The 112269-nt window shown below is 69.9% G+C and carries 107 protein-coding genes and 2 pseudogenes (2 of these 109 cut by a window edge); 64 read left to right on the top strand and 45 right to left on the bottom strand.

Annotated elements, in window-relative coordinates:
- From FVE89_RS02795 to FVE89_RS02765, 7 genes are all read left to right on the top strand, one after another.
- Positions 1–725: the 3' portion of a DUF58 domain-containing protein gene (locus FVE89_RS02795; protein ID WP_160532584.1), read on the top strand. Its footprint begins 187 nt before the window's first position; only the last 725 of its 912 coding nucleotides appear in the window; its start codon lies off the left edge, out of view; its stop codon occupies positions 723–725.
- A 7-nt stretch (positions 726–732) separates the two neighbouring features.
- Positions 733–3552, top strand: a complete 2820-nt coding sequence (locus FVE89_RS02790) for a DUF4159 domain-containing protein (protein WP_160532583.1) — start codon at positions 733–735, stop codon at positions 3550–3552.
- A gap of 241 nt (positions 3553–3793) precedes the next feature.
- Complete coding sequence (locus FVE89_RS02785; RefSeq protein ID WP_160532582.1) at positions 3794–5878, top strand: hypothetical protein; 2085 nt, start codon at positions 3794–3796, stop codon at positions 5876–5878.
- A gap of 255 nt (positions 5879–6133) precedes the next feature.
- On the top strand, positions 6134–7951 hold the full coding sequence (locus tag FVE89_RS02780) for an extracellular solute-binding protein (RefSeq protein ID WP_246730473.1): 1818 nt from the start codon (positions 6134–6136) through the stop codon (positions 7949–7951).
- Positions 7948–9801 carry an extracellular solute-binding protein gene (locus FVE89_RS02775; RefSeq protein ID WP_160532580.1) on the top strand — a complete coding sequence of 618 codons (1854 nt, stop codon included), beginning with the start codon at positions 7948–7950 and terminating at the stop codon, positions 9799–9801. Before FVE89_RS02780 ends, FVE89_RS02775 begins: the two co-directional genes overlap by 4 nt.
- Before the next feature lie 219 nt (positions 9802–10020).
- On the top strand, positions 10021–11127 hold the full coding sequence (locus tag FVE89_RS02770; protein ID WP_160532579.1) for a microcin C ABC transporter permease YejB: 1107 nt from the start codon (positions 10021–10023) through the stop codon (positions 11125–11127).
- Between the two features lie 223 nt (positions 11128–11350).
- Positions 11351–12778 carry an FAD/NAD(P)-binding protein gene (locus FVE89_RS02765; RefSeq protein WP_160532578.1) on the top strand — a complete coding sequence of 476 codons (1428 nt, stop codon included), beginning with the start codon at positions 11351–11353 and terminating at the stop codon, positions 12776–12778.
- 46 nt (positions 12779–12824) lie between these two features.
- Here FVE89_RS02765 and FVE89_RS02760 read toward each other — a convergent pair whose 3' ends face one another.
- Entirely contained in the window at positions 12825–13622 is a 798-nt protein-coding gene (locus FVE89_RS02760) for a helix-turn-helix transcriptional regulator (RefSeq protein WP_160532577.1), read from the bottom strand.
- A 62-nt stretch (positions 13623–13684) separates the two neighbouring features.
- Here FVE89_RS02760 and FVE89_RS02755 point away from each other — a divergent pair, with 62 nt between their 5' ends.
- Complete coding sequence (locus FVE89_RS02755; RefSeq protein WP_160532576.1) at positions 13685–14881, top strand: MFS transporter; 1197 nt, start codon at positions 13685–13687, stop codon at positions 14879–14881.
- A gap of 15 nt (positions 14882–14896) precedes the next feature.
- On the opposite strand, the gene FVE89_RS02750 is transcribed toward FVE89_RS02755, so the two are convergent.
- Positions 14897–15268 (bottom strand): antibiotic biosynthesis monooxygenase family protein, encoded by a 372-nt coding sequence (locus tag FVE89_RS02750; RefSeq protein ID WP_160532575.1) that lies wholly within the window; start codon positions 15266–15268, stop codon positions 14897–14899.
- Entirely contained in the window at positions 15210–15746 is a 537-nt protein-coding gene (locus FVE89_RS02745; RefSeq protein WP_342389803.1) for a helix-turn-helix domain-containing protein, read from the bottom strand. Before FVE89_RS02745 ends, FVE89_RS02750 begins: the two co-directional genes overlap by 59 nt.
- A gap of 150 nt (positions 15747–15896) precedes the next feature.
- Between FVE89_RS02745 and FVE89_RS02740 the strand changes: the two genes are divergently transcribed.
- Positions 15897–16421, top strand: coding sequence for an N-acetyltransferase (locus FVE89_RS02740; protein WP_160532573.1), 525 nt, complete (start codon positions 15897–15899; stop codon positions 16419–16421).
- 49 nt (positions 16422–16470) lie between these two features.
- Here FVE89_RS02740 and FVE89_RS02735 read toward each other — a convergent pair whose 3' ends face one another.
- The 3 genes from FVE89_RS02735 to FVE89_RS02725 all read right to left on the bottom strand — a co-directional run bounded on the left by FVE89_RS02735 (position 16471) and on the right by FVE89_RS02725 (position 19077).
- A complete protein-coding gene (locus FVE89_RS02735) occupies positions 16471–16731 on the bottom strand; it encodes a hypothetical protein (protein ID WP_160532572.1) in 261 nt (86 codons plus the stop codon).
- A gap of 90 nt (positions 16732–16821) precedes the next feature.
- Positions 16822–18003, bottom strand: coding sequence for a multidrug effflux MFS transporter (locus FVE89_RS02730; RefSeq protein WP_160532571.1), 1182 nt, complete (start codon positions 18001–18003; stop codon positions 16822–16824).
- A 108-nt stretch (positions 18004–18111) separates the two neighbouring features.
- Positions 18112–19077: a cytochrome c family protein gene (locus FVE89_RS02725; RefSeq protein ID WP_160532570.1), complete on the bottom strand. Its 966-nt coding sequence runs from the start codon at positions 19075–19077 to the stop codon at positions 18112–18114.
- A gap of 321 nt (positions 19078–19398) precedes the next feature.
- On the opposite strand from FVE89_RS02725, the gene FVE89_RS02720 reads away from it, so the two are divergent.
- The 4 genes and pseudogenes from FVE89_RS02720 (at position 19399) to FVE89_RS02705 (ending at position 21666) form a co-directional block, all read left to right on the top strand.
- Positions 19399–20142: a 3-deoxy-manno-octulosonate cytidylyltransferase gene (locus FVE89_RS02720; protein ID WP_160532569.1), complete on the top strand. Its 744-nt coding sequence runs from the start codon at positions 19399–19401 to the stop codon at positions 20140–20142.
- A 22-nt stretch (positions 20143–20164) separates the two neighbouring features.
- Positions 20165–21022 carry a prephenate dehydratase gene (locus tag FVE89_RS02715; RefSeq protein WP_160532568.1) on the top strand — a complete coding sequence of 286 codons (858 nt, stop codon included), beginning with the start codon at positions 20165–20167 and terminating at the stop codon, positions 21020–21022.
- 119 nt (positions 21023–21141) lie between these two features.
- Positions 21142–21192 (top strand): annotated as a pseudogene (locus tag FVE89_RS31630) (hypothetical protein); the annotation flags it as partial.
- Between the two features lie 165 nt (positions 21193–21357).
- On the top strand, positions 21358–21666 hold the full coding sequence (locus FVE89_RS02705) for a BrnA antitoxin family protein (protein ID WP_342389800.1): 309 nt from the start codon (positions 21358–21360) through the stop codon (positions 21664–21666).
- Between the two features lie 9 nt (positions 21667–21675).
- Here FVE89_RS02705 and FVE89_RS02700 read toward each other — a convergent pair whose 3' ends face one another.
- Positions 21676–22401 (bottom strand): tyrosine-protein phosphatase, encoded by a 726-nt coding sequence (locus FVE89_RS02700; RefSeq protein WP_160532693.1) that lies wholly within the window; start codon positions 22399–22401, stop codon positions 21676–21678.
- Between the two features lie 197 nt (positions 22402–22598).
- On the opposite strand from FVE89_RS02700, the gene FVE89_RS02695 reads away from it, so the two are divergent.
- Together FVE89_RS02695 and ppa are read left to right on the top strand one after the other, a co-directional pair.
- The gene (locus FVE89_RS02695; protein WP_160532567.1) at positions 22599–23105 is read left to right on the top strand and encodes a GNAT family N-acetyltransferase; all 507 of its coding nucleotides are present in this window, start codon (positions 22599–22601) and stop codon (positions 23103–23105) included.
- A 113-nt stretch (positions 23106–23218) separates the two neighbouring features.
- Positions 23219–23752 (top strand): inorganic diphosphatase, encoded by a 534-nt coding sequence (gene ppa, locus FVE89_RS02690; RefSeq protein ID WP_160532566.1) that lies wholly within the window; start codon positions 23219–23221, stop codon positions 23750–23752.
- A 62-nt stretch (positions 23753–23814) separates the two neighbouring features.
- Here ppa and FVE89_RS02685 read toward each other — a convergent pair whose 3' ends face one another.
- On the bottom strand, positions 23815–24348 hold the full coding sequence (locus FVE89_RS02685) for a gamma carbonic anhydrase family protein (RefSeq protein WP_160532565.1): 534 nt from the start codon (positions 24346–24348) through the stop codon (positions 23815–23817).
- Positions 24349–24514: 166 nt separating this feature from the next.
- Here FVE89_RS02685 and FVE89_RS02680 point away from each other — a divergent pair, with 166 nt between their 5' ends.
- Positions 24515–24796 (top strand): hypothetical protein, encoded by a 282-nt coding sequence (locus FVE89_RS02680; protein ID WP_160532564.1) that lies wholly within the window; start codon positions 24515–24517, stop codon positions 24794–24796.
- 356 nt (positions 24797–25152) lie between these two features.
- On the opposite strand, the gene FVE89_RS30420 is transcribed toward FVE89_RS02680, so the two are convergent.
- Both FVE89_RS30420 and FVE89_RS02675 read right to left on the bottom strand, forming a co-directional pair.
- The gene (locus FVE89_RS30420; protein WP_202130511.1) at positions 25153–25317 is read right to left on the bottom strand and encodes a hypothetical protein; all 165 of its coding nucleotides are present in this window, start codon (positions 25315–25317) and stop codon (positions 25153–25155) included.
- A 94-nt stretch (positions 25318–25411) separates the two neighbouring features.
- A complete protein-coding gene (locus tag FVE89_RS02675) occupies positions 25412–25924 on the bottom strand; it encodes an META domain-containing protein (protein ID WP_160532563.1) in 513 nt (170 codons plus the stop codon).
- Positions 25925–26121: 197 nt separating this feature from the next.
- Here FVE89_RS02675 and FVE89_RS02670 point away from each other — a divergent pair, with 197 nt between their 5' ends.
- The 4 genes from FVE89_RS02670 (at position 26122) to FVE89_RS02655 (ending at position 28770) form a co-directional block, all read left to right on the top strand.
- Complete coding sequence (locus FVE89_RS02670) at positions 26122–26445, top strand: XRE family transcriptional regulator (protein WP_246730451.1); 324 nt, start codon at positions 26122–26124, stop codon at positions 26443–26445.
- 152 nt (positions 26446–26597) lie between these two features.
- Positions 26598–27335 carry a PIG-L family deacetylase gene (locus FVE89_RS02665; RefSeq protein ID WP_160532562.1) on the top strand — a complete coding sequence of 246 codons (738 nt, stop codon included), beginning with the start codon at positions 26598–26600 and terminating at the stop codon, positions 27333–27335.
- Positions 27332–27925, top strand: coding sequence for an SAM-dependent methyltransferase (locus tag FVE89_RS02660; protein WP_160532561.1), 594 nt, complete (start codon positions 27332–27334; stop codon positions 27923–27925). Before FVE89_RS02665 ends, FVE89_RS02660 begins: the two co-directional genes overlap by 4 nt.
- Positions 27922–28770, top strand: coding sequence for a galactosyltransferase-related protein (locus tag FVE89_RS02655; protein WP_160532560.1), 849 nt, complete (start codon positions 27922–27924; stop codon positions 28768–28770). Before FVE89_RS02660 ends, FVE89_RS02655 begins: the two co-directional genes overlap by 4 nt.
- Positions 28771–29031: 261 nt before the next feature.
- Here the strand turns inward: FVE89_RS02655 and FVE89_RS02650 are convergent, their stop codons facing one another.
- The 8 genes from FVE89_RS02650 to FVE89_RS02615 form a co-directional block, all read right to left on the bottom strand.
- Positions 29032–30003, bottom strand: coding sequence for a CoA ester lyase (locus FVE89_RS02650; protein ID WP_160532559.1), 972 nt, complete (start codon positions 30001–30003; stop codon positions 29032–29034).
- 320 nt (positions 30004–30323) lie between these two features.
- Positions 30324–33074, bottom strand: coding sequence for a phosphoenolpyruvate carboxylase (locus FVE89_RS02645; RefSeq protein ID WP_160532558.1), 2751 nt, complete (start codon positions 33072–33074; stop codon positions 30324–30326).
- Positions 33075–33218: 144 nt separating this feature from the next.
- Complete coding sequence (gene sucD, locus FVE89_RS02640) at positions 33219–34109, bottom strand: succinate--CoA ligase subunit alpha (protein WP_160532557.1); 891 nt, start codon at positions 34107–34109, stop codon at positions 33219–33221.
- 14 nt (positions 34110–34123) lie between these two features.
- The gene (locus FVE89_RS02635; RefSeq protein WP_160532556.1) at positions 34124–35317 is read right to left on the bottom strand and encodes a malate--CoA ligase subunit beta; all 1194 of its coding nucleotides are present in this window, start codon (positions 35315–35317) and stop codon (positions 34124–34126) included.
- A 310-nt stretch (positions 35318–35627) separates the two neighbouring features.
- Positions 35628–36272 carry a methenyltetrahydrofolate cyclohydrolase gene (gene fchA / locus FVE89_RS02630; RefSeq protein ID WP_160532555.1) on the bottom strand — a complete coding sequence of 215 codons (645 nt, stop codon included), beginning with the start codon at positions 36270–36272 and terminating at the stop codon, positions 35628–35630.
- Between the two features lie 14 nt (positions 36273–36286).
- Positions 36287–37150 carry an NADP-dependent methylenetetrahydromethanopterin/methylenetetrahydrofolate dehydrogenase gene (locus FVE89_RS02625; RefSeq protein WP_160532554.1) on the bottom strand — a complete coding sequence of 288 codons (864 nt, stop codon included), beginning with the start codon at positions 37148–37150 and terminating at the stop codon, positions 36287–36289.
- Between the two features lie 272 nt (positions 37151–37422).
- Positions 37423–38364, bottom strand: a complete 942-nt coding sequence (locus FVE89_RS02620) for a D-2-hydroxyacid dehydrogenase (RefSeq protein WP_160532553.1) — start codon at positions 38362–38364, stop codon at positions 37423–37425.
- A 103-nt stretch (positions 38365–38467) separates the two neighbouring features.
- The gene (locus FVE89_RS02615; RefSeq protein ID WP_160532552.1) at positions 38468–39676 is read right to left on the bottom strand and encodes an aminotransferase class V-fold PLP-dependent enzyme; all 1209 of its coding nucleotides are present in this window, start codon (positions 39674–39676) and stop codon (positions 38468–38470) included.
- Positions 39677–40187: 511 nt separating this feature from the next.
- On the opposite strand from FVE89_RS02615, the gene FVE89_RS02610 reads away from it, so the two are divergent.
- From FVE89_RS02610 to FVE89_RS02600, 3 genes are all read left to right on the top strand, one after another.
- The gene (locus FVE89_RS02610) at positions 40188–41003 is read left to right on the top strand and encodes a UDP-2,3-diacylglucosamine diphosphatase (protein ID WP_160532551.1); all 816 of its coding nucleotides are present in this window, start codon (positions 40188–40190) and stop codon (positions 41001–41003) included.
- Between the two features lie 10 nt (positions 41004–41013).
- On the top strand, positions 41014–42060 hold the full coding sequence (locus FVE89_RS02605; protein ID WP_160532550.1) for a glycosyltransferase family 1 protein: 1047 nt from the start codon (positions 41014–41016) through the stop codon (positions 42058–42060).
- Between the two features lie 136 nt (positions 42061–42196).
- On the top strand, positions 42197–42856 hold the full coding sequence (locus FVE89_RS02600; RefSeq protein WP_160532549.1) for a ribonuclease HII: 660 nt from the start codon (positions 42197–42199) through the stop codon (positions 42854–42856).
- Between the two features lie 21 nt (positions 42857–42877).
- Here the strand turns inward: FVE89_RS02600 and FVE89_RS02595 are convergent, their stop codons facing one another.
- Positions 42878–44005: a PA0069 family radical SAM protein gene (locus FVE89_RS02595; RefSeq protein WP_160532548.1), complete on the bottom strand. Its 1128-nt coding sequence runs from the start codon at positions 44003–44005 to the stop codon at positions 42878–42880.
- A 150-nt stretch (positions 44006–44155) separates the two neighbouring features.
- Between FVE89_RS02595 and FVE89_RS02590 the strand changes: the two genes are divergently transcribed.
- The 3 genes from FVE89_RS02590 to FVE89_RS02580 all read left to right on the top strand — a co-directional run bounded on the left by FVE89_RS02590 (position 44156) and on the right by FVE89_RS02580 (position 47641).
- Entirely contained in the window at positions 44156–44686 is a 531-nt protein-coding gene (locus FVE89_RS02590; protein ID WP_160532547.1) for a hypothetical protein, read from the top strand.
- 127 nt (positions 44687–44813) lie between these two features.
- Positions 44814–46262: an amino acid permease gene (locus FVE89_RS02585; protein ID WP_160532546.1), complete on the top strand. Its 1449-nt coding sequence runs from the start codon at positions 44814–44816 to the stop codon at positions 46260–46262.
- Positions 46263–46750: 488 nt separating this feature from the next.
- Positions 46751–47641 carry a glycosyltransferase family 2 protein gene (locus FVE89_RS02580; RefSeq protein WP_160532545.1) on the top strand — a complete coding sequence of 297 codons (891 nt, stop codon included), beginning with the start codon at positions 46751–46753 and terminating at the stop codon, positions 47639–47641.
- Positions 47642–47950: 309 nt separating this feature from the next.
- Here FVE89_RS02580 and moaB read toward each other — a convergent pair whose 3' ends face one another.
- A complete protein-coding gene (gene moaB, locus FVE89_RS02575) occupies positions 47951–48508 on the bottom strand; it encodes a molybdenum cofactor biosynthesis protein B (protein ID WP_160532544.1) in 558 nt (185 codons plus the stop codon).
- 116 nt (positions 48509–48624) lie between these two features.
- Between moaB and maiA the strand changes: the two genes are divergently transcribed.
- Together maiA and FVE89_RS02565 are read left to right on the top strand one after the other, a co-directional pair.
- A complete protein-coding gene (gene maiA, locus FVE89_RS02570; RefSeq protein WP_160532543.1) occupies positions 48625–49272 on the top strand; it encodes a maleylacetoacetate isomerase in 648 nt (215 codons plus the stop codon).
- A gap of 145 nt (positions 49273–49417) precedes the next feature.
- Positions 49418–50749 carry an NAD(P)/FAD-dependent oxidoreductase gene (locus FVE89_RS02565; protein WP_160532542.1) on the top strand — a complete coding sequence of 444 codons (1332 nt, stop codon included), beginning with the start codon at positions 49418–49420 and terminating at the stop codon, positions 50747–50749.
- A gap of 32 nt (positions 50750–50781) precedes the next feature.
- Here the strand turns inward: FVE89_RS02565 and FVE89_RS02560 are convergent, their stop codons facing one another.
- Positions 50782–51912, bottom strand: coding sequence for an ABC transporter substrate-binding protein (locus FVE89_RS02560; RefSeq protein WP_160532541.1), 1131 nt, complete (start codon positions 51910–51912; stop codon positions 50782–50784).
- Positions 51913–52054: 142 nt separating this feature from the next.
- Here FVE89_RS02560 and FVE89_RS02555 point away from each other — a divergent pair, with 142 nt between their 5' ends.
- From FVE89_RS02555 to FVE89_RS02540, 4 genes are all read left to right on the top strand, one after another.
- On the top strand, positions 52055–52621 hold the full coding sequence (locus FVE89_RS02555; protein WP_160532540.1) for a protein-tyrosine-phosphatase: 567 nt from the start codon (positions 52055–52057) through the stop codon (positions 52619–52621).
- 185 nt (positions 52622–52806) lie between these two features.
- A complete protein-coding gene (locus FVE89_RS02550; protein WP_160532539.1) occupies positions 52807–54129 on the top strand; it encodes a PLP-dependent transferase in 1323 nt (440 codons plus the stop codon).
- A gap of 2 nt (positions 54130–54131) precedes the next feature.
- On the top strand, positions 54132–54320 hold the full coding sequence (locus tag FVE89_RS02545; protein WP_160532538.1) for a hypothetical protein: 189 nt from the start codon (positions 54132–54134) through the stop codon (positions 54318–54320).
- On the top strand, positions 54304–54921 hold the full coding sequence (locus FVE89_RS02540; protein ID WP_160532537.1) for a carbonic anhydrase: 618 nt from the start codon (positions 54304–54306) through the stop codon (positions 54919–54921). The genes FVE89_RS02545 and FVE89_RS02540 overlap by 17 nt, the downstream gene beginning before the upstream one ends.
- Before the next feature lie 190 nt (positions 54922–55111).
- Here the strand turns inward: FVE89_RS02540 and FVE89_RS02535 are convergent, their stop codons facing one another.
- The 5 genes from FVE89_RS02535 to FVE89_RS02515 form a co-directional block, all read right to left on the bottom strand.
- Complete coding sequence (locus FVE89_RS02535; protein ID WP_160532536.1) at positions 55112–55651, bottom strand: GNAT family N-acetyltransferase; 540 nt, start codon at positions 55649–55651, stop codon at positions 55112–55114.
- 96 nt (positions 55652–55747) lie between these two features.
- The gene (locus tag FVE89_RS02530) at positions 55748–56884 is read right to left on the bottom strand and encodes a branched-chain amino acid ABC transporter substrate-binding protein (protein WP_160532535.1); all 1137 of its coding nucleotides are present in this window, start codon (positions 56882–56884) and stop codon (positions 55748–55750) included.
- 150 nt (positions 56885–57034) lie between these two features.
- The gene (locus FVE89_RS02525) at positions 57035–58204 is read right to left on the bottom strand and encodes a polysaccharide biosynthesis/export family protein (protein ID WP_160532534.1); all 1170 of its coding nucleotides are present in this window, start codon (positions 58202–58204) and stop codon (positions 57035–57037) included.
- A gap of 451 nt (positions 58205–58655) precedes the next feature.
- Positions 58656–58904 (bottom strand): hypothetical protein, encoded by a 249-nt coding sequence (locus tag FVE89_RS02520; protein ID WP_160532533.1) that lies wholly within the window; start codon positions 58902–58904, stop codon positions 58656–58658.
- Between the two features lie 183 nt (positions 58905–59087).
- On the bottom strand, positions 59088–59363 hold the full coding sequence (locus tag FVE89_RS02515) for a DUF3072 domain-containing protein (RefSeq protein WP_160532532.1): 276 nt from the start codon (positions 59361–59363) through the stop codon (positions 59088–59090).
- Between the two features lie 172 nt (positions 59364–59535).
- On the opposite strand from FVE89_RS02515, the gene FVE89_RS02510 reads away from it, so the two are divergent.
- The 7 genes from FVE89_RS02510 to FVE89_RS02480 all read left to right on the top strand — a co-directional run bounded on the left by FVE89_RS02510 (position 59536) and on the right by FVE89_RS02480 (position 65537).
- The gene (locus tag FVE89_RS02510; protein ID WP_246730450.1) at positions 59536–60096 is read left to right on the top strand and encodes a gluconokinase; all 561 of its coding nucleotides are present in this window, start codon (positions 59536–59538) and stop codon (positions 60094–60096) included.
- Entirely contained in the window at positions 60093–60965 is an 873-nt protein-coding gene (locus FVE89_RS02505; protein ID WP_160532531.1) for a Cof-type HAD-IIB family hydrolase, read from the top strand. The genes FVE89_RS02510 and FVE89_RS02505 overlap by 4 nt, the downstream gene beginning before the upstream one ends.
- A 478-nt stretch (positions 60966–61443) precedes the next feature.
- Positions 61444–62427 carry a transglycosylase SLT domain-containing protein gene (locus FVE89_RS02500; protein WP_160532530.1) on the top strand — a complete coding sequence of 328 codons (984 nt, stop codon included), beginning with the start codon at positions 61444–61446 and terminating at the stop codon, positions 62425–62427.
- Between the two features lie 328 nt (positions 62428–62755).
- On the top strand, positions 62756–63640 hold the full coding sequence (locus FVE89_RS02495; protein WP_160532529.1) for a helix-turn-helix transcriptional regulator: 885 nt from the start codon (positions 62756–62758) through the stop codon (positions 63638–63640).
- Between the two features lie 277 nt (positions 63641–63917).
- Positions 63918–64769 (top strand): serine O-acetyltransferase, encoded by an 852-nt coding sequence (gene cysE / locus FVE89_RS02490; protein WP_160532528.1) that lies wholly within the window; start codon positions 63918–63920, stop codon positions 64767–64769.
- Between the two features lie 97 nt (positions 64770–64866).
- Positions 64867–65082, top strand: a complete 216-nt coding sequence (locus FVE89_RS02485) for a DUF3126 family protein (protein WP_160532527.1) — start codon at positions 64867–64869, stop codon at positions 65080–65082.
- 125 nt (positions 65083–65207) lie between these two features.
- Complete coding sequence (locus FVE89_RS02480) at positions 65208–65537, top strand: hypothetical protein (protein WP_160532526.1); 330 nt, start codon at positions 65208–65210, stop codon at positions 65535–65537.
- 4 nt (positions 65538–65541) lie between these two features.
- Here FVE89_RS02480 and FVE89_RS02475 read toward each other — a convergent pair whose 3' ends face one another.
- On the bottom strand, positions 65542–66249 hold the full coding sequence (locus tag FVE89_RS02475; RefSeq protein ID WP_160532525.1) for a transglutaminase-like cysteine peptidase: 708 nt from the start codon (positions 66247–66249) through the stop codon (positions 65542–65544).
- Positions 66250–66570: 321 nt separating this feature from the next.
- Between FVE89_RS02475 and FVE89_RS02470 the strand changes: the two genes are divergently transcribed.
- Positions 66571–66828 (top strand): hypothetical protein, encoded by a 258-nt coding sequence (locus FVE89_RS02470; protein WP_160532524.1) that lies wholly within the window; start codon positions 66571–66573, stop codon positions 66826–66828.
- A 607-nt stretch (positions 66829–67435) separates the two neighbouring features.
- Here the strand turns inward: FVE89_RS02470 and FVE89_RS02465 are convergent.
- The gene (locus FVE89_RS02465) at positions 67436–68122 is read right to left on the bottom strand and encodes a transglutaminase-like cysteine peptidase (RefSeq protein ID WP_202130510.1); all 687 of its coding nucleotides are present in this window, start codon (positions 68120–68122) and stop codon (positions 67436–67438) included.
- Between the two features lie 285 nt (positions 68123–68407).
- On the opposite strand from FVE89_RS02465, the gene FVE89_RS02460 reads away from it, so the two are divergent.
- The 5 genes from FVE89_RS02460 (at position 68408) to FVE89_RS02440 (ending at position 74072) form a co-directional block, all read left to right on the top strand.
- On the top strand, positions 68408–68956 hold the full coding sequence (locus FVE89_RS02460) for a c-type cytochrome, methanol metabolism-related (RefSeq protein ID WP_202130558.1): 549 nt from the start codon (positions 68408–68410) through the stop codon (positions 68954–68956).
- 152 nt (positions 68957–69108) lie between these two features.
- Positions 69109–70296 carry an FIST N-terminal domain-containing protein gene (locus tag FVE89_RS02455; protein ID WP_342389798.1) on the top strand — a complete coding sequence of 396 codons (1188 nt, stop codon included), beginning with the start codon at positions 69109–69111 and terminating at the stop codon, positions 70294–70296.
- Positions 70293–71639: a hybrid sensor histidine kinase/response regulator gene (locus FVE89_RS02450; RefSeq protein WP_160532521.1), complete on the top strand. Its 1347-nt coding sequence runs from the start codon at positions 70293–70295 to the stop codon at positions 71637–71639. Before FVE89_RS02455 ends, FVE89_RS02450 begins: the two co-directional genes overlap by 4 nt.
- 164 nt (positions 71640–71803) lie before the next feature.
- Positions 71804–73207 carry an MFS transporter gene (locus FVE89_RS02445; protein ID WP_160532520.1) on the top strand — a complete coding sequence of 468 codons (1404 nt, stop codon included), beginning with the start codon at positions 71804–71806 and terminating at the stop codon, positions 73205–73207.
- A 67-nt stretch (positions 73208–73274) separates the two neighbouring features.
- Positions 73275–74072, top strand: coding sequence for an SDR family NAD(P)-dependent oxidoreductase (locus tag FVE89_RS02440; protein ID WP_160532519.1), 798 nt, complete (start codon positions 73275–73277; stop codon positions 74070–74072).
- 382 nt (positions 74073–74454) lie between these two features.
- Here FVE89_RS02440 and FVE89_RS02435 read toward each other — a convergent pair whose 3' ends face one another.
- On the bottom strand, positions 74455–74817 hold the full coding sequence (locus FVE89_RS02435; protein WP_160532518.1) for an SWIB/MDM2 domain-containing protein: 363 nt from the start codon (positions 74815–74817) through the stop codon (positions 74455–74457).
- A gap of 243 nt (positions 74818–75060) precedes the next feature.
- On the opposite strand from FVE89_RS02435, the gene FVE89_RS31475 reads away from it, so the two are divergent.
- The 3 genes and pseudogenes from FVE89_RS31475 to FVE89_RS02425 all read left to right on the top strand — a co-directional run.
- Positions 75061–75183 (top strand): hypothetical protein, encoded by a 123-nt coding sequence (locus FVE89_RS31475; RefSeq protein WP_281408941.1) that lies wholly within the window; start codon positions 75061–75063, stop codon positions 75181–75183.
- A gap of 48 nt (positions 75184–75231) precedes the next feature.
- Positions 75232–75729, top strand: coding sequence for a DUF2721 domain-containing protein (locus FVE89_RS02430; RefSeq protein WP_160532517.1), 498 nt, complete (start codon positions 75232–75234; stop codon positions 75727–75729).
- Positions 75730–75825: 96 nt separating this feature from the next.
- Positions 75826–76179: pseudogene (locus tag FVE89_RS02425) on the top strand (PRC-barrel domain-containing protein); the annotation flags it as partial.
- 253 nt (positions 76180–76432) lie between these two features.
- On the opposite strand, the gene FVE89_RS02420 reads toward FVE89_RS02425, so the two are convergent.
- Positions 76433–76840 carry a hypothetical protein gene (locus FVE89_RS02420; RefSeq protein ID WP_160532515.1) on the bottom strand — a complete coding sequence of 136 codons (408 nt, stop codon included), beginning with the start codon at positions 76838–76840 and terminating at the stop codon, positions 76433–76435.
- A 305-nt stretch (positions 76841–77145) separates the two neighbouring features.
- On the opposite strand from FVE89_RS02420, the gene FVE89_RS02415 reads away from it, so the two are divergent.
- The 5 genes from FVE89_RS02415 to FVE89_RS02395 all read left to right on the top strand — a co-directional run bounded on the left by FVE89_RS02415 (position 77146) and on the right by FVE89_RS02395 (position 83904).
- A complete protein-coding gene (locus FVE89_RS02415) occupies positions 77146–77916 on the top strand; it encodes a PRC-barrel domain-containing protein (RefSeq protein ID WP_160532689.1) in 771 nt (256 codons plus the stop codon).
- Complete coding sequence (locus tag FVE89_RS02410; RefSeq protein ID WP_160532514.1) at positions 77913–79295, top strand: MFS transporter; 1383 nt, start codon at positions 77913–77915, stop codon at positions 79293–79295. Before FVE89_RS02415 ends, FVE89_RS02410 begins: the two co-directional genes overlap by 4 nt.
- A gap of 202 nt (positions 79296–79497) precedes the next feature.
- Entirely contained in the window at positions 79498–81267 is a 1770-nt protein-coding gene (locus tag FVE89_RS02405; RefSeq protein ID WP_160532513.1) for an ABC transporter ATP-binding protein, read from the top strand.
- A 221-nt stretch (positions 81268–81488) separates the two neighbouring features.
- Complete coding sequence (locus FVE89_RS02400; protein WP_160532512.1) at positions 81489–82418, top strand: glutaminase; 930 nt, start codon at positions 81489–81491, stop codon at positions 82416–82418.
- 76 nt (positions 82419–82494) lie between these two features.
- Entirely contained in the window at positions 82495–83904 is a 1410-nt protein-coding gene (locus FVE89_RS02395; RefSeq protein ID WP_160532511.1) for an MFS transporter, read from the top strand.
- A 6-nt stretch (positions 83905–83910) separates the two neighbouring features.
- Here FVE89_RS02395 and FVE89_RS02390 read toward each other — a convergent pair whose 3' ends face one another.
- Complete coding sequence (locus FVE89_RS02390) at positions 83911–84360, bottom strand: hypothetical protein (RefSeq protein ID WP_160532688.1); 450 nt, start codon at positions 84358–84360, stop codon at positions 83911–83913.
- Between the two features lie 83 nt (positions 84361–84443).
- On the opposite strand from FVE89_RS02390, the gene FVE89_RS02385 reads away from it, so the two are divergent.
- The 3 genes from FVE89_RS02385 to FVE89_RS02375 are packed head-to-tail and all read left to right on the top strand — an operon-like array spanning position 84444 to position 86667.
- Positions 84444–84974 carry a Uma2 family endonuclease gene (locus FVE89_RS02385; protein WP_246730449.1) on the top strand — a complete coding sequence of 177 codons (531 nt, stop codon included), beginning with the start codon at positions 84444–84446 and terminating at the stop codon, positions 84972–84974.
- 49 nt (positions 84975–85023) lie between these two features.
- On the top strand, positions 85024–85602 hold the full coding sequence (locus FVE89_RS02380; protein WP_160532509.1) for a Uma2 family endonuclease: 579 nt from the start codon (positions 85024–85026) through the stop codon (positions 85600–85602).
- Between the two features lie 51 nt (positions 85603–85653).
- The gene (locus FVE89_RS02375; protein ID WP_160532508.1) at positions 85654–86667 is read left to right on the top strand and encodes an adenosine kinase; all 1014 of its coding nucleotides are present in this window, start codon (positions 85654–85656) and stop codon (positions 86665–86667) included.
- Positions 86668–86673: 6 nt separating this feature from the next.
- Here the strand turns inward: FVE89_RS02375 and FVE89_RS02370 are convergent, their stop codons facing one another.
- The 3 genes from FVE89_RS02370 to FVE89_RS02360 all read right to left on the bottom strand — a co-directional run bounded on the left by FVE89_RS02370 (position 86674) and on the right by FVE89_RS02360 (position 91647).
- Positions 86674–88356, bottom strand: coding sequence for a methyl-accepting chemotaxis protein (locus FVE89_RS02370; protein ID WP_160532507.1), 1683 nt, complete (start codon positions 88354–88356; stop codon positions 86674–86676).
- A gap of 152 nt (positions 88357–88508) precedes the next feature.
- On the bottom strand, positions 88509–89492 hold the full coding sequence (locus FVE89_RS02365) for an NADPH:quinone oxidoreductase family protein (protein ID WP_160532506.1): 984 nt from the start codon (positions 89490–89492) through the stop codon (positions 88509–88511).
- 67 nt (positions 89493–89559) lie between these two features.
- On the bottom strand, positions 89560–91647 hold the full coding sequence (locus tag FVE89_RS02360) for a PAS domain-containing sensor histidine kinase (protein WP_160532505.1): 2088 nt from the start codon (positions 91645–91647) through the stop codon (positions 89560–89562).
- A 133-nt stretch (positions 91648–91780) separates the two neighbouring features.
- Between FVE89_RS02360 and FVE89_RS02355 the strand changes: the two genes are divergently transcribed.
- Complete coding sequence (locus FVE89_RS02355; RefSeq protein ID WP_160532504.1) at positions 91781–92287, top strand: GrpB family protein; 507 nt, start codon at positions 91781–91783, stop codon at positions 92285–92287.
- 251 nt (positions 92288–92538) lie between these two features.
- Here the strand turns inward: FVE89_RS02355 and polA are convergent, their stop codons facing one another.
- The 6 genes from polA to FVE89_RS02325 form a co-directional block, all read right to left on the bottom strand.
- Complete coding sequence (polA, locus tag FVE89_RS02350; protein ID WP_160532503.1) at positions 92539–95697, bottom strand: DNA polymerase I; 3159 nt, start codon at positions 95695–95697, stop codon at positions 92539–92541.
- A 22-nt stretch (positions 95698–95719) separates the two neighbouring features.
- Positions 95720–96079 (bottom strand): HepT-like ribonuclease domain-containing protein, encoded by a 360-nt coding sequence (locus FVE89_RS02345; RefSeq protein WP_160532502.1) that lies wholly within the window; start codon positions 96077–96079, stop codon positions 95720–95722.
- The gene (locus FVE89_RS02340) at positions 96060–96356 is read right to left on the bottom strand and encodes a nucleotidyltransferase domain-containing protein (protein ID WP_160532501.1); all 297 of its coding nucleotides are present in this window, start codon (positions 96354–96356) and stop codon (positions 96060–96062) included. The genes FVE89_RS02345 and FVE89_RS02340 overlap by 20 nt, the downstream gene beginning before the upstream one ends.
- A gap of 59 nt (positions 96357–96415) precedes the next feature.
- The gene (locus FVE89_RS02335) at positions 96416–97828 is read right to left on the bottom strand and encodes a UdgX family uracil-DNA binding protein (RefSeq protein ID WP_342390080.1); all 1413 of its coding nucleotides are present in this window, start codon (positions 97826–97828) and stop codon (positions 96416–96418) included.
- 215 nt (positions 97829–98043) lie between these two features.
- Positions 98044–99255 (bottom strand): putative DNA modification/repair radical SAM protein, encoded by a 1212-nt coding sequence (locus tag FVE89_RS02330; protein ID WP_160532500.1) that lies wholly within the window; start codon positions 99253–99255, stop codon positions 98044–98046.
- A 76-nt stretch (positions 99256–99331) separates the two neighbouring features.
- Entirely contained in the window at positions 99332–99853 is a 522-nt protein-coding gene (locus tag FVE89_RS02325) for a RecX family transcriptional regulator (protein WP_160532686.1), read from the bottom strand.
- A 224-nt stretch (positions 99854–100077) separates the two neighbouring features.
- Between FVE89_RS02325 and FVE89_RS02320 the strand changes: the two genes are divergently transcribed.
- From FVE89_RS02320 to grpE, 3 genes are all read left to right on the top strand, one after another.
- Positions 100078–101499: a TAXI family TRAP transporter solute-binding subunit gene (locus tag FVE89_RS02320; protein WP_160532499.1), complete on the top strand. Its 1422-nt coding sequence runs from the start codon at positions 100078–100080 to the stop codon at positions 101497–101499.
- Between the two features lie 84 nt (positions 101500–101583).
- The gene (locus tag FVE89_RS02315) at positions 101584–104376 is read left to right on the top strand and encodes a [protein-PII] uridylyltransferase (RefSeq protein ID WP_160532498.1); all 2793 of its coding nucleotides are present in this window, start codon (positions 101584–101586) and stop codon (positions 104374–104376) included.
- Positions 104377–104462: 86 nt separating this feature from the next.
- A complete protein-coding gene (gene grpE / locus FVE89_RS02310) occupies positions 104463–105089 on the top strand; it encodes a nucleotide exchange factor GrpE (protein ID WP_246730448.1) in 627 nt (208 codons plus the stop codon).
- Between the two features lie 18 nt (positions 105090–105107).
- Here the strand turns inward: grpE and FVE89_RS02305 are convergent, their stop codons facing one another.
- The 3 genes from FVE89_RS02305 to FVE89_RS02300 all read right to left on the bottom strand — a co-directional run bounded on the left by FVE89_RS02305 (position 105108) and on the right by FVE89_RS02300 (position 106619).
- On the bottom strand, positions 105108–105485 hold the full coding sequence (locus FVE89_RS02305; RefSeq protein WP_160532684.1) for a hypothetical protein: 378 nt from the start codon (positions 105483–105485) through the stop codon (positions 105108–105110).
- 673 nt (positions 105486–106158) lie between these two features.
- The gene (locus tag FVE89_RS31470; RefSeq protein ID WP_281408940.1) at positions 106159–106293 is read right to left on the bottom strand and encodes a hypothetical protein; all 135 of its coding nucleotides are present in this window, start codon (positions 106291–106293) and stop codon (positions 106159–106161) included.
- Complete coding sequence (locus tag FVE89_RS02300; protein WP_246730447.1) at positions 106290–106619, bottom strand: hypothetical protein; 330 nt, start codon at positions 106617–106619, stop codon at positions 106290–106292. Before FVE89_RS02300 ends, FVE89_RS31470 begins: the two co-directional genes overlap by 4 nt.
- 151 nt (positions 106620–106770) lie before the next feature.
- Between FVE89_RS02300 and FVE89_RS02295 the strand changes: the two genes are divergently transcribed.
- Both FVE89_RS02295 and FVE89_RS02290 read left to right on the top strand, forming a co-directional pair.
- Positions 106771–107616 (top strand): DUF6502 family protein, encoded by an 846-nt coding sequence (locus tag FVE89_RS02295; protein ID WP_160532497.1) that lies wholly within the window; start codon positions 106771–106773, stop codon positions 107614–107616.
- A gap of 11 nt (positions 107617–107627) precedes the next feature.
- Positions 107628–108923, top strand: coding sequence for a DUF5666 domain-containing protein (locus tag FVE89_RS02290; protein ID WP_160532496.1), 1296 nt, complete (start codon positions 107628–107630; stop codon positions 108921–108923).
- Positions 108924–108993: 70 nt separating this feature from the next.
- Here FVE89_RS02290 and ada read toward each other — a convergent pair whose 3' ends face one another.
- Positions 108994–110067, bottom strand: a complete 1074-nt coding sequence (ada, locus tag FVE89_RS02285) for a bifunctional DNA-binding transcriptional regulator/O6-methylguanine-DNA methyltransferase Ada (RefSeq protein WP_246730446.1) — start codon at positions 110065–110067, stop codon at positions 108994–108996.
- 216 nt (positions 110068–110283) lie between these two features.
- On the opposite strand from ada, the gene FVE89_RS02280 reads away from it, so the two are divergent.
- Both FVE89_RS02280 and FVE89_RS02275 read left to right on the top strand, forming a co-directional pair.
- The gene (locus tag FVE89_RS02280) at positions 110284–111264 is read left to right on the top strand and encodes a hypothetical protein (protein ID WP_160532495.1); all 981 of its coding nucleotides are present in this window, start codon (positions 110284–110286) and stop codon (positions 111262–111264) included.
- 203 nt (positions 111265–111467) lie between these two features.
- Positions 111468–112082 (top strand): class I SAM-dependent methyltransferase, encoded by a 615-nt coding sequence (locus FVE89_RS02275; protein WP_160532494.1) that lies wholly within the window; start codon positions 111468–111470, stop codon positions 112080–112082.
- Positions 112083–112125: 43 nt separating this feature from the next.
- Here FVE89_RS02275 and FVE89_RS02270 read toward each other — a convergent pair whose 3' ends face one another.
- On the bottom strand, positions 112126–112269 hold the final stretch of the coding sequence (locus FVE89_RS02270; protein WP_160532493.1) for a hypothetical protein. Its footprint extends 1449 nt past the window's final position; 144 of the gene's 1593 nt are visible here — the last part of the coding sequence; the start codon falls outside the window, past its right edge — the gene reads right to left on this strand; it ends in the stop codon at positions 112126–112128.

Below are 112269 nucleotides of genomic sequence, written 5' to 3'. Positions count from 1 at the left end.
GCCCCTTCGTGACCGGCGAGGCCGCCGCGCGGGTCGATTGGCGCCGCTCGGCCCGGGACGACCGGCTCTACGTGCGCGAGCGCGAATGGGAGGCGGCCCACAACATCTGGCTCTGGATCGACCGCTCGGCCTCCATGGGCTTTTCTTCGGACTTGGCATCTGCGCCGAAGGTCGAGCGCGCGCTGATCCTGGGGCTCGCGCTGGCCGACGCCTTCGTGGAGGGCGGCGAGCGGGTCGGGCTCCTCGGGCTGACCCGGGCCAGCGCGTCGCGGGGGATCGTCGAGCGGCTGGCGCAGGCGCTGGTCGCCGATACGGCCGGCCTGACCCAGGACCTGCCGCCGCCGGCGCACCCCGCCCGCTTCGACGAGGTTGTTCTGATCGGCGACTTCCTCACTGCACCCGGGCGGATCGCGGCCGCCGTGCAGAGCCTCGCGGGCCGCGGCAGCCGCGGCCATCTGCTGATGGTGGTGGATCCGATCGAGGAGACGTTCCCGTTCACCGGTCAGGCCGTGCTGCACGACCTCGAAGGCAGTCTCAGCCTCGATATCGGCGACGCCGACGCCTGGGGCACGCGCTACCGCGCCCGGATCGCCGAGCACCGGGCCGCCGTGGCTGACATCACCCGCGGACAGGGCTGGACGCTGACGATCCACCGCACCGACCGGCCGGCGAGCGAGGCGGCTTTGCGCCTCGCCACGCTGATCGCCGCCCGCGGCACGGAGTGAGCCCGCCATGCTGGGTCTGACCTTCGCGGCGCCCCTGGCGCTCGCCGCCCTGATCGGCCTGCCGGCGCTGTGGTTCCTGCTGCGGGTGACACCGCCGCGTCCGCGGCGGATCAACTTCCCGCCGCTCAAGCTCGTCGCCGACCTGATCCCGCAGCGGCAGACCCCGGCGCGCACGCCGCCCTGGCTGCTGATCCTGCGGCTGCTCATCGCCGCCGCGCTGATCCTGGCGGTGGCGGGTCCCGTCTGGAACGCCGGCGGCATCGGGGCCGGTGGCGGGCGCAGCGCCCTCCTCGTGCTCCTCGACAACGGCTTCCCCGCCGCCCATGACTGGCGCGACCGGCTTCGGGTCGCCACCGACGCCGTGGAAGGCGCCGCGCGCGATGGGCGGCCCGTCGCGGTGATCGGTTTGGCGGATGCGCCCGCAGCCTTCGAGGCGAAGACCCCCGCCGCCGCCCTGGAACGGCTGCGCGCCATCGCGCCCCGCCCGATCCTGCCAACCCGCGACGCGCATCTCGCCGCGATCGAGACCTTTCTGGACAAGAACCGGGGCGCCGGCCTCGTCTGGATCAGCGACGGCGTCGCGGGCGCCAACGACACGCGCTTCGCCAGGGGGCTGGCCGACCTCGCCGGCGACAGGGGCGCCGCCCTGACCGTGCTGCGGGCCGACCGGCCGCCGGCCCTGGCGCTCACGGCCACCGAGAATGCCGGCAAGCTCGTCACCCATGCCCTGCGGGCGGTTCCGAACGGGCGCGATTCCGGGGTGATCCGGGCGCTCGACCAGAAGGGCCTGCCGCTGGCCGAGCGCGACTTCACCTTCGCGGCCGACGCCACCGAGGCCGAGGCGAGCTTCGAGCTGCCGGTGGAGTTGCGCAACAGCATCAGCCGGCTGGAGATCGCGGGCGAGCGCTCGGCCGGCGCCGTGGTGCTGCAGGACGAGCGCGGCAAGCGGCGCCGGGTCGGCCTCGTCTTCGGCGGGACCATGGATCAGGCCCAGCCCCTGCTGGCGCCGACCTACTACCTGTCCCGGGCGCTCCAGCCCTTCGCGGACGTGCAGGAGCCCCGCGGCGCCAAGGGCACGGCGGACTCGATCAACCAGCTCCTCGACAATCAGGTCTCGGTCCTCGTGCTGGCCGATGTCGGCGCGCTCGACGAGAAGACCACCGCCCGGATCGAGAGCTTCGTGAAGGAGGGCGGCATGCTGCTGCGCTTCGCCGGCCCGCGGCTCGCGGCCGGCAACGATCCGCTGGTGCCGGTGCGGCTGCGCCGGGGCGGCCGGACGCTCGGCGGCACCCTGTCCTGGGACAGCCCGAAGACGCTCGCGCCCTTCCCGCCCGAGAGCCCCTTCGCGGGGCTGAAGCCGCCGGCCGATATCGGCGTCCGCCGCCAGATCCTGGCCGAGCCGGACGGCGATCTGCCGAACCGGACCTGGGCCTCCCTCCAGGACGGCACGCCGATCGTCACGGCGCAGAAGCGCGGGCAGGGCACGATCGTGCTGTTCCACGTCACCGCCGACACGACGTGGTCGAACCTGCCGCTCTCCGGTCTGTTCATCGACATGCTCCGGCGCGTCGTGGGCTTGGCCGGCGCCTCGGCCCCGGTCCAGGGCGACACCCCGCGGGCGGCAGCCCCGGTGCTCGCCCCGCGGGTGACGCTCGACGGGTTCGGCGCGCTCGGCTCGCCGCCGGCCTCGGCCACCGCGGTGTCGGCCGATTATGCCGACCGGGCGAACGGCGAGCACCCGCCGGGCTTCTATGGGCCGCCGGACGGAGGCATCAGCGTGAACGCCCTCAAGCCCGACGACCGGCTGAAGCCCCTCGACACCGCCGCCCTCGACGGCGCCCGGTTCGGATCGCTCGCCGGCGCCGAGACCGTCGATCTGCGGCCGAGCCTGTTCACCCTGGCGCTGCTGCTGCTGGCCCTCGACACCCTGGCGGGGTTGTGGCTCGGCGGCTTCCTGCGCCGCGGCGGCCTCGCTGCCCGCCTGCGCGGGCGCCCGGCTTTGCTGGCGCTCGCGGGCCTCGTCCTGCTGGCGACCATGCCGGCCTTCCCCGTCCGTGCCGAGGAGCCGACCATCAACCGGCCGAACGGCATCGAATCGGCCCTGATCACGCGGCTCGCCTACGTGATCACGGGGGACGCCGCCGTCGACGAGGCGAGCCGCACCGGCCTCACCGGCCTGACCCAGATGCTGGCCTCCCGCACCGCCCTGGAGCCGGGGGAGCCCGCCGGCATCGATCCCGCCAAGGACGAGCTGGCCTTCTATCCGCTGATCTACTGGCCGATCGCGCCGGGCCGGCCGCAGCCCTCGGAGACCGCGATCCGCAAGATCGACGCGTTCATGCGCAACGGCGGGACGGTCCTGTTCGACACCCGCGACGCGCTGACCGCGCGGCCGGGCGGCCCGCCGACCCCCGAGGCCACGTATCTCCGCACGATGCTGGCGACGCTCGAAGTGCCGGAGCTGGAGCCGGTGCCGCTCGACCACGTGCTGACCAAGGCGTTCTACCTCGTGGACAGTTTCCCGGGCCGCTACGCCACCGGCCAGACCTGGGTCGAGGCCCTGCCGCCGGCCGCCGAGGGCGCCGAGCGCCGCCCGGCCCGCGCCGGCGACGGGGTGAGCCCGATCATCATCACCGGCAACGACCTCGCCGCCGCCTGGGCGGTGGGTCGCGGCGGTGAGCCGCTCTATCCCGTGGTCGGCGGCGACCAGCGCCAGCGCGAGATGGCGTTCCGGGGTGGGGTGAACATCGTGATGTACACGCTCACCGGCAACTACAAGGCGGATCAGGTGCATGTGCCCGCGCTGCTGGAGCGGCTGGGGCAGTGATTGTTTTTCGTGACGATCCGCACAGCACCGCCCCCCCTCCCCCCTTTGCGGGGGAGGGTACCCTGCGCAGCAGGGGGGGAGAGGGGCGCGACGATGCAGGACAGGGTAGAGTCCTCCATGCCGGCCGCGCCTCTTCCGGAAGCCGGGTTCCCCTCTCCCGACCCCTGCTGACGCAGGGGCCACCCTCCCCCGCAGAGGGGGGAGGGAGACGCCGCATCACGGATCCGGAGCGCTCCGCCCCATGCTGAGCCTCAGCTTCACCCCCCTCCTGCCCTGGCCGGCCATCGCCGTGCTGGGCGTGATCGTCGCGGTCCTGGCGGTGTTCGCCGTGCTGGCGCGCGGCCGGACCGCGCTGTTGCGCGTCCTCGTCCTCGCCCTGGTCCTCGCGGCGCTGACCAACCCGGCCCTGGTCCACGAGGATCGCGAGCCCGTGAAGGACATCGCGGCGATCGTGGTCGACCGCTCCGGCTCGCAGCAGCTCGGCGACCGGCCGCAGATGACCGACGCGGTCCGCACCGAGCTGCAACGCCGCTTCGGGGCGCTCGCCAACATCGAGACCCGCTTCATCGACGTGCCCGACGCCAAGGACGGCGACGACGGCACCAAGCTGTTCACGGCCCTCGGCCAGGCGCTGGCCGATGTCCCGCCGGAGCGGCTGGCCGGCATCGTGATGCTCACGGACGGCGTGGTCCACGACATCCCGGCCTCGATGGCCCAGCTCGGCATCAAGGCGCCGCTCCACGTCCTCGTCACCGGCCATCCCGACGAACGCGACCGGCAGATCAAGCTGCTGGAGGCGCCCCGCTTCGGCATCGTCGGCAAGGATCTGACGATCCGCGCCGAGGTGATGGAGCGCGGCGGCACCGGACATGCCGTCGTCACCGTCCGCCGCGACGGCGAGGAGATCGGCCGGCGGGACGTCGCCACCGACAAGCCGTTCTCGCTGACCACCCGGATCGAGCATGGCGGGCCGAACGTGGTGGAGATCGAGGTCGAGCCGCTGCCGGGCGAACTCACCACCGTCAACAACCGCGCGGTGCTGCCGATCGAGGGCATCCGCGAGAAGCTGCGCGTGCTGCTGGTCTCGGGCGAGCCGCACCAGGGCGAGCGGACGTGGCGCAACCTGCTGAAGTCCGACGCCAACGTCGATCTCGTCCACTTCACCATCCTGCGCCCGCCCGAGAAGCAGGACGGCACGCCGATCTCCGAACTCTCCCTGATCGCCTTCCCGACGCGCGAGCTGTTCGTCCAGAAGATCAAGGATTTCGACCTGATCATCTTCGACCGCTACGCCAACCAGAGCGTGCTGCCGCAGGCCTATTTCGACAACATCGTCCGCTATGTCCGCGAGGGCGGCGCCCTGCTGATCGCCGCGGGACCCGAATTTGCCGGCCCGGCGAGCCTCGCGCGCACCCGGCTCGCGGGCATCCTGCCGGGCGATCCCGACGGGCGGGTGGTGGAAAAACCCTACAAGGCGACGCCGACCCAGATCGGCCAGCGCCATCCGGTGACCCGCGACCTGCCGGGCTCGGACGCGAACCCGCCCGCCTGGGGCGACTGGCTGCGCATCGTCGAGGCCCGGACCCGCGCCGGAATCCAGCCGATCCTGTCGGGGGCCGACGGCCTGCCGCTGCTCGCCCTCTCCCGGGAGGACAAGGGCCGCGTCGCCCTGCTCCTGTCGGACCATGCCTGGCTCTGGGCCCGGGGCTACCAGGAGGGCGGCCCCTATCTCGACCTGCTGCGCCGCCTCGGCCACTGGCTGATGAAGGAACCGGCCCTCGAAGAGGAGGCCCTGCGCGCCCAGACCACCGGACACGGCCGGGAGATCCGGGTCGAGCGCCAGACCATGGCGGATCAGGCCGAGCCGGTCACCGTCACCGGGCCGACCGGCAAGGTGACGACGCTCACGCTCAAGCCCAAGGAACCGGGCCTCTTCACCGCGACCTTCGACGCCGAGAGCCTCGGGCTGCACACGCTGCGCTCCGGCAACCTCGTGGCCTTCGTGAGCGTCGGCCCGGCCAACCCACGCGAGCTCGCCGACGTGTTCAGCGATACCGAGCGGCTGAAGGCGGTGGCCGAGGGCTCGGGGGGCTCGGTTCGCCGGGTCGCCGGATCCGGGGGCGCCGTCGACGTGCCCCGGCTCGCAGTGGTGCGCGGCGGGCGCCTCGCCGGCGCGGACTGGATCGGCTTCCGGCCGAGCGACAGCGCCAATATCCGCGGGGTCGAGGTGTATCCGCTGGCGCTGGGCCTCGCGGCGCTCGCGGCCCTGGCGGCTGCCCTACTCGCCATGTGGCTGGTGGAGGGAAGACGGGGCCGGGCCGCGTGAGACGTTTTATGCGCGCGCTTCCCTCCCCCGCAAAGGGGGGAGGGAATCTCTGCGCAGCCCCGTGCGGAAGCGCGCTCGACGCCCGGGGCACGCCCGGCCTATGAGCCTCAGCGAACGCCCGCGCCCCACGCGGGTCCCCACAACGGAGACAGCCTGCCCGTGACAGCGCAGACCGTGACCGGACGCCTCCTCGCCGCGACACTCCTCCTCGCCTGCCTGCATCTCACCCCGGCCCACGCGCAGGAACCGGCCGCGATGCCGTCCGATCCGCCGTCGATGCCCGCCGCCACCGGCCAGTGGGTCCACGCGCTCACGCTGATGGGCCAGCCGAAATACGGCCCCGACTTCAAGCATTTCGACTACGCGGACCCCGCCGCGCCCAAGGGCGGCCTCGTGCGCCTCGGCGCCCAGGGCGGGTTCGACAATTTCAACATCATCGTGTCCGGCCTGAAGGGCGACCTCGAGAACGGCATCCAGCAGATCTACGATCCGCTGATGACCCAGTCGTCCGATGAGCCGTTCACCTCCTACGGCCTGATCGCCGAGGCGGTGCGGGTCGCCCCCGATCTCGGCTCGGTCTCCTACCGCCTGCGCACGAACGCCCGCTGGCACGACGGCCAGCCGATCACGCCCGAGGACGTGGTCTGGTCGTTCGACATCCTGAAGGCCAACAGCCCGTTCTACGCCGCCTACTACCACACCGTCGCCAAGGCCGAGGCGACCGGGCCGCACGAGGTGACCTTCACCTTCTCGGAGAAGGGCAACCGCGAGTTGCCGCAGGTGATCGGACAGTTGCGCATCCTGCCCAAGCACTGGTGGATGGCCAAGGACGCCAACGGCAAGCCGCGCAACCCGACCGAGACCACCCTCGAGCCGCCGCTCGGCTCAGGCCCCTACCGGCTGGCGAAGTTCGATCCCGGCCGCAGCGCCACCTACGAGCGCGTGCCCGACTACTGGGGCAAGGACCTGCCGGTGAATGCCGGGCAGTACAACTTCGACACCGAGCGCTACGAGTATTTTCGCGACGGCACCGTGCTGGTCGAGGCGCTGAAGGGCGATCTCTACGATTTCCGCGCCGAGAACATCGCCCGGAACTGGGCGACCGCCTACGACGATTTCCCGGCCGTGAAGGAGGGCCGCCTGATCAAGGAGGCCTTCCCCGACCGCGGCATGGGCACCATGCAGGCCTTCGCGTTCAATACCCGCAGGGACAAGTTCAAGGATCCGCGCGTGCGCCGGGCCTTCAACCTCGCGATGAATTACGAGGAGATGAACAAGGCCCTGTTCTACGGGCTCTACAAACGGATCAACTCCTACTTCTTCGGCTCGGAGCTGGCCTCCTCGGGCCTGCCGGAGGGGGACGAGAAGGCGATCCTCGAGAGCGTGAAGGACAAGATCCCGGCTTCCGTCTTCACCACGCCCTACACCAACCCGGTGAACGACAGCCCCGAGGCGGTGCGCAAGAACCTGCGCGAGGCGGTCGGCCTGCTGCGCGAGGCGGGCTACGAGCTGCGCGGCGGCAAGATGGTCAACAAGGCGACCGGCGAGCCGCTGACCGCGGAGTTCCTGGAATCCCAGAACGTCTTCGAGCGGGTGATCCTGCCGTTCCAGGCGCAGCTGAAGCTGATCGGGATCGACACCACCCTGCGGGTGATCGACCCGGCGCAGTATCAGAACCGGATTCGCAACTTCGACTTCGACATCACCACGACGAACTGGGGCGAGTCGCTCTCCCCGGGCAACGAGCAGCGCGAGTACTGGGGCTCGAAGGCGGCCGACAGTCCCGGCTCGCGCAACCTGATCGGCATCAAGGATCCCGGCATCGACGCGCTGATCGAGAAGGTGATCTTTGCGAAAGACCGGCCCACCGTGATCGCAGCGACCCGGGCGCTCGACCGGGTGCTGCTCGCCCACGATTACGTCGTGCCGCAATGGTCCTCCAGCGAGCAGCGGACCCTGCGCTGGAACCGCTTCGGCCATCCGGCGATCCTGCCGCTCTACGCCAGCTCCGGCTTCCCGACGACGTGGTGGTACGACAAGGCGCTCGCGGCCAAAACCGGGGCGCCCCGTTGACGGGCGCCCTCTGGCGGCCGACCCGGCGCGGGATCGTCCTCGGCAGCGCCGCCCTCGCGGCTTTCCGGCCGGCGAAGGCCGAGGACGGGGAGCGCCACGGCCTCTCCAGTTTCGGCGAACTGAAATACCCGCCGACCTTCGCGCATTTCGACTACGTGAACCCGATCGCGCCGCGCGGCGGGCGTTTCTCGGCGACGCTGTCCGACACGACCGGCAACCAGGCGTTCAACACCTTCAACACGCTCAACATCTACGTGCTGCGCGGCGAAGGCGCGGCCGGCATGACCCTGACCTTCGACAGCCTGATGGTCCGCGCCCTCGACGAGCCGGACGCGGTCTACGGTCTGGTGGCACGCGCCGTCACGGTGAGCCCGGACGGTCTGACCTACACGTTCCTCCTGCGCCCGCAGGCCCGGTTCCATGACGGCGCGCGCCTCACCGCCCGGGACGCCGCCTTCAGCCTCAAGCTCCTGCGCGACAAGGGCCACCCGGAGATCGCCGAGGTGATCCGCCCGATGACGGACGCCCGGGCCGAGGGCGACGAGCGGCTCGTCGTGACCTTCGCGCCCGGCCGCGCCCGGGACCTGCCGCTGTTCGTGGCGCAGCTGCCGATCTTCTCCGCGGCCTATTACGGCACCCGCGACTTCGAGGCCTCGACCCTGGAGCCGCCCCTCGGCTCCGGCCCCTACCGGGTCGGCACGGTCGATGTCGGCCGCTCCATCGCCCTGGAGCGGGTGCCGGATTACTGGGCGGCCGACCTACCCGTGACTATCGGCCAGAACAATTTCGACGCGATCCGGTACGAGTATTTCCGCGATCGCACCGTGGCGTTCGAAGCGTTCAAGAGCGGGGCGTTCACGTTCCGGGAGGAATTCACCGCCCGGGTCTGGGCCACCGGCTACGATTTCCCGGCTCTCACCGAAGGCCGCGTTGTCCGCGAGACCGTGCCGGATGCGCGGCCGAGCGGCACGCAGGGCTGGTGGATCAACACGCGCCGCGAAGCCTTTCGCGACCCCCGGGTGCGCGAGGCGATCGGGCTGTGCTTCGACTTCGAATGGTCGAACCGGAACCTGATGTACGGCGCCTATACCCGCACGGCCTCGTTCTTCGAGAATTCGGACCTCAAGGCGACGGGAAAACCCTCGGCCGAGGAACTCACCCTGCTGGAGCCCCTGAAGGATCTGCCGCCGGAGGTGTTCGGCGAGGCCTGGACGCCGCCGGTCTCGGACGGGTCCGGCCAGGACCGGGCGCTGCTCAAGCGGGCCGACGCGCTGCTGCGCGAGGCCGGCTGCACGCGCTCCGGCGGCAGCCTCGTCCTGCCCGGCGGGCGGCCGCTGACGATCGAATTCCTGGACGACGAGCCGGTGTTCGAGGCGGTGACGCAGCCGTTCATCCGCAATCTCGGGCTGCTCGGCATCAAGGCGAGCCTGCGCATGGTCGATCCCGCGCAGTATCAGACGCGCCTCAAGGATTTCGACTTCGACGTCACGCCGCGCCGCTACAGCAGCGGTCTGACGCCGGGCGCGGAGCTGCGCGAGACCTACGGCTCACGGGCTGCCGGGACGACGGGCTCGAACAACCTGTCGGGCATCGCGGATCCCGCCATCGACGCGCTGCTCACCGCCATCGCGGACGCAAAATCCCGGGCGGATCTGACCACCGCGTGCCGGGCCCTCGACCGGGTGCTGCGCGCCGGGCGCTACTGGGTGCCGATGTGGTACGCCTCGACCCACCGCCTCGCCCTGTGGGACGTCTACGGCCGCCCGGCGACCCCGCCGAAATACGACCTCGGCGCGCCGGGAACCTGGTGGTTCGACGCAGAGAAGGCGAGGCGGATCGGGCGGGAGTGAAATCTTGTCCCTCTGCACGATCGCGTCCGAGGACGTTTGGAAACACCGACTCTCCCACCCGCGACCTCATCCTGAGGTGCCCGCGTCAGCGGGCCTCGAAGGAGCCCTCCAGATGCCTCGGCGATCTCTGGATCCCTCCTTCGAGGCCTCCGCTCCGCTTCGGCACCTCAGGATGAGGTCGTGGATGGGAAGCCTCATTTCGTCAGCCTCTGAGAGACCATGCTCGCCTACATCCTGCGCCGCATCGGCCTGATGATCCCGACCCTGTTCGGGATCATGCTGATCACCTTCACGATCGTGCAATTCGCCCCCGGCGGTCCGGTGGAACGGGTGCTGTCGCAGCTCCAGGGCCAGCGCGACGGCGCGCTCTCACGCGTGACCGGCGGCTCCGGCGATCTCGGCGGCGGCGCACGCCCCTCCGGTGGCGGCGGCGAGGCGAGTTCCCGCTATCGCGGCGCGCAGGGCCTCAGCCCAGAATTCATCGCCAAGCTGGAGAAGCAGTTCGGCTTCGACAAGCCGGCCCCGGAGCGCTTCGCCAAGATGCTCTGGGACTACGCCCGCTTCGATTTCGGCCGCAGCTATTTTCGCGACGTGACGGTGATCCAGCTGATCCAGGAGCGCCTGCCGGTCTCGATCTCGCTGGGTCTCTGGATGACGCTCCTGTCCTACGCGATCTCGATCCCGCTCGGCATCCGCAAGGCCGTGACGGACGGCGAGCGCTTCGACCGCTGGACCTCCTTCGTGGTGATCATCGGCTACGCGATCCCGGGCTTCATGTTCGGCCTGATGCTGATCATCCTGTTCGCGGGCGGCTCGTTCTACCAATGGTTCCCGCTGCGCGGCCTGACCAGCGAGGGCTGGGAGAGTTTTTCGACGTGGCACAAGGTGACCGATTACGCGTGGCACATGGTGCTGCCGCTGACCGCCCTGGTGATCGGCGCCTTCGCGACCTCGACCCTGCTCACCAAGAACTCGTTCCTCGACGAGATCCGCAAGCAATACGTGCTGACCGCGCGGATGAAGGGCCTGTCCGAGCGCCGCGTGCTCTACGGCCACGTGTTCCGCAACGCGATGCTGATCGTGATCGCGGGCTTTCCGGGGGCCTTCATCTCGGCCTTCTTCACCGGCTCCCTGTTGATCGAGACGATCTTTTCCCTCGACGGGCTCGGGGAGCTGTCGTTCCGAGCGATCGTGGGCCGAGACTACCCGGTGGTGTTCGCGACCCTCTACATCTTTTCCCTGCTCGGGCTCGCGGTGAACCTGCTCTCGGACCTGATCTACGTCTGGATTGATCCTCGGATCGACTTTTCGGCGCGCGCAACATAAAGATGTTTCCGGTCATCCCCGCAAAATAAGAACCTACAATCGGCAGAAGATTTCCCTCCGGAACGCATCGTTTAGGAAATCAGCTTCGCTTCCCGCGCCTTGAACAGGTCTTACATGGCTGACACCGATTGCCTTTGCTGGCAAAAACAAGGCCGCCTTGGCCCTGGCCGCACCTGAAGGTGCCCGGGCCGAGGCGATGTCCTCTGGCGCGGGCTCATCGTCGATGTTGGACCAGGACGAAACGACGAAATCAGAACTGCGTCATCGTCCGATCGCCGTCATCGGAGCGGGCTTCAGCGGCACGATGGCGGCGATCCAGTTGCTCGCCCGTTTGCCGCGGCGCCAACCGGTTCTGTTGTGTGAACGGGCGGAGCGTTTCGGGGGTGGTCGTGCCTACGCCACCGGGAACCCCGACCATCTGCTCAACGTGCGCGCCGCCAACATGAGCGCCTATCCCGACCGGCCATCTCATTTCGAGGATTGGCTGTCGGAGATCGCCGCGGGTGGGGCGGAAGCCGGTACCGGCAGCCCTGCGATCGGTCATGGAGGTGACGGCATCTGGCGAACCCCTGCCGGGACCTTCGCGGCGCGCGGGCTCTACGGCGATTACCTGGCGGGACTTCTGACCGAAGCGATGACGGGCGGTACGATGCCGCGCCTGCATCTGATCAACGACACGATCATCGACATCGTGCCGGATGGGAACCATCTGGTCCTGATTGCCGAGGGCGGCCTACGCGTCGAAGTTGCGGGTGCGGTGCTGGCAATGGGCAACCTCGCCCCGCCCCAGGAACCGCCGAGCCGCTTCCGTGTCGATCCGTGGCGTCCGGAGCAATACGGACGGCTGCATCCGGATCACCCGGTTCTCATCATCGGCACCGGCCTGAGCATGGTCGACGCGGTGATCAGTCTTCGGCGCCACGGCTTTTCCGGACGGATCATCGCGCTCTCGCGGCGCGGTCAGATCCCGGCCGAACACCAACGCGCCGATCCCTGGCCGCGTCCGGACTTCACAGCCGCCGAAACCCGCTCGCTCACCCGGCTTCTGGTCCGGATTCGTCGCGAGGTCGCCGCCGCGGCGGAAGCCGGCATCGGCTGGCATGGGGTGATCGACGCCCTGCGGCCGGTCACGGACGCCCTCTGGCTCGGATTGCCGCCGGCCGACAAGGCCCGCTTCCTGCGCCATCTCCGACCGTTCTGGGACACGCATCGGCACCGCGCCGCACCGCCCGTGGGGGCGGCCATCGCCGGCGAGATCGAAGCCGGCTCGCTGCAGGTGCGGGCCGGCAAGCTGGTGGCGATCGAGGATCAGGCCGGTGAAGCGCGCGTGACATACCGACCGCGGGGGGCATCCGAACTCGAAACCCTCGCCGTGCAGCTCATCCTCGATGTTCGCGGCGTCGGTCGTGTCGCCGACACGACCGACCCGCTCCTGCGCAACCTGATCGATCGCGGCCTCGTGCAAGCCGGCCCGTTCGGCCTCGGCCTCGCCGTGCATCCCGATCTGACGGTGATGGGCACCGCCGAAACCCCAGCGCGCCTCTGGACGCTGGGCCCACTGCTCCGCGGCACATACTGGGAATGCACGGCCGTGCCGGATATCCGCAACCAGGCCGTCGATCTGGCCCGGTCCGTCGCGGCGGCGCAGTGATCGTCTGGCGGGCCGAGCCCGGCGCAGACACGAGAGCCCTTCCCGATCAGGACACGGAGCTCGGAGGATGGGTCTTCAACACCCGTCCCATCGTCAAGCGCAGCGCCTGGGCACTGCGATAGCCCACCGCCGCCGCCACCGCCCGCGGCGGGATACCCTCGGCCGTGAGCGCCAGCGCCCGGATCACCCGCGCCCGCGCCCGCCAGTCGCCGAAGCTCAGGCCCGTCTCCGCGCGAAAGCCCCGGGTCAGCGTGCGCCGGCTCGCCCCGGCCCGGTCGGCCCAGGCGTCGAGATCGTCCTCCGAAGCCGGATCCTCGATCAATCCGAGGCAGACCCGGCGCAGGCGCGGGTCCCGCGGCAGCGGCAGCGTGAGCGGCGTCGCAGGCGCGCGGCCGATCTCGTCGAGCACCAGGGCCGCGAGGTGTCCGCCGCGGCCCTCCTCGGCGTAGAGCACCGGCTCCTCCGCCAGCGCCGTCAGGGCTGCCGCGAGCAGCCGCGACACCGCGATCACCCGGCACCCCGCCGGGAAGCCCGCAACCGCGGCGGGATCGAGATAGGCCGAGCACATCGCCACCGCGCCGTGTGTCGCCACCGCATGGGGGAGGCGCGGCGGGATCCAGAGGGCGTGGCCCTCGGGCACGACCCAGGTGCCGTCCTCCGCCGAGGCCATCATCAGCCCGGCGGTGGCGTAGAGAAGCTGCGCCCGCGGGTGGAAGTGCCGGTCGAGCATCATCCCGGCCGCGTAGGCCTTGGGCATCACCGCGACGGCGCGGGGCACGTCCTGATAGTCGGCGGCATCCGTGGATCGCCCAGCCGGCGTCAGAAATGGCCCGTTCGCATGCATATCCGGCCCGACACCTCCATCGGGTCAGGCTATCAGGGTCCGCTCCCGGAGGATACGCCGCGATGGATTCGGACACCCTGTCCCGCCGCACCCTGCGCTTCGTCAACGTCGCGCACGCGCTCGATCACTTCGTGCTGCTGATCTACCCGACCGCCGTCATCGCCATCGCCGCTCAGACCGGCCTGGGCTACGGCGAGCTGATCGGGCTCGCCACCGGCGCCTTCGTGGCCTTCGGCCTGTGCTCCCTGCCGATGGGATCGCTCGCCGACCGGTTCGGACGGCGCAACATGCTGGCGGTGTTCTTCTTCGGCTACGGGCTCGCGTGCCTGGGCGTCGCCACCGCCTCGACGCCGCTCGCCTTCGCCCTCTGGCTGTGCGTCCTCGGGCTCGCCTCGGCGATCTACCACCCGGTCGGCTCTGCGATGCTGGTGACCCATGCCCGGCGGCTCGGGCGCGATCTCGGCATCAACGGCGTCTGGGGGAATTTCGGCGCGGCCTCGGCCTCCGGCGTCACGGCGCTGCTCGCCGCCGCGATCAGCTGGCGTGCGGCCTTCGTGGTGCCGGGCCTGATCTGCCTCGCCTGCGGCGCGGCCTTCCTGGCGCTGGTCCCGGGCGACGGCGAGGGCAGCGGCAAGAAGGCCGGCGGCGCGGCGGTGATCCCCGTCACGCGACCCTGGGCCCTGATGGCGATGTTCGCCCTGGCGATCTTCGCGGGCGGCCTGACCTTCAACCTGACGACGATCAGCCTGCCCAAGGTGATCGACGAGGGCGTCGGCCAAGCCCTGCCGCTGGCGCTCACCGGGTCGCTGGCTACGGTGGTGTTCCTGTTCGGCGCGCTGATGCAGCTCGCGATGGGCCGCCTGATCGACCGCTACAGCCTGCCGACGCTGTTCGTGGCGCTCTCGGTGCTGCAGCCGCTGGGGCTGGGGATCGCGGCCGTCTCCAGCGGCCTGCCGCTGCTCGCCGGGCTCGTGATCGCCATGACGGCGATCTACGGGCAGGTGGTGATCAACGACGCGATGATCGCCCGCTACGTGCCCCCGGCCTATCGGGCCCGGGCCTACAGCGTGCGCTACTTCGTGGGCTTCACGGCAAGCGGCTTCGTGGTGCCGGCCATCGCGCTGCTGCACGATCGCGGCGGATTCGGGCTGGTGCTGGGCTGCGCCGCGGCGTGTGGCGCGGTGATCTGGCTGGCGGCGATCGGCTTCCTCAAGCTGACGCAGGGCGGCGACCGGCCCGCGCTGGCCGCCGCCGAGTAGGGTCGCCCGGCAGGCTCACGCCACGCAGATACCCGGTACGGCGATCGGCCGGAACAGGTGCGGGCTGACGGTCGTGCCCTCGGGATAGGCCGTGAGCCGCCCCTGGAATTCGGGGTTGGTGAAGGCGGCCCTGAAATGCGCGACCGATTCCCAGACAGCGTAGTTCAGGAACGCGCCGCTGCCGGCGATCCCCCGATGGAGCTGGGTCGTGATGAAGCCGGGCTGACGCTTCATGAAGGCGGCGTCCACCTGCCACGCGGCCAGGAGCTTGTCGGCTCCTTCGGGCGGCACCACGAACGTGTTGACGAGGACGACCGGGCCGTCGCCCTCATCCCTCAGTTGATCCGCCAGCGCGACGGCGCGATCGGTCTCGATGAATGTCGGCATGGTGGTCCTCCTCCAGTGGATGGGGCGTGACGGGATCGGTGGCGCTGTCGAGCCGGCCCCGCAGGGTGCGCAGGAGATCGCCCGCCGCCGTGACAGCCTCGGCGGAAAGCCCGTCGGCCAGGGCCTCGGCCCAACGCTGCTGGCGCGCGTGCGCGGCGCGGTAGGCGGCCTCGCCTGCCGCGGTCATGGTGACCAGCATGGCGCGCCGGTGATGGGGATTGGGCGCGAGGCGAACGAGGCCATCCGCCGCCATCTCGCCCACGGAGCGCTGCACGGCCTGCCGGGTCAGGCCCATGGTGCGCGCGAGATGCGCCACCGGCAGCGGCACGGGGGCCAGCGCGATCGCGCCGAGCACCTGCCAGCGCGCGCTGGTGAGCCCGAGATCCGCCACAAGGCCGTCCCCGGCCGCCAGCAGCGCGCCGTTCAACCGGAAGACGTCGAGGATCAGAGCCGTCAGGACGTCGCGCGGGCGGCACACGCATTCAGGTTCTTTGGATCGGCTCGACATCTTGGCCGAACGCGTAGCACTTTCGCAGCATACTGTCAAATTGACAATTCGTTGTCAAAATGCCGTTTGCGGGTCCGGCCCGGCGCTGCTACGCGGCTCCGTCCGATCCGCGAGCGTCCTGTGACCGTCCTGTCCCTCGTCATCCGGCCGGAGCGGCCGGAGGACACCCCCGCCATCGCGCGCCTCCAGGCCCGGGCCTTCGGCCCCGGCCGCTTCGCCCGCACCGCCTATCGCCTGCGCGAGGGTGCGGCCGAGCGGATGGATCTCGGCGTCACCGCCTGGGTCGGCAGCTTCCTGGTCGGTTCGGTGCGGATGGGCCCGGTCCGCACCGGCGCGACGCGCTTCGTGATGCTGGGGCCGCTCGCGGTCGATCCGAGTTTCGAAGGCCGCGGCATCGGCGGCACCCTCACCCGCGCGGCGATCGCGGCGGCGCGGGACGCCGGGGAAGGGCTGGTGATCCTCGTGGGCGACGCGCCCTATTACAGCCGCTTCGGCTTCAGCCCGGTCCCGCCCGGACGGCTGATCCTGCCGGGGCCGGTCGATCCGGCGCGCTTGCTGTGGCTGGACTTGGAAGCAGGATTTTCCGAGCGCGTCTCCGGCCCGGTCGAGGCCGTCCGCGCCGGGACTCACGACAGCTCGGTCTAGAAGGCCGCCCCGCCCGCTCGGTCGATCAGGCGGGGCGGATCGTGGGCAATTAGCGCCGGGCGCCGGAACCGCTGGTGCCGGAGGTCGCGGTTCCCGAGCCGCCCATCCGCGAGGTCGAGCCGGTCGCGTCAGAGGGGCCGGACTTCATCTCATGGCCGGGCGCATAGCCGGATGCACCGGGGCTGCCCGCCCTGCTGCCGTGTTCCTGCATCTCGTGACCGGGCGTCCGGGACGCGGCGCCCTGTTCGGCCGCGAAGGCGGTTCCGCCGAGGGCCAGCGTGGCCAGGACGATGATGGGCAAGCGCTGCATGGCGTTTCTCCTCCTGTTGGGGCCTCTCAATGCCGAACCCGCCGAGACCGTTCCGCCCTCCTCGGGCTCCGTCACGGACCCGACTGGGCTTCACGCCCGCCGCAGCGCCAGGGCCGCGATCAGCCCGGCCGCGAGCAGCGCCAGCGCCACCGGCGTCGCCGAGGTGGCGGGCCACGCGGAGGCGGCGGCCGTGAACAGGGCCCCGAAGGTCATCTGCGTGAAGCCATAGAGGCTGGAGGCCGAGCCGGCGGCGTGCGGGACGACGTTCATGAGCCCCGCCACCGCATTGGGGCTCAGCAGGCCGACGCCGACCGCGTAGGCGAAGAGCGGGGCGATCAGGCTGACGACGCCCAGCATCCCGGTGCGGTCGACGATCAGCAGCGTCACCGCCGCCGCGATGCAGAGCAGGTTGCCGCGCCGCGCCGCCGTCCGGATCGGTACCCGCGCGGCGAGCCGGCTCGCGAGGACCGCCCCGCCGACCATCCCGAACACCACGATCAGGCAATCGAACCCGACCTCCTGCGAGGAGCGTCCGAGCCGGTCCACGAGCAGGAACGGCGCCACCGCCAGGAAGGCGTAGAGGCTGGTGCCGCCGCAGGCCCCCGCCACGAGGTAGGCGCGGAAGACCGGGATCCGCACGAGCCGGATATAGCCGGCCAGCACCGCGACGAAGCCGGGCAGCGCCACCTTGTGCCGGTTGGTCTCGGGCAGGGTGAACACGACCAGCACACCGAGCACCGCCACGAGCGCGGCCAGCACCACGAACACGGCCCGCCAGCCGAAGGCCTCGTTGACGACGCCGCCGATCGCGGGCGCCAGGGCCGGGGTGAGCGTCATCGCGGTGGTGAGGATCGCGAGCTTGCGGGCGGCGTCCTCGCGGGTCGAGACATCGCGCACCATGGCACGGCCGATCACCAGCGAGCCGCAGGCGCCGAGCGACTGGAGCACCCGCGCCACCAGCAGCACGCCGATATTGGGGGCCGGGATCGCGAGCAGCAGCCCGGCGAGGTAGACGCCGAGCCCGCCGATCAGGATCGGCCGCCTTCCGTACCGGTCCGAAAGCGGCCCGTAGAGGAGCTGCCCGCCGGCGAGCCCGATCAGGTAGACGGTGATGGTGAGCTGCGCGCCGGCCGCGTTGGTGCCGAGATCGACCGCGACGGCGGCCAGCGCCGGCACGAAGATGTGGAGCGCCACCGTCCCGGTCATGGTCACGGCGACGAGGAGCAGGAGGGACGCCCGGCGCTCCTCCGTTTCGGGACTTCGGTCAGCCACGGGATCCTACGCGGTTCTCGATCCGGCAGCATGCCGGGCGCGGTCGCGCTACAGCAAAGGCCGGGCCCGGAGCCATGCCGGCAGAACGCGGCTGACAGGCGGGAGCCGCTACGGCTTCGGCGCCGGGGCGTTCGGGTCCTTGCCTGGGACGGTGACGTCGAGCTCCTTCGCCCGGTCGACCGCCTCGGGATTGGCCTGCGCAGCCGGCTCCTTGGCGGCCGGGGCCGTCGGCGCGGTCGGCTCGGCCGGGATCGCGCTCGACGGCTGGCCCTGCTGGTCGCCGTCATGGGCGGCCGCCGGCGGTGTCGGGGCGTTGCGGTCGCTCGATTCGCTCGGCGCGCGCGGGGAGCCCGGAGACTTCTCCTCGACCGGCTTGGCGGTACCGGCATCGGCGGGCTTGGCCGGGCTCTCCTTGCCCTCCGAGGGCTTGGAAGCGGCCGGCTGCGCGGCCGTCGGCTTGTCGGCGGGTGCGGCGGCCGGCTTGTCCCCCGGCTTCGCCGCCGCCGGGGCGGCCGCGGGCGGCGCCTCGGTCTTCTCGACGGCCGGCAGCGGCTTCGGGTCATCCGCGTTCTTGCGCAGGTAGGCGATGACGTTGGCCCGCTCCTGCGGCGAAGCGATGCCGGCAAACGCCATCTTGGTGCCCTTCACGTAGCCCTTCGGGTTCGTCAGGAACTCGTCGAGATCCGCGTAGGTCCAGGTGCCGCCCTTCTCCTTCATGGCGGCCGAGTACTCGAAGCCCGGATGCGAGCCCTTCGGCCGCTCCACCACCCCGTAGAGGTCCGGGCCGACCTTGTTCGGGCCGCCCTTCTCGAAATTGTGGCAGGCATGGCAGGCCTTCGTGCCGGCCTCGCCCTTCTCGACATTGGCACTCGCCAGCCGGACCGCGATCGGCTCGACCTTGGCCTCCGGCGCCGCGGCGGCAGCGGCCTCGTGCTCCGGCTCGGGCAGGTCGTAGCCGGCTTTGCCCGCCGGCTTCGGATGGTAGATCAATTCGGCGACGAAACCCGATCCGGCCGCGAACAACAGGGCGCCGAGGACTGCGCCCAGGACCTTGTTCACCTCGAACGAGTTCATGCTCTTCTCGCGTCTCGGCCCGGGCCCGTCGCGCGCCTGATCACGGGCGAGCGAGCTCGGACGCCGGACATTGGAAGATTTCGAGGTTGCCTTAGCCGTTCCGGACGGTCGCTGACAATGCCGGCAAGGGCCTCAGCGTCGCTCCGGCGCAGAATTGTGCCATCGAATCGTCAAGCTTGTCACCGGGCGGCAACTTTTCGCCGAGACCGTGCCCCGGACCGGGGGACGACAACCGGAGACCGGCCTGTTAAGCAGCCGGCCCGCACGCCGGCGGGCCGTCCCGGTCCGGGCGTGCGCTGCGAATCGTCGGGTCCGAACGCGATGTCCGATCCCCTGGTCCTGATCCCGGCGCGCCTCGCGGCGACGCGCCTGCCCAGCAAGCCGCTGGCCGACATCGCCGGCGAGGCGATGATCGTCCATGTCTGGCGCCGGGCCGTCGAGGCCGGGATCGGCCCCGTGGTCGTGGCCACCGACACGGCTGAGATCGCCCGGGTCGTGGAGGCGGCGGGCGGCCGCGCGGTGATGACCCGGGCCGACCATCCCTCCGGCTCCGACCGGCTCGCCGAGGCGCTCGAGAGCGTCGATCCGGAGGGCCGCCACGATGTGGTCGTCAACGTGCAGGGCGATCTGCCGACCATCGATCCGGCGATCATCGGCGCCTCCGTCGTGCCGCTCGCCGACCGCACCGTCGACATCGTGACGCTCTGCGCGCCGATCACCGACCCGCACGAGGCCGACAATCCGAACGTCGTGAAGCTCGTGGGCCATTCGGTCGGCCCCGGGCGGCTGCGCGCCCTCTACTTCACCCGCGCCCGCGCCCCCTGGGGCGACGGGCCGCTCTGGCACCATATCGGCCTCTACGCCTACCGCCGCACGGCGCTCGGCCGCTTCGTCGCCCTGCCGCCGGGCGAGCTGGAGAGCCGCGAGAAGCTGGAACAGCTCCGCGCGCTGGAAGCCGGCATGCGCATCGACGCCGTGATCGTCGACGACCTGCCGCTCGGCGTCGACACCCAAGCCGACCTGGACCGCGCCCGCGCCCTGCTCCAGGGCCGGCGCCCGAACTGACCGCCCGACGAATCCGCGAGCCATGACAGACCGCACCATCGCCTATCAGGGGGAACCCGGGGCCAATTCGCACATCATCTGCGCGCAGGCCTATCCGGACTGGACGCCGCTCCCCTGCGCCAGCTTCGAGGACGCCTTCGCGGCGGTCACGGAGGGCCGGGCCCAGCGCGCCATGATCCCGATCGAGAACTCGATCGCGGGGCGCGTCGCCGACATCCACCACCTGATCCCGGTCTCGCCGCTGCACATCGTGGCCGAGCACTTCCTGCCGATCCATTTTCAGCTGATGGTGCTGCCGGGCACGCAGATCGCGGCGCTGAAGAGCGTCCACAGCCACGTCCATGCCCTCGGCCAGTGCCGACGGATCATCCGGCGCCTCGGGCTGAAGGCGGTGGTGGCCGGCGACACCGCCGGCGCGGCGCGGGAGGTCAAGGAACTCGGCGATCCGAGCCGGGCGGCCTTGGCGCCGGCTTTGGCCGCCGAGGTCTACGGCCTCGACATCCTGGCGCGCGATGTCGAGGACGAGGCGCACAACACCACCCGCTTCGTGGTGTTCTCACCCGAGGCCGAGCCGGTCGCGCCCGGGACGGGACCTTGCGTGACGAGCTTCGTGTTCCGCGTGCGCAACATCCCGGCGGCGCTCTACAAGGCGCTCGGCGGCTTCGCGACGAACGGCGTCAACATGTCGAAGCTCGAGAGCTACATGATGGACGGCGAGTTCACCGCCACACAGTTCTACGCGGAGGTGGACGGCCACCCCGAGGATCCGGGCCTCGCCCGCGCGCTCGACGAACTCGGCTTCTTCTCCCGGGAATTGCGGGTGATCGGCACCTACCCGGCCCATCCGTTCCGCGAGGCGGCAAGGCCGGCGGCGGAGTGACAGGCGCGGGACGGTACCTCATACCCCGTCATTGCCGTAACGACGTTTTGTAACTACGCTTCGGCATGGGCTTTCAGTGAGACCCCGACAAGGATGCAGCGAATCAAGCTAAGCATCTCATCGGATTCCGACAGGCTGCGGAGATCTTTCGGAATTTCCGGCTGACTCGTGAAGACAGGCGCCGCGACTACGGCGAGCGCCGGTTCATCAGCCTGGGGCCTACGATGAAACAGTGCTGCGGGTCGTCTATGTCGAACGCGACAACGACATCCGCATCATTTCGGCATGGAAGGCGAACCGCCATGACAGGCAGGTCTACGCAGAAGCCCGAGCCCGTGCGCAGGGCAACCGTCCGGTTTGAAGGGTTCGAGGACATGCCGGCGGCCGAACCGCTCAGCGATGCCTTCAAGGACATGAGCGATGCGGAGATCGAACGGCGCGCGGCCACAGACCCCGATGCCGGCGCGATTCCCGCCGGTTTTTGGGACGAAGCGGATGCTGTGCTGCCCGAGGGCAAGGAGCAGATCACGCTTCGACTCGACGCGGAGGTGCTGCGGCACTTCCGGAGCTCCGGAACGGGTTACCAAACCCGGATCAACGCGGTGCTGAAGAGCTATGTTCGGGCCCAGGAGAAGCGGCGATAGCTTGAATGTTCACTCCCGCCGCAGCACCCGATCCACCGCCAGATCCGACCAGAAGCCCGGCCGGAAATCCCGCTTGAGCGCCTCCGGATCGTAGATGGTCTCGACCCAGGTCAGGAAGTCGATCCCCTTCGCCTCACCCTCGATCCGGTAGCGGGCGAAGAAGGCGTCGAGGATGCCGGTCTTGGCGAAGCGGAGATGGCCATAACGCGCCGAGAGCTGGCGCGCGGCCTCGGCGACGGGGCGGCCCTCGTGCAGGATCAGGTAGAGGGCCGAGGCCAGGCCGGCGCGGTCGGCGCCCGACTTGCAGTGCATCACCGCCGGATACTCGATGCCGGCGAAGAATTCCTTGGCGGCCAGGATCGTCGCCGGGTCCGGCGCCTCCCGGGAGCGCAGCACGAATTCGACGAGCTTCAACCCGTGGCGCTCGCAGGCCTCGCGCTGCAGCGGCCAGGAGCCGTGCTCGCGCCCGCCGCGCAGCGAGATGACCGTGCGGACGCCCTCGGCCCGGAAGCGGGCGAGTTGGTGCGGCCCGGGCTGGGCGGAGCGCCACAGCGCCCCCGAGCCGACCCGGTGGCGGTTGAGATAGGCGAGCCGGAACACGCCGTGATCCATCAGCAGCATGTTGGCCCAGGCGCGCAGCCGGTCACCCGGGCCGGCGATCGGCCGCTCGAAGCGGGCGATTCGGGCCATGCGGCGCGCGTAGCGCGTCTCGGGCTTCAGGAAGCGGTTGAACAAGGCCGGGCTGCCGCGGGGACGGAACGCGCGCTCTACCAGCCGCCCGCCGGGCCGGCAATTCACCACCGGATCGGCCTTCGGGCCGCGCGCTGCGGGATTCCGGCGCCGATCTTGCCTTCACTCTGCCCGGATCGGCATCGAACCTGGGCGGACCGCGCGGGTTATCCGCCGGTCGGACGAGGGGAGGCCCGAAGCCCATGAGCACGCGCACCACGAGCATCCGCCGGGCCCGCGAGGCCGATCTCGGCGGCTTGTCCAAGGTGTTCGATGCGTCGTGGCGCGAGGCCTATCGCGGCATCATCCCCGGCGTCGCCCTGGAGCGCCTGATCGCCGGCCGCGACCGGGCATGGTGGCGCGGTGCCCTGCGCCGGGGGCGCCCCGTCGCCGTGGTGGAGACGGTGGACAGGATCGTCGGCTACGCGGCCTACGGGCGGACGCGCAGCCGGGCTCTGGGCACCGAGGCCGAGATCGACGAGCTGTATCTCCTGCCCGAGTATCAGGGTGTGGGCCTCGGCCGCCGCCTGTTCCGGGCGGTCCGCAACGATCTCGCCGATTTCGGACTGACGCAGCTCGGCGTCTGGAGCCTGGAGGACAACGAGCGCGCCGGCGCCTTCTACGAAGGCCTCGGCGGCAAGCCGGGACCGCGGGTGCTCGACCGGGTTGCGGGCGTTCCGCTTCCGAAGATCGGCTTCCTGTTCGGCTAACGTTTCCCCAGGCGCGTTGCGGAACCGTAGCGGCGACCGATTTGCAAGAGCGGGCGGCGCCTCTAAGAGAACCGGGATAGAACCGGCACCCCGGATCCTGGAAGCGGAACGCCATGAGAATCGACGCCATCCCGCTCGGCAAGAAGCCGCCGCACGACATCAACGTGATCGTCGAGGTGCCGCTCGGCGGCGAACCGATCAAGTACGAGATGGACAAGGAATCCGGCGCGCTGGTCGTCGACCGGTTCCTGTACACGCCGATGTTCTATCCGGGGAATTACGGCTTCATCCCCCACACCCTGTCGGGCGACGGCGACCCCTGCGACGTGCTGGTCGCCAACACCCGCGCCGTGGTGCCGGGGGCGATCATCAGCGCGCGTCCGGTGGGCGTGATGGTGATGCAGGATGAGGGCGGCGAGGACGAGAAGATCATCGCGGTCCCCTCGCGCCACCTGACCAAGCGCTACGACCGGGTCGAGAACTACACCGACCTGCCCGAGATCACGATCCAGCAGATCCAGCACTTCTTCGAGCACTACAAGGATCTGGAGCCCGGCAAGTGGGTCAAGTTCGTCCGCTGGGGCGACAAGGAGGAGGCCCACCGGCTGATCGAAGCGGCGATCGAGCGCGGCAAGGCCAAGAAGTAACGGGTTCCGACCGGCCTCTCCTCCCGGAGGGGCCGGATCGTCCGGCGGCGCCTGAACCGATCTCAGGCGTCGATGCGGCGCAGGCCGGCTGCGTAGCGCCGCGCATTCTCCACGTAGCGCAGGGCCGCCTGACGCAGGCCCGCGATTTCCGCCTCGTCGAGGATGCGCACCGCCTTCGCAGGCGCTCCGACGATCAGGCTGTGATCCGGGAATTCCTTACCCTCGGTCACCAGGGCATTGGCACCCACGAGGCAGCCGCGGCCGATGCGGGCGCCGTTCAGCACCGTCGCCCCCATGCCGATGAGGCTGCCGTCGCCGATCGTACACCCATGCACGATCGCGCCGTGGCCGACCGTCACGTCCGTCCCGATGACCAGAGGAAAGCCGGGATCGACGTGCATGATCACGCCCTCCTGGACATTGGTGCGGTCGCCGATGCGGATCGGCTCGTTGTCGCCGCGCAGGGCCGCCCCGAACCAGATCCCGACATCGAGACCGAGATGGATCCGGCCGATCACCTGTGCGTCGGGCGCGATCCAGATGCGGGCTGGGTCGGCGATCTCCGGCACATGGTCTTCGAGAGCGTAGAGCGGCATGGCGGGCTTTCGTCGGGGGATCTTCGGGACGGCGACACCGGCATCCGGACGCGCCCGGGATCGAAGCCGTGGATCAGTGTCGCCTGTCGCGGGAATGGCACGGTCCGTCCGGGCTGCCAATGCTAGCCTGACCCGACATGCAATGCGGACGCGAATCGGACACGGGATGACGCAGCTCTCGGCATCGATTGGCCTGATGGGCTTCCTGCTGATCCAGGGCGCCGGATCCGCGGCCGATTTGCGCGAGATCGCGCCGCGCGACGGTTTCCGCGCGACCTGCGAGGATCTCGGGACCTTGTGCTTCGCCGATGCCTGCGGCCGCGACCAGATCGAGGCGGCCCAGAGCTGCCGGGCGCGCTGCCCGAGTGCGGCGATCATGAGCGTGATCCCGGCGAGCTGCCCGCCCTCCGAGACGCAGACGTTCTCGGTCCTGCGCCGACGCGGCTGAGGCCTGCGTTCCGGCCTTTCCGCCGCTCCAGTCCCGACAAGAAAAATCAAGCGCCCGCGGCAACGAATCGCGGAAGCTCGCATTGACCCATCTCGAAATGGTGACTGACAGACGTGAGGGCGCGGACGGATGCTCGCGAATGCGCGCGATGCCCGCAGGCGAATGATGCGGACAAGTGATCTTCATCCCCCGCGGGCGGGATTGAATTCGGACCCGATTCTCTACGGTGTTGCCGCCGGATTGGCGGCCCTGTTCCCGCCCGTGAAGACCTCGAACGCTCCGACCGAGCCGACCCGGGCCGATCAAGCGGGCAGATCCCAGGGCACGACCGACGCCCCCTAGGCGAGGCGTTTCCGTCAGGACGCGAGCCGGGCGAGCAGCAGCAGCGTTCCCAGCACCGGAACGGTCGCAGCAAGCCAGAGGGCACCGGCGTGGACCCCTTCGGGGCCGAAGAAGCGCAGGCTCCGCGTCGCACCGGGGCGCAGATCCGCCCCGTGTCCGATACCGATCCCAATTGGCATCTGTAATCTCCTCGGCACGCGAGGAGTAGAAATCGACACCCACCAAGATCGTCTGAATCACCGCAGGCCTTCCTGCGGCGTGGTGAACGATCGCTTAAAGCGCGCGGTCGAACTTCAGCTCGCCGTTCGGGCTCTTCAGGACCAGCTGCGAGCCGACCAGATCCCACACCGCCGAGGTGCGCAGGGCGATGAAGAAGGCCTGCTCCGAGGCAGCCAAGCCCTTGTCGCAGCTCTTCTTGGTCAGCGCGAGCGGGCCGACCGCGATATGCTGCTCCTTGAGCGGGAAGGCCGTGGCCGCGAAGGTGTTGCAGCCGCCGTAGCCGCGGGCGCGGTACTGCTTGTCGATGATGAAGCTCGGCCGATCGCTGCCGGAGAACGGCTTGCCGTTGAGGCTCACCGCCGTCCAGGTCGAATCGAGCGGGAAGATCTTCTCGCTGGCCTTGGCCCCGGGCACGTACTGAGGCTTCTTCTCATCCTCGCCGCCGGGACGGCGGTTGCCCTTACCGAAGCCCGTGGGCGCCCCCATCTGGGCCTGCGCCTGCGTCGCTGCGGTGACACCCGCGGCCAGAACCGCGCAGGCCAAGGTTGCGATCAGCACCCCTCTCATCGTTCAGTCCCCATCTCGCGCGCTCCGCGCTCAGGTCATCCCGGATCCGGACGCGCCGCCAGAGGCGTTCCGAATCCCCGCGCCCTGGCGGATGCGACAGGATTTCAGCACAATTGTGGTCGCGCCGCCGATACGTCCGCCCGGAAACGATCGGCGGCGGTCATCGTTGTTGATCATTGAAGATCGGGAGAGTGGCCTTGGCAGGATCGGACGAGGGTGCGCAGAGCGGCGCGGGCGCTCCGGCGATGAGCCCGGCGCAATCGCGGGCGGCCCGCGGGCTGCTCGGCTGGTCCGAGGCGGACCTCGCCGCGAAGGTCGGGCTCGACGAGCGGCGCGTGCGCGATTTCGAGGGCGGTTACGGTGATCTGCCGAGCGGGCAGATCGAGGCTCTCCGCAGCGCCTTCTGCACGGCCGGGGCGGTCTTCACCGAATCGCCGACGCCGGGTGTCCATTTGGCAGAAGCGTCCGGTACCGACGAGGGGACCCGCCTCGGCGCTCTCACCACCGAGAACGACCGGTAGTCCGAACGCGCCGCTCAGGGCGCGTTCAGGCGTTCGGGTCGATATCCGGGGTCACGCCATGCTGACTGCCTGGAGCGATCCGTGACCGACCCTCTCAGCCTCCGCCCCCGGAGTACCGCGCGTCTCGCATCTGCCCGGACGGTGGCCCTCTGATGCGCGCCGATGCCTTCCTGGCGGCTGCCGATGCCCTTCCCCTCGGCAGCCTCGACGCGCTGGTCGGAGCCGGCGGCCTCGTCGTCGTCGCGCCGCATCCCGATGACGAGAGCCTGGGCTGCGGCGGCCTGATCGCCGCGGCACGGGCAGAGGGGCGGGCGGTCCGGCTCGTCGTGGTCAGCGACGGCTGCGGTTCGCACACCCATTCCCGGCTCTATCCGCCCGAGAAGCTCCGCACCCTGCGCGAGGCCGAGACGGTGCGGGCGGTAGCGGTCCTCGGCCTCGCGGCGGGGGACGTCACCTTCCTGCGCCTGCCCGACGCGCATGTGCCGAGCGACGGCCCGGTCGCCGAGGACGCCGCGCGGGCGGTCGCGCGGGCCGCGGCCGACTGCGACGCGGGTGCCGTGTTCGTGACCTGGCGGCACGACCCGCACTGCGATCACAAGGCGGCAGCCGCCATCGTCGGCCTCGCCCGGCCCCATATGCCGCACGTGCGCATCTACGAATATCCGGTCTGGGGCTGGACCCTGCCGCCCGAGACCGAGGTCGGCCCCGCCCCGACGGGCCTGCGCCTCGACGTTGCGCCGTATCGCGCCACCAAGGCCCGCGCGGTCGCGGCACACGAATCGCAGACGACCGATCTGATCGCGGACGATCCGCAGGGATTCCGCCTGGAGCCCGCCATGATCGAACGGCTGTGCGGCCCCTACGAGCGCTTCGTCACGGTCCCTGCATGAGCCGGCGGACGGAGACCGTGCCGGCGGATTATTTCGCGGGCATCTACGCCAGCGATCCGGATCCCTGGCGCTTCACCAGCTCGGCCTACGAGCGCGACAAATATGCGGCGACGCTCGCGGCCCTGCCGCGGGCGCGCTATCGGTCGGCCTTCGAGCCGGCCTGCTCGATCGGCGTCTTCACCCGCGCCCTCGCCGAGCGCTGCGACCGTCTGCTCGCCGTCGACCTCGTCCCCGCCGCGGTCGAGGCCGCGCGCGCCCGCTGCGCCGACCGGCCCAACGTCGAGATCCGGCAGGGCGCCATGCCGGCCGATTGGCCCGAAGGCCGGTTCGATCTCATGGTGCTATCCGAGTTCCTGTACTTCCTCGGGCCGTCGGATCTGACCGCGCTGGTGCGCCGGGCCGGGGAGGCGATCGAGCCCGGCGGCGACCTGATCCTGGTTCACTGGCTCGGGGTGACCGATTATCCGCAATCCGGCGACGCGGCGGCCGAGGGCTTCATCACGCAGGCGGCGCCGTTCGCCGGCCTGCTGCATCAATCCCGGACGGCCGCGTATCGGCTCGACGTCCTGCGCGCCGGGTCGCCCGCGTGAGCGCCACGGTCATCACCCTCAACAAGGGCCGGGACGCGCATCTCGCCCGCCTGCTCGAAGGGCTCGCCCGAGGGACGCAGCCCGCTGCCTGCATCGTGGTGGAGATCGGTGACGCGGCCCCTCTCCCGACGCTGCCCTTCCCGGTGGAGCGTGTCGCGTTCCCCCATGCCGGCCTGCCGCTGGCGGCCGCGCGCAATGCCGGCCGCCGGGCGGCGCGGACCGACACGCTGATCTTCCTCGACGTGGATTGCATCCCCTCGGCGGGGCTCGTCGCCGGTCTGTCCCGGGCGGTTACTGAGCATGACGGCCTGATCTGCTGCGAGATCGGCTACCTGCCGGCCGGCGCCGTGGCGGATGACTGGCGGGAGGCCGACCTCGACCGGCTGGGGCATCCGCACCCGGTGCGCGCCTTCCCGCCCGCCGGGATGGTGGTGCCGGCCCCGAAACCGGGCCTGTTCTGGTCGCTGGCCTTCGCCGTACGCGCCGCGACCTACGACCGGCTCGGCGGTTTCGATGAATCGTTCTCCGGCTACGGGGCGGAGGATACCGATCTGGCGTTCCGGGCCGACGCGGCCGGGGTGCCGATCCTGTTCCTCGGCGGCCCGCGGGCCTATCACCAGCATCACCCGGGCTACGACCCGCCGCTCCAGCATTTTCGCGACATCGTCGCCAACGCGTCGCGGTTCCAGGCGCGGCACGGCCTCTGGCCGATGGACGGCTGGCTCGACGGCTTCGCCCGGCTCGGGCTGATCGCGGCGGACTGGCGGGAGGGGATCGAAATCCGGCGCGATCCGACGCCGGGGGAGATGGCGGCGGCGCGTCTGCCGGATGACCGGCCGTTCTGAACGACACCATCCTTCCCATTGGGGAGGCGGTAGAATCAGCGTTCGCGCGCTGGTTCTTGGCGAAGCGGAGGGTGAAGCTCCACTCGCCGCTTTCTGTTCTGGCGATCGTCAGAACGATGACCATTCGTTCGACTCCCGGCCGCAACCGGCCGAGGTCACACAAGAACTTGCGGCCAATCACGGGCGGGCCGGTGAAGCCCGCGGGACATCCGTACCACTGGCGTCCCGGAGAGGCGCAACCGACGTTGCGCCTCCGTCGAATCAGCCCTTCATCGCATCCGCCTTCTCGATCAGCGCTTCGGCCATGCGGATCGAGGCGATGTCGATCAGGCGGCCGTCGAGCGAGACGGCGCCGCGCCCCGCTTTGGCGGCCTCTTCCATCGCTTCGAGGATGCGGCGGGCCTTGGTGACCTCGGCCTCGGACGGGGTGAAGACCTGATTGGCCAGATCGATCTGGCTCGGGTGGATCGCCCACTTGCCTTCGAAGCCGAGCGCCGCGCAGCGCTTCGCCGCCGAGACGTAGCCGTCCGGATCGGAAAAGTCGCCGAACGGGCCGTCGATCGGGCGCAGGCCATAGGCGCGGCAGGCGATCAGCATGCGGTTCTGGGCGAACAGCCACGGGTCCTGCCAGTGGGTCTGGCGGTTGCCACCCTCGTCCTTGTCGGTCAGCACCGAGAAGTCCGGGTTCACGCCGCCGATCACGGTCGAGCGGGCGCGGGTCGAGGCGGCGTAGTCGGCCACGCCGAACGACATGGCCTCCAGGCGTTTTGAGGACTGGGCGATCGCCTCGACATTGGCCATGCCGAGGGCGGTTTCGATCAGCACCTCGAAGCCGAGCTTCTTCTCGCGCTTCTTGGCCTGCTCGATCTGGGTGACCAGCACGTCGATGGCGTAGACGTCCTGCGGTACGCCGACCTTGGGGATCAGGATCATGTCGAGCCGCGGGCAGGCTTCGACGATGTCGACCACGTCGCGGTACATGTAGTGGGTGTCGAGACCGTTGATGCGGATCATCATGGTCTTGTTGCCCCAATCCAGGTCGTTGAGCGCCTGGATGATGTTGGTGCGGGCCTTCTCCTTGTCGTCGGGGGCCACGGCGTCTTCCAGATCGAGGAAGATCACGTCGGCCGCCGAGGCGGTCGCCTTCTCCATGAAGGTCGGGTTCGAGCCCGGGACGGCCAGCTCGGAACGGTGCAGGCGGGCCTTGGCCTGCGGGATCAGGGTGAAGCTCATCGTGGGGTCTCTCTCCTGGTGACGGTTCTGATGCCGGTGCGGGGTATCCGCTCGGCGGTGAAAATGGCGCTCGCACCGCGTGGCGACAGAGCAAGACTTGTTGTTGAGGGCGCGCGGCTCTCCCTCCCCCCTTTGCGGGGGAGGGTGGCCCCTGCGTTAGCAGGGGTCGGGAGAGGGAAACCCGGGTTCAGGTAGGGAGGCTACCTTCATGAAGGCCACCGCCTTCTTCTGCACCGTCGCTCCCCTCTCCCGTCCCCCTTCGGGGGCCACCCTCTCCCGCAGAGGGGAGAGGGTTTGGTGCGTGCAGATCCCGCGCCGCCTCACCCGGTCGCCCCGAAGCCGACCGCGATGCAGTTGATCGACAGCAACAGCGCCGACTTCACCGCCTCGCGCCTTTCCTCGTCGGTCTCGGCGCGGTAGCGGGCGAGCAGTTCCACCTGCTCGCGGCTCACCTGATTGATCGTCGGCAGCCGGCCCTTCAGGCGGTCCCGGAACAGCGGGAAGCGCTCGGCGAGTTCCCCGCCGCCGCTCACCCGCAGCACCATCGCGCGGGTCAGCGCGTATTCGGCCTCGATCATCGAGAAGATGCGATCGCGAATGCCGGCGTCCGGGACGAGGCCCGCATAGGCGCGGGCGATGTCGAGATCGACCATCATCAGCGTCTTCTCGACCTCGTCGAGGACGAGGCGGAGGATGCGGGATTCCTGGAACAGGCGCTTCAAGGTTGCTTCGCCCTCGCGGCCGCGCACGTCGATGAAGCTCGCAAGCCCCGAGCCGACCCCGTACCAGCCGGTGATCACGTGCCGGTTCTGCGACCACGCGAACACCCAGGGGATCGCACGGAGATCGGAGAGCGACCGGGCGCCGAAGCGGCGGGCCGGGCGCGAGCCGATGTTCAGCAGCGCGATCTCGTCGAGCGGGCTCGCCGCCTGGAAGTAATCGACGAGGCCGTCGGTCTGGAGCAGCTGGACATAGGCCGCCCGCGAGGCGCCGGCCAAAGCCTCCAGCGCGTCGTCATGGCCGGGGCCCGCCCGCTCGCCGTCGCCGGCCAGTGCGTGCTCGAACACCGAGGCCGCGAGCAGTTCCATCTGGTAGGCGGCGGTGCCGCGGTTGGCGTATTTGAACGAGACGACCTCGCCCTGCTCGGTGGTGCGGAACCGGCCGCGGATCGAGCCCGGCGGCTGGGCCATGATGCCCTTTTGAGTCGGCACCCCGCCGCGGCTCACCGAGCCGCCGCGCCCGTGGAAGAAGGCGATCCCGACACCGAGCTCTTCGCCGAGCCGGGTCAGCTTGCTCTGCGCCTTGTAGAGCTCCCAATTGGCGGCGACGAAGCCGCCATCCTTGTTGGAATCGGAATAGCCGATCATCACCTCCTGCACCCCGCCCTGCCAACGGGTGGAGCGGCGCACCACCGGCGTGCCGAGCAGCGCCCGCATGATCGCCGGGGCGGCGCGCAGATCGTCGATCGTCTCGAACAGCGGCACGATCGGCAGCGGGCAGATCTCGGTGCCGGCCGCGTCGAGGAACACGCCGGCTTCCTTGGCGAGCAGGTAGGCGCCGAGCACATCCTCGACCGAGCGGGTCATCGACAGCACGAAGGCGCCGAAGGCCTCGCGGTCCAGGGCCTCGCGCATCTCGGCGACCAGCGCGAAGGTGGCGAGCGTCTCGCGCGCCGCGTCGGGCAGATCCTCGAAGGAGCGCTCCGGATCGCGCGGACGGGCGAGTTCCGCGTCGAGCCATTGGCGCCAGGCGGCCGAACCGAGGGAAGGCGGCTCACCGTCGCCGTTGCGCTGGCGCCAGAGGGCGTGGAGCGTGTCGGTGGTCCGGGTGGTGTTCTCGCGCAGGTCGAGCCGGACCGTCGAGAACCGGAAGATCTCGACCATCCGGCGGACCGGGCGGACGAGGTCCCGCGCCAGCGCCCCGCACTTCGCCTCGGTCAGGCCGCGCTCCAGCACGCGCAGGTCCTCGATCAGCCCGTCCGCGCTGGCGTAATCGGGGCCGGAGGGATGCGCGCCCTCGTTGCGGGCGATGGTCGCCTCGATCTTGCGCAGGACGCAGGAGAGATACTGGCGATAGGGCTCGCCCGGGTTGCGCCGGGTGATCGCGCGGGCCTGGCCGCTCTCGGCGAGCTGCCGGTCGAGTTCCGCGCGGAAACTGTCGGGCAGCGGCAGCGCGCGCTCGGTGAGCGACAGGGTGCGGCCCAGCTCGCGCACGCCGTCCCGGTAGCGGGTGAGCGAGGCGAGCGCGTTCCGGTGCAGGGTCTGCCGGGTGACGGCGGCGGTGACGTAGGGGTTGCCGTCCCGGTCGCCGCCGATCCACGAGCCGAACTGGAAGAAGGGCGGGACCTTGAAGTCGGTGCCCGGATAGGCTTCGGCCAGCGCTTCGTGCAGCGTTTCAAGGGTTTCGGGCAGCATCTCGAACAGGGTTTCGTCGAAGAAGTGCAGCCCCCAGGCCACCTCGCGCTCGACGGTCGCCTTCTCCAGATGCAGCTCGCCCGTCATCCAGACCAGCTCGATCTGGTCGCGCAGCGCGTTCATGAGCCCGTTGCGCTCGCGGTCGGTCCAGCGCGGCATCTCCAGCTCGCGCAGCACGAGGTAGATCCGCCGGAACTTTTCCAGCACCGTCACCCGCTTGCCCTCGGTGGGGTGGGCGGTGAGCGTCGGGCGGATGCGCAGGTCGGTGAGCAGCGCCTGGATCTTCTCGGGCGGCACGCCCTGCTTGCGCGCGTCGGAAAAGACCTTGGCGAAGGAGCCGCCGAGCGCGGCGCGGCCTTCCGTGCGCTCGACATGGCGGCGGCGGCGCATCGCGGCGTTCTGCTCGGCGATGGAGATCAGCTGGAACCAGATGCCCTGCACCTGGAGCGCGCGCGCCAGCATCTGCGGCGAGAAGCGCGAGATGTCGGCGGTGCCGTGCAGCACGGCTTCCAGATCCGGATCGTGCCGGCGGGCGACGTCGAGCAGGGCCTGGAACAGGATGTCCAAAGCCTGTTCCGCCGAGGTGCCGACGATCACCGGCGGCGCAAAGGCCGTGGCGTCGACGAGGCCCGGGGTTGCGTGCAGGGTACGGGTCATGGGGCCACCTCGTGGCGCACTACTGCATTCCCCTCCCCCTTGCGGGGAGGGGTTGGGGGGTGGGGGTGGTGCAGGAGGCACCGGAACGCCCTAACCTGAACCACCCTCACCCTCGGTCCCTCCCCACAAGGGGGAGGGAAGGATCTACGCCGCCCGCGCCAGCACGTCGGCCACGGTCTGCCCGAAGCTGCCCGGATCCGGCGCCACCGTCAGCCCGTACGAGCGCATGATCTCGGCCTTCTCGGCGGCGCTGTCGCCGGCCGCCGAGATGATCGCGCCGGCATGGCCCATCCGCCGGCCCTTCGGCGCCGTCAGCCCCGCCACGAAACCGATCACCGGCTTCGACATGTTCTCGCGGATCCAGGCCGAGGCTTCGGCCTCCTGCGGGCCGCCGATCTCGCCGATCATCAGCACCGCGTCGGTGTCCGGGTCGGTCTCGAACAAAGCGAGGTGGTCGAGGAAGGACGAGCCGTTGATCGGATCGCCGCCGATGCCCACCGAGGTCGAAATGCCGAGGCCCAGCTCCTTGAGCTGCGCGGCGGCCTCGTAGCCCAGCGTCCCCGAGCGGGAGATCACCCCGACATTGCCCGGGAGGTAGATGTGCCCGGGCATGATGCCGAGCATCGCCTTGCCGGGAGAGATGATGCCGGCACAGTTCGGGCCGACCACCATGGTGCGGCGATCCCGCGGATAGCGCATCAGGTAGCGCTTCACCCGCATCATGTCCTGGGCCGGGATGCCGTCGGTGATCGAGCAGACCAGCCGCAGCCCGGCATCGGCCGCCTCCATGATGGCATCCGCCGCGAAGGGCGGCGCCACGAAGGTGATCGATGTGGTCGCGCCGGTCGCCGCCACCGCCTCCTTGACGGTGTTGAACACCGGCAGGCCGAGATGGGTGCGCCCGCCCTTGCCCGGCGTGACGCCGCCGACGACGTTCGTGCCGTAGTCGAGCATCTCCTTGGCGTGGAAGGTGCCCTTGTCGCCCGTGATGCCCTGGACGATGATCGGGGTGGTCTCGTCGATGAGGATGCTCATGGCGCGGTCTCCCCTCAGTGCCGGGTCTTGTCTTGGGAACCCTTGGCCGCCGCGCAGGCGTCGACCGCCTTGCGGGCCGCCTCCGACAGGGTGTCGGCGGTGATGAGATCCAGGCCGCTCTCGGCCAGGATTTTCTTTCCGGCCTCGACATTCGTGCCGGCCAGCCGCACCACCAGCGGCACGTCGATCTTGACCTCGCGGGCCGCCTGGATGACGCCCTCCGCGACCCAGTCGCAGCGGTTGATGCCGGCGAAGATGTTGACGAGGATCGCCTTCACGTTGCGGTCCGAGAGCACGAGCCGGAAGGCCGTGGCGACCCGCTCAGGCGAAGCACCGCCACCGACATCCAAAAAATTCGCCGGCTCACCGCCCGCGTGCTTGATCATGTCCATGGTGGCCATGGCCAGACCCGCGCCGTTGACGATGCAGCCGATCTCACCCTCGAGGCCAATGTAGCTGAGGTTGTGCTCGGCGGCCTGGGCCTCGCGCGGATCGCCCTGCGAGGGGTCGTGCATGTCGGCGATGCTGGGCCGGCGGAACAGGGCGTTGTCGTCGAACGACATCTTGGCATCGAGGGCCAGCACCCGGTCGTCCTTGGTGACGACCAGCGGGTTGATCTCCAGCATGGTGCCGTCGCAATCGCGGAACGCCCGGTAGGCGTTCATGATGGTCTTCACCGCGGCCGAGACCTGCTTGATATTGAGCCCGAGCTGGAAGGCGATCTCGCGCGCCTGGAACTGCTGCAGGCCGACCGCCGGCTCGACCACCACCTGGATCAGCGAATCCGGCTCGTTGGCGGCGATCTCCTCGATGTCCATGCCGCCGCGCTGGCTGGCGATGACGCGGACGCGCTCGGCCTTCCGGTCCAGCACGTAGCCGAGATAGAGCTCGCGCTCGAACGGGTCGGCGGTCTCCACGTAGACCCGCTGCACCGGCTTGCCCTCGGGGCCGGTCTGGTGCGTGACGAGGCGCTTACCGAGGAGGTCCTTGGCGGCGTCGCGGACCTCGTTGTAGGTCCGGCACAGCTTGATGCCGCCGGCCTTGCCGCGGGCACCCGCGTGGATCTGCGCCTTCACGGCCCAGAACGAGCCGCCGAGCTCGGTCGCCGCGTAGACCGCCTGATCCGGGCTGAACGCGATCGCGCCTTTCGGGACGGCCACGCCGAAGCTCGCAAGCAGCTCCTTGGCCTGATACTCGTGGACGTCCATTCGGCGCCTCCTCCGCGGTTCGTTGCCGCCGTTCGACGCTTTTCATTTTAGTTGAGTCGAAGGATTACGCCCGTCAAATTTTTTAAGCTGCTGATTGATCGCGACTTTTTCGCGGCCGCAACACAGATCGTATTCTATTCCGCAATGCAACATACAGAACGACAACGAGGCCGGGGCATGATGCACCCGGCCTCGACTGTCGATCAGGAATTTGGGAACTGGGCTTGGATGCGCTGGCAAGTATAAAGCTTCAGCGACAGCAACGCGCATCCCCTCCCCCTCTGCGGGGGAGGGAGATGCGCACGATCGTTCAGTTCACCTTGGCCTTCACAATCCCGTAGACCTTCTCGGTCAGCGCGCCGGCATCCGAAAGTAATTCCTCCAGCTCCTTCAACCGCTCGTCGGCGAAATCCCGGTCCTCGAGCCCCTTGGCGTTCACGTAGACGTTGAGCGCCGCGCTGCGCAGGCCGGCATAGGCCGAGAGAACCGCCACGCCGGCATCCGAGACGACGTTGAGATTCCCCTTGTCGGCCGTGATCGCCGCGAGGTCGATCACCGCGCGGCAGGCCCGGCAGCAGGCGAGCGGCACGTCGCAGGCCGTCTTGAGCGCCGCCTGGATCTTGTCCGCACGCGCCGCCTTCTCGTCGTCGGTGGCCTTGGGCAGGCCGTAGGCGCCCATCACAGCGTCGAAGGCCTGGACGTCCTCGCCGATCATGCCGGTGAGGACGACCCGCAGCCCCTCGGACCGGGCGAGCACGTCCTTCAATTCGGCCTCGACCTCGACATACTTCTTCTTGCCGATGGTGAGGTTGCAGACCATCGACACCAGGGCCGCGCCCATGGCGCCGGAGATCGCCGCCGCGCCGCCGCCGCCGGGGGTCGGGGCGGCGCTCGCGAGCTCCGTCAGGAAGGTCTGGATGGACGCGTTTTCCGGCGCCTGCTGCGTGTCCGACATGGGCCTCTCCCCGATCAGGCCATCGACTTGGCCAGCGCATAGATCTCCTCGGCGTCGAGCACCTTGTCGGTGCTCTCGAAGAGCTGGCCCACGCAGGCCCGGTGCAGCTTGAGCTTCAGGCCGCCGATGCCCAGCGCGCCGAAAGCCTGCTTGCCGTTGCGTTCCTTGCCCTTGTCCATCACCTCGATGCCGCCGATGCCGGTCGGGGGCTGGGCGTTGTAGTCGGCCACGAACGCGATGGACGATTCCTGCGCCCAGGCGGCCTCCGGCAGCAGCTCGACGCCGATGGCGCCGGCCGTGAACACGAGGTTCGTGCCCTTCACCAGGGCGATGCGCGAGGCTTCGTCGGGGGTCGCGGCGGCCTTCACGTTGACCTTGAAGCGCTGGTTGATCTGGTCGGCGGCGGCCTGGGTCTTGTCGAGGGCGCGACCCGCGATCGTCACCTCGGCGCCCTCGCGGGCGAGCAGAGCGGCGGAGCGCATGCCGACCGGGCCGGTGCCCGCCAGCACGACGGCCTTCTTGCCCTGGAGCGAGCCGGCGGCCTTGGCCACCAGCGCGACGCCCGCGGCGGCCGTGGTGTTCGATCCGTTGGAATCGAGCATGACCGAGACCCGGAACGGGCCGAAGAAGCGCTTCTTGACCGCGGTGAACAGCGCCTCGCCGGCCGCCATGTTGCCGCCGCCGACGAAGATCGCCGTCGACTTCTTCTCGGAGCCGCCGCGGGTGTAGATCGTGCCGTCCACCAGCGCGCCGACATTGTCGGGATTGACGCCGCCATAGCCGGTGACGTGGTCGGCGCCGCCGTCGTAGCCCACGACCGTGTCGAACACGTTCGGCACGGCATCGGTGTCGAACAGGAACAGCAGCTTCTTCGTCATGTCTTTTGGGACCTTTCCGTCGCGCCCTCAAGGCGCCGTCAGGGTGTCTTTTGATCGTGATCGGAATCAGGGGCGGGATCCGCGCGTCCCCCTCCCCCCTCTGCGGGGGAGGGTGGCCCCCGAAGGGGGTCGGGAGAGGGGAGCGACCGTGCAGAACAAGGCGCACCGCTCACCAATGCTCTGCCCTTTTCGGAAACCGGGTTCCCCTCTCCCGACCCCTGCTGACGCAGGGGCCACCTTCCCCCGCAGAGGGGGGAGGGAGAACCCGCCCGCTACTCCACCACGTTCTGCGGCTTGCCCGCCACGAAGGCCTCGACGTTGTCGACGAGCTGATCGGCCAGGATCTGCATCGCCTCCTTGCTGGCCCAGGCCACGTGCGGGGTGACGATCAGGTTCGGCAGGTCGGCCTCGCACAGGATGTTGCCGTCCTTGGGCGGCTCCTGCGCCACCACGTCGAAGCCCGCGCCCGCGATGGTGCCGTCCTTGAGCGCTTCGAGCAACGCCGCCTCGTCCACCAGCCCGCCCCGGGCCGTGTTGATGAGGATGGCGTTCCTCTTCATCTTCTTGAGCTCGGCGGCGCCGATCATCCCCTTGGTGTCGGGGGTCAGCGGCACGTGCAGCGTGATGACATCCGACTGCGCAAGGATCGTCTCGAAATCGACGAGCCCGTCCTGCGGGAAAACGTCGTAGGCCAGCACCTTCATGCCGAGCGCCTCGGCGCGCTTGCCGATCGACTTGCCGAGCGCCCCGTAGCCGACGATGCCCAGCGTCGAGCCGGCGATGTCGTAGATCGGATAATCGAAGTAGCAGAACTGCTTGGACTTCGCCCAATCGCCCCGCTTCACCGAGTTGGCGTAGGGCACGATCGCCCGGCGCAGGGCGAACATCAGCCCGACCACGTGCTCGGGCACGGTGTTGAACGCGTAGTTGCGGATATTGACGACCGTGATGCCCTGCGCCTTCGCCTGAGCCTTGTCGACCACGTCGGTGCCCGTGGCGGCGACCGCGATCAGCTTCAGGTCGGGGAGCTGCTTCAGCGTCTCGGCCCGCATCGGGACCTTGTTGATCAGCGCGATCTCCGCCCCCTGGAGGCGGGAGACGATCTCGTCCGGCGTCCAGGTCGAGTCGTACTCGACGTATTCGTGCGGGAAGTTGAACGGCCGGACCTTCGCGTCGAGGGACTCACGGTCCAGGAACACGATCTTCTTGGTCATAGGACCCCTCTCGGACGACGGGCGGTTTCCTCGATAATCTTGGTCTTCTTTGCGCGTCGGGGCGGGCCCGGCAACCCGGACCCGCCCCGATCGCGTGCGCGGCTCAGGCCTTATGCAGCGGATTCTCGCGCAGGTAGCTGGAGGCGGCGGCGACGCCCGAGCCCGGCGTGACCTTGATGCCGCAATCGAGCATGGCCATCTCGGCGCCCGCGATGGCGCCGAGCAGCGACAGCTCGTTCAGGTCGCCGAGATGGCCGATGCGGAACACCTTGCCGGCGACTTTCGACAGGCCAGCCCCCAGCGAGAGGTTGTAGCGCTCGTAGGCGTGGGTGATCACCTTGGCGGCGTCGGCGCCCTCCGGCACCACGATCGCCGTCACCGTGTCGGAGTTCCATTTCGGCTCCTTGGCGCAGGGCTTGAGGCCCCAGGCCGCCACGGCCTGACGGGTCGCCTCGGCGAGCACGTGATGGCGGTGGTAGACGTTCTCCAGCCCCTCCTCCTTCACGATCGCCAGGGATTCGCGCAGGCCGTAGAGCAGCGGCAGAACCGGCGTGTAGGGGAAGTAGCCGGTGGCGTTGGCGGCGAGCTGATCCTTCCAGGCGAAGTAGGCGTGGCCGAGCCGGTCGTTGCGGCCGGTGCCGCCCTCGGCGACCTTGAGCGCCTTCTGGCTGATGCAGATCAGGCCGAGGCCGGCCGGCAGCATGAAGCCCTTCTGCGAGCCCGCGATGGCGCAATCCACGCCCCATTCGTCCATCTTGAACGGCAGCGAGCCGATCGACGAGATGCCGTCCACGAACAGCAGCGCCGGGTGACCGGCGGCGTCGATCGCCTTGCGCACCGCGCCGATGTCGCTGGTGACGCCCGTGGCGGTCTCGTTGTGGACGACCATCACGGCCTTGATGGCGTGATCCTTGTCGGCGCGCAGCGCCTCCTCGATCTTCTGCGGATCGGCGCCGGTACCCCATTCCTCATCCTGGACGATCACGTCGAGGCCGAGGCGCTGGGCCATGTCGACCCAGAGGTGGCTGAACTGGCCGTAGCGGGCGGTGAGCACCGTGTCGCCGCGGCAGAGGGTGTTGGACAGGGCCGATTCCCAGATGCCGGTGCCCGAGGACGGGAACAGGACGACCGTTCCGGCGGTCGAGCCGAACACCATCTTGGCATCCTGCAGCAGCGGCCTCACCAGTTCGGGGAAACTCGGCGAGCGGTGATCCTCCGACGGCACGTGCATGGCGCGCAGGACGCGCTCCGGGATGTTGGTGGGTCCCGGGATGAAGAGGTGGTTGCGACCGGGGCGCCGGGTTGCGGCCATGATGGTTCCTCCGATTAATCCCTTGCGCGCGGGCTCGCGCCCGCGCCGGTTGTCCAAATCTCTTCGGGAGCCGGCCCGGTGGCGGTCGCGGCGCGTTCCACGCGCCTTCGATCGCCGGCCGAGGCCGTGAAGTGGGGGGCGCTGCGGAGCGGCAGGCGGCCTCACGCCGCTCGCGTCGCGGCGCGCCCCCGCGCGCCGGTCGCCTCCGAATTGCCGTCCCGTCCAACGGCCCCGGGGCCGTCCTCGCCGCCTTCCTGTCCATGCCCGGCCGAGCCCCTACGGGCCGCCAGTTCCTGGTATTATGAGGCGGCGATGCTCGAAAGGAAAACCGGAAAAACTTCCGGAACTTGGCAAAAAAATTTTTTGTGCGCCGCAACGAAGCCGATCTTCGGTTGAGAAGCTTCGCCGCACTGCACGCCTTCTGCGGAGGAAACCGCAGCGATCGCGTCATCAAACTGAGATGGGATCGCGCTCTGGATTCCGACACCGTTCGCCGCCGGGAGAGGAAGCCGTGGCCGAGGTTGAGGAGATGCCGGTCCGGGTGCGGACGCTGTTCCTGTCGGATCTGCATCTCGGGACGCGCGGCTGTCAGGCCGGGATGCTGCTGTCGTTCCTGAGGGATTACGACGCCGACACGATCTACCTCGTCGGGGACATCGTGGACGGCTGGCAGCTGCGCTCCGGATGGTACTGGCCGCAGGAACACAACGACGTCGTCCAGAAACTGCTGCGCAAGGTCCGCAAGGGCGCCAAGATCGTCTACCTGCCGGGCAATCACGACGAGTTCCTGCGCGACTATGTCGGCATGAATTTCGGCGGCATCGAAGTCGCCGAGACCGCGATCCACGAGGCGGCCGACGGGAAGCGCTACCTCGTGATCCACGGCGACCAGTTCGACATGGTGGTCCGCCACTCGCCCTGGCTCGCCCATCTCGGCGACGGGGCCTACACGCTGGCCCTGACCCTCAACACGCTGCTCAACAAGGTGCGGCGGCGGGTCGGCCTGTCCTACTGGTCGCTCTCGGCCTGGGCGAAGCTGCGGGTGAAGAACGCCGTCAGCTTCATCGGCCGGTTCGAGACGATCCTGGCCGAGGAGGCCCGGCGGCAGGGGGCCGACGGGGTGATCTGCGGCCACATCCACCACGCGGCGGACCGGCCGATCGGCGACCTGCGCTACCTCAACACCGGCGACTGGGTGGAATCCTGCACCGGGCTGGTGGAGCATTACGACGGCCGCATCGAGGTCCTGCATTACCCGAGCCTCCTGCGTGCCCGGGCCGCGGAGGCCGTGCCGCAGGCGGTTCCGGGCCGGCGCGCGGTGGCGTGAGGACGCCCCGGTGAAACTCCTGATCGCCAGCGACGCGTGGCATCCGCAGGTCAACGGCGTGGTGCGCTCCCTGGAGCAGATGGTCCGCCGCGCGCCCGAGCACGGCTTCGAGACGACCCTGCTGACGGCGGCGGATTTCCCCTCGCTGCCCATGCCGGGCTATCCGGAGATCCGCCTCGCCTATGCGGCGCGGGCGCGGGTGGCGGCGCGCTGGCGGGCGGAACGGCCGACCCATGTGCACATCGCCACCGAGGGTCCGGTCGGGTACGCGGCGCGGCGCCACTGCCTGTCCCACGGCCTGCCCTTCACCACGAGCTACCACACGCGCTTTCCCGAATATCTCGCGGCCCGCCTGCCGGTGCCGGAGGCGTGGTCCTACGCCTATCTGCGCCGCTTCCACGGGGCCGCCCGCGGCACGATGGTGAGCACCGCCTCGCTCCAGGGCGATTTGGAGGCCCGGGGTTTCACCCACCTGATGCGCTGGACCCGCGGGGTCGATACCGAGCGGTTCCGCCCGGCCGCGCCCGGCGCGGCGGCGCCCGCGGAACTCGCCGGCCTGCCGCGGCCGCTGTTCCTCTATGTCGGCCGGCTGGCGGTGGAGAAGAACATCGCGGCCTTCCTGAAGCTCGACCTGCCGGGCACCAAGATCGTGGTCGGCGACGGGCCGGACCGGGGGCGGCTCCAGGGGCTGGCGCCGGGGGCGCGGTTCCTCGGCACCCGGACGGGGGCGGCGCTCGCGGCGATCTACGCGGCCTGCGACGTGTTCGTGTTCCCGAGCCTGACCGACACGTTCGGGATCGTGCTGCTGGAGGCGCTGGCCTGCGGCCTGCCGGTGGCGGCCTTCCCGGTGCCGGGCCCGAACGACGTGATCGGGGGTACCCGGGTGGGGATCCTCGATCCGGATCTGCGCGCCGCCGCGCTCGCCGCCCTCGACCTGTCCCGGTCCGAGTGCCGGGCCGAGGCCCTGCGCCGGGGCTGGGAGGTGAGTGCCCGCCAGTTCTTCGGCAACATCATCGAGGCGCATGGCGGCGAGCGGCAGGTCCGGGATGCCGCCTGAACGGGTTTCCAAAGAGCTTGCCCTTTGGTGGCGCGTCGGGGCAAAGCCCTGACTGTCCTGCAGGGCGCCGCCCTGCACTCGCAAAAGGTCGCAGACCTTTTGAAACCCTGACTTTGGTGATCCTGCGGAGAGGGCCATGCGAGCCGCCCGGGCGACGGCACGCCCGTTCGATCCGTCCCGCGCCACCGCCTATCCGGCGGCGATCGGCTGCGACGAGGTCGGGCGCGGGGCCTTGTGCGGCCCGGTGGTGGTGGCGGCGGTCTGGTTCGATCCGGCGGCGATCCCGCCCGCCCTGCTCGCCGCCCTCGACGACAGCAAGCGCCTGCCCGAGCCCGAGCGGGAGCGGCTCGCGCCGCTGATCCGTGCCGAGGCCCGCGTCGCCGTGGCGGCAGGATCTCGGGCGCTGATCGACCGCATCAACATCCGCGCCGCCACCCTCGACGCCATGGCGCGCGCGGTCGCCCGCCTGGGGATGACGGCGCCGGTCCTCGTCGATGGTCGGGACGCGCTGCCTGGGCTGCCTGGTCGGGCCGTCGTCGGCGGCGATCGTCTGGTGCCGCAGATCGCCGCCGCCTCGATCCTGGCCAAGGTGTTTCGCGACGCGCTGATGCGGCGCCTCGCCCTGCGCCATCCCGGCTACGGCTGGGAGCGCAACGTCGGCTACGGCACGGCCGTTCACCGGGCTGGCCTGACCGCCCTCGGCCGGAGCCCGCACCATCGGCTGAGCTTCACCCGGGGGTTCGACGGGGTTCCCCAAGGGCGAGCCCTTGGGCGGGTTCTGAGGGCAGAGCCCTGAGATCTTGACCAGGGCGCTCCCTCAGAACAGCGCCAGTTGCGCCCCCGGCCGGCGGAACGCCTCCCGGTTCAGCGCCATCCGGCCGAAGCCGTAGCCGAGCCGGGTCCCGGCGATCCGGACGCGCTGGCCGATCATCGCCGCGTAGGCACCCTCGCCGCGGAAGCGGTGGCCGAACCGGGGATCGTTCTCGCGCCCGCCCCGGGCCTGCCGCAGCAGCGCGAAGGCGCGCGCCTGCCGCTCCGGGTAATGCTCGGCGAACCAGTCGGCCACCAGATCGGCGACCTCGCCGGGCAGCCGCAGCAGGGCGTGGCCGATGCGGCTCGCGCCATGCTCCCGGGCGCGGGCGAGGATCGCCTCGATCTCGTGGTCGGTCAGCCCCGGGATGATCGGCGAGACGTTGACCATCACGGGCACCCCGGCTTCCCTCAGGCGCGCCATCGCGGCGAGGCGCTTGTCCGGGCGGGGCGCGCGGGGATCGAGCCGCCGGGCGAGGACCGGATCCAGCGTCGCCAGCGAGATCGCGACGAGGACGAGACCGTCGGCGGCCATCTCGGCCAGGAGGTCGAGATCGCGCAGCACGAGGTCGGATTTCGTGGTGATGCCGACCGGATGCCGCGCGTCCCGCAGCACCTCCAGCACCGCCCGGGTGATGCGATGGGTGCGCTCGGCCGGCTGGTAGGGATCGGTGGCCGTGCCCAGCGCGATCGTGTCCGGGCTGTATCCCGGCGCCGCGAGTTCCCGCAGGAGCAGCCGGGCGGCGTCCGGCTTGGCGAAGATGCGCGACTCGAAATCGAGCCCCGGCGACAGGCCGAGCCAGGCATGGGTCGGCCGCGCGTAGCAGTAGATGCAGCCGTGCTCGCAACCGCGATAGGGGTTGATCGAGCGGTCGAACGGGATGTCGGGCGACGTGTTGCGGGCGATGATCCGGGCCGCCCGTTCCGGCGTCACCTGCGTGCGCAGCGGGGCGGGATCGTCGGCTGCCCAATCCGGATCGTGGAAGGTTTCCCGCCGCGCCGCCTCGAAACGGCCGGTGGGATTGGAGGTCGCCCCCCGCCCACGGCGCCCGGCCTCGGGCGGCGTGCTGGCGGCGAGCCGCCGTGCAGCCCCTGATCGCGCCCCATCCTGCGAACCCGCCGCATCGCCCGCCATGGGGATTACCTCTGTTTCACGTGAAACATAGAGCGAACATTCGGTCGGTGGGCGCCTGTTTTTCAGGCAAAGCCCGCTTGTACACGGCTCTCGGTAACGTACCCGCCTTCCGGAGACGCGGGAATGGTTTACGGCGGCGCAGAATCGTCTATGCGCGCGCTCATGCTCTCTGCGGTAACCTATCTGGCCGACCCGGCCCATCCGGACGCGATCGATCGCTTGGCCGATACCCTCGGCGTGCTCGTCTCGGGTGTCGCCGGCGGGCTGATCGGCGACGCCGTGATCGTGTCGGGCCATGCGAGCGAGGCGGTTGCGGCCGTCGCCGAGGCGACCGGCGCGACCCTCGTCGTCCACGGGGGCGGCAGCCCCTACACGGCGGGCGCCGCCGTGGCGCGACGGGACTGGATCCTGTGTCTGGAGGCTGGAGACGTGCCGGCCGAGGGCTGGATCCGCACCCTCGACCGGTTCGTCGGCACCGCCCGGCCGGAGACCGGCCTCGGCCGCCTGCGCCGCCCGGCCGCCGGCTGGCGAACCCGCCTCGTCGGCCGGATCGAGACCCTGACCGGCGCCCCCCGGGCCAGGGCAGGCGACGTGGTCCGCCGCGAGGCGCTGCGAAACGGGCCGGCCTTCCCGGCGCGCCTCACGGTTCGCCCGTTGATCGCCCGTATCGACCGGGCGTGAGGGGAAGAATATTGCGGCCCGCCACGTTGTTGTCGATCACATCGCTCCTACAACTCTGAGCTTATGGCAAAGGATTTGCGGCCCCTGCACGCGGAGGCACGCTGACCTGCCTCAGGAGGATGTTGTGATGGATGCGTCGGGCCTGATGGGGCGGAAATCGGTCGACGACATCATCGAGAGCGGCGAGGGCGAACAGCAGCTCTCGAAAACCCTCGGCGCCCTGTCGATCACCGCCATGGGAATCGGCGCGATCATCGGCGCCGGGATCTTCGTTCTGACCGGCACGGCCGCGGCCCAATATGCCGGGCCGGGGATCATGCTGTCCTTCGTGCTCGGCGGCATCGCCTGCGCGTTCGTCGGCCTGTGCTACTCCGAGATGGCGGCGCTGATCCCGGTTGCCGGATCGAGCTACACCTACACCTACGCGACGCTCGGCGAATTCTTCGCGTGGCTGATCGGCTGGGACCTGATCCTCGAATACGCCATGGGGGCCGCTACCGTGGCGGTGGGCTGGTCAGGCTACGTCACCAGCATCCTGAAGGATGTCGGGATCGTGATCCCGGCACAGTTCGCGCACGCGCCCGGCACGCCGATCGATGGCGGCGGCACCGCCCTGTTCAACCTGCCGGCCGTGCTGATCGTGGCGCTGATCACGCTCCTGCTGATGCGCGGGACGAAGGAATCCGCGCGCTTCAACAACATCATGGTGGCGGTGAAGCTCACCGTCGTCGTGGCCTTCATCGCGCTCGGCTGGGGCCACGTCGATTCGGCGAACTGGCATCCGCTGATCCCCGAGAACGACGGGACCTTCGGGCATTACGGCTATAGCGGCATCCTGCGCGGGGCGGGCGTGGTGTTCTTCGCCTTCATCGGCTTCGATGCGGTCTCGACCGCCGCCCAGGAGGCGCGCCGGCCGCAGAAGGACATGCCGATCGGCATCCTGGGCTCGCTCGCCGTCTGCACGATCCTGTACGTGCTGGTGGCCGCGGTTCTGACCGGCCTCGTGCCCTACAAGGCGTTGAACGTCCCCGATCCGATCGCCAAGGGCGTCGACGTGATCGGCATCGGCTGGTTCGCGCTGCTGATCAAGCTCGGGGCGCTGACCGGCCTGACCACCGTGATCCTCGTGCTGCTCTACGGCCAGAGCCGGATCTTCTTCACCATGGCGCAGGACGGCCTGCTGCCGAAGACGTTCTCTCACGTCCACCCGACCTACCAGACGCCCTACCGGAGCCAGGCGCTGATCGGGGTCGGGGTCGCGCTGGTGGCGGCCCTGGTGCCGATCAACATCCTGGGCGAGATGGTGAGCATCGGCACGCTCGCCGCCTTCATCCTGGTCTGCGGCGCGGTGATCTACCTGCGGCGCACAGACCGCCACATGAAGCGCCCGTTCCGCGCCCCCGCGGTGCCGGTTGTGCCGATCCTCGGCATCCTGTTCTGCCTGCTGCTCATGGCCGGCCTGCCGCTCGACACGTGGCTGCGGCTGCTGATCTGGATGGTGATCGGGCTCGTCGTGTATTTTTTCTACGGGCGGAAGCACTCCGTCCTGCGCCGCAAGGAGGGGAATGCGGCCTAGACGTCTCTATGGAGTTTTGTGAGCCGGAGACGGGTTATGGCGAGAATGAACATGGCCCGGTTATCAGCCGCTGAAGTGTTGGAGTGGGTCCAGAAGGTACGGCCCAGCGCGAGTCCGATGCAGGGTCAGGCATGCCACGCACAATCGACAGTCTTGCCGAACCCACACCCGCACGGCTAAGCTAAACTTGGCACTCGGTGATTCTGCGAGGCAGCAACGGGTCGGCCTGCACTCCACGAGCGCGGTCGGTTTAGAGCTCCTCACAAAACTCCCGGGCACCGGACATTTCCCTCTGGCCGCGACAGCGCAGCGGGAGTTTTGTGAGAGGCTCTTAAAAACGCAGTCTTTTGCGATCACCGCGCGGCATAATTACACCGTGACCCTTTGGGCAAATGAGCCGGATTACATTCAACCAATCCTGGTCTTTGGGGACTATTAGACTTAAACAAACAAAAACAATGACGCGATAATAGACAAGGTACGCGGTTATGTTTGACACACCTGTTGCGATTATTATTTTCAACCGGCCCGATTTGGTCAAGGGATTGATCGATCAACTTCGCCCAGTCGCACCCAAGAATCTTTTTGTGATCGCTGACGGACCACGTCACTCCGCGGATGAGCCTCTCGTAAGATCGGCGCGACAGGAAATAGAAGCGATAAACTGGCCGGCAAATGTTAGAAGGATTTATTCTGATATAAATCTCGGCTGCAAAAATCGTGTAGTGAGCGGACTTGAAGAGGTATTTCGAACGGTCGATCGAGCAATTATTTTGGAAGACGACGTCTGGCCTGACGAAACATTTTTTACATTTTGCGAAGAAATGCTTGACCGGTATGAAACGGACAGCCGCATATTTACGATTTGCAGCGGAAACTTTGTTGGCCGACCTGTTCCAGGGCAATCCAGCTATCATTTCTCGCTGTACGGATCCTCCTGGGGCTGGGCGACATGGCGCCGGACATGGCAAGCATACGACAGCACCATGGCTTTATGGCCGCAACTCAGGCAGGTTAACTGGCTTGCCTCGCATCTTGGTTCTTTGGAAGAAGTACAATTCTACCAGAATCCCTTCGATCTTACCCATGCAGGACAGATAGACACCTGGGATTATCAATTTCTGTATTCGTGCTGGATAAATAACGCTCTTAACATTGTGCCGAACGTCACGCTCGCGCGCAATGTCGGCTTCAATCGTCCGGACGCCACTCATACTCTCGTTGATAGCCCGGCCGCACATGTACGCGCCGAGAAGATGAAGTTTCCGCTCAAACATCCGCCGGCCATGATTCAGAGCACCGGCGCCCGGCAGATGTATCGGCAATTTCATCAGGGCCACACACCGCGCCAGAGCGACATACCTGACTTTTTTACGTAGAGCTCCGACGCTCAAACCTGATCGCTGGCTCAGCGTATCCGGTATTTCGAGATCGATGACCTGCCGAGCAACGTGCGATATGCGGACTTCAAGCACGCAAGGCGTTTCAGAAAGCTGATGCAGGTCAGGAATGGGACGTCGCGAGATAAGCGCGGCTGTCGGCGTCTGATACCTCCTGGCCGCTCGCTATGGGGCGGTACGGCTTGATCCGGTTGTTCAAGCCATCATCTCGAGCTTTGCGAAGAAGCGCGCCGCTTATCTGCGGAGCCCTCCTCCGCCGTGGGGGCAGGCAGCGACGTGGCGCCGGCTTCAAGCCGAAAGACTCGCCCCGCGCCGCAGGTGCTCATCCAGCCGCGGCATGATCTCCACGAAGTTGCAGGGTCGGTGCCGGTAGTCGAGCTGCTGGGCCAGGATCCCGTCCCAGGCGTCCCGGCAGGCGCCCGGGGAGCCGGGCAGCACGAACACGTAAGTTGCCTGCGCGACCCCCGCGGTGGCGCGGGATTGCAGGGTCGAGGTGCCGATCTTGTCGTAGGAGATGCGGTGGAAGACGGCGGAAAAGCCGTCCATGCGCTTCTCGAACAGCGGCTCCAGCGCCTCCGGCGTCACGTCGCGCCCGGTGAAGCCCGTGCCGCCCGTGGTGATCACCACGTCGACGCCCGGATCGCGCAGCCACGCCTCGACCTGCCCCCGGATCGCCGGGATCTCGTCCGGCACGATGGACCGGGCCGCGAGCCTGTGGCCGGCCTCCGTGAGGCGCTGGACCAGCGTGTCGCCGGAGCGGTCGTCCTCCGGGCGGCGGGTGTCCGACACGGTGAGCACCGCGATCGACAGGGGAATGAAGGCGCGGGGCGTGGGCTGATCGGCCATGGCGTGCAGTCTCCGGAACACACCTGCGATATGGGTCGGCCGCATCGGGATGTCGCCCCTTGCAGCCGGGCGCAAACTCGGCTGTGCTCCCGCCACCGCGTCGGAGACCCTCATCCATGCACATGTACGGCAACTGGCGCTCGGCCGCCGCCTTCCGGGTGCGGATCGCCCTCAAGCTGAAGGGCATCCCCTACGAGGAGACCTTCATCGACATCGACGCGGGCGACCACCACAAGCCGGAATTCCTGGCGATCAATCCCCAGGCCGCCGTGCCGGCCCTGTTCGACGGCGACGGCCCGCCGCTCACCCAGTCGCTCGCGATCCTCGACTATCTGGAGGAGACGAAAGGCGGCGTGCGCCTGCTGCCGGAGGAGCCGAAGGCCCGGGCGCGGGCGCGCTCCCTGGCGCAGGTGGTGGCCTGCGACACGCACCCCCTCTACGTGCCGCGGGTGCGCAATTTCCTGATGGAGCATTACGACCTGCCCCGGGAGCGGATGCTCGACTTCCTGCGCAACGCCTTCGAGACCGGCCTGCGCACCCTGGAGGCCCGACTCACCCGGGAGCCCGGGACCGGCCGGTTCTGCCAGGGCGACGCGGTGAGCCACGCCGATCTCTGCCTCGTCAGCCTCTGGGTCGGCACCGGCATCTTCGGCGTGGACACGGCGGCCTACCCGACGGTCGGACGGATCGCCGCCGAATGCCTCGCCCTGCCGGCGGTGGCCGAGGCTCATCCCCTGCGTCAGCCCGGCGCCCCGCAGCCCTGACCCACCGGCCTGACTCGCGGTGCGGGTTTCGGGCACGCGTGGCTTCGTCACGGGTGCCCTCGGCAGGCAGATGTGGCAATCGGACACCCGGCCCGTGTAAGCAGGCCGGCGTTTTAATCCCGGTGCGGGAGCGGAAAGAGTGTCGATGGCATCGGTCGAGAACGAGTCAGGTCTGCATCGCGTCGTCGTGGTGGGTGGCGGCGCCGCCGGTCTCCAGCTGGTGACGAAGCTCGGCGACAAGCTCGGGCGGGGCAAGCGCGCCCACATCACGCTGGTGGACCGCGCCCGGACGCATATCTGGAAGCCGCTGCTCCACGAGGTCGCGGCCGGCAGCCTCGACGTGGGCCACCACGCGGTCGACTACCTGCATCACGCCCACATCCACGGCTTCCGCTACCGGATCGGGCAGATGACCGGACTCGACCGCACGGCCCATACGATCCAGCTCGCGGCGAGCCACGACGCAGAGGGCCGTGAGGTCACGCCGGAGCGTACGGTTCCCTACGACACGCTGGTGATGGCGGTGGGCTCCACCACCAACGATTTCGGCACGCCGGGCGTGGCCGAGCACGCCATCGCGCTCGACACCCAGGACCAGGCGGTGCGCTTCCACCGGCGCCTCGTCAACGCCTCGCTGCGGGCGCACACCCAGGCCGGCCCGGTCCGGCCCGGGCAGCTCCACGTCACGGTGATCGGCGCCGGCGCCACCGGGACCGAGCTGGCGGCCGAGCTGCACCGGACCCTGCGGCACGTGGTCTCGACCGGCCTCGACAAGATCGATCCGAGCAAGGACATCCGCATCACGCTGGTGGAGGCGGCCGATCGCATCCTGCCGGCGGTGCCGCAGCGCCTCTCGGCCGAGGTGATGCAGCTCCTCAACAAGATCGGCGTCGATGTCCGCGTGAAGGCGCGGGTGACGGAGGTGCGGGCGGACGGCGTGCAACTCGCCGACGGCACCTTCATTCCCTCCGAACTCGTCGTCTGGGCGGCCGGCGTGAAGGCGCCGCCCTTTCTCCAGGGGATCGGCGGCCTGGAGACGACGCGCACCAACCAGCTTGTCGTGACCCCGACCCTCCAGACGACCCGGGACCCCGACATCTTCGCGATCGGCGACTGCGCCTATCTGGTCGAGGCGGGCTCCGACACGCCGGTGCCGCCGCGCGCCCAGGCCGCCCACCAGCAGGCGAGCCATCTGATCGGCCAGATCCAGGCGAAGATCGACGGCAGGCCACTCAAGCCCTTCAAGTACAAGGATTTCGGATCGCTGGTCTCGCTCGGCGAATACTCGACGGTCGGCAGCCTGATGGGCTTCGTGCGCGGCAAGAACATGCTCATCGCCGGGCTGTTCGCCCGGGTGATGTACCGCTCGCTGTACAAGATGCACGAGCAGGCGCTCCACGGCACCGTCAAGACGGCGCTCGACACCCTCGCGCGCGCCCTCACCCGCCGCACCGAGCCGCGGGTGAAGCTGCATTAAGCGCGCCTCATGCGCCCGGGGAAGGAACAACCCTATCCCCGGGCCCGGGCGCGGATCATGAAGTTGTCGTAGGTGTATTCCGCCACCTGGAACCAGAGGTATTCCTCGTTGCGGAAGGTGCGCATCGCCTCGTAGACACGCCGGAAATCAGCGTTCTTGGCGGCAATCTCGCCATAGACGTCGTTGGCGTTCTTGAGGGCGGCCTCCATCACCTCCTGGGGGAAGGGCCGCAGCAGCGCGCCGCCGGCGACCAGCCGGCGCAGGGCCTGGGGGTTGCGCGCGTCGTACTTGGCCTGAACCTCCGCGCCCACTTGGGCGGCGGCGGCCCGCAGGACGGCCTGATAGGATTTCGGCAGACCCTTCCAGGCCTCGGCGTTGAACCAGAAGTGCAGCATCGCGCCGCCCTCCCAGAATCCGGGATAATGGTAGACCGGCGCGACCTTCTGCAGCCCGAGGCGCTCGTCGTCGTAGGGGCCGATCCACTCGGCGGCGTCGAGTTTCTTGGCTTCCAGGGCCGCGTAGATCTCGGGACCGGGGATCGACTGGGGCTGGACGCCGAATTTGGTGAGCACCTGCCCGCCCATGCCGTCGATCCGGAACTTGAGCCCCTGAAGATCGGCGAGGCTCTTGATCTCGCGCCGGAACCAGCCGCCCATCTGCGCGCCGGTATTGCCGCCGGGCAGGCAGACGAGACCGGCCTTCGCGAAGACCTCGGCGAACAGCTCGGCCGCGCCCCCCGCCTGCCACCACGCGGCGGCGCCCCGGGCGTTGAGGCCGAACGGCACCGCGGTGGCGAGCGCGAAGGTCGGATCCTTGGCCATGCCGAGGGTCGCCGGCCCGTGGCCCATCTCGACGGTGCCGGCCGCGACGGCGTCGAGCAGCCCCTCCGCGGGCACCGGTTCACCGGGGCCGACGACCTTGATCTGGAAGCGGCCGTCCGTGGCTTCGGCGACGATCCGGCTGAGGCTCTCGGAGGCACCGAACAGGATGTCCAGGGTCTTGGCGTAGGCCGAGGACAGGCGCCAATGCAGTTCGGGGGCGCCCTCGGCCCGGGCCGGGGCGGCGAGCGGCGCGGCGACGGCCGCACCGAGGCCGGTGGCCAGGAGGCTGCGCCGCGTTCCGGCCTTCGAGGGGCGCGCGATAAGCGTGTCGTCCAACGGCATCTCGTCCGAGCGTGTGAGTTCCGTCCGGCGCGGATTCGCCGGCCGCAGCTAGCATGTCCGCACCGGTTCTCGAAAGCCGCGGGCGGCGGCGGCAGTTCCGTCGCGGCTCGAAACCCGCGATGACGCGTGCTAGGCGCGGGGGATGCAACCCACGCCCTCCGTCACCCTGCATACCGTCTGCGGCCTGGAGGAACTGGCCGGCCACGGGACGCGCGGCGTCAGCCACGTCCTGTCGCTGCTCGATCCCGGCACGCCCGAGCCCGAGGCCTTCGCGGCCTATGGCGACCATACCCGCACGACTTTGCGCTTCCACGATTGCCTCGGGCCCGGCGACGGCCTCGTGCCGCCCGAGCCCGAAGATGTCGCGGCGATCCTCGCCTTCGGCCGGCAGCTCGACGGGGCGGCGCATCTGCTGGTGCATTGCCATTACGGCCTGTCGCGCTCCACCGCGGCGCTGCTGATGCTGTTCGCGCAGGCCGAGCCGGAGGCTCCGGCCGACGCCCTGGTGGCGCGGCTTCATGCCCTGCGCGAGCCCGCCTGGCCCAACGCCCGGATGATCGGATTCGCGGACGCGCAGCTCGGCCGGAAGGGGCGGTTGAGCGAGGCAGTGCGGCAACTTCACGCCCTGCAGTTGCAGGTGCGCCCACACCTCGCCGAGCTGCTGCGGGGGCTGGGGCGCGGGGCGGAGGTGGACGCGGCGGAGGCCTGAACGGGCCGATTCGCGAGGCGCGGATCGGCCGGGAACCGGCATCTTCTCTCGGGTGCGCGCCGCGGGGATGAGGTGCCCGTGGGCGCCGGAAAATACGAATTCCGGTTTCCTTGATTGTCGTTCGGCCCCGCCGAAAGATCCCTGCATGGGCGCCTCGGGCGGCGCTCCGCAGGGAGACGTGCACCATGCCGAGCCAGGATCTGTCCCACGCGAGACCGGAAACGCTCGCCCTCCATGCCGGCTGGCGGGCCGACCCGACGAGCGGCTCCGTGGCGGTGCCGATCCACCAGACCACCTCGTACCAGTTCCGCGACACCGACCACGCCGAGAGCCTGTTCGCCCTGAAGGAGCTCGGCAACATCTACACGCGGGTCACCAACCCGACGGTGGATGTGCTGGAGCAGCGCCTCGCGGCCCTCGAAGGCGGCGCGGCCGCCCTCGCCCTGGCCTCCGGTCAGGCGGCCTCCGCGCTTGCCGTGCAGAACCTCGCGCGGGCCGGCGACAACATCGTCTCCTCGACCGATCTCTACGGCGGCACCTGGAACCTGTTCGCCAACACCCTGGCCGAGCAGGGCATCGAGACCCGCTTCGTCGATCCGGCCGATCCGGCTTCCTTCGCCCGGGCGACCGATGACCGGACCCGGGCCTATTACGCCGAGACCCTGCCGAACCCGAAGCTCGCGGTCTTCCCGATCCGCGAGGTGGCGGAGATCGGCCGTCCGCTCGGCATCCCGCTCATCGTCGACAACACCGCGGCGCCGCTGATCGCCCGGCCGTTCGACCACGGCGCGGCCGTGGTGGTCTACTCGACGACGAAGTACATCGCCGGCCACGGCATCGCGATCGGCGGGGCGATCATCGACGGCGGGACCTTCGATTGGGCAGCCCATCCCGGGCGCCAGCCGGCCCTGAACACGCCCGACGCGAGCTATCACGGCGCGATCTGGACGGAAGCCGCCCAGCCGATCGGGCCGGTCGCCTACGTGCTGCGCGCCCGGGTGCGGCTCCTGCGCGATCTCGGGCCGGCGGTATCGCCGCTCAACGCCTTCCTGACGCTCCAGGGCCTGGAGACGCTGCCGCTGCGCATCGAGCGCCACAGCCGCAACGCACAGAGCGTGGCGGAATGGCTGCAGGGCAGGCCCGAGGTCGCGCGGGTGATCCACCCGGCCCTCCAGAGCGGCGAGGCCCGCGAACGGGCCGACCGGGTCCTGACCGGCGGCTATGGCGGCTTGGTCGGGTTCGAACTGGCGGCGGGCCGCGCGGCGGGGCGGCGGTTCATCGATGCCCTGCGGCTGTTCTACCACGTGGCCAATATCGGCGATGCGCGCAGCCTCGCGATCCACCCGGCGAGCACGACCCATTCCCAGCTCGGCCCGGAGGCGCTGCACGCCACGGGCGTCTCCGACGGGTATGTCCGCCTCTCCGTCGGCATCGAGCATCTCGACGACATCCTGGCGGATCTCGATCAGGCGCTGGCGGCGGCCGGCGGTCTCGCCCAGGCGGCCTGACCATGCGCACTCTCCTTCGGCGCCTCATCGCCCGGACGGCCGCGCCGCATCCCGAGCCGTCCGCCTCCGATGACCGGATCCCGCCCTTCCCGATGATCGATGGCGGCGCCCTCGCCTGCCCGGACCTCGCCGCCTCCCTGGTGATCCTGGCCGTCTGCTACAGGAGGACGGCGCATGCCCGACACGACTGAAAGCGGCCGCGCGGTCTACGACGCGGTGCTCGGCGCGAATGCCCGCTATGCCGCGGGGTTCGACAAGGGTGGCCTCGCCCTTCCGCCTGCCCGGCGCTTCGCCATCCTCACCTGCATGGATGCGCGGCTCGATCCGGCGAAATATGCCGGCCTGGCCGAGGGTGATGCCCACGTCATCCGCAATGCCGGTGGCCGGGCCAGCGACGACGCCATCCGCTCGCTGGTAATCTCGCACAAGCTGCTCGGCACGACGACGTGGTTCGTGATCCACCACACGAATTGCGGCATGGAGCTGTTCACCGACGCGGTGATCGGCGATCTCCTGGAGGACAACCTGGAGACGGCGCAGTTCGACGGAACCACGTGGTCGAATCCCCGTCACGGCGGCGGCTCGCCGGCCGGCCGCACGATCGACTGGCTGACGATCTCCGACCGGTTGGGCAGCGTCGCCAGCGACGTCCGACGGATCCGGGCGCATCCCCTGGTCCCGGCCTTCATCCCGATCTTCGGCTTCGTCTACGATGTCGCCACGGGGCGCCTGGAAGAGGTGCCGGCCGCCAGCGAAGCGGGACGCCCGACCGCATCGCCGTCGATACCCTGAGAGCCTGCTCGCCCTGAAAGCCTGGGTTTCCAAAGGGCTTCGCCCTTTGGCGGGTTCTCAGGGCAGAGCCCTGAGAGAGTCACCAGGGCTCTACCCTGGACCCGCGACAGGTCTCGACCTTTCGAAACCATGACCTGATCCGCCAGCGCGAGGCGGAACACTTTGCTCCCGTCGAACAGGCTCAACCCGATCAGGCCGCCAGCACTGCCATGTCCGGCCAGAAGACGCGCAGGATCGCCGCACCTCTCGAGGCGGCCATTTGCGACGCGCCGCGTTCCACGACTTCGCCCCCCAGGCGAAGGTAGAAGCGCAATGCCGCTGCATTGGCCTCGTACACCCAGAGGTGGAGCCCTTTCAGGTCCGCCTCTGGTTCGACGCAGCCTGCGAGTGCCGTCATGAGATACGCCCCGATCCGCCTCCCGCGCATCCGCGGGAGGACGTGCAGGTTATCGATCAGACTGCCCCAGACCGGATCGCGGTCGCGATAGACGCATCCGAAGCCGAGCGCGGTCGCGTCCGTCGTTTCCGCGAGGAGGATCGTTCTGCGTGGGTCCGGGCGTCCGAGACGATCCGACCAAAATAAACGACGCTCGTCCGCGATCGGCCCGGCGAGGTAAGTCGGATCCAGGACCGTCGCATAGGCGTCGCGCCAGCTGGCCGTGTGAAGGGATGCGACCGTGGCCGCGTCGCTCGACACGGCGCACCGGATTGTGATTCCGCCGAAATCCATCGCCGGATCTGAGCTCGGCGAATGCCGGAGGTCAACGTCGGTCCAGGCAGAGCGACATCTCCGGCCACATATCGGCTCGGAGCCGCGCGAAACGCCTCACTTCCCCGCCGGCGTAAAGCTCCCGTCCTTCCACACGTAGAGCACGTAGCCCTGCGCGGTGACGTCGCCCTTGGCGTCGAATCCGACCGTGCCGAGCACGAGGTCGAACCGTTCCGTGTGCAGCGCCTGCGCGATCGGCTTCGGCTCGGCCGAATGCGCGAAATTGCCGGCCGCCACCAGGGCCTGCATGGCCGCGTAGCCGTAGATCGTCGAGCCGGTCGGGTCGACGCCCTCGGCCTTGAAGGCCTTCACCACGTTGGCGGCGGCCGGCTGACGGCTCGGATCGAGGTAGAAGGTCATCAGCACGCCGTTGCTCGCGGGGCCCGCGATCTTGGCGAAGTCCGACGTCGCGATGGCCGAAGTGCCGAACCATTGCGGGCGAAACCCCCGATCGGCGGCGATCTTCACGAGGCGCCCCATCTCGCTGGCGTCGCCGCCGTAATACACCACATCGATCCCCGCGCCCTTGAGGCGGTCGGCCAGGGCGGCATCGTCGGCGTCGCTCGGCGAGAACGAGAGCGACAGCGCCTCGTTGACCCCGATCCGGTTGAGATTGTCCTTGGTGGCGGCGGCGAGCGCCCGCGAGGCCGGGGTCTGGTCCTGGATCAGCGCGATCTTGCGGTCGCGGAACCGCTCGGCCAGCACGGCGGCCGACAGGCGGGCCTGATCGTCGTCGCGCCCGCAGACCCGGAACACGGTCGGCAGCCCCCGGTCGGTGAGCCGGGCCGCCACCGAGGCCGCGGTGATCATCACCATGCCGTTCTGGGCGTAGATGTCGGAGGCCGCGATCGAGGCGTTCGAGCAGACATGCCCGACGACGAGACGCACGTTCCCGCGCACGAAGTGGTTGGCCACCGCGGTCGCGGTGTTCGAGTCGCAGGCATCGTCCTGCACGTCGAGCGTCACGGGCTGGCCGTCGAGGCCGCCCATGGCGTTGGCGTCCCGCGCCGCGGCCTCGACGCCGCGCAGCACCTGCTCGCCCACCGCCACATAGGGACCCGAGCGCGGGACCGCGACGCCGATCACCACATCGGCCTTCGCCGGCACGGCCGGGAGGAGCGCGACACACAGGCTCAAGGATATCAGCGCGGGCCGGAACGGCCCGCTGGCGGGGACGACGCGTCCGATCTTCATCGGGCTCTTCTAGGCATCCTTGCGCGCGGCGACCACAGGCGGAAGGCATGCGGCATCCGCGCCGCATTTCCGCACCGCACCCGATGCCCTTACGCGAGGACGCGGGGAAACGCGATTTTTTTCCGCGCCCTGTCGGCCGTCGTCCCGTCTTTACTTCGCGTAATAGTAGGCCGTGGCGACCGACGAGATCGGGCCGGTGACGCCGCTGAAGGCGGAGAGCACCTTCGAGACCTCGGTGAACGGCGCGTTCGACACGTAGATCAGGTCGCGGTTGCGCATCCGGAACGCCTGGGACACGAACAGGCTGTTCGGGTCGCGCATGTCGATCCGGTACACCACCGGAACCAGCGGCGTGCCGAGCAGCTTCGAGCCCGGCTTCAGCCGCCGCACCACGCTGGCCGGCTCGAACCGGAAGATGAAGGTCCCGGCCGGATCGGCGGCGAAGTCCGACAGGCCGCGCGCCTTGGCCAAAGCCTGCGCTAGCGTGATCCCGTCCGCCTGGAACGGCAGCTCGGTGCTGTTGCCGAGCGCGCCCACCGCGATGAAGGTCTGCGGATCGCGCACCAGCGTCAGCACGTCATTGGGCCGCAGGTAGATGTTCTCCCGCGGGTTCGACACCACCGTGGTCAGCGGCACGGTCGCGGTCACCGACCCGCGCGAGAGCCGCACGAAGGTCTCGTTGACCGGCGAGCGGTTGCCGCCGGCGGCCGCGATGACGTCGAGGATGCGGTCGCCGTGGCCCGACAGCGGCAGGCGGGCGCCGGCCGCACCCTCGCCGGTCACCGTCACGGCCTGGCTGATCGGCCGGGTGACCGAGACCAGCACCTGCGGCTGGATCGCCTTGCCGGCGAGCTCGTTCTCGATCAGCGCCTGGACGTCCTGGGGCCGGCGGCCGTCGACCTTGATCCGGCCGGCATAGGGCACCGAGATGGCGCCGTCGCGCCCGACCGGCTGCTCGGGGATGAGGGCGGACTTGGAACCGGCCGAGAAGCGGTCGGCCACGAGCGGCCCGGAGAACAGGCCGCCGGAGCCGGCTTCCCAGATCGAGACCGAGACCATGTCGCCGATGCCGATCACCGGCTCGGCCGACGGGCGGTGGTCGCCGAAGGAGGCGAGCAGGCTGTCGAGCGGGCGCCCGCGCAGGGCCTCGATCACCGCCGGGGTGACGTCGATGATCTCGTAGCGCGCCAGCAGGCTGCCGTCGGCGGTGGCCACCTCCGAGCCCGCCTGGATCGCACTCGCCGTCGGACCCGCCGCAGGCAGGTACGTGCAGCCCGACATCGCCATGGTGGCGAGCAGGGCGAGGGGAAGAGTTCGCATCCAGATGTTGTCCATCGGTATTGCCGAACCCGTGCCTAGCCGATGGCGGCCCGGGTGTCCGTAGCGGGTGAGCCACACTCCGCCCGTGACGGCCGAGGTTGCCGTTTCATCCTCGCTAAGCACAGCTTTTTCGGGGCAGGCGGACAGCATTGGGGCTTTTGCGGGGGATAGCCGCGCGCCGGCTGTCTTCGATCAGGGGCCGGCCCGTCGCATTGGCCCAGGGCGAACCGGCATGGGTCGGGCTTCTGCCGGGGGCGCGGACGATGGCGTGTTCGGATCCGGGGTCGGGGTACCGCCGCCACCCCCGCGAGCCGACCGCCGGCACACGGCGATCCCGTTCCGGTGAGGTGTCGCGGCGGCGATCCTTGGTGAGACGGGCTTTGCGGCGGGCTTGGCGATCAGGGCCGCCGATGCATCGGGATGATGAGGTCAAGCCCCGTCGCGAACCGGCTCAGTTGCCCTGTTCGACCGCGGTGCTGATCTGGTTGTAGACCCCGCCCATCCGGCTGACGTAGATCCGGATGCTCCCGGCGGCGACGAGGAAGATCAGGGAGCCGATCAGCGCATATTCGATGGCCGTCGAGCCGCGCGCGTCGCGGGCGAACCGAGCTGTGCCGGCCATCCAGGCGTTGCCCGCGCCGGCTGGGACTTCGGACTGGGCGGCATCCTTGCCAGCGCCGTCGCAACTCGGCTCATGCATGGTCGAAACCGCCCTTTCACCGCGCTACGCCACCCCCTATGGCAGCACGGCCCGTCATTGGTTCTAACCACCGGTCGATTGCTGCAGTCTTAATCAAGTCTTCGAAACCAAGGTCACCACGAATAAGCGGCACAATTTTCCCCGATCGGGCGCACCCGCAGATCCGGGTGCGCCCTCAACCGGTCAGGCATGCCCGGCCTTGTGCCGGAGATCATCGATCCGCTTCGAGGCTTCGGCCTTGTCGAGGTCCGGGTCGAACGCCTTCGGTTCCTTGGCCTCCTCCGACAGGGTCTTGAGATAGGACGCCTGAGCGCCGGTCATCGGCTCACCCCCGGTGGTCCACTGGTCGGGATCCTTGATCTGGTTGGACACGTCCTTGGGATCGGCTTTGGGATTCTGGTCGGATTCCGGCGCCTTCGCGTCCGACTTCGAGGCTGACTTCGCGGTCGACTGGGACATGGTCGATTTGTTCCTGAAATGTTCTGACGTCCCGAGGAGAACGCGCGGCCACGCGGGCAGTTCCGGCGCTGCCGCGGCGGCGATGCGTCGTCCCCGGTCTTTCCATCCCGGCCTTCGGTCCTATTGATGACACGCGGTGCCCCGGGGCACCTCGGAGGTGGGGGGCCTGACGATGTCCCAGCAGATGGCTCACGGGGTCGGACGGCGGATCGCCGACGCGCAGGTGCTCATCGTGATGGGCGTCTCGGGATCGGGCAAGAGCACCGTCGCGGCGCTGATCGCCGAGCGGCTGGGCTGGATCTTCATCGACGGCGACAGCTTCCACAGCCCGGAGAACGTGGCGAAGATGCATGCCGGGCACGCCCTCGACGACGCGGACCGCGCCCCCTGGCTGGCGCGGATCGCGGCCTGGATCCAGGCGAGGCTGGAGGCCGGACAATCGGCCGTGGTGGTGTGCTCGGCCCTGCGCCGGGCCTACCGGGACATCCTGACCCGCGGGAGCCGCCGGGTGCGCCTCGTCTACCTGGAGGGGGACAGGACGCCGATCGCCGGGCGCCTCGCGGAGCGGCACGGGCATTTCATGTCGCCGCTCCTCCTCGACAGCCAGTTCGCCACGCTGGAGCCCCCGGGCCCCGACGAACACCCGATCATTGTCGGGATCGCCGACCCGCCCGCATTGATCGCGGACCGCGTCGTGGCGCATCTCGAGGCGGAGAGCGGAGCGAGCCGATGACAGCCCAATCCGGCAAGGCCACGGGGATCGCCCTGGTCATCTCGGACGTCGACGGCACCCTGGTGACCGCCGACAAGCGCCTCACGCCCGCCACGGTCGCGGCCGTGGGAAGGCTTCGGGCCGCGGGGATCGGCTTCAGCATCGCCTCGGCCCGGCCGCCGGTCGGGCTGCGCGGGCTCGTGGCCGAACTCGGCCTCGACCTGCCGATGGGGGCGTTCAACGGCGCCGGCGTGGTCCGGCCCGACCTGTCGACCATCGAGGAGCGGACGATTCCCGAGCCGGCCGCCCGGGAGACCCTGGAGCGGATGCTCGCCGAAGGGCTCGACGTCTGGGTGTTCGCGAAAGGCGCATGGTGCCTGCGCGATCCGCACGGGCCCTACACCGATCTCGAACGCCGCACGATCGGCGCGGAGCCCCGGGTGGTGGCCGACCTCGGCACGCTCATGGGAGATGCCGCCAAGATCGTCGGGGTGAGCCGCAACCACGCCCATCTGGCGGATTGCGAGGCGCGGATCGGGGCGGCGCTGGCCGACCGGGCCACGATCCACCGCTCGCAGCCCTACTATCTCGACGCCACCCCGCCCGATCTCGACAAGGGCCGGTTCGTCGCCTGGATGAGCCAGCATCTCGGCATCCCGCCCGAGCGGATCGCGACCTTCGGAGATGCGGGCAATGACCGCCCGATGTTCGCGCGCAGCGGCTTCTCGGTGGCGATGGGCAACGCCGAGGACGCCGTGAAGGCCGCCGCCAGCGCCGTCACCGACAGCAACGACGCGGACGGCTTCGCCCACGGCGTCGACCGCTTCATCCTTCCTGAGGACGCACCGTCCCAGGGGACGCCGGTCTGGCGCGAAAAGACAGGTCGATAGAAGACCTTAGCACCAGCCCTTTTAAGGTGTTTGGGTCAGCTGCGAAAATCGCAAGTCGTGGCTCTAACATCCTGAAAGAGCAACGCCTTTTCCCCTCCCCCTTGTGGGGAGGGGCCAGGGGTGGGGGTGGTGCAGGATGAGGCGCAGCGGTGCCGTCTGCACCACCCCCACCTCCAACTCCTCCCCACAAGGGGGAGGAGAGTGCGCTTGGCCCCTGTCTCGTTGCTTCCGCAAACACCTTAAAAGGGCTGACCTTAGCGCCGTGTCTGACGGCGATCGGCCCCGGCTCCCATGAGCCCTCGGCCGGGATGCGGATCGGCCCAGCACCGCATCCCTGCGAATGTATCCGGCCTGTGTCCGGCGGAGCACAGGGAGCGGCCGCGCCCCGCCCGCCCACAGCTTGCCGAAGCGGGGCCGCTTTCCGGCCTCATTTCCCCGCGACCTAGCTTGACCAAGGACAACAGCACCGGGTCTCGGAATGCATCGCCTTCTCCTGGCCGCCGCCCTCGCGGTCGTGCCCGCCGCCGCCTTCGGGCAGGCGGCGCACGACAACATCGACGCGTTGATCGAGCAGCAGGCCAAGGCGAACGGCGTTCCGGCAAGCTTCGTGCACGCGGTCGTCAAGCGCGAGAGCAACTACAATCCGCGCGCCAAGGGCGGCAGCGCGCTCGGCCTCATGCAGATCAAGCACGCGACCGCGCGCAGCCTCGGCTATACCGGCGACGCCGCGGGGCTCCTCGATCCGGCGACCAACCTCCGCTACGGCGTGGCCTACCTGGCGGGCGCCTATCGCACCGCGCAGGGCAATCTCAGCCAAGCCTATCACTATTACAATCGCGGCTACTATTACGCGGCCAAGCGCCAGGGCGTCTCCACCGAGGTCGCCTCGGTGGTGGCCCCGGTCGCCGCCTCGGCGAGCGCGCTCGCGAGCCTGTTCGGCGGCGGCGCCGCCGATGCCAATGCCGCCGCCCCGGCCCTGGCCTATGCCCCCAACGCCGCCTCGGTCGCGGCGCCGACCGAGACGGTCGAGGTTCCCCTTCCGCCGCGCCGTCCGGCCGCCCTCACGGGCACGATCCAATTCGCCAGCCTGACCGTCGAGCCGGCCGCCGCGCCGGCCGGCGCGCCCCCGGCGGCGCAGACGGCGCAGGTCGAGTCCGTGGAAGTGCCGCTGCCGCCGCGCCGGCCTGCCGGGTTCGGTGCGGCGGCCCCTGTCCCCGCCGAGCTCGCGGAACTGCGTCTCTCGCCCAAGGCCGAACCGGTGGCCGAACCGGCTCCGACGACCTCTGCTGCGACGACTCCTGTGGCGATGACCCCTGCGGCCGCGTCGGCGCCGATCGCCGAGGCGGTCGAGGTTCCGCTGCCGCCGCGCCGTCCGGCCGTCCGGATGCTGGCCGCGGCCGGGCCGCGACGCGCGCCGACCGGCGCGACGGTCCAGGAGGCCGTGGCCCTCCCGGTCGAATAGGACCAGGCGACCCGGATGATCCGGCAACGGACACCGGGCCGGGCCTCTGCCCACACAAGGATCATGCTCAAGCCTTGACCATCGGGTCGTTCCGCAACACATAGGCGCCACGCCAGCAGCGTGGTTGGGCCGGTGCGGCACAGACCGTCGGCCGGTCGCAGCGGCCGGAGACGGGCGGCGCAACACAGATCTCTGGGCAGGATACGCGGGTCTCCGCGCGCGGGGTCGGGCAGCCTTTGTCCGAACCGTCGGGCGCGACCGATCTCGAAGCGGCAGACATGCAGGGCACGGACTCTGCTTTCGAGCTGGCAGGAAAGCGGACGGCGCCATGACCGGCGTGGTAGAACAGGAATCCCTCTTTCTCACGGACCTCGGGCGCCGCGTCAGACACGCGCGCACCGTGCGCGGTCTGTCGCGCAAGGTCCTGTCGCAGACCTCGGGCCTCTCCGAGCGCTACATCGCGCAGCTGGAGGGCGGCCAGGGCAACGTCTCGATCATCCTGCTGCGGCGGGTGGCCAACGCCATGGGCGTGCGGCTCGACGACCTGATCACCGGCAACGACGCCCAGCCCGACTGGCCGCTGATCCGCGACCTCCTCAGCCACGCGAGCCCCGCGCAGGTCGCCGCCGCCAAGCAGGCGCTCTCCGGCGGCAACCGGGCCGAAGCGGGCGACCGCCCGCGCGTCGCCCTGATCGGCCTGCGCGGCGCCGGCAAGTCGACCCTCGGCAAGCTCGCAGCCGAGCGGCTGGGCTGGACCTTCGTGGAGCTCAACGCCGAGATCGAGCGGGAGAACGCGCTCTCGGTGCAGGAGATCTTCGCGATCTACGGCCAGGAGGGCTACCGGCGCCTGGAGCAGGCGGCCCTGCGCCGCCTGACCGAGCATCCCGGGCCGCTGATCCTGGCGACCAGCGGCGGCATCGTGGCCGAGCCCCTGACCTACGACCTGCTGCTCCAGGCCTTCTACACGATCTGGCTGCGCGCCCGGCCGGAGGAACACATGAGCCGCGTGCGTGAGCAGGGCCACCTCGCCACCACGGGCGACCACGCCTCGGCGATGCAGGAGCTGCGCGCCGTGCTGGCGAGCCGCGAGCCGCTCTACGCCCGCGCGCCGGCCACGGTGGACACGTCCAACATCCCGGTCCAGACGATGCTGGACCGGCTGACCTCGGCCATCGAGGCGCGGTTCGGTCAGGCGGTCTCGCCGGTCGGGTAACCCAGTGACAGCCATGCCGGTGACGCGGGCTCCGGAAAGCTCCGGCCCTTGATCGCCGCGCCGCGGCGCACCACGCTAGGGCGTGTCATCGAGGGTCATGGTTTCAAACGGTCGAGACCTTGTGCGGGTGCAGGGCAGAGCCCTGCTGTCGGGCTCTGCCTGATGTCGGGGCCCTGCCCCGGCACCCCGCCAAAGGACGATCCCTTTGGAATCCCGCGACCGGAGATCGGACGATGATCCACGGCCCAGGAACCCGCTCTCACTCGGAGGCTCGGACATGAGCGCCAGTCCTGTCCGCAACGCGGAGCCCCGCGACCTCGCGGTCCTCGATCCGGTCTGGTCGCGGCTGCGCGCCGAAGCCGAGGACCTGCTGCACACCGAGCCGCAGCTCGCCTCCTTCATCGTGGCGACCATCCTCAACCACGCCACCCTGGAGGGGGCGGTCTCGCACCGGGTCGCGGCCCGCCTGGGGCATCCGTCGCTGCCGGCCGAGCTGATCGCCCACGCCTTCCACGAGGCGGTCACGGCGGATCCCGCCATCGGGCAGGCGTTCCGGGCCGATATCGGCGCAGTCATCGACCGTGATCCCGCGACGCTCCGGGCCATCGAACCGGTTCTCTACTTCAAGGGCTTCCACGCCCTCCAGGCCTACCGCCTCGCCCACCACGTCTGGAACCGCGGCCGACGCGACCTCGCCCTCTACCTCCAGAGCCGCGTCTCGGAGGTCTTCCAATGCGATATCCACCCGGCCGCGCGGATCGGGCGGGGCGTGTTCCTCGACCACGCGACGGGGCTCGTGGTCGGTTCGACCGCGGTGATCGAGGACGACGTCTCGATCCTGCACGCCGTGACGCTGGGCGGCACCGGCAAGCAACGGGGTGACCGGCATCCCAAGATCCGCCGCGGCGTGATGATCGGGGCCGGGGCCAAGATCCTGGGCAATATCGAGGTCGGGGCCTGCGCCCGGGTCGCGGCGGGCTCGGTGGTGCTCCGGCCGGTGCCGCCCAACACCACGGTCGTGGGCGTGCCGGCCCGCGTCGTCGGCACCGCGGGCTGCGACGATCCGGCCCGCGCCATGGACCAGCTCGTCGCGCTGGACCAGTTCATTCACCTGGGCGACGGGATCTGACCGTCTTCTGCGCGCTTGCCGCTCCGCCGCGGGCGTGGCAAGCCCCAGCCCCATCCGCCCACCCGCAGCGCCTGCGCCGCCAGGGAGACCCAACAGCGTGACCAAAGCCGAGACCGCGAAGCTCCAGGACTACCTGCGCCGCAAGTTCGCCAACAACAACATCCGCCTGACGGCGATGAAGACCGGTGATTCCGCCGAGGTGTTCATCGGCGACGAGTCGATCGGCGTGATCGCCGACGACAAGGAGGACGGCGACGATTCCTTCGTCTTCCGGATGGCGATCCTGGACATCGACCTCGAGGAAGACGCCTGAACCACAGGGCGAATCGGTTCCGCCGGCATCGACCTGTGCATGGGTTAACGCGAACCGGCGGCCTTGCTTAACAACCAGTAAACGGTGTGGCTAAACTGCGCGCGACCTGTACAGGAGCGCGAATAATGGTTGTCACGCCTGCCGCCCTCGATTCGATCCGGACGCTGTGCATCGGCCTCGCGCTCTCGGGGCTGATCGCCAGCGCCTTCGAGCTGTTCGCCGCGCGGCGGGCGAGCTTCAGCCTGCTGGAGCGCGGCGGCCTGCCGGCGGTCGCCGCCCTGCCGATGCTGGCCTTCTCGGCGCCCTTCATCATCCTGCGCAACACCGTGCGTGGCCGGCGGATCGAGGGCCGGCCGATGCCGTTCGTGATGCTCGCCACGATCATCGCCTGCGGCTGGAGCCTGCTTTCGGGCCGGGTCGCCCTGGACTTGGCGGCGATGCTGGTCGGAGTCTGAGACCTCAGGGCTCGGCGGTCGCCACCTGGGCGGCACCGTCCCTCCCCTCCAGGGAGACCCAGGCCGGTCCGTCCTGGCCGGCGCGCTTGATGAAGCTGTAGCCCGTGCGCCGCCAGGGGCGGATCGCATCGGTCTTGTTGTCGAGGATGAAGTCGCCCTGATCGGTGCGCACCGTCAGCACCGCATGGCCCTCGTTGATCTCGTCGATCACCACGGTCATCAGCAGGGCGCGCCGGGGCAGGCCGCGTTCCGCCAGCATCCGCCGCTTCAGGAGCTGGTAATCCTCGCAATCGCCCGACCCATCATCGGGAAAATCCCAGCGGTCGACGACGCCCCAATGCGCTTCATCGGTGATCGGCCGGATGCGTGCGTTGACCCGGCGGTTGACGCTCAGCAGCGTCCGCCAGACCGCCACGGTCAGCGGGATCACGCGGGGCTCGGCGGGATCGAGGGTGCATTCCTCCGGCCTCCGCGCGCAGAATTCGGTCCAGCCCGCGATGGCGCGGACGGCCCCATTGGGCTCTTCCACGGAGGCCACCCCGGGCAGGACGAGACGGGCATGGGCGTGGGTCGTCGCGCCGCCCAACGTTAGGATCGACCCGATCAGGGCGAAACTGGCAGCCTGACGCGCCCGGCGCGCCGTCCTCGCCCATCCGCGCCACCGCAGGGGCGCGAACGCCTGACACGTAAACCCGCCATCCGCGTGCCGCATGGTCCAAGCCCCGCCGCCCGATGATGACGGAAAGGTGACACGGCCTCTTGCGACGCACAACGGCTTTGTGGGGCATGACAACGCGCGAACCGAGGCAGGGTTCCGTTTACGGACGGTGTTACATCCGCAGAACTCCACAGTTCTGCATGCGTCGAGGGAATACCGGCGTTGCGCGGCATCCGAAGCCCTTGATTCGTGCCCGCTTTGCCGGCTTGTCAGAGGACGCCCACGCGATGGATTCGCGGTGGGCTCCCCATCGTGCAAAACATCGGCCAGTCCATCGGGACCTGAGCCGCAGCCGAGAAGAAGAAGGACACCGTGATGCAGCCCGCCATCCAGCAGGTGATCAGAGCGCTCGCCGAGGATGGCCGGGCCGGCGCGATCCAGATCGCGGAGCATGCGGTCAGCGCCTATCTCGCCGACGCGCCGAGTGAGGGCGACCGGGCCCTGTCGCGGGACATCCTGGTCCGCGACCTCGCGAGCCTTCGGGGCATCGCGCCGCATCTCGCCGGCTTCATCGGCCGGGTCGAGGCCTACGTGGCGAGCCTCGCGCAGCCCTCCCTGAGCCGCGCCGCCTGAGGCCTTATCCACGTTCCGCCGCTTACTGTCCCGTCACTCAAGGCACGCCCCTGTGGCGTGCCTGACGCGGTCATGACGTAGCGCGTCCCCACTCGCCGCGCGCGGCTTGCGGATTGACGCATCGACCACCGGAGACTGAGCACGCAGGGCTCCGCGTCTCTCCCTCTCTCCTTTGCGGGGGAGGGAGAGACGCGGAGATGTTCGCGCTCGATCCCCAACGCAGATATGTGAATCTGAAAGCCCGCACGCGCGAGCGGGCTCGCAGCGCCCATCAAACACGTCGCGATCCGGTGGGGCTTCGAGCCAGCCCTTTTAAGGTGTTTGGGCTAGCTGCGAAAGTCGCAAGTCGTGGCTCTAACATCCTGAAAGAGCACCGCCTTTTCCCCTCCCCCTTGTGGGGAGGGGCCAGGGGTGGGGGTGGTGCAGGATGAGGCGCAGCGGTGCCGTCTGCACCACCCCCACCTCCAACTCCTCCCCACAAGGGGGAGGAGAGTGCGCTTGGCCCCTGTCTCGTTGCTTCCGCAAACACCTTAAAAGGGCTGGGCTTCGAGCCTTTCCCTGCTGCGCTCTGTGCACCACACCGGCTACCGCCCCAGCGGCGCGCTCCTTACCGGTTCGCGGTGGTGACGGGGGATGTGACGCCGCCGAGGGAGACCCAGGCGACCGCGTCCTGGCTCTCGCGCTTGATGAACACGTAGCCGGTCTTGTGCCAGGGCAGGATCGCGTTGGTCTTGTTGTCGAGCACGAGGTCGCCCCGGTCGGTGATCAGGCTCAGCACGGCGTGGCCCTCGCCCTTCTCGTCGATCACGACCGTCATGCGCATGGCCCGGCGCGGCAGGCCGGCCTCGGCCAGGAGGTGGCGCTTGAGCAGCTGGAAATCCTCGCAATCGCCGATGCCGTCCTCGGCCAGATCCCAGCGGTCGGCCACGTGCAGGTGGTCCTGGTCGGTCATCGGCTCGATCGCCTTGTTGACCCGGCGGTTGACCGACACGATCGTGGCCCAGATGGCGGGCGTGAGGCTGATGCGGGCCGGCTCGGTGCGGTCGACCGCGCACTCGGCCGCGTAGCTCTGGCAGAACGTCACCCAGGCCGCGATCGGCTTCGCATCGCCCTGCACCCGGGCGCCGGCCTCCGTGGGCAGGCTGGCCAGCGTCTGCGCCTCGGCCGTGGCGGCAAGGCCGGCCAACCCGAAGACCGCGAGGGCCAGGCCGCGCACCGCGCGGCGACCGCGGGAGAACCGACGCGATGCGGAACCGGACACAAGTCCCTGCACCTTGGAAACCGCGAACCGCATCGCCGTGTCTCAACCGTTAAGCTCTCGTTAACGAAAGCTCTCACGCCGGCGGCCCGGCGGCAATCCGCCGATTAACAAAAGGTTAATGCTGTGCGCAACGCGGATAATCCGACCGCTCCGCGCGGATCACCGACTGCGTCCCGCCACAACGCGAAATTGTGATGGGACCGTCGCGGCTCCGAGGCGGCCGGGCGCCGTTGTGATCTTACCGCACCCGCGCGACGACGCCTGTGGGCGGCAGGAGGAACGCCAATGCGGTGTGGTGCGGATGGAATCGCCGGGATCATGCTGGCCGGACTTGCGGCGGGCTCCCTGTGGACGCTTCCCGCCCGGGCGGCGCCCCCCGCCGCCCCGGCCCCCGCCGCATCCAGCGCGACCGGCCTGAAGAGCGATGGGCCGACCCAGCCCGCCAAGGTCCAGGACGGCCAGTACACCGACAAGAACGGCGACCCGACCTACCACATCACCGATGACGGCAAGAAGGTCGATTGGTACACGATGTCGGGCTACCTCCGGTACAACGCCAATTGCATCGTCTGCCACGGGCCGGACGGCATGGGCTCGACCTACGCGCCCTCCCTGGTCGATGCCCTCAAGGGCATGGACTACGCGCATTTCGCCGGCATCATCGTCGGCGGCAAGAAGGACGTGAACGCCGCGCAGGAACTGGTCATGCCGGCCTTCGGGGATAACCGGAACGTCATGTGCTACATGCCGGATATCTACACCTACCTGCGTGCCCGCTCGGACGGGGCGCTGGGCCGCAACCGCCCGCCGGAGCACGAGCCGAAGCCCGCCGCCTTCGAGAAGGCCGAGGATGCCTGCATGAAGTGAGGCCCGGCACGACACATCCCGTATCGGACGGCAGAACGCCCCCGTTGCGCAGATCGGTTGCGCACGACATACTCACCCGCGCGACAGATAGAGTGGGCAGCAAGCCCGCCGAGGGGGTCCGCAGGGGGTGAGACGTGGCTCAGGGATCGGGTGTGCGCCGCCATCTGTGCGGCATCTGGACGGCCTGGACGGAGGCGGCCACGGCCGCAGACGCGGTCTCGGACATCGCCCGCGCGATCCATGAAGCCCACCTGTCGCAGATCGTCGTGTTCTTCTCGGCCGATTACGACGCCGAGGCCCTGGCGCAGGAACTTGGGACATGGTTCCCCGGCGTGCCGGTCTCCGGCTGCTCGATGTCGGGGGGGATCGCGCCGGCCGGCGGCCTCGACCGCGGCCTCGTGGTCATCGCGTTTCCGGCCGAGCGCTTCCGCATCGTCTCGACGGTGCTCGACGCCATCGACCATCTCGATGTGGAGCGGACCGCCTCGGCGGTGCGGGCCCTGCGCCGGACCCTCGACCCCCTCGATTCCTGCCGGGAGGGCCACCCGGCCGCGGCCGGTCGCCGCTTCGCCCTGTCGCTGATCGACGGCCTCGCCAACGCGGAGGAGACCGTCGTGTCGGCGATCGCCTGGGCGCTCGACGGCATTCCGATCGTCGGCGGCTCGGCCGGCGACGACCTCCGCTTCCGGGACGCGGTGGTGCTCCATGGCGGCCGGATCCACCGCAAGGCGGCGGTTCTTGTCCTGGTCGAGACAGATTTCTCCGTGGAGATCTTCAAGAGCGACAATTTCGAGCCGACCCAGACCAAGTTCGTGGTCACCGCCTCGGACGGCGAGCGACGCGAAGTCCAGGAGCTGAACGCCGAGCCGGCGGCCCGGGAATACGCCATGGCGATCGGCCTCGATCCGGAGGGCCTGTCGCCGATGAGCTTCGCGGCCTATCCGCTCGCCGTGAAGGTCGGCGGCGAGTATTTCTGCCGCTCGATCCGGCGGATGAACGAGGACGGCTCGCTGAGCTTCTTCTGCGCGGTGGACGAGGGCGTGGTGCTGACGCTCGCCGAGCCCCGCGACATCGTCGCCTCGACCCGGGCTGAGCTCGCCCGCCTCGACGCGCAGCTCGGCGGCGTCGACCTGATCATCGGCTTCGAATGCGTGCTGCGCCGCCTCGATGCCGAGAGCCGGCAGGTCCGCCACGGCATCACCGACCTCTACCGCCGCTACGACGTCGTCGGCTTCGAGACCTTCGGCGAGCAGTACCGGGCGATGCACCTCAATCAGACCTTCACGGGCATCGCCATCGGCAAAAGTCTCGCGTCCGGCGGGGCTCCGGTCGCGTCGTGACCCTGCATCCGAACGGGCTGGAAACCGACGAATCCCTGCGCCGGCGGATCGAGAAGCTCGAGCGCATCAACGCCGCGCTGATGTCGCATGTCGAGCGCAGCATGGACCAGCGGGGCAGCGCCTACTCGCTGTTCCAGACCGCGATCATGCTGGAGGGGCGCGTCCGCACCCGCACCGAGGAGCTGACCGGGCTGATGCACCGCCTGGAGCGCTCCAACGCGGCACTGGCCGCCGCCAAGGAGGAGGCCGAGACCGCAAACCGCTCCAAGACCCGCTTCCTGGCCGCGGCGAGCCACGACCTGCTGCAGCCGGTGAACGCCGCCCGCCTGTCGATCTCGGCGCTGGCCGACCTCGACGTGCCGCCGGAGGCGCGCACCATCGCCGGACAGGTGGAGCGGGGGCTGCAGACGATCGAGGACCTGATCAAGACGCTCCTCGACATCTCCAAGCTCGATGCCGGCATCGTCCGCCCGCAGCTGCAGCCGGTCTTCCTGCCCGATCTGCTGGCCGAACTCGCGGAGAGCTTCAAGCCGTTTGCCGAGCGCAAGGGATTGCGGCTCGCGGTGCGCTGCCCGGACCTCACCGTCACCAGCGATGCGGTGCTGCTCCAGCGCATCCTGCAGAACCTCGTCTCGAATGCCGTGCGCTACACCGCCAGCGGCGGCATCGTGCTCGCCGCCCGGCGCCGTGCCGGCGGCGTCCGGGTGGAGGTGACCGATACGGGCTGCGGCATCGCCGATGAGGATCGCGCCCTCGTCTTCGACGAGTTTTTCCGGGGCGGCGCCCGGTCGAGCAGCGGCGAGGAGCCGGGCCTGGGTCTCGGGCTGTCGATCGTGCGCCGCATGGCCCAGGCGCTGGACCATCCGCTGACCCTGGCCTCGCGGCCGGGCCATGGCACGCGGGTCACGCTCGCCCTGCCGCTGAGCGCGGTTCCGGCCGCCGCGGCGCCGCCCGCGCCGATGGCGACCCGGCTGTCGGGAGCACACGTCCTGGTGGTGGAGAACGACGCCTCGACGGCCGACGCCCTGGCCCGCCTGCTGCAGAACTGGGACGCCCGGGTCTCGACATGTCGCGATCTGGCCGGCGTGCGCGCGGCCGTGGCGGCGGGGGCTGCGCGGCCCGATATCCTCCTGCTCGACTACCATCTGGACGAGGGCGCCTGCGGCCTCGACATCGCCGCCTATCTGCGCGGGCAGCGCCTCGATCCCCTCCCCGTGATCGTGACCACCGCCGACCATTCGACGGCGGTGGAGGAGCGGGTCGCGGCGGCCGGCGCCGAACTCGTGCGCAAGCCGATCAAGCCGGCTCAGCTGCGCTCGCTGCTGACTTATATGCTGGCGTGAGCGGCGCCAAAACAATCCCTCCGCGCCGTGACATAGAACACACCGCCCCCCTCGACGGCCCGCCCCGCCTGCGCGACAGGACCGGCATCCACGGCGCCCCCGCGCCCGGATTTCCCCCGCCATCGACGTCACGGACTCTCCGGGCGCCGCAGGAGCGCGCGATCATGGCGCAGGTCCCGTCCGGTTCAGGCGCCGCACAGAGTGGCAGCGCACAGGACGGCTTGCCGCCGCGCGAGCGGGTCCTCGCCATGATGGCGATCGGGCTCGCCATGACCATGGCGGTCCTCGACGGGGCCATCGTCAACGTGGCCCTGCCGATCATGGCCAAGGACCTCGCGGTCAAGCCGGCCGACGCGATCTTCATCGTCAACGCCTACCAGATCGCGGTGACCGCGAGCCTGCTGCCGCTGGCGGCTTTGGGCGACATCTTCGGCTTCCGCCGGGTCTACCTGCCCGGGCTCGCGGTCTTCGTGGCCGCCTCGCTCGCCTGCGCGGTCGCGCCGAGCCTGCCCCTGCTGATCGCGGCACGGATCGTCCAGGGTCTGGGGGCGGCGGCGATCATGAGCGTCAATATCGGCTTCGTGCGCTTCATCTACCCGCACCGGATGATCGGCCAGGGCGTCGCCAACGTCGCGCTGGTGGTGGCGGTGGCCTCCGCGGCCGGCCCGACGGTCGCGGCCGCGATCCTCTCGGTGGCGACCTGGCCGTGGCTGTTCCTCGTCAACATCCCGGTGGGCCTCCTGGCGCTGACGGTGGCCTCCCGCACGCTGCCGGTGACGCCCGCGAGCGGACGGCCCTTCGACGGCATCAGCGCCGTGCTCAACGCCCTGACCTTCGGCCTGCTCATCATCGGCATCGACGGGCTCGGCGATCCCGGGGCGCAGAGCGTGGCCGTGGCCGAGCTGGTCGGCGCCCTCGTGATCGGGGCGATCTTCGTGCAACGCCAGATCCGACTGCCGGCCCCGCTTCTGCCGGTGGACCTCCTGCGGATCCCCGCCTTCGCGCTGTCGATGGCGACCTCCATCGCCTCGTTCTGCGCCCAGATGGTCTCCTACGTGGCGCTGCCCTTCTACTTCCAGGACGTGCTGCACCTCTCCAGCACGCAGACCGGCTTCCTGCTCACCCCCTGGCCGATCGCGGTCGCCGCGATGGCGCCGGTCTCCGGGCGCCTCGCCGACCGCTACCCGCCCGGGATCCTCGGCGGGATCGGGCTGGCCATGCTGGCGACCGGCCTCGTCTGCATGACGCTCCTGCCGTCGGCGCCCGCGACCCTCGACATCATCTGGCGCCTGACCCTGTGCGGCCTCGGCTTCGGCCTGTTCCAGTCGCCCAACAACAAGGTCATCGTCACCTCCGCGCCGCGCGACCGGGCGGGCGGCGCCAGCGGGATGCAATCGACGGCGCGGCTCACCGGCCAGTCGCTCGGCGCCGCGCTGGTGGCGGTGATCTTCGGCCTGACCCATGGGCTCGGACCCGGCCGGGCGGTGACCCTCTCGCTGTCCTGCGCGGCGGCGCTCGCGGTCGTCGGCGGCTGCGCCAGCGTCCTGCGGCGCAGTCGGGCCGGCTAGGCCGCGCCGGCATGTGACCCGCACCGGGCACGCGCGTTGACGCTGCATCGCACCGTTGGAGGATTCGATGGATCTCGATCTCACCGGCCGCAAGGCCCTGGTCACCGGCTCGACCGCCGGCATCGGCTACGCCATCGCCAAGGAACTCTGCGACCTCGGCGCCGAGGTCGGCATCAACGGCCGCACGGCCGAGCGGGTGGAGGCGACGCTGGCCAAGCTGCGGGGCGAGGCGAAGGCCGGCCGCGCCTTCGCGGCGCCGGGCGACGTCGCCACCGCGGAGGGCGTCGCAGCCCTGGTGCAGGCGCTGCCCACGGTGGACATCCTGGTCAACAACACCGGGATCTTCGAGCCGAAGCCGTTCTTCGACATCCCGGATGCCGACTGGCAGCGCTTCTTCGACGTCAACGTGATGAGCGGCGTGCGCCTGTCGCGGGCCTACACACCCGGCATGGCCGAGCGCGGCTGGGGCCGGGTGATCTTCATCTCCAGCGAGTCCGGCATCAACACCCCAACCGAGATGGTCCATTACGGGATGACCAAGACGGCCCAGCTCGCCATCGCGCGCGGCCTCGCCCAGACGGTCGCGGGCAGCGGCGTGACGGTCAACAGCGTCCTGCCGGGGCCGACCCTCTCGGAGGGCGTGGCGGAGTTCATGAAGCAGATGGCCGGCGGGCGGGCGGATCCCGATCTTGAGGCGATGGGCCGTGCCTTCGTCGCCGAGCACCGGCCAACCTCGCTGATCCAGCGCCTCGCGCGGGTGGAGGAGGTGGCGAACCTCGTCGCCTATCTGTGCAGCCCCGCGGCGAGCGCCACGACGGGTGCCGCCTTGCGCGTCGACGGCGGGGTCCTGCAGGGCATCGCATAGATCCACGCGGCCGGGGCGACGTCCGGCCCGGCGCAGCACGTGGTCACGGACGCCTCGGCCAGCGATGGGTCCGCCTGGATCCCCGGCCGGAACAGCGATCGGGCGCCGACCAAGCAGAACTCTTCCGCTTCGGGCCATCGCCCTAGGGTGGTCCGGGTCGGCCCGGGCGCGCGCAGCGAAGCGCGATCCTCGCAGACACGAAACGGCCCGAACCGTCCCGGGGCGGCACGCCTCGATTCCGATCGGACCTGCGGTTTCCGGATCGCGGGCCCGCGCCGCTATCAGCCGAGGGCTTGCGGGCGCCCGTCATATCCATGCGGCCTTCTGCGATGCTCCTAGAGCCGATGGTCCGGACAGGGCCGGGCCTGGCTCTAGGGAGCGATCAGGCCTTCAGATGCGCCGCGAGGTGCTTGTTCATCTCGAACATCGAGCACTTGTCCTTGCCGAACACCTTCTTCAGCTTGTCGTCGGCCACGATCTCGCGCTTGTTCTCGGGATTCTGAAGGTTGTGCTTCTTGATGTATTCCCAAACCTTACTGACCACCTCGCCGCGCGGCAGCGGGCTGGTACCGACGATCGCGCCGAGCTCGGCCGAGGGCTTCAGCGGCTGCTGCAGGGCGTTCGGCTTGGTGCCGGCGGCCGACTTGGTCGCGGCGGGCTTGGCGGCCTTCGCCGGAGCGTCCTTTTCCGCAGTCTTGGTGGTCTTGGCCGCCTTCGGTGCAGCCTTCTCGGTCTTTGTGGCCATAAACTTCCTCCGGTTCTCGGGCCGCAGGCCGGGGCATGATCGCCCCACGGCCGAGCCAGCATAGCAGCAACTAAGCGGTGCCGCTGCCGTTCCAAGGGGAAATCGCCTTCCCGGGCCCCTCATCCACAAGGCAGGCGCGAAAATCCACAGCGAAGGCGGCCGATCCGGGCAGTCGCGAAGATGATTCACCGATCGAGGTTACGCGAAACCTGTTCTTAACAATCTTGCCGCTGATGTGCTTGCATGTTCGCCCCGGCTCTCACCCTCGCACTGCTGCTCGCCGCCGGGCTCGTGACGGCCCTCGGGATCGGCATCCGCACCGAGCCGGCGGCCTCCGGCACCGAACCGGGCCGCGGCCTGATCTGAGAATCCGGGATTGCCCTGGCGGACCGCCCGGTCCATCTGCCCGCCGGCATGACCGATCCGACCATCCCCACGACCCTCGCCACGACCCTGGAAAGCACGGCCCACGTCGTCCAGGTCGCGCTGAGCCCCGTCTTCCTGCTCTCCGGCATCGCGACGCTGCTCAACGTGTTCGGCGCCCGCCTCGCCCGGGTGGCGGACCAGGCCGATCGCGTGTCCGAACTGCTCGCCGGCGCCACGGACGCGGAGCGCCGACGCCTGGGCCGACGCCTCGACCGGCTGCACCAGCGATCGCTGGCTCTGGACGCCGCTGTGGTCCTCGCGGCCCTCGGCGGCGTGGCGACCTGCGGTTCGGTGCTGACGCTGTTCGTCGGGGCGCTGCGCGACGCGACCGTGGCGACGCTGCTGTTCGGACTGTTCGGAGCGGCGATCCTGTGCACGCTCTGCGCCCTGATCGTCTTCGGGTTCGAGATGCTGCTCGCGAGCCGCGCGGTGCGGGACCGGGTCAACGAGCGACGGGCCCAGGCCGGCCTACCGGCCGATCGCTGAACAGGCCGCGGCGGTGGAACCGGCCACCCGCCTTCCGCTTGGTTCACAGGACCTACGGGGTGCGGATCGTCCCGCATCCCCCGACAGGGAGCAATCATGCCGACGGATCTGCCCACCGAACGTGCCGTGAGGAAGCCCGGAACCCTGGAGCTCGACCCCGCCGGCGGCGAGGGCATCGCCATCGACGAGACCCCCCGGCTGATCGGCTCGCACAAGGTCGAGGGGGCGGACGTCTACGACCGGAGCGGCCGCCATCTCGGCGCGATCCACACGATCATGGTGGACAAGATATCCGGGCAGGTCGCCTACGTGGTGCTGGCCTTCGGCGGGTTCCTGGGCCTCGGCGAGACCCATCATCCCCTGCCCTGGAACGCGCTGAGCTACAGCACCGATCTCGGTGGCTACGTGGTCGACATCGAGCCGGGCGTCCTCGCGGGCGCGCCGACCCAGGCGGGATAGGCCGCCTTCCGGAGACGTCCCCGACCCGCGGTTCTCCCTCGCGGACCACCGGACCCGCACATCGCCCGTGATGCCGTGGCTGCAGAACGGAACGCGGGTTCCCTCTCCCGCACGGGAGAGGGCGGCGGGTGCGCTCCATCACGTATGTCGATGCCCAACCCGGACGTGTGCATCCGGTAACCTCAAGGAGGGGAGAGCGGGCGGCCGATCCGATAGCCGGGACGGTCCCCGGCGATCCGGCCGCTCAGAACTTCCCGCCCAGGCCGACGCTGCCGCCGGGCGCCATCATCGGCCCCATCGAGCCGCTGCTGGTCCCGGCTCCGACCGCGCCGTTGCCGCCGTCGAGATCCTCGCGCCGGATGCGCCGCTCGCCTGAATCGGCCGAGCGCGTCGCGGTGCCGGCGGTCTTGGGGATCGCGAGCTGCCGCGTCGGCGCGGTCTGGAGCGGCCGCCCGTCGGCATCGACCGCGGCGTTGCGCGCCTCGCGGTTCGGCAGGGCGCCCCGCATCGAGGGCGGGAGCCCGACCTCGGTGTCCGGCATCACGCCGCCACCGCCTCCGAGCGCCTGGCAGCCGGCCGTGAGGGCGGCGAGCGCCGCGCCGAGCGCGAGGCCGCGCAGGGCGGGGCACCGCGACGGGGAGAGGGTCGGCATCGTGTGGTCCTCGAAAAAGGCCGTGGTGATGTCCGCGGCTCGCGTGACTTATCGGCCGCTGTCTACTCCGGGGATGCGGCGAAAACCAGACACCCGCACAGCGCCCCCGGACATGGCGGCCCGGACCTTGCGGCGCGGCCGCCGGGATCCATAACTTCGCCCAGGTCCTGCGGCACGACGGCCATCCGCAGGCGCAGACCTGCCGGCGGCCGGCCCGGATCCGGCCGACATGGTCGCGGTCGCGCCGGCATGCCGGCCCGGCCCGGCCCTTCCTCAGAGGACGTAGCGTGTTCAGAACCAACCGGATGATCGCGGCCATGACGCTCGCCCTCTGGGCGTCGGGAGCCGCGGCGCAGGTCCAGGCGAGCGGGAGCGACGGTGCGGCCGGCCAAGCCTCGCCCCAAGCACCTGCGGTCAATCCGGCCCCTGCGGTCAATCCGGCCCCTGCGGTCAATCCGGCCCCTGCGGTCAATCCGGCCCCCGCGGCGAATCCGGCTCCTCCGGCTGCCCCCCTTCCGGGCGCGCCCTCTGCGACATCTCCGGGCTCCACGCCGCCGGCCGCCGCGGCCGCGCCGGCGCAGCAGCAGGGCACGCCCGCCACCGTCCTCGACACGCAGGATTACGAGAGCCTGCTCGGCCGCAGCGTGCGCAGCGCCCAGGGCGACGAACTGGGTCGGGTCATCGACATCATCATCGACAAGGAGGGGCACCCCCGGGCCGCGATCATCGATTTCGGCGGCTTTCTCGGGGTCGGCACCCGCAAGATCGCCGTCGACTGGCGGGCGCTGCGCTTCACGTCGGACGGCGGCAAGGAGCGCAAGCTGTCCGTTGCGCTGACCCGCAATCAGGTCCGCGTGTCGCCCGAGTACAAGTCGGGTGAGCCGATCGTGGTGCTCGGCCCCGCGAGCCCTGCCGCGCCGGCGGCCGAAGGCGATCAGGCTGCCGCGCCCGCGGCCGCGTCGGCGGCGCCACCACAGCCGGCCAGCCCGGCGCCCGGCGCCGCATCACCGGCATCTCCCGCCGCCACGGGCCAGACCCCGCCCGCCGCCTCCCCGGAGAAGGCGCCGGATAAATGACGGTGGCCCGATTGAAGGTACGAACCGCCGTCTCCCCCCGCGAGCGCGAGATGCCCCGGCAGGATCTCCGCGCGCGGCCCGTGCGCCTGAAGGACCCGGCGGCCGAGCTTGCGCGCGAGCCCGCGCCGGCGGCCGGCGCGGCGGCGGGCGAGCGCCGCATCTCGCCGGCGAGCCGCTACGGGCTCGACGCCTTCGCGTTCTTCGTCGCCAACCTGCAGACCGGCTTCGGGCCGTTCCTGGCCGTGTACTTCTCGCAGGCCAAGTGGACCCAGTCGGATATCGGCTTCGCCCTCACGGTCGGCAGCCTCGTCGCCCTGCTCGGCCAGGTGCCGGGCGGAGCCTTCGTGGACGCGGTCCGCTCCAAGCGCTTCGCCGCCGCGGTGGCGGTGATCGGCATCGCGGGCAGCGCCTTCGCGCTGGCGGTCTGGCCGAGCTTCCCGGTGGTGCTGCTGGCGATGGCGGCACATTCGGCGGCGAGCTGCGTGCTGACGCCCGCCATCGCGGCGATCAGCATCGGCCTCGTCGGGCGTGCCCATGCGGGCGAGCGCCTGGGGCGCAACGCCAGCTTCGCGGCCCTCGGCAACGCGCTGGGGGCCGCCGGGATGGGCGCCATCGGCTACTACCTGTCGAACGGCGCGGTGTTCTACCTGACGGCGGCGCTCGGCATCCCGACGGTGATCGCGCTGGCGCGCATCCGCGCCCGGGACATCGATCCCGGGGTGTTCAAGGAGCCGTCGAGCGCCCAGGCGCCCCGCGCCGCCGGACAGGACGGGATCCGCACGCTGCTCACCAACCGCGGGCTCCTGTGCTTCTCGGCCTGCATGGTGCTGTTCTTCCTCGCCAACGCGGCGATGCTGCCGCTGGTCGGCAGCGTGCTGACGCTCCGGGCGAGCGAGACCGCGACCGCCCTGGTGGCGGCCTGCATCATGGTCCCGCAGGCGGTGCTGGCGGTCAGCGCCCCCGCGGTCGGCCGGGCGGCCGAGCGGTTCGGCCGCTACCCGGTACTGCTGCTGGGCTTCGGCGCCTTGCCCGTGCGCGGCCTGATGCTCGCCTACACCACCAACCCCTACGGCCTCGTCGCCATCCAGGTGCTCGACGGGATCTCGGCCTCGGTGCTGGGCGTGATGGTGCCGCTCATCGTCTCCGACCTCACCCGCGGGACCGGGCGCTTCAACCTCGCGCTCGGCGCGGTCGGCACCGCGATGGGCATCGGCGCCGCCCTCTCGACCTCGCTGGCGGGCGTGATGGCCGACCATCTCGGCAGCCACAGCGCCTTCCTGGGACTCGCCTGCATGGGCTTCGCGGCCTTCATGCTGGTGGCGCTGATCATGCCGGAGACCCGCCAGGCCGAGGCTCATCCGGTGCAGGGCGCGGCCTGACCGTCGCGGCACCGGATTCGCTTGGGTGTTTCCCGGCCGCTCAAGCGGTGTTCAGGTTTGACGGATAAAAGCGCACGGGAGGTGCGGACCGGTGCAACATATGGCAACGCTCTCGCGTTGCCGCTGCGGGTTAGACTGCGCCCGCGCTGCACTCCGCCTTGCCCGTAAGCCAGAGCCGCGCGAATACGGAATGGTCACCGCGATGGAAGAGCTGCACCGATACGCCGACAGGCCCTTCGCCTTCGTCGGGCGGTATCTCCGCCGCCGCTGGCTGCCGCATGTGGTCATCCTGATCTCCGTGCTCGGCGCCGTCGGCTTCTCGGTCTCGACCGATTACGCCCTGAAGGGCGTGGTCGATGCGCTCACCAAGGGGCCGGGTCCGGGCAACACCGTGATCTGGAGCGCGCTCGCGGTCCTGATCGGCTTCATCGCCGCCGACAACATGCTCTGGCGCGTCGCGGCCTTGACCGGCGCCTTCACCTTCGTGGGCATCACCGGCGACATCCGCCGCGACCTGTTCCGGCACCTGACCGGCCATTCGCCGACCTTCTTCTCCGACCGGCAGCCGGGCACCCTGGCGTCCCGCATCACGGCGACCTCGAACGCGATCTTCACGGTCGAGAACATGTTCGTGTTCAACGTGATGCCGCCGACGGTCGCGGCCTTCGGGTCGATCGCCTACATCGCCACCGTCAACGTCACCATGGCGTGCATCCTGGCCGGCGTCTTCGCCGCCGTCGTCGTGCTGATGTTCAAGATGGCCGCGGCCGGCAAGCCGCTGCACCACGACTTCGCCGCCAAGGCCGCCTCGGTCGACGGCGAGATGGTCGACCTCGTCGGCAACATGTCGCTCGTGCGCGCCTTCTCAGCGTTCAAGCGGGAGGGCCAGCGCTTCGAGGGCACCGTCGCCACCGAGATGCGGGCGCGCCGCTCCTCGCTCCTCTACCTCGAGAAGCTGCGCATCGTGCATGCGGTGCTCACCGTGCTGGCGGTGTTCGGCCTGCTCTACTGGGCGATCCAGATGTGGGAGGCCAAGGAGGCGACCAACGGCCAGGTCGTGCTGGTCTGCACGCTGGGCATCCGCATCCTCGCCGCCACCCGCGACCTCGCGGTGGCTCTGGTCGATGCCACGCAGCACACGGCCCGCCTGTCCGAGGCGCTGCACACGCTGCTGCAGCCCCACGACCTCGTCGATCACCCGGAGGCCAAGCCGCTGACCGGCCAGGGCGCCAAGATCGAGTTCGACCACGTCGCCTTCAATTATCCGGACGGACGCCCGGTCTTCACGGATTTCGACCTCGTGATCGAGCCCGGCCAGAAGGTCGGTCTCGTGGGCCGGTCGGGCGGCGGCAAGTCGACCCTGTTCTCGCTGCTCCAGCGCTTCTACGACGTGCAGAAAGGGGCGATCCGGATCAACGGCCAGGACATCCAGCGGGTGACGCAGGAATCCCTGCGCGAAGCCATCACGGTGGTGCCGCAGGACGTCTCGATGTTCCATCGCTCCCTGCGCGAGAACATCCGCTACGGACGGCCCGAGGCGACCGACGAGGAGGTCTGGCAGGCGGCCGAGGCGGCCCATTGCACCGACTTCATCAAGGCCCTGCCGGAGGGGTTCGACACGATCGTGGGCGATCGCGGCGTGAAGCTCTCGGGCGGCCAGCGCCAGCGCATCGCCATCGCGCGGGCGATCCTCAAGAATTCGCCGATCCTGCTCCTCGACGAGGCGACCTCGGCGCTCGACGCGGAATCCGAGGAGGCGATCCGGCACGCGCTCGCCAACCTGATGAAGGGCCGGACCGTCATCGCCATCGCGCACCGTCTCTCGACGCTGCAGGATTTCGACCGGATCGTCGTGCTGGAGGGCGGCCGCATCGCCCAGGACGGCTCGCCCGACAAGCTGACCCATCTCGACGGCTTCTTCCGCGAGCTGATGAAGAAGGAATCCATGGCGATGGCGCTCGCCGCGGCGTGAGCGCACGCGGATCGACCGAGCCGAATGCCCACGCGCGCTCCCTCCCCCCTTTGCGGGGGAGGGAAAACCCGCGTTCCGTCCCATGCCCCCGATTCCGCCCTCGCGGTTCCCACCCCCCGACCGCGCTGGTAGATCCACCCCACGCCGCGACCCGCGGACCGGGCCTTGCATCGGCAGCGTGACCGGCCCGCGGCCGCGGCATCCCGACCCTGAGCGCTTCCGTGCCCGACCTCGCCCACGTCATCCGGGAGATCTCCGAGGAGATGGCCCAGCGCTCCGACCGGGGCCAAGTCGCCGACTACATCCCCGAGCTCGCCCGCATCGACCCCAAAAAGTTCGGCCTCGCGGTGATCGACGCCGAGGGGCAGGCCTTCACGGGCGGCGACAGCGACACGCCGTTCTCGATCCAGAGCGTGTCCAAGGTCTTCACCCTGACCCTGGCGCTCGGCATGGTCGGCGACCGGCTGTGGAAGCGGGTCGGGCGCGAGCCCTCCGGCAATCCGTTCAACTCCATCGTCCAGCTGGAGCGCGAGCGCGGGGTGCCGCGCAACCCCTTCATCAATGCCGGCGCCATCGCGGTGACCGACCTGATCCTCTCCGGCCACGAGCCGCGCGAGGCACTGGGCGAGATCCTGCGCTTCATGCAGTTCCTGGCCCAGGATTCCAGCATCACCATCGACGAGCGGGTGGCGGCCTCGGAGAAGCGCACGGGCTTCCGCAACGCCGCGCTCGCCAACTACATGAAATCCTTCGGAGTCATCGACAATCCGGTGGATTACACGCTCGGCGTCTACTTCCACCATTGCGCCATCGCGATGACCTGCCGGCAACTCGCCACCGCCGGGCGGTTCCTGGCCCATAACGGCCGCAATCCGACCACCGGCCATTCCGTGGTCTCGGCCGAGCGCGCGCGCCGCATCAACGCGATCATGCTGACCTGCGGCCATTACGACGGCTCGGGCGAGTTCGCCTACCGGGTCGGCCTGCCGGGCAAGAGCGGCGTCGGCGGCGGCATCCTGGCGGTCGCGCCGGGCAAGGCGTCGATCGCGGTCTGGTCGCCGGGCCTCGACGCCGCCGGCAATTCCCATCTCGGCCGGATCGCCCTGGAGCGGCTGACGCAGCGCATGGGCTGGTCGGTGTTCGGGGCGTGACCAGCGGCTTGCACGGTGCGGATTTCCGCGGCACTGCGCCGGGGCGCCGATCCGGCGTCTGAGGGAACGCGGCGGCATGGCGACGCTTACGGCGACACGGGGCTCGGCCGACGCTCTCGATCCGGGCAGCCTCCTCGCCCGCCTGGACCGGCTGCCGCCGACCCGGACGATCTGGCGGCTCGTGGTGCTCCTCGGCCTCGGCTTCTTCTTCGAGCTCTACGACCTGCTGTTCACCGGCTATGTCGCCCCAGGATTGGTCAAGGCCGGGATCCTGACGCCGACGACGCCTGGCCTGTTCGGCGCGAGCGGTGTCGCGAGCTTCGTGGCCGCCCTGTTCACCGGCCTGTTCATCGGCACCCTGCTGTGCGGCTGGCTCGCCGACCGGTTCGGGCGTCGGGCGATCTTCACGTGGTCGCTCCTGGCCTATACGGCCGCCAACCTCGTGATGGCCTGCCAGCACGAGGCCTTCGGGCTCAACCTCTGGCGGCTCATCGCCGGGATCGGCCTCGGGCTCGAGATGGTGACGATCGGCAGCTACCTGTCGGAGCTGGTCCCGAAGGCAATGCGCGGCCGCGCCTTCGCTTTGTGCCAGGGCGTCGGCTTCTCTGCAGTGCCGGTGGTGGCGTTCCTGTCGTACCTGCTGATCCCGGCTGCGCCGCTCGGCATCGACGGCTGGCGCTGGGTCGTGCTGATCGGGGCCTCGGCGGCCCTGATGGTGTGGTGGCTGCGCGCGGGCCTGCCGGAGAGTCCGCGCTGGCTGGTCGAGCACGGGCGCCTGGCCGAAGCCGATGCCGTTCTGCGGCGGCTCGAAGCGCAGGTCGCGGCCGAGGCGGGCGGCAGGCTGCCCCCGCCCGCCGCGCCGGATCCGGTCCAGCCACGCGGGGCGTTCCGCGACCTGTGGGTGCCGCCCTATCGCCGCAGGGCGCTGATGATGGCCGGCTTCAACGTCTTTCAGACCGTGGGCTTCTACGGCTTCGCCAACTGGGTGCCAACCCTGCTGGTGGCGCAGGGCATCACGGTGACGTCGAGCCTCGCCTACACGGCGCTGATCGCGCTCGCCGCCCCGGTCGGACCGCTGATCGGACTTCTCATCGCCGACCGGTTCGAGCGCAAGCATGTGATCGTGGCGGCCGCCCTCGTGTACATCGCCTGCGGGCTCGCCTTCGCGCGGACCACGGAGGTCGCCGCGATCGTGGCGCTCGGGATCGGCCTGACGCTCGCCTCCAACGTCATGTCGTACAGCTTCCACGCCTATCAGGCCGAGCTGTTCCCGACCGGCATCCGCGCCCGGGCGGTGGGCTTCGTGTATTCGTGGAGCCGGTTCTCGGCGATTTTTACCGGATTCGTCATCGCCTTCGTGCTGCGCGAGACCGGAACGGCGGGGGTGTTCCTGTTCATCTCGGCGGCGATGCTGGCGGCGGGGCTGCTCGTCGGGCTCCTCGGGCCCCGGACGCGGGATGTCGCGCTGGAGAAGATCGCCGGGTGAAGGCCCTCACCAGGGCGGCGGGCCGAAGCGATCGCGGTAGCGGCGCGCCCGCGGCAGGGCATCGTGGAGGAACTGGCCGGGCTCCCGCAGCCACAGGCCCTCGTGACGCCGGGAGCGCTCCTCCGAGACGAGGACCTCGGGCGGCAGCGCGATCAGCGCAGCCTGCCAGCCCGGCCACCAGTGCCGGGCACGTGCGAAGGTGTGGGCCATGTAGCGCGCCCGAGCGCTATAGCCGTGATAGTCGAACACCCAGGCCTCGGTCGCCACCACGATGTGGTTACCCGTGAAACCGGGCGCGGGCTTGAACCAGAGGACGGCCCTGTCCGGCCCGCCGTACCGTTCGAGGAAGGCATGAGCCAGGATGTGGCAGGCGCCGCAGGCGAAGAACACCCGGTCGGGCAGGCTCCAGCGCTTGACGGGATCGCGCTTCGCGCCGGCAGTTCTAAGCCGATACATGCCGTCCTCCGGTCGCCTCACCGGCTTCGTCCGGGATCGAATCGTGCTAGCCTGACACCATGGTCGCACAGCCGAAGCCTCGGATGACCGTCGATGAGTTCCTGGTCTGGGCCGAGGGCCGGCCGGGGCGCTACGAACTCGTCAATGGCGAGATCTTCGCGATGGCCCCCGAACGGGCTGGACACGCCTTGGTGAAGTACGCGGCTCAGACGGCCCTGAGCCGGGCGATCGAGAAAGCCGGACTCCCCTGCCACATGATGCCGGACGGGATGACGGTCCGCATCGACGCGACGACGACATTCGAGCCGGACGCGCTGGTCTATTGCGGGCCATCGATCGACCTCGACGCCGTGGAGGTGCCGAACCCGGTCGTTGTCGTGGAGGTGCTCTCGCCCGGGACCAGGTCCGTCGATACCGGGATCAAGCTGATTGGCTATTTCCAGGTTGCGAGCCTGTTCCATTATCTGATCCTCGATCCTCTGAAGCGTATCCTCATTCATCATCGTCGCGGAACCGGGAAGGCCGTCGAGACGAACATCGTGTCGGAGGGCACCCTGGATCTCTCGCCGCCGGGTCTGCAGATCGCCGTGGCCGAGCTGTTCATCGGGATCTGACGCCGAGGCTCGGCCAGCCGTCACAGTCGAATTGCGTGGATGGGCCATCATGACCGCACAGCCGAAGCCGCGGATGACGGTCGATGAGTTCCTGGTCTGGGCCGAGGGCCGGCCGGGGCGCCACGAACTGGTCGATGGCGAGATCTTCGCGATGTCGCCCGAGCGTGTCCGGCATGCCGAAGTCAAGGCGTCCGCCTATCTGGCGCTTCGATCCGCCCTGGGCCGGACGCAGCTTCCGTGTCGCGCGCTGCCCGACGGCATGAGCGTGCGCATCGACCGCACCACCCTCTTCGAGCCCGATGCCCTCGTCTATTGTGGCGCGCGTGCCGACCCGGACGCGATCGAGATCACCAATGCCGTCATCGTGGTCGAAGTGGTCTCGCCCAGCACGGCGTCGGTGGACTCAGGCCGCAAGCTCGCAGGCTATTTCAGTCTCGCGAGCGTGGCGCATTACCTGATGATTGATCCGGTCAAGCGGGTGGCCATCCACCATGGGCGCGACGCTGAAGGCCAGATCATGACCCGCATCGCGACCGAGGGCACCCTCGACCTGACCCCGCCCGGCCTGACGCTGCCCGTCTCCGACCTGTTCGCCGATCTCCCGCCCCCCGCAGATCCCGCGGCTTGATCCGATCCGAGGCGGATGCCACAGCGGCGCGAACCCGAATCAGGACGCCCGATGACAGCCTCCCTCGATCTCCTCGTGCTCGGCAACGCGATCGTCGACGTGATCGCCCGCGCGGACGAGTCCTTCCTCAGCGCCCAGGGCGTCGCCAAGGGCGCCATGCAGCTCATCGACGAACCCCGGGCGGAGACGCTGTTCCAGGCCATGGGCCAGACGACGATCGTGTCGGGCGGCTCGGGGGCGAACACCGCCGTGGGCGCGGCCCTCCTCGGCGCCAGGACCGGCTTCGTCGGCAAGGTGCGGGACGACGAGCTCGGCACCCTGTTCGGCCATGACCTGAAGGCCACCGGCGTCGGCTTCACCGTCCCGGCGGCGACCGAGGGGCCGGCCACGGCCCGCTGCCTCATCCTGGTGACGCCGGACGGCGAGCGCACCATGAGCACCTATCTCGGCGCCTGCCAGGGCCTCTCGCCCGAGGACGTCGACAAGGCCCTCGTGAGCTCGGCCAAGGTCGTCTATCTCGAAGGCTACCTCTGGGATCCGCCGGCCGCCAAGGACGCGTTCCGCAAGGCCGTCGAGATCGCCCACCAGGCCGGCAACGCCGTGGCGCTGACCCTGTCGGACGCCTTCTGCGTCGGCCGCTACCGGGACGAGTTCCTGGGCCTGATCCGCGACGGCAGCATCGACATCCTGTTCGCCAACATGGGCGAGCTCCAGAGCCTCTATCAGACCGACGATGCCGAGGCCGCCGTGGCGGCTTTGCGCGACGAGCGCAACGCCCGCGGCCGTCACCTGCTCGGCCTCGTCACCCGCTCGGCCGACGGCGCCCTGGTGGTGCAGGGCGGCGAGGTCCGCGCCGTCGCGGCGAGCCCGGTCCAGGCGGTGGTGGACACGACCGGGGCCGGCGACCTGTTCGCGGCCGGGTTCCTGGCCGGCCACGCCCGCGGCCTCGACAACGTCGCCAGCGCCCGCCTCGGCACGCTGGCGGCCGCCGAGGTGATCCAGCACATCGGCGCCCGCCCGCAGACCGATCTCGTCGGCCTCGCCAAGGCGCAGGGGCTGCTCTGAACCCGCTCAGGCGGCCCGCACGGTCGCGAGGAAGCGCGTCACCTCGCGGCCGAGATGCTCGGAATGCTGCGTCAGCTCCGAGGCCGCGGTGAGCACCTGATCCGCCGCCGTCCCGGTCTCCTTCGCGGCCTCCGCGACGCCCGTGATGGTGCCGGTCACCTCGCCGGCACCCTGCGCCGCCTGCGCGACGTTGCGGACGATCTCCTGGGTGGCCGCGCCCTGCTGCTCCACGGCGGCCGCGATCAGGGTCGTGACGGCGCGGATCTCCTGGATGCGTCCGCCGATCCGGCCGATCGCCGACACGGCATCGCCGGTCGATCCCTGGATCCGGGCGATGTGACCGCTGATCTCGTCGGTCGCCTTGGCGGTCTGGCCCGCCAGCTCCTTCACCTCCGCGGCCACGACGGCGAAGCCGCGCCCCGCCTCACCGGCGCGCGCCGCCTCGATCGTCGCGTTGAGGGCCAGCAGGTTCGTCTGCTCGGCGATGGTTGTGATCATCGTGACCACGTCGCCGATCTGCGCGGCCGCGCCGCTCAGATCCTGCACCAGATGCGCAGTGGCGTCGGCCTCCTCGACGGCTGCCTGCGTGAGCGCCGAGGAACTCGATACCTGACGGCCGATCTCCTGGACCGATGAGCCGAGTTCCTCGGCCGCGGAGGCCGCGGTGTTGACGTTGGCGGCGGCGGTCTCGGCCGCACTCGCCACGCGCCTGGACCGGTCGGCCGTTCCGGATGCCGTCCGGGTCATGACCGTGGCCGTGTCCTGAAGGGCGGAGGCCGCCGCCGAGACCGTGCCGATGATGCCGCCGACGGCGTTCTCGAAGGCCTCGGCGATCTGGTGCATCCCGGCCCGGCGCTGCGCCTCGGCGCTGGCGCGGGCTTCGGCGGCCTCGGCCTCGAGCGCGCGCGCTCGCGTCAGGCCATCCTTGAAGACCTGGACGGAGGCGGCCATGGCGCCGATCTCGTCGCCGCGTCCTGCGCCCGGGACCGATGCGGTGAGGTCGTTCGCCGCCAGCCGGCTCATGACGCCCGCCAGGGACCGGATCGGCCGCGCGACCAGGCGCCAGATCCACCACAACGTTGCCCCCGTGACGAGCAGGCCCGCCAGCAGGAGGCCGAGCGACGCGGTCCAGGCCGTCCGATAGGCCTCCTCGGCGCGCTGCGTCGAATGTTGCGTCCCCTCGGCGTTCACCTGTGCCAGATCCGCGAGCGCCTTGAAGCTGTCGACCAGCGGCGCGCGGGCCGGCGCGATGGCATTGCGGGCCGCGTCCCGGTCGCCGCGCTCGAGCGCGCTGATGATCGCCGCGCGCGCGGCGAGATACCCCTGCCACCGCTTCTCGAAGGCGTCCCATAGCGCTGTCTCGCGGGGCGAGCTGATTCGGGCACGGTAGGCCCGGAACGCCTCTGGGACGGTCACGTTCATTTCGACGAATTCCTGGTCGAGATCCCGGTTCTCGTTCGCATCGACGGCGATGACCTTGCGGATGGTCGTCGTGTGGTATCGCAGAACCAGAAACTGGATCGCGTTTAACTCGGCGTCCTTGCGCATCCAAACATCCCGGATCTCCGCGGCGGATGCATTGACCTGCTCAATTTCTGCAAAGTTTCCTCCCGCATTGACGAGAAGCAGAACGAAATAAATAATTGGCGGAATAGCTACCTTAAAAATGATACTCTTGAACCAGATCATCTTGAGCCCCCAACCCTAACAACCTCACGGTTGTGGCATGGATTGATGACGTCAAGCTGTCGAAATTGCTGTCGCGTGATGATCCCCACGCAGAATTGCCCGCACAACGTCATCGGACGGATAGCCCTACCCGATACCCTTCGTTGCGCGGGTCAGGGCCGCAGCAGCACCTTGCCCACCGCCGCCCGGCGGGTCAGCAGGCCGAAGGCTTCCGGAAACTCCGCCAGGGGGTAGGTGCCGTGCACCTGTGCGGTGAGCTTGCCCGCGGCGACCCAGTCGAGGAGCCGACGCTGGTCGGCCCGGTGCGCCTCCGGCTCACGCTCCAGGAAGGCGCCCCAGTGGACGCCCTGCACGTCGAGTTCCTTCAGGAGGATCAGGTTCAGCGGCAGGCGCGGGATCGCGCCGGCGGCGAAGCCGATCACGAGGTAGCGCCCGCGCCAGCCGAGCGCGCGCAGGGCCGGTTCTGCGAAGGCGTCGCCGACCGCGTCGTAGACGACATCGACCCCGCCGCCGGAGATTTCGCGCAACGCGTCCTTGAGGGTGGCAGGATCGTAGACGAGGCCCGCCTCGGCCCCGTGGGCACGGGCGACGGCGAGCTTCTCCTCGGACGACGCGCAGGCGATCACCCGGGCACCCATCAGCCGGCCGAGTTCCACGGCGGCGAGGCCGACGCCCCCGGTGGCGCCCAGCACCGCCAGCCATTCCCCGGGCCGGAGCCGCGCCCGGTTGGCAAGCGCGTGGAGCGAGGTGCCGTACGTGATGGTGAGCCCGGCCGCCTGCTCGTCCGGCACCGCGTCCGGAACGGGCGTGAGCCGCCCTGCATCGATGGCGATCCGCTCGGCGCAGCAGCCGTGTCCGGCATGGACGATCACCCGGTCGCCCACGGCGACGCCCGAAGCCCCCTCCCCCGCTCCTTCGCCCAGCGCCTCGACCACGCCGACACCCTCGCCCCCCGGCGAGAACGGCAGTTCGGGCTTCACCTGATAGCGGCCGGCCACGATCAGCGTGTCGAAGAAGTTCAGCGCCGCGAGCCGCATCCGCACCAGGGCCTGGCCCGGCCCCGGGACCGGATCGGGGCGCTCGACGATCTCCAGATGGTCGGGCCCGTCGAGCCGTGTGCACAGCAGCGCCTTCATGGCGTCCCTCCTCCCGTTCCGGTTCGTTCCGTTCAGGAGGGCAGTTCTGGTCTCATAAGCCGCGCGGTCAAGCCGTCCCGATCATCTCGCGGATGCGGGCGCCCAGCACCTCGACGCCGAACGGCTTGGTCATCACCTGCATGCCGGGGGCGAGCTGACCGTGGCCCAGCACGGTGGCCTCCGCGTAGCCGGTGATGAACAGCACCTTGAGCCCCGGGCGCCTCTCCCGGCCGGCTTCGGCCATCTGGCGCCCGTTCAGGCCGCCGGGCAGCCCGACATCGGTCACCAGCAGGTCGATGCGCACGTCGGATTGCAGCACCTTGAGCCCGGCGACGCCGTCGGCCGCCTCGATCGCCGTATAGCCGAGATCCTCCAGCACCTCCGTCACCAGCATCCGCACGGTCGGCTCGTCATCGACGACGAGGACGGTCTCGCCGGGGGCGGCCCGGGGCGGCGCGCCGAGCGCGGCCTGCGCATCCTCCTCCGGCACCGCGCCGCCGTGGCGGGGCAGGTAGAGGCAGACCGTGGTGCCCCGGCCGACCTCGGAAGCGATCCGTACCTGCCCGCCGGATTGCTGGGCGAAGCCGTAGATCATCGAGAGGCCGAGGCCGGTGCCCTGCCCGAGGGGCTTCGTGGTGAAGAACGGCTCGAACACCCGCTCCACGACCTCCGGGGGCATGCCGGTGCCGGTATCGGTGACGCAGAGCGTGAGATACGGCCCCGGCGGCATGTCGAGGCGGCGGGCCGCGTCGGCGTCGAGCCGCGCGTTGGCGGTCGCGACGGCGATCCGGCCGCCCTCCGGCATCGCATCCCGGGCGTTGATGCACAGGTTGAGCAGCGCGTTCTCGAGCTGCGGCGGATCGACCAGGGCCGGCCAGAGCTCGGGCTCACCGGTCACCTCGACCGCGATGGCGGGCCCGACGGTGCGGCGGATCAGCTCCTCCAGGCCGGCGACCAGCCGGTTCACATCGGTGGGCTTCGGATCGAGGGTCTGGCGGCGCGAGAAGGCGAGGAGCCGGTGCGTCAGGGCGGCGGCGCGCTTGGTCGCGCCCTGGGCGGCGCTGATGTAGCGATCGACATCCATCATCCGGCCCTGGCTCAGCCGGGTCTGGATCAGCTCCAGCGAACCGGAGATGCCGGCCAGCAGGTTGTTGAAGTCGTGCGCGAGGCCGCCGGTGAGCTGGCCCACCGCCTCCATCTTCTGCGACTGCCGCAGGGCCTCCTCGGCGGCCGCCAGGGCGTCGGCGCGCTCGCGCTCGGCGGTGAAGTCGCGCCCGACTGCGTTGATCCCCCCCTCCCCCGGCCGGGCCGACCAGCTGATCCAGCGGTAGCCGCCGTCCCGGTGGCGGTAGCGGTTGTCGAACCGCGTGAGGCGCTCACCCGCGGCGAGACACTGCGCCCCCTCGGTGGTGCGGTCCCGATCGTCCGGGTGGACGAAGTCCATCAGGTTGGTGCCGACGAGTTCGTCCGACCGCCAGCCCAGCACCTCGGTCCAGGCCGGGTTCACCGCGGTGATCGTCCCGTCGAACAGGCTGCGCAGCATCATGTCGGTGGAGAGCGTCCACAGCGCGTTGCGGTCGGCGGTCCGCTGCGCGACCTGCTGGGCCAGGGTGCCGTTGAGGCGGCCGAGTTCCGTGAGCGCGGATTCGAGCTGGGCGCGGCTCTCGACCAGGGCCGCGTCGGCCAGCACCCGGCCGGTGGTCTCGTTGGTGAGGATGAACAGGCCGGCGACCTCGCCCGCGGCATCGAGGACGCGCGAGTACGAGAAGGTCCACCACGTCTCCCGGGCGCCCCGGTCGGTGTCGAGCCGCCAGGGCAGATCGACGAAGCGCTCCGGCCGGCCCGCCAGGGCGGCGTCGATGATCGGCTTGGCTTGATCCCAGGCATCGGCCCAGACTTCGTCGAACCGCGCGCCCATGGCCCACGGCAGGCGCGGCCCGAGCAGCGGGACGTAGGTGTCGTTGAAGAAGAAGTGCAGATCGGGTCCCCAGGCCAGGATCATCGATTCCGGCGAGTTGAGCACGAGGGAGAGCGCCGCGCGGAAATCCGCTGGCCACGCCTCCGGGGGGCCGAGGGGGTGGTCCGTCCAGTCGCGCGCACGGATCATGCGCGCGGCTTCGCCGCCACCGGCGAGGAAGGCGAGTGGGTCGGTCACAAGCTATGAATGGCGCAAGTCATGGGCGTACGGCGTATGACCGTCTTTGGCGGCATCTCCAAGATGCCGCTATCGATCTCTGGCGCGAGAACGCTTGAACAGGGTCGATTGTGAGAGGCTGTAGGCGGACGGCATGACGAACGAAGGATTGTTTCGCCTCGCCGACAGCGACGCGGCTCGCGCGGCGGCCGAACGCCTGTTCCGGGCGGTGCGCGACGAGTTGCGCCCTCAGCTGCCCGCCTCGGCGGAGATCCGGCATGTCGGAGCGACCGCCATACCGGGTTGCCTGACCAAGGGTGATCTCGACGTGGTGGTACGCGTCGCGCGCGCCGACTTTGCCGACGCCGATGAACGGCTCGCACGGCTTTTCGCCCGAAACGAAGGATCGACCCGAACCGACGCGTTTTCGGCCTTCGCGGATGCGACCCGGGCGCCGCATCTCGGCGTTCAACTGACCGTCCAAGGGGGCGCCCTCGACTTGTTCCGCCTCTTCGCCGACGCATTGCGGTCCGACCCGGCACTTGTGGAGCGCTACAACGCTCTCAAGCTGGCACACCAGAACAAGCCGATGGCACCCTACCGGGCCGCCAAGGATGCGTTCATTGCCAGTGTGCTGAATACGCGTTTGCCAGGCCCATGAGGTGGCGCATGGCCCTGATTTGCTTTGCTCCGCTCGTTGCGATCGAGATGTTCAACGCCAATCCAGCCCCCACCTCATCCTGAGGTGCCGGAGCGCAGCGCAGGCCTCGAAGGAGCCCTCCAGCCAGCCGCGCGATCCCTGGAGCCCTCCTTCGAGGCGGCTTCGCCGCACCTCAGGATGAGGGGATGGATTGGACAGCATGGATATTGCGACCTTCCGACATAAGCCGGCCAAGCGCCACAGCCGCGCTCTCAATGCGCCTCCTGCCAATTCCCCGCGGCCTTAGCTTCCACCACCAGCGGCACCCGTAAGGTCAGAGCCGGCGCCGGCGCCTGCTCCATCACCCCGGCGATCACCGGGATCGCCGCCTCCACCTCCTCCTCGGAGACCTCGAACACCAGCTCGTCGTGCACCTGCAGCAGCATCTGCGCCTTGAGCTTTTGCGCCGCCAGCGCCCCCTCCATCCGGGTCATGGCCCGACGGATGATGTCGGCGGCCGAGCCCTGGATCGGCGCGTTGATCGCCTGCCGCTCGACGCTGGCGCGCTCGGACGGGTTGTTGGAGCGGATCTGCGGATAGTGGCAGACCCGGCCGAACAGGGTCGTGACGTAGCCCTTGTCGCGGCAGCTCCGCTTGGTGGTGTCGATGTAGTCGCGGATGCCCGGGAACTGCTCGAAATACTGCTTGATGAAGGCCGAGGCCTCCTCGCGGCCGATCCCCAGCCGGTCGGCCAGCCCGAAGGCCGAGATGCCGTAGATGATGCCGAAATTGATGGTCTTGGCCCGGCGCCGCAGGTCGGGCGTCATCTCCTTGAGCGGCACGCCGAACATCGCCGAGGCCGTCGCCGCGTGGATGTCGATCCCGTCCGCGAACGCCTTTCGCAGTTCCGGGATGTCGGCCATGTGGGCCAGCAGCCGCAACTCGATCTGCGAATAGTCGGCCGAGATCAGCCGGTTGCCGGGCGCGGCCACGAAGGCGCGGCGGATGCGCCGGCCCTCCTCGGTGCGGATCGGGATGTTTTGCAGGTTCGGCTCGGACGAGGACAGCCGCCCCGTTGTGGTCGCCGCCAGCGAGAACGAGGTGTGGACCCGCGCCGTCTCGCGATCCGCATGGGTCTGGAGCGAGTCCGTGTAGGTGGATTTCAGCTTCGAGAGCTGGCGGTATTCCAAAATTTTCTTGGGGAGTTCGTGCCCCGCCTGGGCCAGTTCTTCCAACAGCGTGGCGGGCGTCGCCCATTGGCCGGAGGGCGTCTTCTTGGCGCCCGGCAGCCCCATTTTCCCGAACAGGATGTCGCCGATCTGCTTGGGCGAGCCGACCGAAAATTTTTCCCCCGCATCCTCCTGGATCTCCTCCTCCAGGCGCACCAGGATCTGCGAGAAATCGCCTGAGAGCCGGCTCAGCATGTCGCGGTCGACCCGGATGCCGCGCTGCTCCATCCGGGCGATCACCGGCAGCAGGGGCCGCTCCAGGGTCTCGTAGACCGCAACGCGGTGCTCGGCCACGAGGCGCGGCTTCATCATCCGCCACAGGCGCAAGGTCACGTCCGCGTCCTCGGCCGCGTAGGTGGTGGCCTTGTCGATGGCGACCCGGTCGAACGTCACCTTGTTTCGGCCGGTGCCGGCGACATCGGAAAACGTGATCGGCTGGTGGCCGAGATGGCGCCGGGCGAGTTCGTCCATGCCGTGGCCGCCCTTGCCGGCGTCGAGCACGTAGGAGATCAGCATCGTGTCGTCGAAGGGCGCGATCTCGATGCCGTAGCGGGCGAGCACGACCCAATCGTATTTCAGGTTCTGGCCGACCTTGAGGACGCCCGGGTTCTCCAGGAGCGGCTTCAGCCGGGCAATGGCCTCCTTGAGCGGGATCTGACCCGGCACCGGCTCGACCACGTCGGAGGGCGCGGCGCCCTCGCCGAACAGGTCGGTGGCGTCGGCCTGGACCTTGGCGGCCTGGACGTGAGCGAGCGGAATGTAGCAGGCGCGGCCGGTGGCGACCGCCAGCGAGACGCCGACCAATCCGGCCTTGTGGGCATCCAGCGCGTCGGTCTCGGTATCGACCGCGATCACCCCGGCTTCTTCGGCCTCGGCAATCCAGGCGTCGAGCTGCTCCAGGGTCGCGACGGTCTCGTAGGCGGCGGTGTCGAAGGGCGCTACGGCTTCCGCGGCCCGGGCCGCCACCACGTTGCCGGGCGTCGCCTCGACGGGCGCCCGGGGTTTGGCGGGGGCGTCCGGCAGGTCGAGGTCGGCGAAGGGATCGACCTCGCCCCCCTCAGGGGGAGCGGCGCCCGGCGGGCGCTCGGCCCCGGCCGCCGCGGTTTCGGGGTCGGGCGGCACGGAATCGCCGAAGAACGGCACCGCGTCGCTGCCGCCCGCGCCGTTCGCGTAGCCATGCGGTCGGGCGCCCGGCAGGAGCCGCGGATCGGGTTTCACCGCCTCGGGGTCGACATGCAGCATCTGAGCGATGCGGCGGGTGAGCGTGTTGAACTCCATCGCCTTCAGGAAGCCGACGAGCTTGTCCGGATCGGGCTTGGGCACGCCGAGATCGTCGAGGGGCACCGGAACCGGCACGTCCTCCATCAGCGCCACGAGCTTCCGCGAGAGCCGCGCCTGATCGATGCTGGCGAGCAGGGTCTCCCGGCGCTTGGGCTGCTTGATCTCGCCCGCCCGCTCCAGCAGCGTCTCCAGGCTGCCGAATTCCTTGATCAGCGCGGCCGCGGTCTTCAGGCCGATGCCGGGGACGCCGGGCACGTTGTCGGAGGTGTCGCCGATCAGCGCCAGGGCGTCGCCGATCTGGTTCGGCTGAAGCCCCTCCCACTTGGCGATGATCGCCTCGACGTCGAGATTGCGCTCCGGCCGGTAGCCGGGCTTGCCCTTGGCGCCGGATTCGAAATCGTAGAACCGCACCTGCGGCCCGACGAGCTGCATCAGGTCCTTGTCGGAGGAGACGATGATGACGCCCGCGCCCCGCGCCTCGGCCTGGCGGGTATAGGTGGCGATCAGGTCGTCGGCCTCGTAGCGCTCCAACTCTACCGCGTGCAGGCCGAAGGCGCGCACGGCGTCGCGCATCAGCGGCATCTGGCGCTTGAGGTCGTCCGGCGCGTCGGGGCGGTGACCCTTGTAGTCGGGGAACATCTCCTTGCGGAACGAGCCCTCGGACTTGTCGAAGACGATGCCGAGATGGGTCGGCATCGTGCCGGCGGCGCCGTCCTGCAGGAACTGCGCGATCTTGGTGCAGAACAGCCGCACGGCGCCGGTGGGCAGCCCGTCGGAGGGGCGGGAATTGTACTTCTGGTCCTGGTTGATCGACTGGAAATAGGCCCGGAAGATGAAGGACGAGCCGTCGACCAGGATCACCTGATCGCCGGGGCCGACGGGTTTGGTCTCGGGGCTCGCGTCAGGCTTCGCGTCGGTCATGGGCTCAGGCGGCTCGGGGCGATCAGGGGTCGGGCGCGCGGGCGAGTTCGGCGCGGCAGGCCGCGACGAGAACGGGCAACTCGTGGTGGACGGTGAGCCAGACGATGTCCAGCGTCACCCGGTGATAGCTATGGCGATAGACGTTGCCCGCATCCGCGATCTGTCGCCACGGCACGTCCGGATACCTGGCCTTCGTCTCGGCGCTCAATCGGCGGCTCGCCTCCGAGACGATCTCCAGGCAGCGCACGACCGCGAAGTGCGTGCGCTCGTCCGCCCCGAAAGTCTCGAGCGTGAAACCGGCCACGAAGCGCGCGGCACGCTCGGCGTTGGCGATGATGTCGGCGCAGGCCGTCCGCTCGCGCTCAGAAGGCGAAAATGGCATCGCGCTCTGCGTGCTTTCGGACCCTATCCTTCAGGGCCGCTCGGTCCGCCACGTCGACCCGGATCGGAAATAGGTCGTCGATGAAGTGGCACAGCCCGACATAGCCGAAAAGACCGCCGACGACGGGCGCATCGATTTCGATCATCACGTCGAGGTCGCTGTCGGCCTGCGCCTCCCCACGGGCGACCGAGCCGAACAGGGCCGCATGCAGCACGCCGCGGCGGCGCAGCTCCGCCTCGTTGGCGCGCAGGATGTCGAGGGCGGCAAACTTGTCCATAACCGTGGGACCGGAGGAATCGGCGCCCATCAGCATAACAGAACCGCGGGATTGGAGGATCACGCCGCGAGTTCGCGCCCGAGCACCTCCACCCGGCGCAAATCATCGACGAAGGCCGCGTAGGCCTCCTCCTTCGCCTCGTCGGGCAGGCGCAGCAGGTAGGAGGGGTGGACCGTGATGAAGCCCTGGAATCGGTTGTCGTGCCGGTCGAACCGGAACGGGCCGCGCGCCCGGGTGATCGGCACGGCCTTGCCGGTCAGGGCCAGCACGGCGGTCGCGCCGAGCGCCACCACGAGCTTGGGGGCAACGAATTCCAATTCCCGATCGAGCCACCAGCGGTAATGGCTGACCTCACCGGCGGTCGGCTTCTGGTGGATGCGGCGCTTGCCGCGCTCCTCGAACTTGAAGTGCTTGACCGCATTCGTGAGATAGCTCGCCCCCCGGTCGATCCCGGCCTCCGCCATGGCGCGGGAGAGGATCTGGCCCGCGGGTCCGACGAAGGGCCGGCCCTGCCGGTCCTCCTGATCGCCCGGCTGCTCGCCGACGAAGGCGATCGTGGCGCCGACCGGCCCCTCGCCGAGCACCGCCTGGGTGGCGCCCGGCACCAGCGGTTCGGTCCGGCGGATGATCGCGTTGAGTTCGTCGAGGCTCTTGGGGTCCTGATCGGCCATCGCGGCGACGGCGCGGGCGGGTTCGCGGCGTGTGGGCAAGGTCGGCTCCCTCTCGATCATCGCTTCGGTGCGCCCGGCCGCCGCCCGGACCAGAGCGGGGATCGCGGCGGTCTCCGGCATGTTGTGCCAGTATTTCTTGGGCATCTCGGCCCGCATGGCTTTGAGGTTGGTGCGGGCCGGGTTGAACGTGCTTTCGTAATAGGTCTGCCAACCGGCCTCGAAGCCGTCGCCCTCGGGGAGTTTTCCGCGGTCGCCCGGAGGGCCGAAGGTCAGGGTCTCGGTGTCCCAATGCGCCGAGCCGTCGGGCGTCAGGATCGACCAGCGCATGCCGCGGAAACGGCTGACGAAGAACGGCGCGGCCGCCTCCAGGATGTGGTGATCGGGCTCGAACCACGCGACGTAGTACTCGCCGCCGCTATCCTCCGCCCGGCGGAAGCGCAGGAAGGCGTGCATCTTGTGAAGGTCGCGCCCGATCGCCTTCGCCATCCGGTGCAGGCGGTGGACCAGCGGATCGCTGCCGACCTCCATCAGGTGCCGCTCCCCGTGGCAGACCCGCCAGATCAGGGCGTAGAGCAGGCCGTAGCGCTCCGGATCGCGGTGGGGGATCACCTGCGGGATCAGGGCGGCGACGGGCTTGAGCAGGGCGAGCGGGGCGGCGGGCGCCTGCTCCGCGTCGGCGCCGAACAGGCCGGGGGAATCCGTCACCGACCACGTCACGGCCTCGGGCGGCACGCCCTGCGCAATGAGGCTTCGGACGGCGTTGCGGAAGCCGTCGAGGTCGGCGCCGGGGCGCAAGGCGATGGCGCGCGGCCGACAGGGATCCCCGCCCCCCTCTGCGGGGGAGGGTGGCCCGCGAAGCGGGCCGGGAGAGAGGAGCACGGCTTCCGGAATGAGCGGAGCCGGTTTGAAGGCCAAAACCTCATTCTGCACCGTCGCTCCCCGCTCCCGACCCTCGCTCACGCGAGGACCACCCTCCCCCGCAGAGGGCGGAGGGAGAGTTGTGGTTCCGCGCTTCATCAGAACAGGCTCAGCTGCGTCGCCGGCTCGACCAGCCGCGTGCGCAGATCGAGCCGATCGGTCAGCCCCACCGGCCGATGGTCGGCCGCGACGAGGAACGGCCGTGCCCGCTTCAGCCCCGAGGTCAGCCGCGCCACATCGTCCAGGCGCAGGGTCGCGTGGCGGCGCGCCGTGACGATCTTGTCCACCGCGCGGGCGCCGAGGCCCGGCACCCGCAGCAGCCATTCCCGGTCGGCCTTGTTCACGTCCACCGGGAATTTCTCGCGGTGCTTGAGCGCCCAGGCGAGCTTCGGGTCGATGTCGAGGGCGAGCATCCCGCCCTCCGAGGCGTCGGCGACCTCGTCGGGGGTGAATTCGTAGTACCGCAGCAGCCAGTCGGCCTGATACAGCCGGTGTTCCCGCTGCAACGGCGGCGGCTTCGGCGGCAGGATCGCGGAGCCGTCCGGGATCGGGCTGAAGGCCGAGTAGTAGACCCGCTTCAGCCCGACGCTGCCGTAGAGCAGCGCGCTCTTGCGGATCAGCGCCTCGTCGGTGGTGGCATCCGCCCCCACGATCACCTGCGTCGAGTGACCGGCCGGCGAAAAGCGCCGCTTCTCGGCCTTGGCCTGCACGATGCGCTCGCCGATCTGCGCCATCGCCCCCTGGATCGCGGCCCCGTCCTTCTCGGGCGCCAGCCGCTCCAGGCTGGCCTCGGTGGGAAGCTCGACGTTGATCGAGAGCCGGTCGGCGTAGAGCCCGGCCTCCTCGATCAGCCAGGGGCTCGCCTCCGGGATCGACTTCAGGTGGATGTAGCCCGCGAAGCCATGGTCGCGCCGGAGCGATTTCGCTACCCGGGTCAGCAGCTCCATCGTGTGGTCGGGCGACTTGATGATGCCGGAGGACAGGAACAGGCCCTCGATGTAGTTACGCTTGTAGAAATTGAGCGTGAGGTTGACGACCTCCTCGACCGAGAACTTCGCCCGCCGCACGTTCGAGGAGCGCCGGTTGACGCAATAGGCGCAGTCGAACAGGCACCAATTGGTCAGCAGGATCTTCAGAAGCGAGACGCAGCGCCCGTCCGGCGTGTAGGCGTGGCAGATCCCCGCCCCGGTGGTGGAGCCCAGCCCGTCCTTGCCGGCGGCGCGCTTCGGCGCGGCCGAGGAGGCGCAGGAGGCATCGTACTTCGCGGCATCGGCCAGGATGCGCAGCTTCTTGGCGAGGGTCTCGTCCATCGAACAGACAATGAACAACGCGGCCGAAGGTGCAAGGCCGACCCGCTGTTAACCCCGAGCCGCGATGCCGCACCCGTCAACCGGCCTCCTCCGCCTCGGCATCCACCACCCGGCGGGCGAGATCATAGGAAAAGCCGGCCCGGGCCAGGGCGGCGAGGTCCCGGTCGCGGTGCGCTTCCCGCAGGTCCGGCCGGCGAAACGGCCCGAGCCGCCGCCGCCTAGCGTAGGCCCGGGCGGCCTGATCGTCGATCGCTTCCCCGTCCGGCACGGCGTCGCGCTCGGCCTGCATGGCGGCCTCGACCACGTCGCGCGGCACCCCCTTGGCGGCGAGCTTGGCCGAGACGCCCCGGCTCGACGTGCCGCGGCGGCGCAGCGTGGCGACGCGGGTCTCGGTGAAGCGCGCATCGTCCACGAGGCCGGCCGAGACCGCCCGCGCCACGGTGGCGGCGATCATCTCGGCGAAGGCCGCCGGATCCTCGCCGCGCAACCGCGCCCGCTTCTCCACGCGCCGCGCCAAGGTCCGGCGCAGCATCTCGGTGGAGGCGCTGTAGCGCTCCAGGTAGTGCAAAGCCGCCCGTTCGAGCCAGGTAGGGCTGATCGGCTTCGGGGGCGGGGCCACGATCTCACGGCCGTCCGGCCCGGATCCTGCAACGAATGGTCGTTTCACCGGTTCTTCACGATCTCGACAGGTTTGCGTTCCATGATTTGGGTATGGAACGCGCGCAACGCGACAGGCTCGGCCATGGCCCGAACCACCGTCCCTCGCCCGACCAACCGCGATCCCCGTGGCGGCGGCGCTTTCATGCCGTGGCGGCCGCTCTGATGCGCCGCGAATGGCTCCTGGTCCTGGTGGCCGTGGGGCTGGCCGCGGTCGCGGCCGCGATCGTCTATCTGTCGCGCCCGAACACGCTCACGGTGGCGGTCGGCCCCAATGACGGGCCCGAGGCCGCCTTGATCGAAGCCTATGCCGGCGCCCTCGACCGGGCTCGCGAAGACGTGCGCCTCAAGGTCGTGCGCTACGGCGACGTCCGCGACAGCGCCCTGGCGCTCCAGCGGAACAAGGCGGATCTCGCCGTGGTCCGGCCGGACGTGTTCCTGCCCGAGAACGGCCTGACGCTCGCGATCCTGCACGACGAGGCCCTGGTCATCGCGGCGCCCGAGGCGTCCGATCTCGACGATATTCCCGCTTTGGCGCGCAAGCGCCTCGGCATCGTCGTGCGGCACAGCGCCGACCTGCCCTTCCTGACGAACCTGCTCTCCTTCTACGATCTCGTACCGGAGAACCGGCCCGCTGCGGCCACCGAAGACGCTCAGTCGGCCGAGGAGGCGGAGGCCGGTCACGTCGTCGTCGTGCCGCTGAAGGTCGGCGAGGTGACGGCCGCGCTCAACGACAAGCGGGTCGATGCGGTCGCCGTCATCGCGAGTCCCGCCTCGAAGACGGCCGCCGCGATGGTCCGCGCCGTCGAGCTGGGTTCGCCGGAGCACAAGATCGGTTTCGTCTCGATCCCGGACGGGGATGCGATCCTGCAGCGCTTCCCCGAGCTGCAATCGGTGACCATCCCGGCCGGGACGTTTGGCGGGCGCCCGAAGCGCCCGGACGAGGACATCAAGACCGTCGGCGCCTCCTATCGCCTGATGGCCCGTGGCACGGTCAGCCGGGTCGCGGTGGCCTCGGCGACGCAGCACCTGTTCGAGTGGCGCTCGCGGCTCGCCTCGACGGCCCCCGTCGCCAAGCTGATGAAGGCGCCCGACTTCGACACGACGGTGGCGGCGACCTCGGCGCGCCTGCCGAACCATCCCGGCGCGGTCGATTATTTCGAGCGCGAGCAGCAGACCTTCCTCGATCGCTACGAGGACTACATCTACCTCTTCGCCTTCTTCGGCGGCACGATCGGCTCGGGCTTCGCGTGGCTCGGGCAGCGGCTCGCCCGCAAGCGCCGGGAGCGCATCGACTTCGTCCTCGATCGCCTGCTCGCCATCATGGGCGAGGTGCGGGCGGCGACGCAGAGCGACGCGCTCGACGCCCTCGCGGTCGAGACCGACGGGCTGGTGGCCGACGTGGTCTGCTACGCCCGGGAGCGCAGCATCGATGCCCGCACGGTCAGCGCCCTGATCCTGGCGGTCGACGGGGTTCACGCGGCCATCGCCGACGCGCGGCGGCAGACCGATCAGGTAGAGACGCGCCGGACCACCCGCAGCCGGACGGCGCGGCTCCTGGCCCTCGACCTGCCGGCGGCGGAGTAGTGGCCCGCGCAACATGCGAGGACCGCACCACGCGCCGCCGCGCCGCATGGCTGGCGGCGTAGGGATATCATGCTAACGGGAGCCATGTTCGATCCCGTCGCCGCCCTCGACACGGTCCTGGAGGACCTCGACCGGGAGGCCCGCGAGCCCACCAAGCTCCGGGCCGCCCTGGTGCCGCAGCTACGCCGGGTGATCGAGGAAGGCCACCGGGCCGCCGAAGCCCAGCTCCTCGAAGACCGCAACGGCCTGCGCTGCGCCCAGACGCTCTCGAATCTCACGGACGCCGTGGTCCGGGCGATCCACGACGCCGTGGTCTGGCGGCTCTACCCGAACGACAACCCCTCCACCGGCGAGCAGCTCGCCGTGGTCGCCACCGGCGGCTACGGACGGGGCACGATGGCGCCGGGCTCGGACATCGATCTGCTGTTCCTGCTGCCCTACAAGCAGACCGCGTGGTCGGAGAGCGTCGTCGAGGCGATGCTCTACGTCCTCTGGGACCTGAAGCTGAAGGTCGGCCACGCCACCCGCTCCGTGGAGGAATGCCTGCGCGAGGCGCGGGCCGACATGACGATCCGCACCGCCCTGCTGGAGGCGCGGTTCCTGTTCGGCTCGCGGGTCCTGTTCGAGGAGCTGGTGACGCGCTTCGACGCGGAGCTGGTGGTCGGCTCGGCCGCCGAGTTCGTGGAGGCGAAGCTGCGCGAGCGCGACCTGCGCGTCTCGAAGGCCGGCTCGTCGCGCTACCTCGTGGAGCCCAACGTCAAGGACGGCAAAGGCGGCCTGCGCGACCTCAACACGCTGTTCTGGATCGCCAAGTACACCTACCGGGTGCGCGATCAGATCGAACTCATCAGCGCCGGCCTGTTCACCCCGGAGGAATACGCGCTGTTCGAGCGCTGCGAGGAGTTCCTGTGGCGGGTGCGCTGCCACATGCACTTCGTGACGAAGCGCGCGGAGGAGCGCCTGTCCTTCGGCCTGCAGCCGCGGATCGCCGAGCGATTCGGCTACGAGGCCCGCGGCGGCCTCTCGGGCGTCGAGCGGTTCATGAAGGCCTATTTCCGCATCGCGAAGGATGTCGGCGACCTCACCGCCATCGTCTGTGCCGAGCTGGAGGCGCGCCACGCCAAGCGCACGCCGGTGCTCGACCGCTGGATCGGCCGGTTCCGCGACCGGTTCCGCGCCACCGCCATGGAGGCGGAGGATTTCTGGATCGACCACGGTCGGGTCAACCTCCGCGCCGAGGACGCTTTCGAGCGTGACCCCGTCAACCTGATCCGCCTGTTCTGGCTCGCCGACCGGCACAACCTCGCGATCCATCCGGACGCCAAGCGGCTGGCCAACCGCTCGCTGCGGCTCATCAACCCGTCGCTGCGCGGGGACCCCGAGGCGAACCGCCTGTTCCTCGACCTCCTGACCTCGCGCAACGCCCCCGAGGAAGCCCTGCGCGAGATGAACGAGGCGGGGGTGCTCGGCCGGTTCATCCCGGATTTCGGCCGCATCGTCGCGATGATGCAGTTCAACATGTACCACCACTTCACGGTGGACGAGCACCTGCTCCGCACGGTCGGCGTGCTGGCCGACATCGAATCGGGACGCTCCCAGGAGGCCTACCCGCTGGTCTCGCGCCTGGTTCACACGATCCACAACCGCACGGCGCTCTACGTGGCGATCCTGCTCCACGACATCGCCAAGGGCCGCCCGGAGGACCACTCGATCGCGGGCGCCGCGATCGCGGAAAAACTCTGCCCCCGCTTCGGCCTGAACCAGGCCGAGACCGAGACGGTCCGCTGGCTCGTGGAACATCACCTGCTGATGTCGATGACCGCCCAGAGCCGCGACCTGTCGGACGCCAAGACGATCGAGCGTTTCGCCGCGAACGTGCAGAGCCTGGAACGCCTGAAGCTCCTGACCATCCTGACGGTGGCCGACATCACCGCGGTCGGCCCCGGCGTCTGGACGGCCTGGAAGGGCACCCTGATCCGCACCCTGTACGACGAGACCGAGGTCTACCTCTCGGGCGGCCATTCCGAGATCGCCCGCACCGACCGGGTGCGCCTCGTCCAGATGGGGCTGCGCGAGCGGCTGCAGGGCTGGTCGTCGGAGGAGTTCGACGCCTACGCGGCCCGGCACGGCCAGGCCTACTGGCTCAAGGTCGACGGCCCGCGCCAGCTCAAGAACGCGCTGTTCCTGCGCGAGGCGCTGGGCGACGGCCGCACCAGCGCCACCGACGTCGCCCTCGATCCCGTGCGGGGGGTGACCGAGATCACGATCTACTCGCCCGATCACCCGCGCCTGCTCGCCATCATCACCGGCGCCTGCGCGGCGGCCGGCAGCAACATCGTCGACGCACAGATCTTCACCACGACGGACGGATTCGCCCTCGACACGATCGTCATCTCGCGCGCCTTCGAGCGGGACGAGGACGAGCTGCGCCGGACGAAGCGCATCACGGCCTCGATCGAGCGGGCGCTGAAGGGCGAGATCCGCATCGCCGACCTCGTGGCCGACAAGCACCCGCCGACGACCACGCGCGCCAAGACCTTCCCGGTGCCGCCGGACGTGATCATCGACAACGCCCTGTCGAGCCGGGAGACCGTCGTGGAGATCACCGGCCTCGACCGGCCGGGTCTCCTCTACGAACTGACCACGGCGTTCGGCCGGCTGTCGCTCAACATCACCTCGGCGCATGTGGCGACCTTCGGCGAGCGGGCGGTCGACGTCTTCTACGTCACCGACCTCACCGGCACGCGGGTGACCCAGCCCGACCGGCAGGCCGCGATCCGCAGGGCCGTGATGGATGTGTTCGCGGGCGACGTCGCCGCCCTCAAGGCCGAGGGCCTGGAGGCGCTGGTCGCCGCGCCGCCGCCCCGCGAGGCTTGAGCAACGGGTTGATTTCGCTGGCGCCGGGCCAGATATCAGCGCCGGTTCCGCGTGCCTGAACCCCTCCCCCGGACGACTGAAACACGATGACGAGCAACGACATGCCCCAGGATGACCAGCGCCAGACCACGGTCGAGGCCGGTGCCGGTGCGGCCCAGGACCCCGCCTCCGCGGGCCAGGGCGCCGAGGCGTCCGTCGATCCCATCGCGGAGACGCTGGCCCTGCTCACCGCCGAGCGCGACGAGCTGAAGGACCGGATGCTGCGCACGCTCGCCGAGATGGAGAACCTGCGCCGCCGCACCGAGCGCGAGGTCGCCGACGCGCGCGCCTACGCGGTCACGAACTTCGCCCGCGACGTGCTCAACGTGGCCGACAACATCCGCCGCGCCCTCGAGAGCGTGCCGGCCGACGCGAAGGCCTCGGCCGAGGGATCGCTGAAGGGCCTGATCGACGGGATCGAGCTCACCGAGCGCGACCTCGCCAAGACCTTGGAGCGCCACGGTGTGAAGATCGTCGAGCCGCAGGGCCAGAAATTCGATCCGAACCGGCATCAGGCCATGTTCGAGGTGCCGAACCCGGAGGTGCCCGCCGGCACGGTCGTGCAGGTGGTCCAGTCGGGCTACGTCATCGGCGACCGGGTGCTGCGCCCGGCGCTCGTGGGCGTGGCGAAGGGCGGCCCGAAGGCGGCCGCCAACCCGGCCGACGCCGCCTGAACGGGCCGGCGGCGCGTCCTACTGGCAGGGCAGCGCCGCCGCGAAATCGGCGATGAACTGCGCCGTTTCGCGGGTGTGGGCCGGGGCGCGCGGGTCGCGGGCGACCACGCCCGCCTCCACCTCCAGACGGCGATTGCAGGCGCAGGCCGTCAGGGTGCCCGACAGCGGATCGGTCGAGCAGGCGTCGTGATGCGCGCAGGCGCGGTCGAGTGCGTCGATGGGCTTGTAGCCGGGGCCGCGGTTCCCCGGCCCGCAGAAATTGCCGTAGATCAGAACGGCACCCCGTCCGTTCGGCCCGGGCGGTATGATCTCCTGAGCCTGCGCCGTTCCGGCGAAGGCGGTGAGACCAAGGGCGACAAGCGTCGTCGCTGTGACGTGCAGGCGCAGAGTGTTCACGGCCCATCCTGTCGGAAATGCCCCGCCACCGCGCGGTGCCGCCCGCGCGGCATCCGGCACCGGCGCCTCCAGACCAGCCTTGGACATGCGCGACCAGTCTACGAAGTCCCGAAGCCGAACGCCGCGCATAGCGACTCAAACCGGCGACCTCGTCAAGAACCATCGCGCGCAATACTGATGAGAATTGGCGGTTCACCTCTGCACCGACCCTGGCAAACCTCGAATTCTGTTTGCCGGCACCATAATACGCCGGGAGACCGGCATCGTCGTATGCGGCTCCAGTGAAACCGCGGTCGAGGTGGCGGTAGAGGGCTTCCACCTTGGCGGACAGCGCCTCGGTAAAGGCGTGCTCGATGCCGCCACCCGCAGCGTCTCCGGTCCGGTCGGTGCCGGGTTGCGTATCGGATCGGCGGCAGCGTCGGACGAGCGGGAACCACCGCCATACGCGAAGCCGTCGCGGCCCGGGCGGAAGGCATGGCCGGCGTTCACACCGGCATGGAAGGCTGTTCAGGTGGAGGCCGGCAGGACCGACAGCGGCGGTGGCGGCGCGCGATGGAGCAGATCCGTAGCCTGGGCGCCGCGCGCGATGCAGGCTGCCGCTGCGTCGAGGAGCGCAGCGCGAAACGCCATCGTCTTGGGAGCGCGGGTTTGGGGCGGCGCGGAGCCGCCTGGGTCAGAGGGCCAGGAGCAGCAGGCCGACCACGGTCACCGACAGGATCAGGCAGAGCGCGAGATCGAGGACGGGCGCTCCGCCGCAGGTGGGTGCAGCCCGCGCGTCGTCGCGGCCGGACTCGGTCAGGGCGATCACGTCCGCGCCTCCCCGCGCCCGGTGGATTGCATGGCCGTCCTGGCGGCCCTCAAGGCGCGGTCGGGCGTGGTGGCCCGCCTGGGTGCCGCCGCCCCGTCTGAGGGGTTGACGGGAGCGGCGGCCTGCGGCGCCTTCGTGCCGCCGGCGCGGTGGACCGTATCCGCGACAGCGAGACCGAAAGCGGGCAGTGCGAGAGCGGCGACGACGCAGACGATGCGCCCGAGCCGCGGCATGGGATTGCCCTGGGAGAACTGCCTGCCGGCGAGTTCCTCGACCCTGAGGGGCGGCAGCGTGTCTCCGACGAGAACGCGCGTGTCAGCCGTCATGCGTGAACCTCCGCTCGATCCGTGGGAAACTTGACCACATCGCGAACTTACGTGTGCAAAAATCCCACGTCAATTTGGAAACAGCGTTTCGAGGTGTGCCTGCGCACGCTGTGGGATTGTCTCCCACGCAACATGCGGTAACAAGGCGGTCATGTCCGAGACCGCCGAGACACCGCGGGAGGGCGCGGCCCTTCACGCACCGCTGGCACGGCTCCTGCGGCCGCTCGTGCGCCTGCTGGTGGCCCGCGGCATCACCTTTCCGGCCCTCACCGACCTCCTGCGCGAACTCTACGTGAACGTGGCCGAGTACGATTTCGCCCTGTCCGGCAAGGACCAGACCGATAGCCGAGTCTCCCTGCTCACCGGCATCCACCGCAAGGAGGTGCGGCGCCTGCGCGGGGCCGGCGCTCCCGTGAGCGCGGTGCCGGCCGTCGTCTCGCGCACCAGCCGGATCATCGCCCGATGGATCGCCGACCCGGCCTTCACCGATCCGCAGGGCCATCCCCTGCCGCTGCCGCGGAATGCCGAGGACAACGCGCCTTCCTTCGAGACCCTGGTCTCCGGCGTCACCCGTGACCTGCGTCCCCGCGCCGTCCTCGACGAGTGGCTCGATCGGGGGCTCGCCTTCACGGATGCAGAGGACCGGATCGTGCTGGCGGAAGCCGCCTATGTCCCGCGCGGCGACGGCGCCGAGGGGCCGCAGCTCTACTATTTCGGCCGCAACCTGCACGACCACATCGCGGCGGCCGTCGCCAACATCATCGGCGACACGCCGCGGTTCCTGGAGCGGGCGGTCCACTATGACGGGCTCTCGAAGGAGCTCGCGGTCAAGCTCGAAGCGCGGGCCCGCGAGATCGCCATGGAGGCGCTGCAGCAGGCCAACCGCGAGGCGCACGCCGCCTGTCAGACCGATCCGGGCGGGGATCACCGCTGGAATTTCGGACTCTACGTCTACGCGGAGGCTGCGCCGCCCGCGCGCGCCACGGACGGACGCTGAGGAGCCGGCCGGTGCGAACCCTGCCCAACCGCCGGTTCGTCCTGCGCCTCCTCGCAGGCGCGGCGACGCTGCTGCCGGCCCCCGTCCGGCCGCAGGAGGCGCCGCGCGACCAGGGCATCGGCGGCACCGGCATGATGCGGACCGACGCGCCGCGCGAAAACCCGCTTGGTGAGGGCGACCGCGGCATCGGCGGCACCGGCGTGATCGGCACGATCCGGCGCTTCGGCTCGATCATCGTCAACGACCTGCGCATCGCCTATCCGCCGGAGGTGGAGGTGCGCATCGACGGCGCGGCCGCGAAGGCCGCCGATCTGAAGATCGGGCACGTCGTCCACGTGGTGGCGCGGCCGGAGGGCGGCGGTCTCGCCACGCGCCGCATCGACGTGACCAGCGAGGTGGTGGGGCCCGTGGAGGCGGTCGCGCCGGGGCGGATGATCGTTCTCGGCCAGCGGGTCTCGACCGCGGGCCTGACGGGCGACTGGAAGCCCGGCGCTCGGGTTGCGGTGAGCGGCCTGCGGCGGCCGGACGGGGTGATCGTGGCGAGCCTCATCGAGCCGCGGGAGGCCGGGCCGGATCGGGTCGCCGGGCCGGTGCGGCGCGGGGAGAACGGCGCCCTCCTGATCGGGTCCTTGCGCCTGCAGGAAGCCGACGCCCTGCCGCCGGGCAAGCGTGCCCTCGTGACGGGCTCGGCGGCGGGCGGCGTCCTGCGCGCGACCAACGCCGCCCAGATCGGCCTGCCCTTCCCGCCGGGGCTGAAGCAGGTCTCGATCGAGGCCTATATCGGCCGTGCGGGCACGGGCCTCGACATCGGCTCCGGCTACCGGATCACCGGCCGGCCGGGGGCGAAGGTGCCGCGACAGGGAAGCGTCCGCGCCGTGCTGACCGCCGGCATCGCCCGGGACGGCGACCTGACGGTGGAGCGGCTGCGGATCGAGGACCGCCTCGCCCCCGAACCGCCACGGCGCGAAGCCCCAGGCTTCGAACGGGAGCGCGATCGCCTGGACCTGCGCAACCTACCCGACGAGCTGCCGGGGCGTTTCGGCGCGGAGCCCGGCGGCCGATCGGGTGGCATCGGCGACAGCGGCGCGCCGCGGGGCTTCGGCATCGATACCCGGCCCGGGAATGGGCCGGTTTCCGGTGGCGCGGGCCCGGGCAGCTTCGGCGCACCGCGTGGACCGGGCGGTCCTCCGCCCGGCGGCCCAGGCGCCTTCCCGGTCGGCCCGGGCGGGTTCGGCGGCCCAGGAGGCCCCGGGGGTGGTCCAGGTGGATTCGGAGGGCCAGGGGGTCCGCCGGGCGGCCGTCGCTAGGGCGGCCCCGTTCGCGCGCGTTCCCGGCCGGAGGTCTGTGAGTCTGCCAGCCCCACCTGTCCAACCGCCTTCAGCCCTCCGCCTCGCGTTGCAGAAGATCGCGCTTGCGCGCCACGCCCCAGCGATAGCCGGAGAGGGCACCGTCCGCGCGCACCACCCGGTGGCAGGGAATCGCGACGGCGATCGGATTCGCACCGCAGGCCCGGGCCACCGCTCGCGTCGCGGCGGGGAGTCCGATGGCACGGGCGATCTCCGCATAGCTCGCGGTCGAGCCCACGGGGATGCGCTGCAGCGCCTCCCAGACCCGCTGCTGGAAGGCGGTGCCGCGGATATCCAGGGGCAGGTCAAGGCCGCGCCCCGGCGCCTCCACGAGGCCGATGACTCGCGCCATCCAGCCCTCGAAATCCGGGTCGCCGCCCACGATCTCCGCCCCCGGAAACCGGTCCTGCAGATCGCGCAGGAGCGGTTCGGGCGCCTCGCCGAGCAGGATCGCGCAGATGCCCCGATCGGTGGCCGCGACCAGGATCGCACCCAGGCTGCAGGCGCCGATCCCGAACCGGATGCGCAGGCCGGCCCCCCCCTTCCGGTAGAGCGCCGGCGCCATGCCCAGACGCGGGGCGCCCTCCGCGTAGAAGCGGCTCGCCGCGCCGTAGCCGGCCTCGTACAGCGCTTCGGTGACGGATCCTGCCCCAGGCAGCCGGGCGGCAAGTCCGGCGGCCCGGTGGGCGGCGGCGTAGGCCCGCGGCGTCACGCCGGTGGCGGCCTTGAACACCCGGTGGAAGTGATAGGCGCTCATGCCCGCGGCCCCGGCGAGCGCGGCGAGGGTCGGGGCGGTCTCCGCCGTTTCGATCAGCCGGCAGGCACGGGCAACCGCCTCGGCCCGGCGTTCGGCAAGGCCGGGTGCGTCGGGTCGGCAGCGCCGACAGGGGCGAAACCCGGCGGCCTCGGCCTCGGCGCAGGTCCGGTAGAAGCTGACGTTCTCGGGCCGGGCGGCGCGTGACGCGCAACTCGGCCGGCAATACACGCCGGTGGTGCGGACCGCGTACACGAAGGTGCCGTCCGCCCGTGCGTCGCGGGCGGCGAGCGCCGCCCAGCGGTCGGCATCGGGATCCGTCGCCGGGTCGGGGCTTGGAACGAAGCTCATGGCAACGGCACTTCGAAGCTTGGCGGATTCGGCGACGCGGGGCATGGCGGACATGGCCTGGCAAGCGAGGGACGATGCGCCATCCTGGCGGCCGGATGGCCGCGCGGCATCCCGCGCCTTGCTGCCGAATTGAGGGCGGCATCGTCCCAGATCCGGCACGATGCTGTAAAGCGGGCGACCCGGCCCAGATCGGGCGAACGCCTCGCGAGGGTGACCGTGGCGCCGAGCAACACCGACCATATCCACATCGGAAAAGACGGCTGGCTGTTCCTGAAGACGGGGACGAACGACGTCCTCGGCCAGTACGAGCGGCCGGAGGAGACGACCGAACTCGTCTGGCAGTGGCGGAGCCTGATCGCGACGCGGGAGCGGCGCCTGCGCGCCATGGGCATCCTCTACCGCCACGTCGTCGCTCCGGAGAAGCTGATGATCTACGATCACCGGCTCGACGGGATTACCATCCGCCCGTGCGCCTCGCCGGCCTATCGGCTGCTCCACAGCGAGCCGCCGGGCCGCTTCGGCCCCCTCGGTCTCTACGCCGCCTGGCGCCGGCGGCAGCGCTGGCGGCAGACCTGCATCGACCTCGTGACGCCGCTGCGCGCGCGACGCGATGCGGCCGATCTCTACTGCCGGACCGACACCCACTGGTCCTTCGAGGGCTGCTATCTCGCCTACGCGCAGATCTGCCGGGCGCTCGGCGCCGAGCCCCGGGCGGATCTCCGGGACCGGCCCTCCTTCGAGACCGACCACGATGGCGACCTGGGCAGCGCCTTCGATCCGCCGCGGCGGGCGCGGTCGCGGACCGTGATGATCCAGCAGGATGCGGTCCGGACCTATGCGAGCCCGATCGTCGAAGCGCGGGAGAAGGCGGGCCTCCTGCACACGCTGCATGTCGGCGCCCATGTGGTCTACGGGAACGCCGCGGCCACCGATCCCCGCCGCTTGGTGCTGTTCGGCGATTCCTTCTCGCACGTCATGCCGTACATGCTGACGATCCTGCTGGCCGAAACCTTCCGGGAACTGCACTTCGTGTGGAACACGTCGCTCGACTGGTCCTACATCGCGGGCGTCCGGCCCGATATCGTGCTCACCGAGGTGGCCGAGCGCTTCATGGTCCAGCTGCCCGACGACACGTTCTCGGTGGAAGCCTACGCGCAGGCGCGGTACGGCGCGGAGCTCGCAGCGGCCCGCGCGTGAAGGCTGCGCGGATCCGAGACCCTGCCGTGCTGCACCGCCTGCCTGTCCCGCGCTCTGCGACAGTCCGACACGAACCGGTCGATTCGGTGACGCAGTCGGTCCCAGCTTCCGGGGGCGGGATATGTCCCGAATGCATCATTTTTCAAACCGTATTCGGGGTACAACGCTGCGGTTGATAACAACGGTATCAAGGGAGCCAGCCATTGAAGGCGTTGATCGGAAAATTACACGGCGATCTGATCTTCAGCCGGCGAACGCGCGTCCTCGCCGAAGCCCTGGCCGGTCTGCTTCCCCGCAACGCAACCGTCCTCGATGTCGGCTGCGGCGACGGAACCATCGCGGGGCTCTGTCGCACCATCCGGCCCGATATTCACATCGAAGGCATCGATGTCCTGGTGCGGCCGAGCACGGTCATTCCGGTCAGCGCCTTCGACGGACAAGTTTTGCCGTTCCCGGATCGATCCTGGGACGTCGTCACGTTCATCGACGTCCTGCACCACACCGAAAACCCGGGTCAGCTTCTGCGGGAAGCCTCACGCGTCGCACGACAATACGTGATCATCAAGGATCACCTCTCCCAGAACAGCATCGACCGCCTGTCGCTTTCCTTGATGGACTGGATCGGCAACGCACCCCACGGCGTTGTTTTGACTTATAACTATCAATCGTTGAAACAGTGGAAAACTTTATTTTCAAATGCAAAACTTATAGTCGACACCGAGACCGTTGATGTTCCACTATACGTTTTTCCGTTAAACGTGATTTTTGGGCGAAAGCTTCATGTCGTCACGCGGCTTCGCCCCGATAGCCCCGGCTGATAGCTGTCGGGTGCGCATAGCGAGGCAGCAGCCGTGCCTGATCCTAGTGCAAGAGGGGATCGTGCGGTTGAGCACGCCTGTTTTGCTGGTGCCAAGCGGCGATCAACAACGCCAATAAGGGGATCAACCAGATAACGCGTGCTTGGTAGCGGGCGAAGACGCCCGATATGGCCCCGCATATCACCGC

It is taken from the genome of Methylobacterium sp. 2A (assembly GCF_009806555.1).
Lineage (GTDB): Bacteria > Pseudomonadota > Alphaproteobacteria > Rhizobiales > Beijerinckiaceae > Methylobacterium.
Note: the sequence above shows the minus strand (reverse complement) of the source record. Positions and strands in the feature narration are given on the sequence as shown.

Bases quoted from the DNA above. Each gene is read 5' to 3' on its own strand.
- FVE89_RS02470 (WP_160532524.1), top strand. From the start codon at position 66,571: ATGCAGCCCGCCATCCAGCAGGTGATCAGAGCGCTCGCCGAGGATGGC.
- FVE89_RS02480 (WP_160532526.1), top strand. From the start codon at position 65,208: ATGGTTGTCACGCCTGCCGCCCTCGATTCGATCCGGACGCTGTGCATC.
- FVE89_RS02520 (WP_160532533.1), bottom strand. From the start codon at position 58,904: ATGCATGAGCCGAGTTGCGACGGCGCTGGCAAGGATGCCGCCCAGTCC.
- FVE89_RS02780 (WP_246730473.1), top strand. From the start codon at position 6,134: ATGCCGTCCGATCCGCCGTCGATGCCCGCCGCCACCGGCCAGTGGGTC.
- FVE89_RS02460 (WP_202130558.1), top strand. From the start codon at position 68,408: ATGCTGGCCGGACTTGCGGCGGGCTCCCTGTGGACGCTTCCCGCCCGG.
- FVE89_RS02365 (WP_160532506.1), bottom strand. From the start codon at position 89,492: ATGAAGGCGCTGCTGTGCACACGGCTCGACGGGCCCGACCATCTGGAG.
- FVE89_RS02330 (WP_160532500.1), bottom strand. From the start codon at position 99,255: ATGGACGAGACCCTCGCCAAGAAGCTGCGCATCCTGGCCGATGCCGCG.
- FVE89_RS02440 (WP_160532519.1), top strand. From the start codon at position 73,275: ATGGATCTCGATCTCACCGGCCGCAAGGCCCTGGTCACCGGCTCGACC.
- FVE89_RS02395 (WP_160532511.1), top strand. From the start codon at position 82,495: ATGGCGACGCTTACGGCGACACGGGGCTCGGCCGACGCTCTCGATCCG.
- FVE89_RS02500 (WP_160532530.1), top strand. From the start codon at position 61,444: ATGCATCGCCTTCTCCTGGCCGCCGCCCTCGCGGTCGTGCCCGCCGCC.
- FVE89_RS02300 (WP_246730447.1), bottom strand. From the start codon at position 106,619: ATGACGGCTGACACGCGCGTTCTCGTCGGAGACACGCTGCCGCCCCTC.
- FVE89_RS02560 (WP_160532541.1), bottom strand. From the start codon at position 51,912: ATGCCGTTGGACGACACGCTTATCGCGCGCCCCTCGAAGGCCGGAACG.
- FVE89_RS02755 (WP_160532576.1), top strand. From the start codon at position 13,685: ATGGATTCGGACACCCTGTCCCGCCGCACCCTGCGCTTCGTCAACGTC.
- FVE89_RS02675 (WP_160532563.1), bottom strand. From the start codon at position 25,924: ATGAGAGGGGTGCTGATCGCAACCTTGGCCTGCGCGGTTCTGGCCGCG.
- FVE89_RS02465 (WP_202130510.1), bottom strand. From the start codon at position 68,122: ATGCGGTTCGCGGTTTCCAAGGTGCAGGGACTTGTGTCCGGTTCCGCA.
- polA (WP_160532503.1), bottom strand. From the start codon at position 95,697: ATGACCGACGCGAAGCCTGACGCGAGCCCCGAGACCAAACCCGTCGGC.
- FVE89_RS02695 (WP_160532567.1), top strand. From the start codon at position 22,599: ATGAGCACGCGCACCACGAGCATCCGCCGGGCCCGCGAGGCCGATCTC.
- FVE89_RS02620 (WP_160532553.1), bottom strand. From the start codon at position 38,364: ATGACCAAGAAGATCGTGTTCCTGGACCGTGAGTCCCTCGACGCGAAG.
- FVE89_RS02510 (WP_246730450.1), top strand. From the start codon at position 59,536: ATGTCCCAGCAGATGGCTCACGGGGTCGGACGGCGGATCGCCGACGCG.
- FVE89_RS02550 (WP_160532539.1), top strand. From the start codon at position 52,807: ATGCCGAGCCAGGATCTGTCCCACGCGAGACCGGAAACGCTCGCCCTC.
- FVE89_RS02645 (WP_160532558.1), bottom strand. From the start codon at position 33,074: ATGACCCGTACCCTGCACGCAACCCCGGGCCTCGTCGACGCCACGGCC.
- FVE89_RS02585 (WP_160532546.1), top strand. From the start codon at position 44,814: ATGGATGCGTCGGGCCTGATGGGGCGGAAATCGGTCGACGACATCATC.
- FVE89_RS02590 (WP_160532547.1), top strand. From the start codon at position 44,156: ATGCGCGCGCTCATGCTCTCTGCGGTAACCTATCTGGCCGACCCGGCC.
- FVE89_RS02545 (WP_160532538.1), top strand. From the start codon at position 54,132: ATGCGCACTCTCCTTCGGCGCCTCATCGCCCGGACGGCCGCGCCGCAT.
- FVE89_RS02580 (WP_160532545.1), top strand. From the start codon at position 46,751: ATGTTTGACACACCTGTTGCGATTATTATTTTCAACCGGCCCGATTTG.
- ppa (WP_160532566.1), top strand. From the start codon at position 23,219: ATGAGAATCGACGCCATCCCGCTCGGCAAGAAGCCGCCGCACGACATC.
- FVE89_RS02595 (WP_160532548.1), bottom strand. From the start codon at position 44,005: ATGGCGGGCGATGCGGCGGGTTCGCAGGATGGGGCGCGATCAGGGGCT.
- FVE89_RS02475 (WP_160532525.1), bottom strand. From the start codon at position 66,249: ATGCGGCACGCGGATGGCGGGTTTACGTGTCAGGCGTTCGCGCCCCTG.
- FVE89_RS02370 (WP_160532507.1), bottom strand. From the start codon at position 88,356: ATGATCTGGTTCAAGAGTATCATTTTTAAGGTAGCTATTCCGCCAATT.
- FVE89_RS02315 (WP_160532498.1), top strand. From the start codon at position 101,584: ATGTTCGATCCCGTCGCCGCCCTCGACACGGTCCTGGAGGACCTCGAC.
- FVE89_RS02615 (WP_160532552.1), bottom strand. From the start codon at position 39,676: ATGGCCGCAACCCGGCGCCCCGGTCGCAACCACCTCTTCATCCCGGGA.
- FVE89_RS02375 (WP_160532508.1), top strand. From the start codon at position 85,654: ATGACAGCCTCCCTCGATCTCCTCGTGCTCGGCAACGCGATCGTCGAC.
- FVE89_RS02600 (WP_160532549.1), top strand. From the start codon at position 42,197: ATGCGAGCCGCCCGGGCGACGGCACGCCCGTTCGATCCGTCCCGCGCC.
- FVE89_RS02435 (WP_160532518.1), bottom strand. From the start codon at position 74,817: ATGGCCACAAAGACCGAGAAGGCTGCACCGAAGGCGGCCAAGACCACC.
- FVE89_RS02555 (WP_160532540.1), top strand. From the start codon at position 52,055: ATGCAACCCACGCCCTCCGTCACCCTGCATACCGTCTGCGGCCTGGAG.
- FVE89_RS02790 (WP_160532583.1), top strand. From the start codon at position 733: ATGCTGGGTCTGACCTTCGCGGCGCCCCTGGCGCTCGCCGCCCTGATC.
- maiA (WP_160532543.1), top strand. From the start codon at position 48,625: ATGCACATGTACGGCAACTGGCGCTCGGCCGCCGCCTTCCGGGTGCGG.
- FVE89_RS02445 (WP_160532520.1), top strand. From the start codon at position 71,804: ATGGCGCAGGTCCCGTCCGGTTCAGGCGCCGCACAGAGTGGCAGCGCA.
- fchA (WP_160532555.1), bottom strand. From the start codon at position 36,272: ATGTCGGACACGCAGCAGGCGCCGGAAAACGCGTCCATCCAGACCTTC.
- FVE89_RS02625 (WP_160532554.1), bottom strand. From the start codon at position 37,150: ATGACGAAGAAGCTGCTGTTCCTGTTCGACACCGATGCCGTGCCGAAC.
- FVE89_RS02320 (WP_160532499.1), top strand. From the start codon at position 100,078: ATGCGCCGCGAATGGCTCCTGGTCCTGGTGGCCGTGGGGCTGGCCGCG.
- FVE89_RS02725 (WP_160532570.1), bottom strand. From the start codon at position 19,077: ATGAACTCGTTCGAGGTGAACAAGGTCCTGGGCGCAGTCCTCGGCGCC.
- FVE89_RS02340 (WP_160532501.1), bottom strand. From the start codon at position 96,356: ATGGACAAGTTTGCCGCCCTCGACATCCTGCGCGCCAACGAGGCGGAG.
- FVE89_RS02770 (WP_160532579.1), top strand. From the start codon at position 10,021: ATGCTCGCCTACATCCTGCGCCGCATCGGCCTGATGATCCCGACCCTG.
- FVE89_RS02680 (WP_160532564.1), top strand. From the start codon at position 24,515: ATGACGCAGCTCTCGGCATCGATTGGCCTGATGGGCTTCCTGCTGATC.
- FVE89_RS02405 (WP_160532513.1), top strand. From the start codon at position 79,498: ATGGAAGAGCTGCACCGATACGCCGACAGGCCCTTCGCCTTCGTCGGG.
- FVE89_RS02355 (WP_160532504.1), top strand. From the start codon at position 91,781: ATGACGAACGAAGGATTGTTTCGCCTCGCCGACAGCGACGCGGCTCGC.
- ada (WP_246730446.1), bottom strand. From the start codon at position 110,067: ATGAGCTTCGTTCCAAGCCCCGACCCGGCGACGGATCCCGATGCCGAC.
- FVE89_RS02665 (WP_160532562.1), top strand. From the start codon at position 26,598: ATGCGCGCCGATGCCTTCCTGGCGGCTGCCGATGCCCTTCCCCTCGGC.
- grpE (WP_246730448.1), top strand. From the start codon at position 104,463: ATGACGAGCAACGACATGCCCCAGGATGACCAGCGCCAGACCACGGTC.
- FVE89_RS02765 (WP_160532578.1), top strand. From the start codon at position 11,351: ATGTTGGACCAGGACGAAACGACGAAATCAGAACTGCGTCATCGTCCG.
- FVE89_RS02540 (WP_160532537.1), top strand. From the start codon at position 54,304: ATGCCCGACACGACTGAAAGCGGCCGCGCGGTCTACGACGCGGTGCTC.
- FVE89_RS02525 (WP_160532534.1), bottom strand. From the start codon at position 58,204: ATGCGAACTCTTCCCCTCGCCCTGCTCGCCACCATGGCGATGTCGGGC.
- FVE89_RS02715 (WP_160532568.1), top strand. From the start codon at position 20,165: ATGACAGACCGCACCATCGCCTATCAGGGGGAACCCGGGGCCAATTCG.
- FVE89_RS02415 (WP_160532689.1), top strand. From the start codon at position 77,146: ATGATCGCGGCCATGACGCTCGCCCTCTGGGCGTCGGGAGCCGCGGCG.
- FVE89_RS02385 (WP_246730449.1), top strand. From the start codon at position 84,444: ATGACCGTCGATGAGTTCCTGGTCTGGGCCGAGGGCCGGCCGGGGCGC.
- FVE89_RS30420 (WP_202130511.1), bottom strand. From the start codon at position 25,317: ATGCCAATTGGGATCGGTATCGGACACGGGGCGGATCTGCGCCCCGGT.
- FVE89_RS02295 (WP_160532497.1), top strand. From the start codon at position 106,771: ATGTCCGAGACCGCCGAGACACCGCGGGAGGGCGCGGCCCTTCACGCA.
- FVE89_RS02735 (WP_160532572.1), bottom strand. From the start codon at position 16,731: ATGCAGCGCTTGCCCATCATCGTCCTGGCCACGCTGGCCCTCGGCGGA.
- FVE89_RS02635 (WP_160532556.1), bottom strand. From the start codon at position 35,317: ATGGACGTCCACGAGTATCAGGCCAAGGAGCTGCTTGCGAGCTTCGGC.
- FVE89_RS02720 (WP_160532569.1), top strand. From the start codon at position 19,399: ATGTCCGATCCCCTGGTCCTGATCCCGGCGCGCCTCGCGGCGACGCGC.
- FVE89_RS02530 (WP_160532535.1), bottom strand. From the start codon at position 56,884: ATGAAGATCGGACGCGTCGTCCCCGCCAGCGGGCCGTTCCGGCCCGCG.
- FVE89_RS02785 (WP_160532582.1), top strand. From the start codon at position 3,794: ATGCTGAGCCTCAGCTTCACCCCCCTCCTGCCCTGGCCGGCCATCGCC.
- FVE89_RS02535 (WP_160532536.1), bottom strand. From the start codon at position 55,651: ATGGATTTCGGCGGAATCACAATCCGGTGCGCCGTGTCGAGCGACGCG.
- FVE89_RS02410 (WP_160532514.1), top strand. From the start codon at position 77,913: ATGACGGTGGCCCGATTGAAGGTACGAACCGCCGTCTCCCCCCGCGAG.
- FVE89_RS02660 (WP_160532561.1), top strand. From the start codon at position 27,332: ATGAGCCGGCGGACGGAGACCGTGCCGGCGGATTATTTCGCGGGCATC.
- FVE89_RS02380 (WP_160532509.1), top strand. From the start codon at position 85,024: ATGACCGCACAGCCGAAGCCGCGGATGACGGTCGATGAGTTCCTGGTC.
- FVE89_RS02750 (WP_160532575.1), bottom strand. From the start codon at position 15,268: ATGCCGACATTCATCGAGACCGATCGCGCCGTCGCGCTGGCGGATCAA.
- FVE89_RS02345 (WP_160532502.1), bottom strand. From the start codon at position 96,079: ATGCCATTTTCGCCTTCTGAGCGCGAGCGGACGGCCTGCGCCGACATC.
- FVE89_RS02515 (WP_160532532.1), bottom strand. From the start codon at position 59,363: ATGTCCCAGTCGACCGCGAAGTCAGCCTCGAAGTCGGACGCGAAGGCG.
- FVE89_RS02760 (WP_160532577.1), bottom strand. From the start codon at position 13,622: ATGCATGCGAACGGGCCATTTCTGACGCCGGCTGGGCGATCCACGGAT.
- FVE89_RS02565 (WP_160532542.1), top strand. From the start codon at position 49,418: ATGGCATCGGTCGAGAACGAGTCAGGTCTGCATCGCGTCGTCGTGGTG.
- FVE89_RS02495 (WP_160532529.1), top strand. From the start codon at position 62,756: ATGACCGGCGTGGTAGAACAGGAATCCCTCTTTCTCACGGACCTCGGG.
- FVE89_RS31475 (WP_281408941.1), top strand. From the start codon at position 75,061: ATGTTCGCCCCGGCTCTCACCCTCGCACTGCTGCTCGCCGCCGGGCTC.
- moaB (WP_160532544.1), bottom strand. From the start codon at position 48,508: ATGGCCGATCAGCCCACGCCCCGCGCCTTCATTCCCCTGTCGATCGCG.
- FVE89_RS02420 (WP_160532515.1), bottom strand. From the start codon at position 76,840: ATGCCGACCCTCTCCCCGTCGCGGTGCCCCGCCCTGCGCGGCCTCGCG.
- cysE (WP_160532528.1), top strand. From the start codon at position 63,918: ATGAGCGCCAGTCCTGTCCGCAACGCGGAGCCCCGCGACCTCGCGGTC.
- FVE89_RS02650 (WP_160532559.1), bottom strand. From the start codon at position 30,003: ATGAGCTTCACCCTGATCCCGCAGGCCAAGGCCCGCCTGCACCGTTCC.
- sucD (WP_160532557.1), bottom strand. From the start codon at position 34,109: ATGAGCATCCTCATCGACGAGACCACCCCGATCATCGTCCAGGGCATC.
- FVE89_RS02390 (WP_160532688.1), bottom strand. From the start codon at position 84,360: ATGTATCGGCTTAGAACTGCCGGCGCGAAGCGCGATCCCGTCAAGCGC.
- FVE89_RS02430 (WP_160532517.1), top strand. From the start codon at position 75,232: ATGACCGATCCGACCATCCCCACGACCCTCGCCACGACCCTGGAAAGC.
- FVE89_RS02685 (WP_160532565.1), bottom strand. From the start codon at position 24,348: ATGCCGCTCTACGCTCTCGAAGACCATGTGCCGGAGATCGCCGACCCA.
- FVE89_RS02505 (WP_160532531.1), top strand. From the start codon at position 60,093: ATGACAGCCCAATCCGGCAAGGCCACGGGGATCGCCCTGGTCATCTCG.